Annotated in this window: 99 protein-coding genes (1 of these 99 running past the window's edge); 43 read left to right on the top strand and 56 right to left on the bottom strand. The window is 43.4% G+C overall.

What is annotated here, in order from left to right; genetic code table 11:
* Window positions 1-410, bottom strand: partial view of an NAD(P)H-dependent oxidoreductase gene (locus ACYUCY_RS12215; RefSeq protein WP_460226782.1) — the 5' portion only. 229 nt of this gene lie to the left of the window's left edge; only the first 410 of its 639 coding nucleotides appear in the window; its start codon is at window positions 408-410; its stop codon lies beyond the left edge, outside the window.
* A 119-nt stretch (window positions 411-529) separates the two neighbouring features.
* Here ACYUCY_RS12215 and ACYUCY_RS12210 point away from each other — a divergent pair, with 119 nt between their 5' ends.
* The 10 genes from ACYUCY_RS12210 (at window position 530) to ACYUCY_RS12165 (ending at window position 11,756) form a co-directional block, all read left to right on the top strand.
* On the top strand, window positions 530-901 hold the full coding sequence (locus ACYUCY_RS12210; RefSeq protein ID WP_460226781.1) for a winged helix-turn-helix transcriptional regulator: 372 nt from the start codon (window positions 530-532) through the stop codon (window positions 899-901).
* Between the two features lie 29 nt (window positions 902-930).
* A complete protein-coding gene (locus ACYUCY_RS12205) occupies window positions 931-1,248 on the top strand; it encodes a DUF1330 domain-containing protein (protein WP_460226780.1) in 318 nt (105 codons plus the stop codon).
* A 214-nt stretch (window positions 1,249-1,462) separates the two neighbouring features.
* Window positions 1,463-3,910, top strand: a complete 2,448-nt coding sequence (locus ACYUCY_RS12200; protein ID WP_460226779.1) for an ABC transporter permease — start codon at window positions 1,463-1,465, stop codon at window positions 3,908-3,910.
* Between the two features lie 312 nt (window positions 3,911-4,222).
* The gene (locus ACYUCY_RS12195) at window positions 4,223-4,618 is read left to right on the top strand and encodes a hypothetical protein (RefSeq protein WP_460226778.1); all 396 of its coding nucleotides are present in this window, start codon (window positions 4,223-4,225) and stop codon (window positions 4,616-4,618) included.
* Between the two features lie 253 nt (window positions 4,619-4,871).
* Entirely contained in the window at window positions 4,872-5,975 is a 1,104-nt protein-coding gene (locus ACYUCY_RS12190) for a phosphoribosylaminoimidazolesuccinocarboxamide synthase (protein WP_460226777.1), read from the top strand.
* A 413-nt stretch (window positions 5,976-6,388) separates the two neighbouring features.
* Window positions 6,389-8,071 carry a lipase family protein gene (locus tag ACYUCY_RS12185; RefSeq protein WP_460226776.1) on the top strand — a complete coding sequence of 561 codons (1,683 nt, stop codon included), beginning with the start codon at window positions 6,389-6,391 and terminating at the stop codon, window positions 8,069-8,071.
* Between the two features lie 252 nt (window positions 8,072-8,323).
* The gene (locus ACYUCY_RS12180) at window positions 8,324-8,584 is read left to right on the top strand and encodes a hypothetical protein (protein ID WP_460226775.1); all 261 of its coding nucleotides are present in this window, start codon (window positions 8,324-8,326) and stop codon (window positions 8,582-8,584) included.
* Between the two features lie 108 nt (window positions 8,585-8,692).
* Window positions 8,693-9,640 carry a hypothetical protein gene (locus tag ACYUCY_RS12175; RefSeq protein WP_460226774.1) on the top strand — a complete coding sequence of 316 codons (948 nt, stop codon included), beginning with the start codon at window positions 8,693-8,695 and terminating at the stop codon, window positions 9,638-9,640.
* A gap of 313 nt (window positions 9,641-9,953) precedes the next feature.
* Window positions 9,954-10,748, top strand: coding sequence for an MBL fold metallo-hydrolase (locus ACYUCY_RS12170; protein ID WP_460226773.1), 795 nt, complete (start codon window positions 9,954-9,956; stop codon window positions 10,746-10,748).
* Window positions 10,749-10,784: 36 nt separating this feature from the next.
* A complete protein-coding gene (locus tag ACYUCY_RS12165) occupies window positions 10,785-11,756 on the top strand; it encodes an NAD(P)-dependent alcohol dehydrogenase (RefSeq protein WP_460226772.1) in 972 nt (323 codons plus the stop codon).
* 19 nt (window positions 11,757-11,775) lie between these two features.
* Here ACYUCY_RS12165 and nhaC read toward each other — a convergent pair whose 3' ends face one another.
* Complete coding sequence (gene nhaC / locus ACYUCY_RS12160; RefSeq protein WP_460226771.1) at window positions 11,776-13,176, bottom strand: Na+/H+ antiporter NhaC; 1,401 nt, start codon at window positions 13,174-13,176, stop codon at window positions 11,776-11,778.
* Window positions 13,177-13,337: 161 nt separating this feature from the next.
* Here nhaC and ACYUCY_RS12155 point away from each other — a divergent pair, with 161 nt between their 5' ends.
* Window positions 13,338-14,063, top strand: coding sequence for a hypothetical protein (locus tag ACYUCY_RS12155; RefSeq protein WP_460226770.1), 726 nt, complete (start codon window positions 13,338-13,340; stop codon window positions 14,061-14,063).
* 109 nt (window positions 14,064-14,172) lie between these two features.
* On the opposite strand, the gene ACYUCY_RS12150 is transcribed toward ACYUCY_RS12155, so the two are convergent.
* The 3 genes from ACYUCY_RS12150 to ACYUCY_RS12140 all read right to left on the bottom strand — a co-directional run bounded on the left by ACYUCY_RS12150 (window position 14,173) and on the right by ACYUCY_RS12140 (window position 19,080).
* On the bottom strand, window positions 14,173-15,330 hold the full coding sequence (locus ACYUCY_RS12150) for an MFS transporter (RefSeq protein WP_460227080.1): 1,158 nt from the start codon (window positions 15,328-15,330) through the stop codon (window positions 14,173-14,175).
* 432 nt (window positions 15,331-15,762) lie between these two features.
* Window positions 15,763-17,880: an ATP-dependent DNA helicase DinG gene (gene dinG, locus ACYUCY_RS12145; RefSeq protein WP_460226769.1), complete on the bottom strand. Its 2,118-nt coding sequence runs from the start codon at window positions 17,878-17,880 to the stop codon at window positions 15,763-15,765.
* Window positions 17,881-17,895: 15 nt separating this feature from the next.
* A complete protein-coding gene (locus tag ACYUCY_RS12140; RefSeq protein ID WP_460226768.1) occupies window positions 17,896-19,080 on the bottom strand; it encodes a 1-acyl-sn-glycerol-3-phosphate acyltransferase in 1,185 nt (394 codons plus the stop codon).
* 225 nt (window positions 19,081-19,305) lie between these two features.
* On the opposite strand from ACYUCY_RS12140, the gene ACYUCY_RS12135 reads away from it, so the two are divergent.
* On the top strand, window positions 19,306-20,673 hold the full coding sequence (locus tag ACYUCY_RS12135) for a diguanylate cyclase (RefSeq protein ID WP_460226767.1): 1,368 nt from the start codon (window positions 19,306-19,308) through the stop codon (window positions 20,671-20,673).
* A 10-nt stretch (window positions 20,674-20,683) separates the two neighbouring features.
* Here ACYUCY_RS12135 and ACYUCY_RS12130 read toward each other — a convergent pair whose 3' ends face one another.
* Window positions 20,684-21,697 (bottom strand): aspartate carbamoyltransferase, encoded by a 1,014-nt coding sequence (locus ACYUCY_RS12130; RefSeq protein WP_460226766.1) that lies wholly within the window; start codon window positions 21,695-21,697, stop codon window positions 20,684-20,686.
* 505 nt (window positions 21,698-22,202) lie between these two features.
* On the opposite strand from ACYUCY_RS12130, the gene ACYUCY_RS12125 reads away from it, so the two are divergent.
* Window positions 22,203-23,117 carry a DUF2971 domain-containing protein gene (locus tag ACYUCY_RS12125; protein ID WP_460226765.1) on the top strand — a complete coding sequence of 305 codons (915 nt, stop codon included), beginning with the start codon at window positions 22,203-22,205 and terminating at the stop codon, window positions 23,115-23,117.
* A 76-nt stretch (window positions 23,118-23,193) separates the two neighbouring features.
* Here the strand turns inward: ACYUCY_RS12125 and sbcB are convergent, their stop codons facing one another.
* Entirely contained in the window at window positions 23,194-24,627 is a 1,434-nt protein-coding gene (gene sbcB / locus ACYUCY_RS12120; protein WP_460226764.1) for an exodeoxyribonuclease I, read from the bottom strand.
* Between the two features lie 229 nt (window positions 24,628-24,856).
* Between sbcB and can the strand changes: the two genes are divergently transcribed.
* On the top strand, window positions 24,857-25,495 hold the full coding sequence (gene can / locus ACYUCY_RS12115) for a carbonate dehydratase (protein WP_460226763.1): 639 nt from the start codon (window positions 24,857-24,859) through the stop codon (window positions 25,493-25,495).
* A gap of 70 nt (window positions 25,496-25,565) precedes the next feature.
* Here can and ACYUCY_RS12110 read toward each other — a convergent pair whose 3' ends face one another.
* The 7 genes from ACYUCY_RS12110 to ACYUCY_RS12080 form a co-directional block, all read right to left on the bottom strand.
* A complete protein-coding gene (locus ACYUCY_RS12110) occupies window positions 25,566-27,086 on the bottom strand; it encodes a fumarate hydratase (RefSeq protein WP_460226762.1) in 1,521 nt (506 codons plus the stop codon).
* A gap of 59 nt (window positions 27,087-27,145) precedes the next feature.
* Window positions 27,146-27,916, bottom strand: a complete 771-nt coding sequence (locus ACYUCY_RS12105; protein WP_460226761.1) for a hypothetical protein — start codon at window positions 27,914-27,916, stop codon at window positions 27,146-27,148.
* Between the two features lie 364 nt (window positions 27,917-28,280).
* On the bottom strand, window positions 28,281-28,928 hold the full coding sequence (locus ACYUCY_RS12100) for a urate hydroxylase PuuD (protein ID WP_460226760.1): 648 nt from the start codon (window positions 28,926-28,928) through the stop codon (window positions 28,281-28,283).
* A 187-nt stretch (window positions 28,929-29,115) separates the two neighbouring features.
* Window positions 29,116-29,700, bottom strand: a complete 585-nt coding sequence (locus ACYUCY_RS12095; RefSeq protein WP_460226759.1) for a Fe-Mn family superoxide dismutase — start codon at window positions 29,698-29,700, stop codon at window positions 29,116-29,118.
* 302 nt (window positions 29,701-30,002) lie between these two features.
* On the bottom strand, window positions 30,003-31,655 hold the full coding sequence (gene groL, locus ACYUCY_RS12090) for a chaperonin GroEL (RefSeq protein WP_460226758.1): 1,653 nt from the start codon (window positions 31,653-31,655) through the stop codon (window positions 30,003-30,005).
* 71 nt (window positions 31,656-31,726) lie between these two features.
* Window positions 31,727-32,017, bottom strand: coding sequence for a co-chaperone GroES (locus ACYUCY_RS12085; RefSeq protein WP_460226757.1), 291 nt, complete (start codon window positions 32,015-32,017; stop codon window positions 31,727-31,729).
* A 283-nt stretch (window positions 32,018-32,300) separates the two neighbouring features.
* Window positions 32,301-32,789: an FxsA family protein gene (locus tag ACYUCY_RS12080; RefSeq protein WP_460227079.1), complete on the bottom strand. Its 489-nt coding sequence runs from the start codon at window positions 32,787-32,789 to the stop codon at window positions 32,301-32,303.
* A 199-nt stretch (window positions 32,790-32,988) separates the two neighbouring features.
* Between ACYUCY_RS12080 and ACYUCY_RS12075 the strand changes: the two genes are divergently transcribed.
* The 3 genes from ACYUCY_RS12075 to ACYUCY_RS12065 all read left to right on the top strand — a co-directional run bounded on the left by ACYUCY_RS12075 (window position 32,989) and on the right by ACYUCY_RS12065 (window position 35,726).
* Window positions 32,989-33,312, top strand: a complete 324-nt coding sequence (locus ACYUCY_RS12075) for an MGMT family protein (RefSeq protein ID WP_460226756.1) — start codon at window positions 32,989-32,991, stop codon at window positions 33,310-33,312.
* Between the two features lie 94 nt (window positions 33,313-33,406).
* Window positions 33,407-35,005 (top strand): AmpG family muropeptide MFS transporter, encoded by a 1,599-nt coding sequence (locus ACYUCY_RS12070; protein WP_460226755.1) that lies wholly within the window; start codon window positions 33,407-33,409, stop codon window positions 35,003-35,005.
* A 121-nt stretch (window positions 35,006-35,126) separates the two neighbouring features.
* A complete protein-coding gene (locus tag ACYUCY_RS12065; RefSeq protein WP_460226754.1) occupies window positions 35,127-35,726 on the top strand; it encodes an arylesterase in 600 nt (199 codons plus the stop codon).
* Window positions 35,727-35,760: 34 nt separating this feature from the next.
* Here ACYUCY_RS12065 and ACYUCY_RS12060 read toward each other — a convergent pair whose 3' ends face one another.
* From ACYUCY_RS12060 to ACYUCY_RS12050, 3 genes are all read right to left on the bottom strand, one after another.
* On the bottom strand, window positions 35,761-36,591 hold the full coding sequence (locus ACYUCY_RS12060; protein ID WP_460226753.1) for an HvfC/BufC family peptide modification chaperone: 831 nt from the start codon (window positions 36,589-36,591) through the stop codon (window positions 35,761-35,763).
* Window positions 36,588-37,436 (bottom strand): MNIO family bufferin maturase, encoded by an 849-nt coding sequence (gene bufB / locus ACYUCY_RS12055; protein WP_460226752.1) that lies wholly within the window; start codon window positions 37,434-37,436, stop codon window positions 36,588-36,590. Before bufB ends, ACYUCY_RS12060 begins: the two co-directional genes overlap by 4 nt.
* A gap of 113 nt (window positions 37,437-37,549) precedes the next feature.
* Window positions 37,550-38,083 (bottom strand): hypothetical protein, encoded by a 534-nt coding sequence (locus ACYUCY_RS12050; RefSeq protein WP_460226751.1) that lies wholly within the window; start codon window positions 38,081-38,083, stop codon window positions 37,550-37,552.
* A gap of 363 nt (window positions 38,084-38,446) precedes the next feature.
* On the opposite strand from ACYUCY_RS12050, the gene ACYUCY_RS12045 reads away from it, so the two are divergent.
* Window positions 38,447-39,538 carry a glycosyltransferase gene (locus ACYUCY_RS12045; protein ID WP_460226750.1) on the top strand — a complete coding sequence of 364 codons (1,092 nt, stop codon included), beginning with the start codon at window positions 38,447-38,449 and terminating at the stop codon, window positions 39,536-39,538.
* A 1-nt stretch (window position 39,539) separates the two neighbouring features.
* Here ACYUCY_RS12045 and recJ read toward each other — a convergent pair whose 3' ends face one another.
* Window positions 39,540-41,288, bottom strand: coding sequence for a single-stranded-DNA-specific exonuclease RecJ (gene recJ, locus ACYUCY_RS12040; RefSeq protein ID WP_460226749.1), 1,749 nt, complete (start codon window positions 41,286-41,288; stop codon window positions 39,540-39,542).
* A 134-nt stretch (window positions 41,289-41,422) separates the two neighbouring features.
* Window positions 41,423-42,010, bottom strand: coding sequence for a hypothetical protein (locus ACYUCY_RS12035; protein WP_460226748.1), 588 nt, complete (start codon window positions 42,008-42,010; stop codon window positions 41,423-41,425).
* Window positions 42,011-42,369: 359 nt separating this feature from the next.
* Here ACYUCY_RS12035 and ACYUCY_RS12030 point away from each other — a divergent pair, with 359 nt between their 5' ends.
* Together ACYUCY_RS12030 and ACYUCY_RS12025 are read left to right on the top strand one after the other, a co-directional pair.
* Window positions 42,370-44,469 carry an outer membrane protein assembly factor BamB family protein gene (locus tag ACYUCY_RS12030; RefSeq protein ID WP_460226747.1) on the top strand — a complete coding sequence of 700 codons (2,100 nt, stop codon included), beginning with the start codon at window positions 42,370-42,372 and terminating at the stop codon, window positions 44,467-44,469.
* A gap of 350 nt (window positions 44,470-44,819) precedes the next feature.
* Entirely contained in the window at window positions 44,820-45,215 is a 396-nt protein-coding gene (locus ACYUCY_RS12025) for a hypothetical protein (protein ID WP_460226746.1), read from the top strand.
* Window positions 45,216-45,326: 111 nt separating this feature from the next.
* Here the strand turns inward: ACYUCY_RS12025 and ACYUCY_RS12020 are convergent, their stop codons facing one another.
* Window positions 45,327-46,517 carry an NHL repeat-containing protein gene (locus tag ACYUCY_RS12020; RefSeq protein ID WP_460226745.1) on the bottom strand — a complete coding sequence of 397 codons (1,191 nt, stop codon included), beginning with the start codon at window positions 46,515-46,517 and terminating at the stop codon, window positions 45,327-45,329.
* Window positions 46,518-46,813: 296 nt separating this feature from the next.
* Between ACYUCY_RS12020 and ACYUCY_RS12015 the strand changes: the two genes are divergently transcribed.
* Window positions 46,814-48,145, top strand: coding sequence for a HupE/UreJ family protein (locus ACYUCY_RS12015; protein WP_460226744.1), 1,332 nt, complete (start codon window positions 46,814-46,816; stop codon window positions 48,143-48,145).
* 82 nt (window positions 48,146-48,227) lie between these two features.
* Here the strand turns inward: ACYUCY_RS12015 and ACYUCY_RS12010 are convergent, their stop codons facing one another.
* Window positions 48,228-49,286, bottom strand: a complete 1,059-nt coding sequence (locus tag ACYUCY_RS12010) for a peptidyl-alpha-hydroxyglycine alpha-amidating lyase family protein (RefSeq protein WP_460226743.1) — start codon at window positions 49,284-49,286, stop codon at window positions 48,228-48,230.
* A 550-nt stretch (window positions 49,287-49,836) separates the two neighbouring features.
* On the opposite strand from ACYUCY_RS12010, the gene ACYUCY_RS12005 reads away from it, so the two are divergent.
* From ACYUCY_RS12005 to ACYUCY_RS11990, 4 genes are all read left to right on the top strand, one after another.
* On the top strand, window positions 49,837-51,660 hold the full coding sequence (locus tag ACYUCY_RS12005; protein ID WP_460226742.1) for a thioredoxin domain-containing protein: 1,824 nt from the start codon (window positions 49,837-49,839) through the stop codon (window positions 51,658-51,660).
* A gap of 260 nt (window positions 51,661-51,920) precedes the next feature.
* Complete coding sequence (locus ACYUCY_RS12000; protein WP_460226741.1) at window positions 51,921-53,618, top strand: carbon starvation CstA family protein; 1,698 nt, start codon at window positions 51,921-51,923, stop codon at window positions 53,616-53,618.
* Between the two features lie 271 nt (window positions 53,619-53,889).
* Window positions 53,890-55,035: a toll/interleukin-1 receptor domain-containing protein gene (locus tag ACYUCY_RS11995; RefSeq protein WP_460226740.1), complete on the top strand. Its 1,146-nt coding sequence runs from the start codon at window positions 53,890-53,892 to the stop codon at window positions 55,033-55,035.
* Between the two features lie 35 nt (window positions 55,036-55,070).
* Complete coding sequence (locus ACYUCY_RS11990) at window positions 55,071-55,922, top strand: DUF4231 domain-containing protein (RefSeq protein ID WP_460226739.1); 852 nt, start codon at window positions 55,071-55,073, stop codon at window positions 55,920-55,922.
* Between the two features lie 82 nt (window positions 55,923-56,004).
* Here ACYUCY_RS11990 and ACYUCY_RS11985 read toward each other — a convergent pair whose 3' ends face one another.
* The 3 genes from ACYUCY_RS11985 to ACYUCY_RS11975 all read right to left on the bottom strand — a co-directional run bounded on the left by ACYUCY_RS11985 (window position 56,005) and on the right by ACYUCY_RS11975 (window position 59,379).
* A complete protein-coding gene (locus ACYUCY_RS11985; protein WP_460226738.1) occupies window positions 56,005-56,724 on the bottom strand; it encodes an SDR family NAD(P)-dependent oxidoreductase in 720 nt (239 codons plus the stop codon).
* A 62-nt stretch (window positions 56,725-56,786) separates the two neighbouring features.
* Window positions 56,787-58,907 carry an outer membrane protein assembly factor BamB family protein gene (locus ACYUCY_RS11980; protein WP_460226737.1) on the bottom strand — a complete coding sequence of 707 codons (2,121 nt, stop codon included), beginning with the start codon at window positions 58,905-58,907 and terminating at the stop codon, window positions 56,787-56,789.
* Entirely contained in the window at window positions 58,900-59,379 is a 480-nt protein-coding gene (locus tag ACYUCY_RS11975; RefSeq protein WP_460226736.1) for a CHRD domain-containing protein, read from the bottom strand. The genes ACYUCY_RS11980 and ACYUCY_RS11975 overlap by 8 nt, the downstream gene beginning before the upstream one ends.
* A 472-nt stretch (window positions 59,380-59,851) precedes the next feature.
* On the opposite strand from ACYUCY_RS11975, the gene ACYUCY_RS11970 reads away from it, so the two are divergent.
* Both ACYUCY_RS11970 and ACYUCY_RS11965 read left to right on the top strand, forming a co-directional pair.
* Window positions 59,852-62,026, top strand: a complete 2,175-nt coding sequence (locus tag ACYUCY_RS11970) for an outer membrane protein assembly factor BamB family protein (RefSeq protein WP_460226735.1) — start codon at window positions 59,852-59,854, stop codon at window positions 62,024-62,026.
* A gap of 321 nt (window positions 62,027-62,347) precedes the next feature.
* Window positions 62,348-64,588 carry a TonB-dependent receptor plug domain-containing protein gene (locus ACYUCY_RS11965; protein WP_460226734.1) on the top strand — a complete coding sequence of 747 codons (2,241 nt, stop codon included), beginning with the start codon at window positions 62,348-62,350 and terminating at the stop codon, window positions 64,586-64,588.
* Between the two features lie 88 nt (window positions 64,589-64,676).
* Here the strand turns inward: ACYUCY_RS11965 and thrC are convergent, their stop codons facing one another.
* The 9 genes from thrC to ffh form a co-directional block, all read right to left on the bottom strand.
* Complete coding sequence (gene thrC / locus ACYUCY_RS11960) at window positions 64,677-66,074, bottom strand: threonine synthase (RefSeq protein WP_460226733.1); 1,398 nt, start codon at window positions 66,072-66,074, stop codon at window positions 64,677-64,679.
* A gap of 45 nt (window positions 66,075-66,119) precedes the next feature.
* Window positions 66,120-67,424 (bottom strand): homoserine dehydrogenase, encoded by a 1,305-nt coding sequence (locus ACYUCY_RS11955; protein WP_460226732.1) that lies wholly within the window; start codon window positions 67,422-67,424, stop codon window positions 66,120-66,122.
* A 249-nt stretch (window positions 67,425-67,673) separates the two neighbouring features.
* Window positions 67,674-68,696 carry a FimV/HubP family polar landmark protein gene (locus ACYUCY_RS11950; protein WP_460226731.1) on the bottom strand — a complete coding sequence of 341 codons (1,023 nt, stop codon included), beginning with the start codon at window positions 68,694-68,696 and terminating at the stop codon, window positions 67,674-67,676.
* A gap of 133 nt (window positions 68,697-68,829) precedes the next feature.
* A complete protein-coding gene (gene xerD, locus ACYUCY_RS11945) occupies window positions 68,830-69,735 on the bottom strand; it encodes a site-specific tyrosine recombinase XerD (RefSeq protein WP_460226730.1) in 906 nt (301 codons plus the stop codon).
* Between the two features lie 221 nt (window positions 69,736-69,956).
* Window positions 69,957-70,310, bottom strand: coding sequence for a 50S ribosomal protein L19 (gene rplS / locus ACYUCY_RS11940; RefSeq protein ID WP_460226729.1), 354 nt, complete (start codon window positions 70,308-70,310; stop codon window positions 69,957-69,959).
* A 125-nt stretch (window positions 70,311-70,435) separates the two neighbouring features.
* The gene (gene trmD, locus ACYUCY_RS11935) at window positions 70,436-71,224 is read right to left on the bottom strand and encodes a tRNA (guanosine(37)-N1)-methyltransferase TrmD (RefSeq protein WP_460226728.1); all 789 of its coding nucleotides are present in this window, start codon (window positions 71,222-71,224) and stop codon (window positions 70,436-70,438) included.
* Window positions 71,225-71,261: 37 nt separating this feature from the next.
* Window positions 71,262-71,813, bottom strand: coding sequence for a ribosome maturation factor RimM (gene rimM, locus ACYUCY_RS11930; RefSeq protein WP_460226727.1), 552 nt, complete (start codon window positions 71,811-71,813; stop codon window positions 71,262-71,264).
* Between the two features lie 14 nt (window positions 71,814-71,827).
* Window positions 71,828-72,085 carry a 30S ribosomal protein S16 gene (rpsP, locus tag ACYUCY_RS11925; protein ID WP_460227078.1) on the bottom strand — a complete coding sequence of 86 codons (258 nt, stop codon included), beginning with the start codon at window positions 72,083-72,085 and terminating at the stop codon, window positions 71,828-71,830.
* Between the two features lie 273 nt (window positions 72,086-72,358).
* Complete coding sequence (gene ffh, locus ACYUCY_RS11920) at window positions 72,359-73,735, bottom strand: signal recognition particle protein (protein ID WP_460226726.1); 1,377 nt, start codon at window positions 73,733-73,735, stop codon at window positions 72,359-72,361.
* 259 nt (window positions 73,736-73,994) lie between these two features.
* Between ffh and ACYUCY_RS11915 the strand changes: the two genes are divergently transcribed.
* Complete coding sequence (locus ACYUCY_RS11915; RefSeq protein ID WP_460226725.1) at window positions 73,995-74,885, top strand: cytochrome C assembly family protein; 891 nt, start codon at window positions 73,995-73,997, stop codon at window positions 74,883-74,885.
* 20 nt (window positions 74,886-74,905) lie between these two features.
* Complete coding sequence (locus ACYUCY_RS11910; RefSeq protein ID WP_460226724.1) at window positions 74,906-76,210, top strand: HlyC/CorC family transporter; 1,305 nt, start codon at window positions 74,906-74,908, stop codon at window positions 76,208-76,210.
* Window positions 76,211-76,228: 18 nt separating this feature from the next.
* Here ACYUCY_RS11910 and ACYUCY_RS11905 read toward each other — a convergent pair whose 3' ends face one another.
* On the bottom strand, window positions 76,229-76,852 hold the full coding sequence (locus tag ACYUCY_RS11905) for a CoA pyrophosphatase (RefSeq protein ID WP_460226723.1): 624 nt from the start codon (window positions 76,850-76,852) through the stop codon (window positions 76,229-76,231).
* 570 nt (window positions 76,853-77,422) lie between these two features.
* Here ACYUCY_RS11905 and ACYUCY_RS11900 point away from each other — a divergent pair.
* Window positions 77,423-77,779 (top strand): DUF3135 domain-containing protein, encoded by a 357-nt coding sequence (locus ACYUCY_RS11900; protein ID WP_460226722.1) that lies wholly within the window; start codon window positions 77,423-77,425, stop codon window positions 77,777-77,779.
* A 242-nt stretch (window positions 77,780-78,021) separates the two neighbouring features.
* The gene (locus tag ACYUCY_RS11895) at window positions 78,022-78,579 is read left to right on the top strand and encodes an NUDIX hydrolase (protein ID WP_460226721.1); all 558 of its coding nucleotides are present in this window, start codon (window positions 78,022-78,024) and stop codon (window positions 78,577-78,579) included.
* 9 nt (window positions 78,580-78,588) lie between these two features.
* Here ACYUCY_RS11895 and ACYUCY_RS11890 read toward each other — a convergent pair whose 3' ends face one another.
* A complete protein-coding gene (locus tag ACYUCY_RS11890; RefSeq protein ID WP_460226720.1) occupies window positions 78,589-78,921 on the bottom strand; it encodes an NGG1p interacting factor NIF3 in 333 nt (110 codons plus the stop codon).
* A gap of 65 nt (window positions 78,922-78,986) precedes the next feature.
* Window positions 78,987-79,424 (bottom strand): GNAT family acetyltransferase, encoded by a 438-nt coding sequence (locus ACYUCY_RS11885; RefSeq protein WP_460226719.1) that lies wholly within the window; start codon window positions 79,422-79,424, stop codon window positions 78,987-78,989.
* Window positions 79,425-79,638: 214 nt separating this feature from the next.
* On the opposite strand from ACYUCY_RS11885, the gene ACYUCY_RS11880 reads away from it, so the two are divergent.
* Window positions 79,639-81,351: a redoxin domain-containing protein gene (locus ACYUCY_RS11880; RefSeq protein WP_460226718.1), complete on the top strand. Its 1,713-nt coding sequence runs from the start codon at window positions 79,639-79,641 to the stop codon at window positions 81,349-81,351.
* A 190-nt stretch (window positions 81,352-81,541) separates the two neighbouring features.
* Here the strand turns inward: ACYUCY_RS11880 and ACYUCY_RS11875 are convergent, their stop codons facing one another.
* From ACYUCY_RS11875 to ACYUCY_RS11860, 4 genes are all read right to left on the bottom strand, one after another.
* Window positions 81,542-82,672, bottom strand: coding sequence for a HupE/UreJ family protein (locus tag ACYUCY_RS11875; protein WP_460226717.1), 1,131 nt, complete (start codon window positions 82,670-82,672; stop codon window positions 81,542-81,544).
* Between the two features lie 49 nt (window positions 82,673-82,721).
* Window positions 82,722-84,011 (bottom strand): tetratricopeptide repeat protein, encoded by a 1,290-nt coding sequence (locus tag ACYUCY_RS11870; protein WP_460226716.1) that lies wholly within the window; start codon window positions 84,009-84,011, stop codon window positions 82,722-82,724.
* 152 nt (window positions 84,012-84,163) lie between these two features.
* Window positions 84,164-84,484, bottom strand: coding sequence for a hypothetical protein (locus tag ACYUCY_RS11865; protein ID WP_460226715.1), 321 nt, complete (start codon window positions 84,482-84,484; stop codon window positions 84,164-84,166).
* 30 nt (window positions 84,485-84,514) lie between these two features.
* The gene (locus tag ACYUCY_RS11860) at window positions 84,515-86,062 is read right to left on the bottom strand and encodes a DUF4331 domain-containing protein (RefSeq protein ID WP_460226714.1); all 1,548 of its coding nucleotides are present in this window, start codon (window positions 86,060-86,062) and stop codon (window positions 84,515-84,517) included.
* 330 nt (window positions 86,063-86,392) lie between these two features.
* Here ACYUCY_RS11860 and ACYUCY_RS11855 point away from each other — a divergent pair, with 330 nt between their 5' ends.
* The 4 genes from ACYUCY_RS11855 to ACYUCY_RS11840 all read left to right on the top strand — a co-directional run bounded on the left by ACYUCY_RS11855 (window position 86,393) and on the right by ACYUCY_RS11840 (window position 89,767).
* Complete coding sequence (locus ACYUCY_RS11855; protein ID WP_460226713.1) at window positions 86,393-86,962, top strand: sigma-70 family RNA polymerase sigma factor; 570 nt, start codon at window positions 86,393-86,395, stop codon at window positions 86,960-86,962.
* Window positions 86,959-87,690 (top strand): anti-sigma factor, encoded by a 732-nt coding sequence (locus ACYUCY_RS11850; RefSeq protein WP_460226712.1) that lies wholly within the window; start codon window positions 86,959-86,961, stop codon window positions 87,688-87,690. Before ACYUCY_RS11855 ends, ACYUCY_RS11850 begins: the two co-directional genes overlap by 4 nt.
* Window positions 87,691-88,197: 507 nt before the next feature.
* On the top strand, window positions 88,198-88,698 hold the full coding sequence (locus tag ACYUCY_RS11845; RefSeq protein ID WP_460226711.1) for a helix-turn-helix domain-containing protein: 501 nt from the start codon (window positions 88,198-88,200) through the stop codon (window positions 88,696-88,698).
* A gap of 214 nt (window positions 88,699-88,912) precedes the next feature.
* Window positions 88,913-89,767, top strand: coding sequence for an alpha/beta fold hydrolase (locus tag ACYUCY_RS11840; protein WP_460226710.1), 855 nt, complete (start codon window positions 88,913-88,915; stop codon window positions 89,765-89,767).
* Between the two features lie 7 nt (window positions 89,768-89,774).
* On the opposite strand, the gene ACYUCY_RS11835 is transcribed toward ACYUCY_RS11840, so the two are convergent.
* From ACYUCY_RS11835 to ACYUCY_RS11825, 3 genes are all read right to left on the bottom strand, one after another.
* Window positions 89,775-91,406, bottom strand: a complete 1,632-nt coding sequence (locus ACYUCY_RS11835) for a glycerol-3-phosphate dehydrogenase/oxidase (protein WP_460226709.1) — start codon at window positions 91,404-91,406, stop codon at window positions 89,775-89,777.
* A gap of 213 nt (window positions 91,407-91,619) precedes the next feature.
* Entirely contained in the window at window positions 91,620-93,308 is a 1,689-nt protein-coding gene (locus tag ACYUCY_RS11830; protein WP_460226708.1) for a methyl-accepting chemotaxis protein, read from the bottom strand.
* A 108-nt stretch (window positions 93,309-93,416) separates the two neighbouring features.
* Window positions 93,417-95,102, bottom strand: a complete 1,686-nt coding sequence (locus ACYUCY_RS11825; RefSeq protein WP_460226707.1) for a methyl-accepting chemotaxis protein — start codon at window positions 95,100-95,102, stop codon at window positions 93,417-93,419.
* A gap of 586 nt (window positions 95,103-95,688) precedes the next feature.
* On the opposite strand from ACYUCY_RS11825, the gene ACYUCY_RS11820 reads away from it, so the two are divergent.
* The 6 genes from ACYUCY_RS11820 to ACYUCY_RS11795 all read left to right on the top strand — a co-directional run bounded on the left by ACYUCY_RS11820 (window position 95,689) and on the right by ACYUCY_RS11795 (window position 105,238).
* Complete coding sequence (locus ACYUCY_RS11820; protein ID WP_460226706.1) at window positions 95,689-97,431, top strand: TolB family protein; 1,743 nt, start codon at window positions 95,689-95,691, stop codon at window positions 97,429-97,431.
* 260 nt (window positions 97,432-97,691) lie between these two features.
* Complete coding sequence (locus ACYUCY_RS11815) at window positions 97,692-98,639, top strand: YbgA family protein (RefSeq protein WP_460226705.1); 948 nt, start codon at window positions 97,692-97,694, stop codon at window positions 98,637-98,639.
* A 90-nt stretch (window positions 98,640-98,729) separates the two neighbouring features.
* Complete coding sequence (locus ACYUCY_RS11810; protein WP_460226704.1) at window positions 98,730-100,211, top strand: cryptochrome/photolyase family protein; 1,482 nt, start codon at window positions 98,730-98,732, stop codon at window positions 100,209-100,211.
* A 487-nt stretch (window positions 100,212-100,698) separates the two neighbouring features.
* Window positions 100,699-103,050, top strand: a complete 2,352-nt coding sequence (locus ACYUCY_RS11805; RefSeq protein ID WP_460226703.1) for an outer membrane protein assembly factor BamB family protein — start codon at window positions 100,699-100,701, stop codon at window positions 103,048-103,050.
* Window positions 103,051-103,107: 57 nt separating this feature from the next.
* Entirely contained in the window at window positions 103,108-104,136 is a 1,029-nt protein-coding gene (locus ACYUCY_RS11800; RefSeq protein ID WP_460226702.1) for a hypothetical protein, read from the top strand.
* A gap of 673 nt (window positions 104,137-104,809) precedes the next feature.
* Entirely contained in the window at window positions 104,810-105,238 is a 429-nt protein-coding gene (locus ACYUCY_RS11795; protein WP_460226701.1) for a response regulator, read from the top strand.
* 34 nt (window positions 105,239-105,272) lie between these two features.
* Here ACYUCY_RS11795 and ACYUCY_RS11790 read toward each other — a convergent pair whose 3' ends face one another.
* Both ACYUCY_RS11790 and ACYUCY_RS11785 read right to left on the bottom strand, forming a co-directional pair.
* Window positions 105,273-105,881, bottom strand: coding sequence for an acyltransferase (locus tag ACYUCY_RS11790; RefSeq protein ID WP_460226700.1), 609 nt, complete (start codon window positions 105,879-105,881; stop codon window positions 105,273-105,275).
* A 99-nt stretch (window positions 105,882-105,980) separates the two neighbouring features.
* Complete coding sequence (locus ACYUCY_RS11785) at window positions 105,981-107,216, bottom strand: APC family permease (protein WP_460226699.1); 1,236 nt, start codon at window positions 107,214-107,216, stop codon at window positions 105,981-105,983.
* A gap of 166 nt (window positions 107,217-107,382) precedes the next feature.
* On the opposite strand from ACYUCY_RS11785, the gene ACYUCY_RS11780 reads away from it, so the two are divergent.
* The gene (locus ACYUCY_RS11780; RefSeq protein ID WP_460226698.1) at window positions 107,383-108,360 is read left to right on the top strand and encodes a transposase; all 978 of its coding nucleotides are present in this window, start codon (window positions 107,383-107,385) and stop codon (window positions 108,358-108,360) included.
* Window positions 108,361-108,655: 295 nt separating this feature from the next.
* On the opposite strand, the gene ACYUCY_RS11775 is transcribed toward ACYUCY_RS11780, so the two are convergent.
* The 11 genes from ACYUCY_RS11775 to ACYUCY_RS11725 all read right to left on the bottom strand — a co-directional run.
* Window positions 108,656-108,991, bottom strand: a complete 336-nt coding sequence (locus ACYUCY_RS11775) for a hypothetical protein (protein WP_460226697.1) — start codon at window positions 108,989-108,991, stop codon at window positions 108,656-108,658.
* Between the two features lie 70 nt (window positions 108,992-109,061).
* Complete coding sequence (locus ACYUCY_RS11770) at window positions 109,062-109,556, bottom strand: hypothetical protein (protein ID WP_460226696.1); 495 nt, start codon at window positions 109,554-109,556, stop codon at window positions 109,062-109,064.
* A 459-nt stretch (window positions 109,557-110,015) separates the two neighbouring features.
* A complete protein-coding gene (locus ACYUCY_RS11765) occupies window positions 110,016-110,336 on the bottom strand; it encodes a hypothetical protein (protein ID WP_460226695.1) in 321 nt (106 codons plus the stop codon).
* A 116-nt stretch (window positions 110,337-110,452) separates the two neighbouring features.
* Entirely contained in the window at window positions 110,453-110,980 is a 528-nt protein-coding gene (locus ACYUCY_RS11760; protein WP_460226694.1) for a hypothetical protein, read from the bottom strand.
* A gap of 11 nt (window positions 110,981-110,991) precedes the next feature.
* Window positions 110,992-111,648, bottom strand: coding sequence for a DJ-1/PfpI family protein (locus ACYUCY_RS11755; RefSeq protein ID WP_460226693.1), 657 nt, complete (start codon window positions 111,646-111,648; stop codon window positions 110,992-110,994).
* Between the two features lie 88 nt (window positions 111,649-111,736).
* Window positions 111,737-112,525 (bottom strand): SIR2 family NAD-dependent protein deacylase, encoded by a 789-nt coding sequence (locus tag ACYUCY_RS11750; RefSeq protein WP_460226692.1) that lies wholly within the window; start codon window positions 112,523-112,525, stop codon window positions 111,737-111,739.
* Window positions 112,525-113,079 carry a non-canonical purine NTP pyrophosphatase gene (locus ACYUCY_RS11745; RefSeq protein WP_460226691.1) on the bottom strand — a complete coding sequence of 185 codons (555 nt, stop codon included), beginning with the start codon at window positions 113,077-113,079 and terminating at the stop codon, window positions 112,525-112,527. The genes ACYUCY_RS11750 and ACYUCY_RS11745 overlap by 1 nt, the downstream gene beginning before the upstream one ends.
* A 97-nt stretch (window positions 113,080-113,176) precedes the next feature.
* Window positions 113,177-113,560, bottom strand: a complete 384-nt coding sequence (locus tag ACYUCY_RS11740; protein ID WP_460226690.1) for a hypothetical protein — start codon at window positions 113,558-113,560, stop codon at window positions 113,177-113,179.
* A 104-nt stretch (window positions 113,561-113,664) separates the two neighbouring features.
* The gene (locus ACYUCY_RS11735) at window positions 113,665-114,027 is read right to left on the bottom strand and encodes a hypothetical protein (RefSeq protein WP_460226689.1); all 363 of its coding nucleotides are present in this window, start codon (window positions 114,025-114,027) and stop codon (window positions 113,665-113,667) included.
* Between the two features lie 97 nt (window positions 114,028-114,124).
* On the bottom strand, window positions 114,125-114,571 hold the full coding sequence (locus ACYUCY_RS11730; RefSeq protein WP_460226688.1) for a hypothetical protein: 447 nt from the start codon (window positions 114,569-114,571) through the stop codon (window positions 114,125-114,127).
* 481 nt (window positions 114,572-115,052) lie between these two features.
* On the bottom strand, window positions 115,053-115,343 hold a 291-nt coding region (locus tag ACYUCY_RS11725), incomplete at its 5' end, for a hypothetical protein (protein WP_460226687.1).

Below are 115,343 nucleotides of genomic sequence, written 5' to 3'. Positions count from 1 at the left end.
TGGCGTTGTGCCCAAGATAATATAGGCACATTCGCTTTGGGGTCTCCGTCTAGTAAGGTGTCAATGATTGCTTGTTTAAAAATGTGCAAATGAGATTGTGACGATGGATTAGTGTTAATCGATGTTTCTATATGTTCATTTATATAATTTATATCGAGGTTGTTTCGGGCAGACAACACTACTAAATGAGAACAACTCTGAATTTGTGGTTGATCAAATGCTATTGAGGATACCTGATCTTTGAATTTTCCCCTCGGTAAAATATCTATTCGCCAAGGTTGTAACCCGTAGGAAGATGGAGCAAGACGTAGAGATTCTAGTAGTATGTTTAGATCTTCCTCACAAACTATTTGTGGCGAAAATATTTTTGTTGCGTAACGCCACCGCAATGCCTCTAATACATCATTCATCTTATTGTTCCTCCTCAGTGAAATTGGCGCTATAGTATTGCGAAAAAACTCTTCAAGAAAGAAGGCAGTTTTTGGTAACATAGGCACTTTTTTGAAACCATAGAATTACTGGAGCGTGTGTGACAAGAGAAAAACCACAGTTTTGTATCGCTGAAGCAAAACCAGTTTGTCCAATATTAGATGCAATGAATATCATTGGTGGAAAGTGGAAAATTTTAATCATTTATCACCTTGGCTACGGTAAAAAACGCTTTGGGGAGTTGCGGAAGATGTTACCGAGTGTGACTCAAAAAATGCTTACTCAACAATTACGTGAACTAGAAGGCGATGGTGTGATAGATCGAACCATTTACCCCGAAGTCCCTCCGCGAGTTGAATACAAGTTAACTGCGTTTGGAGACAAGCTAGAACCAGTGTTGAATGAGTTGAGCTTTTGGGGAAAAGAGGTTCAAGCTCGTTCTGTAGTTGAGAAGAAGATCGGCCAAGGATAACCCCCTCCCAAAAAAATTGTGGACAGTGGATGAAGATGAAAGGTGAAGGATGTTCAATAGTCGTGAGTGGAAAGTTTAGAACCGGCTATAAAAAACACTTCAAAGAGTATTCAGATGCAATTCGTGCCTATATTGAAAAGCATAATGGTGTTGTAATTCGTCGCCAAGAAATACTCAATACATTGTATGGCAAACATTCGCTCGACTTGTTTATGTTAATCGAATTCCCTAGTCAGGGGCTGGCGGAAAAATTGTTTTTCAGACAGGAATATTTCGATCTTATTCAGTTACGCGATAAAATTTTTAGCGAATTCAATATGTACCTATCTCCAAATCAAGAAATCTAGGGCTGCACTCCGAAAAAAAAGCGGAAAAATGATTTTAGATCAATGGGTTCAGAGTAATTGATTTTTATAAATAGAATTGGCTAATTTTTATTTTTATAAATGAAGGATAAAGAAACCAACTACTCTGAGCCTTTGATTTTCCACTGTCGGAAATGGTGAAATTAATTTTCCGATGATTTAAATTAACCAAATAATAAAAACCGGACAAAACCCTATGCTTGAAAACTACCTCTTAGTCATGCTCCGTGGTTTCAAGCGCGAAAAAGTTTATGTACTGATTAATATCATCGGTCTTTCCTTGGCTTTAGCCTGTTCCATCATCCTGGGGCAGTACATTCACAGCGAGTTAAGCTATGACCAGCATAATATCAATCATGAACGTATTGCTCGTGTTGCTGTTGAGGTCAATACCAATGGGCAGTATTTATCTACTGCCGAGTCATCGCCTGCACTCGGTCCATTAATCGAACGAAGTTATCCTCAGGTCGGAGACTACGTCCGATTTAATCATATTGGACGCGACACAGTTTTACGTACCGACACGTTGAAATATTCCTGGGAAGATATTTACTTTGCTGACAACAATGTTTTTGACATTTTTACTCACCGGGCGACGTACGGTAATTTACAAAATGCTTTGTCTGATCCCTCTTCCATTGTTGTTAGTGAATCCCTAGCGAGGACATACTGGGGCGACGCCAACCCTGTAGGTAAGTCAATTCGACTCGAAGATTCGCAATACCGAGTCAGTGCGGTATTTGAAGATCTACCCGAAAATAGTCATTTAAAATACGACGCGCTGCTGTCTTACGATGTGAGAATGGCGAGCTTTGGCCGTAGCAATGAAGACTTCAATTCAAGAAATCTATTAGTCCAAATGGATTTCACTTATTTTAAAGTGCCAGAAGGTTTCCGACTGAATGAATTAGAGCGAACCCTCAATCAATACTACGCTGAGAATGGACGTGAGCTTGGCGAGAAAATTGGTATGGATATTACTTATCGGGTGCAAGCTTTGGCCGATATACACTTCGATACCGGCTGGAATTACGATAGACCTACTGGAAATATTTTTTACCTTTACGGCTTTTCTGCCGTTGCCTTGTTTATATTATTGGTCGCCTGTATTAATTACACCAACCTTGCCACTGCCCGAGCCACTAAACGCTCGAAGGAAGTTGGTATGCGCAAGGTAATAGGCGCAGAAAAAAAACATCTTATTGTTCAATTTTTAGGGGAATCTTTGGTCTACACATCGATTGCATTTTTTCTAAGCTTAGCCTTAGTTGAAGTATTGGAGACCTTTTCAAACTTACCCTCCTTAATAGGAATGCAAGAATTACTTAATCTACAACAAGACCCTTCTCTCGTTATTTGGCTCGGCTTACTGGCTTTAGGCATCGGTATTGTTGCGGGCCTTTACCCAGCCTTCTACCTGTCTTCGATATCACCTAAAGCGGCTTTAACCGCGACTCAGCACAGGAACTCGAGTAAATTTTCTCTTCGAGAATTCCTAGTGTGCATCCAGTTCTTCGTGTCTATTTCGGTGGTTGCCTGCACATTGTTAATGGCTTTACAGATGACTTATGTTTCCAGCAAAGCACTGGGGTTCGAAAAAGAAGAAAGAATTTTTATTCAATTACGCGGCAGCGACGCGATGGCAAAACTCCCCGTGATTCGCAGTGAGTTATTAGACAACCCAAATATTCTCGGTGTTGCCGAATCTTCATTTATTCCGGGCGGCGATACAATGGCGACCGTGGTCAGCGTTGAGTCTAGCGACGGCGCTATGGAGAGTGGCAGGCTATGGATCATGAATGTTAGCAAAGAGTTTTTTGATGTGATGGGGATGAGTATCGTTGAAGGACGAGACTTTTCACAGAGCTTATCTTCCGATGCTGAAAATTCTCTTATTGTTAATGAAGCCCTTGTTAGGCAAATGAACTGGGAAAACCCGCTGGAAAAAAACATAACCATTCGAGTCAGTGAAGGAGAGCGTCGGGTTATGGGTGTTGTTAACGATTTTCATTTTGCCTCCTTGCGACGATCGGTGCAGCCTTTAGCGATACAACTCATTCCGCCGCGCGAACTCGCAAGTGATTCAACTACACAAGAGAACACCATAGCCCAACCGCTTATCATCCAGCTATCAGGTGACGATGTCGCTGAGACAATCCGCCATATCGAGTCCGTGATCGCTCAATTCGATCCCAATCATTTATTTGAGTTTACGTTCTTCGAAGATGCCCTTAATGAACTCTACACCTCCGAAGAAAGCCTAATGGCATTGACCGGAATTTTTTCTATTATTTGTATTTTTATTTCGAGCATCGGTTTATATGGTCTTTCGGCATTTAATACCGAACAACGAACAAAGGAAATTGGGGTCCGAAAAGTACTAGGAGCTTCCGTGAGCTCGATTGTGCTGATGTTAGCCAAAGGCCAATTGATATTAATTGGCCTATCAGCTGTGATAGCGTCGATTGTTTCTTATTTAGCAATAGACAATTGGCTAACCGCATTTGCCTACCGAAGCGAAATTGCTTATTGGGTATTTTTCGTCTCAGCGCTTTCTGTCACCACGATTGCCCTTGCAACAATTACCTTACAGTCCGCGAAAACGGCTCAAGCAAACCCAGTAGAAGCGTTGCGCTTTGAATAAAGAGAAAGCCGGAATAAATTTATTTTTTGCTTTGAAGCTTCCCTTCAGAACACCGAACAGAAAGTTGTTTTTAACAGCAAATCGCACACGATGTGCGATTTAGGGGTGGGGAGGCAGGAAGTCGAACCAGGCCGGCTTTTATTTTGGAGTTCCGGGGACAGTTTACTTAATTATTTATCTTGTAACCAAAAGCACTAGGGCGTAGATACACTGCAGCGCTAATACGTGAAGTGCTTATGCTGAGCCCAAGACTTGAATTGAGTAAATCGTCCCCGGAATTTCCAGTTTATTTAACTGCTATGAATATAAGTCATGAATGAAGCAACAATTGCAACCTTAATGGCAGTAACGCTGTTTATCACAGTTGGCATATTGGCCTGGAATTTATTACCGGAAAGAGTTTATCTGAAAGAAGGTTTCATTCAAAAAAAATATCGAGGAAAGTCAGAGGGTATTAAGCTCAGCGAGCTAAAAGAAATTTTGTACAGTTACCATGCCGTTGTTGGCTTCATTGGGGTTTGGGAATTTTATGATATTAACGGAAAGGAACTCACGGTCGATAGCCAAGCACTCGGGGTCAAATCGTTACTTTCAGCTTTGGAACAACAGCTAAACAATTTCTCTCTACAAACCTTTCAACAGGAATTTGAAGCTGGTGACGTCGAGGACACTATCCATGTTTGGAAAAACAAAAATAAAGAGCACTGATTAAACCTACCCAAATTTAACGCACACACTCGAAAGGAGGCAATGATCCCAAACGAGAGCGTACCCCCTCAACTCCAACAAGGTGAACTACAAGGCAAGAGAGCCGCCTGGGCTGAAGCGGCTGGGAAACGCTGGCCGCTTGCTTGAAGGGAAATACTGGGTATCCACCATAACTCTATGAGTCGCCTTCATACTGTACCCATTCTGTATTACCTTTGATAAAATTCCGCCAAATTTTCAATGAGTGAGCACAATGGTCCAAGCGCAAAATATTTTAGCAACAAACAATGACTTACCTATTCGTACTGACCAACCCATCCACAGTGGCAAGGTACGCAGTGTTTATTGGTTAACTGAGACTGATAGCAAGCGGCTGATTCAAGAGAGAGGCTATGACGTAGCCCCCGATGCCCCACTAGCTATTATGGTTATCAGTGATCGTATTAGCGCCTTTGAATGTGGCTGGCATGCTGAAGGTGGCTTACAAGGTATTCCTGGCAAAGGCGCTGCACTCAATGCCATATCTAATCACTGGTTCCAGCTTTTTAAAGACAATAATCTTGCTGATAGCCATATTTTAGATATTCCGCACCCTTTTGTATGGATTGTTCAAAAAGCTCGTCCAGTGATGATCGAAGCCATTTGCCGCTCGTATATTACGGGTTCAATGTGGCGTGCCTATAGCAAAGGGGAACGTAATTTCTGCGGTATACAGCTACCTGAAGGACTGACGAAAGATCAAAAACTCCCCGAGCTTTTAATGACCCCAAGTACGAAAGGAATTCTAAAGGGCATCCCCGGAGTACCTGAACAGGACGATGTCAATATCAGTCGCAACGACATTCGTAATAATTTTTCTGCTTTCAATTTTAAAAACGAAAGTGATATCGATTTATATGAAAAACTGCTCACTGAGGGATTCGATGTTATAAGCAATGCCTTGGAAAACCTCGACCAGATCTTCGTCGACACTAAGTTTGAATTTGGTTACGTCACTGACGCACAAGGTCAAGATAAACTCATCTATATGGATGAAGTCGGCACGCCCGATAGCTCACGTATATGGGATGGCCCACAATTTCGCGAAGGCAAGGTTGTTGAGAATAGCAAAGAAGGGTTCCGACAATTATTGCTAAATCATTTTCCTGATCCGGATATTTTACTCAATAAAAATCGCATGGATGAACGATTAGCGCTGGCAAAAAACAATGCATTGCCTGCAGCTATGTTCGAGCAAGTCAGTCAAACCTATGTGGATATCGCAGAAAAAATTATCGGTAAACCTTTACCGCTTTCAGATAATCCCAAACAAGAAGTGATCGATATTTTACGGAAAGAATATCAATTAATTGATTAGGCGCAATTTGGGAACAGTTTTATTTTTTGATTCCCCCCATCAGAGCGCCGAAAGGAAAGTTATTTTTGAAATGTAAATCGCATACAATGTGCGATTTAGGGATGGCTGGAACGAGGATACGGCGAAGGCGTGGATACACTATTAGTTCAGCATGTCTCGTGCTTCACTCCTTCAAATTCGCAAAAACTGCGACCCGAATCTGTTCCAGAAAGGTTTATCTTGGGTACTTCTTTTGTGCGCGTAAAAGAAGTGCCGCGCCTGTTGGGCAAACCCGGTTAACTAAAAGACCGTCAAAAAACACATACCCCCCGCTGAACTTACTAATACGCAAAGAGTCCTACTTCTATCACACAAATCCCAAATCCACAATCCAACTTGATAAGTTACCGCAAATTCCAAAACAGGAAGCGTGAATGAAACCTACCGCACGTAAATTATTATTCACAATACTATGCGCCAACATAATTGCCTGTGGTGGTGGTGGTGGTAGCGACGGTGGTAACAATAACGTAAATCCTGTTACCTCTTTAAGCTTGGTTGATTCTTTACCTCAGAACAACAGTGTAACAAAAGTGGTGAAGCCTCGTTTTTCTCTAAGCCACCTAGCACCCGAAGGCTTGAGTTACGACTATTCAACGCCCTGCAACCTAACTAATTCACGGATCATTATTCGCGATACGCAAGACATCGATAACGCCGCCAACAATAAACTGCTTGACCATCTTTTGTCTTGTAGTGACGACTTATCACTTAATAGTAATCAAACGCTCACTCTAGAAGAAACATCGATGACAACCACAACATCGAGAGAAGCGAGTATTTCATTTGCGAGCCAAGCATCCATTACTGCGGCTAACAATCTTATTATCGTTAATGAAGAGGAAACTCTAGCGCTGAATAGTATTGGCAACGTCACCCCGCTTTCACTACTCGATGCCGTTATTGACCGCACCGCTTTATCGCCATTGCTTGAAGCGATACTTGATAATTTATTAAATAATATTGCCAATGATGAGCTACCGAACTTATTTAATCCCTTAAGCGATTTTGATGTGGTTACTCAAACCGTTTTATATGAATCAATAGACCCCCTAGGCAACCAAACGCAAACGCTTTCAGGTCTTATCGCATTCCCACAAACAAATGGTGTCGCTAACTTCACTGCTAAGAACGAAATTATTTTACTTAACCACTCCACCGACCTTACTCCCAGTGATAAAAACGTAAGCGGAGCTTGGTACAACTTAGCAGTCGTACTTGCCAGTCGCGGCTATCTCGTCATTGCTCCCGACAACTACGGCTTAGGTAATACCAATACCGCGACAGAAACTTACCTACAAGCGAAGCAGACAGGAATTAATTCTGTCGACCTAGTCTCTGCCGTTATTGATTCTGGAAATTATACTAATGTATTGAGTCCTGCCCCCGGCGCAAAAAATGTTGCCATTGTTGGTTACTCTCAAGGGGGACATAGTGCTGTTGCTGCGTGGCAAGAAATATTACACATGCGCCAAGGCGAACTTAACACCACACAACTTTTTACCGGTGCTGGCCCGTACAATGTTTATGAAACAGTTAAAGGTCTCATCAACTATGTCAATGGGACTTGTCTCTTGGATGACTATTGTCGTTACGTCAACGATGACTTGGTCAATGCCTATGCGATAGAACGCATCTTGCCGCCGTTATTTGACTACACCGAGACCGGCTTGAATGAAGTTGATGTTATCAACGGCACTCAGCTCACAAGTAATTTTGCTTCCGGCTTTATGGCCAACGATAGTGAATACAATCAATTAAAAGCATTATTACAGCTCAGCAGCTTTACCAACATTAGCAATTCAGACGTCGCTTTCGCAGACCCAACTCTCGATGTTTATTTTTATCACTCTGACTTCGATCGCCTTGTCGCACAAGCCAACACAAGTGAACTAACAAATGAACTTTTAGGTAATGTACAAAGCATCAATGACCAAAGTGCTCTCTGTAATTCCAGCAATATACAATTATTATTTGCCAACATTAGCGAAGTGGGCCCAATACATGGAATTTGCGGAATAATTATGATTGATGATGTATTGGGGCGTTTTAATTAGATCGATGTTATTAGAGTAGAATAAATATAAGTATATATAAATTGGGTCAGATAAGAGTTTTCAATCAAAAGCCTGCAAGTCATATCCAAATTAAAACGCGACGGTAGTAGCATAAACTCCGGGGAAGCACTTTTAATTATTTGGGCTGGCAGTTTCGCGCTATTTCTTAAAGAGTATATTGATATCTACTTACTGACAGATGGCTTTTTGACGCCACTATTGGATAGGCAAAGCGAAAACGAATCACATGAAATGCTTTTGAATTTTCGGGATGCCTTTAGCGGGGTTTTGGTTTACGTTATCGCTGGAATAGTATTGGGCATAATTAATGCTATTCTCCGCCAACCTATTTTTTTATTGTTAGCGATGGCCAGTTTTGTTTTGGTTCCAACGATGGCTAGCAGCGATAGCTTTGACTCAGATATACTTTTTTGGCTTTCTTGCTTTGTATCTGCCATGGGAGTCTTAAGTATACGAGAATTCAGCCGAGATTCAGATATAAAAGAAAAATGAAAATACGGGATAAGTATTTTTGCGGAGGATTGGCCTACATCATCAACTTGTTTTATTTATTCACCGCCATTTGCGGTCATAGTTCAATTCGTTATTCTGGAGTGGTTTATGGGTATTGGAGTGGCTATTGTTTATTTCCCGCTTTATATCATTATGGTAATAACATCATTTATTACTTTTTCTATAATTAAAAAATCCACACAATTGAATTGGCGCCATCTTTTTTTTGGTCATATTCTTGGAACAATTACTACACTTATATTGATCTGGATATTAAAAAATATAGAAGGCGAAAGTGAATGGGCAGCGTTCTTTGCGCAATGTGCAGCCAGTATATTTATGCCACTCTGCACCGGAATAATATTGGCAATATGCTCAGGGGTGTTTTCATCTCAATTTAAAGCTATATTCAAGAATCTTACGGCGGGGGCATTGTTTTCCGTGGTAACCATCCCCGGGATTGCATTGATCGCTGCAGAAAATTATTACAACATCGTAAACTACTATAGCTTTAGCAAAATTTGCCGGAACGCCGAAACTAAGTTTTTGGAAGATGTACCACAAGCAAAAATTGTGATGTTTGAACAAGATAGAATCTATTATCCGAACGGAAACTCTCGTCAAATTGCAACTTTGTTACTTGTGCAAAGTTTATTGAATTCAGTTGAACGACCAACAGGCCAAGAAAGTGAATTCTATAAGGTTTCACCTATCGAGGAAATCAGCATTAATGGTGAAAAAATACTACGAAGTTATAACATAAATGATTCAAGACGCAATGAATTCGTTTATAAAGGAGTGCAAGAGTCATCAGCTGAATATATTGTTAATTCTCAAATATTAGAACCACCCCAATTGAAGAAAAAAGGGATTGGTGGAGCAAGAATTGAGATACGAAAGGCATTTGACGGAAAATTAATCGCATATTCACAATATTATTGGGACAAAAAAACTAGCAAGTCTTGCATTCTACCAAAAAAGACTGGGGGCTCTATATCCTTTCTTCTAACCGCATTAAATATAATTCACCCTGATGGCATTAAAGGATATGAATAAATTATCTCACAGTAAAAATATAAGTGGGGTCAGATAAGAGTTTTCATTTTTTTCCTGGGGAGCCCCACCACCACTTTTAATTTAACGTTTATCTGACCTCAATTTCTCTTTAAATTTACGGCCGAAACACCCCTCCCCCCCTCAAATTATGGAATAGAGCCAATATTTAAGTTCTTACAAAATCATAAAATAAAATGGTCTCTATTGATCGATCTCAATATTGCAGATTAAACCATTAGGTACAGTTAACGTTTACGTCATAATCTTTTCGTCATTTTCGCGCAGCGGTTACGCGCTAGTGGAGTTGGTTACGATGAAAATCACCCATTATCTTTACAATGCATTCACTATTGAGTCGCAGAATAAAAAGCTCGCGATTGATCCCGGTGGCCTGTTTCTCTACTTCTTGCGGCTTAGCACGCTTATTCCAAAGTGCGAGTGGCCGTCAATAACGCATATTTTTCTCACCCATGGTGATCCAGATCATTATTGGCACTTTGACCGAGTGCTTAAAGAATCTGGTGCCGAAGTGGTCTGTAATAAGACCATGGTGCAAGAGCGTGATGGAACGAGCTTTATGCTTGGACCTCGTAACAAGGGAATCGCTTTTACACTACCGGTTAATTCTCCCCATACCTTAGAAGTTGGCGAAACAATTGAAGTAAATGGCGTGAAAATTAGCGGGATTAAAACAGTTCATGGTCAGTTGTTATTAAAGCTAGGTCCATTTTCGACAACAGTTAAACCGGGCCCTACAGAAAGGGTTGGCTGGGGAGCGTTGGGGTTTCTGATTGAGTTGCACGGAAAAACGGTACTTAATTTGGGCGACACTTTATTACAAGCAGATGATTGGAAAACACTGCCAAGCCCAGATGTACTAATGATTCCCATCGGTGGCAAGGTAATCCACAACACAATGAATGAGGAAGAAGCCTTGCAGGCGGTTGAAATAATCAAACCCCAACTGGTAATCCCTTGCCACTACAATTGCCCAGCGTTTTTTACCAAAAAATACAATCCTGCAAATGAATCCGCGTTTAAGAAAAAAGTTGAAACGCTCGGTGCAAGATGCGAAATCATGAGAAAAGGCGATTCACTAAATATTTAGCTTTCTCTCGAGAGCTAAGGCCTCGGAAAAAAACAGATGAACTCACAACAAATGAGAGCGGTAGTAAATACCGTTTACGGTTCTCCCGATGTACTCACTATTTCTCAGGTGACGATTCCTGAACCAAGGGCATCGGAAATTCGTGTCAAAGTTCATGCTACGACAGTGGGACGTACCGATACCTGCAACTTACGCGCCCACCCTTTTTTTATGCGACCTGCATCAGGATTAATTCATCCCAAAAATCCAATTCTCGGTATGGATTTTTCCGGCACCGTCGATGCGATTGGGAAAGATGTAACCGCTTTTTCAATCGGTGACCGAGTATTTGGTTTAACACCTTCAATCCATGGCGCTCATGCGGAATACGTCTGTATACCGCATGATTGTATGGTTGCCAATATGCCACCCTCTAAATCATTTGCACAAGTTGTTGTGGGCGAAGGCGCGTGGTACGCAAACACCTACTTGCAACAGTTTAAGCCAAACGTGGGTGATTCCATTTTGATTTACGGTGCGTCCGGTGCAATCGGAGTGGCAGCCTTACAGTTGGCAAAAATTTATGGTTGCGATGTTACAGCCGTTGTATCCACGCGGCATTTAGAGTTAATGCGATCGCTAGGTGCCGACACAATTATTGACTACACCACCCAGAAACTATCGTCACTAAATCAATCATTCGATTTTATTCTCGATGCTGTCGGTAAATTTACCTATGCCGAGGGCAAAATATTTTTAAAAGATAATGGCGTGTTTTCTTCTACCGACTTAGGGCCGTTTTACCAAAATCTATATCTTCCGTTTTGGACGCGACTTACAAAAACTAAAAAAATGGTAATGCCTATGCCACGGCAAGATAAACACCTGATGCCTTTTCTATCAGAACATCTCGAATCCGGTGACTTTAAAGCAGTCATCGATCGCAAGTACTCGTTGCCGGACATCGCTGATGCCTATCGCTACGTTGAAACCGCACGAAAACAAGGCATTGTTGTGATAGAAGTTTGAGGGCAGACTGATTTATGACCTACAAATTTCTTTCAGGGCATGCTTTAGATCGCCCCCCTAACAAGCCCCATCCCAAAAAAGCCAAGACAATTGAAATTAGCGGATTCAAATAATTTAAAAACGCATAAGGTGCATATTCAACAACAGGCACCATCAAAGTACTCGCATAAAATGCACCCGCCGTTGTCCAGGGAATTAATCCCGTCGTCATCGTCGCGCCTTCTTCCACTGAACGAGATAACACTGCTTTATCAATTTTTTCTCGTTTAAATACCGGCTTAAATAACTGGCTGTTGAGAATAATAGTGATGTAAGCCTCGCCCATGCCCATGTTGCCAATCACGCCCGCGCCAATGGTTGTTGCCACTATTGAACCAGTGCGACGTAGGCGAACTAAAATCCCTTCCAACAAAACCTGTAAAAAACCAGCGCCGTTAAGAATGCCGCCCATGGCCAAGGCCATAATCGAAATCAACAAGGTCCAACTCATACTGCTGATACCGCCCCGCCCCAACAAAGAATTCAGTGAAGCAATTCCTGAGTCTGGTGCGGTGTTACTCCATAAAGCGTTTAGGGATTCAGTGATTGGCTGTTGCTGAACAATAATAGCAATTAGCGTCGCCGCCACCACACTGAGTGACATAGAAACCTCAGCTGAAAGTCGACGCAAACTGCAAAACACCATTACGATAATTGGGATAAAAGTAATTAAAGGATTAAGGACATACAAATCATCAAGAGCAACAAGCATGGCTTCTAATTCAGTAAAACTGCTCGCATTGCCATCAAAAAGAAAACCATAAATAATCAAGATAATTGTCACAACAATAAAAGTCGGAATCGTTGTAAACAACATTGAATAAATATGTCGATAAAGCGAAGTACCGGCACTCATTGCCGCAAGATTCGTCGTATCCGATACCGGCGATAACTTATCACCAAATGTTGCGCCAGAGATAATTACCCCTGCCACTAACGGCAAAGGCATTCCCAACGTATCGCCGATGGCCAGCAGCACAACACCCAAAGTACCCACCGTACCCCAAGAAGTCCCCGTCGCCACCGACATAAAACTGCACAAAACCAAACTCGCCACTAAAAAGATAGAAGGCTTTAAAAACTGCAAACCATAAAATAACAAACTCGCAATGGTACCGCTCTGCATAAAACTCGCAATCACCATCCCAATCAAAATAAAAATATAAATCGCCGGCAAAGCTTTAGTGATGCCACGATTCATCATTTCACGAATCTCGACGAACTTATAACCCAAAAGATAACTATGAAAGGAGGCCCATAACAAACATACAAACATCAGCGCATGTAAGCTGACTTGAAAATAGAAAAGCCCAAAAGAGATACAAAGAAAAATCCCACCAAAACAAACGAGCGCATGTAACAAACTTGGCTGCTTATTCAAAAATCACTCCGCAAAGAATATGTTCCGAAATATGAACCCAAAGAAGCAAAGATAGCCAATCAAAAAATAAATCTCAATAGAAAATAATTGGGCCCATCTCCAAGGAACTTTGTTTATTGGCTTCTGTCGTAGAAAAACAAATATTAAGCAATAAGCTTTTTATGATCTCAATTTACCCTCAGAAGATCAGCTCTCCAGATACCTCGGACGGTCTAAGCAATCACTATTTATCTGCGGCTCTATTGGCCAGTGCAGTACTGCATGGGATAGTGCTACTGCTTCTTTATCAGTTCTCTGCCGAAAACCACTTACCTAAGCCGGAAATTAAAAAAATCATCTCCCTTACATTAGTGGCTCCGATCTCACCCGCCACCCACCAAAGTGAACCTCCGCTCGATCCGGTAACAACTGAAACAACAATATCTTCTTCCCAGGTCAGCTCAATTCCACAACCACGCAAACCGAAAGAAGCATCGCCATTACAGGAAAATCAGCCCGCGAATTTAATATTATTAGCCCCTGCTAAGAAGCAGGAATTTATCACTCGTCAGTCCGCGATAGACTCGGAATGCACGCCGCTACAGCGTAAATCTAAAATTCATCGATGTAGTGAGAGTAACAATGGAAAATGGCAGCCTGCAAACACCAATACTTACCAGCGAGCATTTTTCGTGGCTTTCGAGAATGCGGAGCAACGCAGCGAATTCCAAAAGGATAGAGAAAAAATTATTCAACTGATCTCAGCTCAGGAAGACATTTATGCATTGATTGAGTCATCGGGCAAGGAATCGGAATCCCAGAAACAAGAACAACTGCGTATCACTCAGGAGATCGACAAGTTACTTGATAAAAACCAAGGAATTCTGGAATTAATTGAGGCCAGATGAGAATGGCAAAACACCAGAACAGCTTATGTCTCTTGTAACTTGCCGAACGAGGCGCCAAAAAAACTGAGCTGAATTGCAGAGCAAGAGAAGGTTAATCAGGCAAACAAAACTACGCTGAGGACTTCACTCCACCAACAATAAAACGCCTCCCCACCACAACCTCATTCCCCTTCTCAGGAACCAGCGGAATATTCCGTGCTAGTACCAAAGAAATCCCCGCCATTCCTGCACCCAATAAAAATACCGAACTAGGCGAAACCAACCAAAGAAAGCCAAACAACACAGGAATCACTACGGCAGCAATATGATTAATCGTAAAACTCACACTTGCTGTTGCCGCCATATCTTCTGGATCAGCTATTTTCTGGAAGTATGTTTTAATCGCTATCGCCAAAGAAAAAAACATGTGATCGACAATGTACAAACCCGCAGCAACCTGACCATTGGTAACGAAGGCGTAACTAACAAAAACACCAATTAAGCCGATGTACTCGAACGTTAGTGCGTGACGCTCACCAATTCGACCTATCAATGCGCCGATTTTTCCTGCGATTAACCAGTTAACTAAATGATTAATCAAAAACAGAACAGCGATATCGGAAACACCATAACCAAATTTTTCAACCATCATAAATGCGGCAAACACGGTGAATATCTGTCGTCGCGCGCCACTCATAAAAGTCAATGCGTAGTACAACCAATAACGTTTACGAAACACAAGGTGTTTGTGTTGCGGAACAGCAGTCTTAACGGTGGGAAAACCAAAATACATGAACAAGGTGAGCAAAATACACGTACCGCCACCTAACAAATAAATTGCTAAATAATCCAGATGAAAGTATTCACCGTTCAACCATAAAAAACTATAAACCACCAAAGATGCTAAAGCACCAACGGATATAAATTGCCCCAAAGCTTTAGGCGCCTCCGCCTTACTCAACCATTGCAGCGATAAAGATTGCTTAATAGTTTCGAAGTAATGAAAACCAATCGACATCAATACCGTAGTGCAATAGAGACCAATAACCGAAGGAAACAATCCAGTAATAGCCACACCCAAACCTAAAACCAGCAATGAGACCAAGGCGAAGCGCTGCTCTTTAAGAATCAACAAAACAAAAACAGCAGTAAATGCCAAAAAACCAGGCACTTCTCGCAGACTTTGCAACATGCCAATCTCCGCGCCGGTAAACGCCGCTTTCTCAATAACAAAATTATTGAGCAACGCACTCCACGTCGCAAATGCGACCGGCATTGCGATGGACATCAACAACAATAAATTTTTAGGCGTTTGCCACGAATAACTTTTCAAACTATTTTTTCCTTAAAAAAATACGACCATGAACTCGGCTGTTTACTCAAACTCTTACCCTGTAAATTAATTACTAAGAGGCAGAGAGAAATGATTTTTTGCTTTTAATTCCCCCTTACAGAGCGCTGAACGGAGAGCGATTTCGAGAGGTAAATTGTACAGGACGTACAATTTAGGTTTGCTGGCGCATGGATGCGACATCAAACCGACCTGTCGAAATTGCTCGGAGTGAGGGGACAGCGAAGTGGGGCGCACTTCTTTTTGGTTCGTTTTTCTTATGCGAGTAAGAAAAATGAACTCGCCAGCCGGGCGAAACCGGCCACCTCGTCCGTCGGACGACCAACAAAATCACAAATAATGAAAACAGCCCGGCTGAAACCACCAAACCTACTGCCGATTAAACGGCGGCAACGAATCCAATATCGCTTTCCCATAATGACGCGTCGTCAAACGATTATCCATAATCGTAATCTTACCGGTGTCGCTTTCACTACGAAGTAAACGCCCGCAAGCCTGGATCAATTTTAAAGACGCATCAGGAACGCTTATTTCCATAAAAGGATTACCACCACGATCTTTAATCCATTCTGAAAGCGCAGATTCAATGGGATCGTTAGGAACTGAAAAAGGAATTTTCGCGACGATGACATGGCTACAATATTTACCCGGCAAATCGACACCTTCGGAAAAACTCGCCAAACCAAATATGACGCTACCCTCTCCTTCGTCAACTCGGCGGCGATGCTCAACGAGGGTTTCTTGTTTGGGCCTATCATCTTGATGAAGTATTTTTTTCTGCCAAAATTCATCCAAGCTTTCATAGACTTCATTCAACTGCCGTCTTGATGCAAACAACACCAAACTACCATCAAAGGGATCTAACAAATCTGGTAAATTCTCGATGAGCTCTAGGGTATGCAATTCTGCATTGCCAGCATCAACAGCCTGTGCCGGAATCGACAAGGTTGCCCGCTTGTAATCAAAAGGGCTAGGTACAATTTGGTAATTACTATTCGCCGGTGTGCCAACTCTCATCCGCAAGCGATCAAAAACACCTAGCGCGGTTAAGGTTGCCGACGTCACTACCGCACCACAACAACGAGACCACAGCAACTCATCCAGAGTTTCAGCAGCCAAAATAGGACTAGACGAAATCGATAAATCGCTACCACTTGCGTTGTCAATTTTTTCTAACCATCTCGCTTCCGGAACTTCAGCGATATCGTTAGTGGAATAACTCATCCATAACGCAAGATTTGCTTCTGCGCGAGCAAGCCAAGACCCAATCAGTGGAAACCAATTTTCCAAATCAACTTTAGGTACAGACGTATAAGCGTCCTCAATTGATTCTGATAGTTCACCGGAAATTTGAGTCAATACATCAACTAAACGACCAAATGTTTGTGTTGCATCTGCAGCGCAATCAACAATCGACGCGGGAACGATACCATGAGCAAAACGATAGCGATTACTATCTCTGTCGTCTTCCACTATCTCATCAAAACAATCGAGCAATACCGGCTGAATGTAACTGAGTTGTTTTTTACAATCGGCAATCACACCGGGCAATTGTTCTAGCTTCCGATTGATATCTCCTGCCTCACCAATTTGCTGCACTGCGGCTGGCAAGGCTTGACTACATTCATCAAGCCATTTTTGTGTCGATTCTAAACGCGTGTAATGAGAAAAATGGTTTAAGGCTTTTTCTGCGAGGTGGTGCCCTTCATCAAAAATATAAATTGTGTCTTCTGGTGCAGGCAAAATGGCACCACCCCCAAGAGCGAGATCGGCCAAGACTAAATCGTGATTGGTAACGACACAATCGACACCGCTCATCTGTTCTCTGGATTTAAAAAAACTGCAATTTGAAACAAACGAACAACGTCTGCCACTGCATTCGCGATGGTTAGTCGTGACTGGTCGCCACTGATCTTCATCAATGGTTTTCGTCCAGTTATCACGATCACCATCCCACTTATTCGCTGACAGAGCTTCCATCATCGATTGATACAGACTTAAGGTTTGTTCATCGGAACGAAAGTCATCGCCCCCTGGGAATCCAAGCTGTCCCGTTTGTGAGGAATTCAAATCATTAAGCTGGCGATCCATTTTTGATAAACACAAATAGCGACCGCGTCCTTTTGCTAAAGAATAAGAAAAATCTAGATCGCAGGCGCGTTTTAAATCGGGCAGGTCTTTGTTAACAATTTGTTCTTGCAGTGCAACTGTCGCAGTCGACACCACCAAATGTTTACCGAGGGCCTTGGCAATCGGCAACGCGGCGAGTAGGTATGCAACTGTTTTACCCGTACCGGTGCCGGCTTCGACCACGCAGATATGAGAATCTGAAATTCTCACTTTTTCTTCATCAAGTTCGATCGCGCCCAACGTTTTTGCAATCTCGGCAATCATTAGCTTTTGACCGTAACGAGGCTTTAAATCGCTGGAACTTAAGAATTGGCTGTAGGCGGATTGGATGGCTTGCTTGGTATCAGGTGAGAGCATGTTCCCCGCTTGCAACTAGGCGCTTTTTTGCTGGGGAAGATGATCAGCATCGCGCAATTGCAATTTGCTCACAATTGGGTTCGCATACATTTCTCGAACAAGTTGTCGATATTTAGGTTCAATTGCTCGCAGTCTATCAACAAATGCTCGAGCTTCTGTGGGGTGATCAGATTCGTTGAACGCAACATTATTCTCGTCGACAAAACTTGGCGGAAACTCGCCGTAAATACTTTTGTACGCGAAATAATTGCTGGGCTGTATCGCATAATTGTTTATTACTTGGCGATCAATTTCTGCGGCGACCTCATCGGTATCATTAAAATCTTCCGTTAGCTCATCACCAAAAACAATTCGCACTTTACCCTTAGATCCGGATATTCCTTTGGCAATTGTGAGCACATCTTCATGCTCTTCTTTTTCATACTTGCCATGCGTGTTGTGTTCGAAAATTTCGCGCGCTTTATCTCCATCACAAGGGTCCCATTCGTAAGACATGGAGATTGGGACAATGTGAAGTTCGCGAATATAATCCGCAAATTCTTGCGTCTTCGGTTTATTCAAACTTAGCATGCCAACCAAAGCTGTGTTGGTTCTATCGAGACCGTTTTTGGCTCGACCTTCGCGCTGGGCAATCCAGACATTCGCTTTATCAACCGTCAAAGAATGGTGAATATATTCAGAAAGATGTTTCGCCGCTTTAAATTTTTCTCGATTACCTTTTACCGAACGCTTGACGATGAAACTTTTATTTAAGCGCATCAAGTCCGTTACATAGGGCTTACTCAATAAATTATCGCCAATGGCAATGCGCAATGTCTCTTGTTGGTTTTTATTTAACACCCAATTGAGTAACGCTGGATCGAGAGTTATATCCCGGTGGTTGCTAACAAACAGATAGGATTTTTTGGGGTCTAGGCGTTCAATGCCAGAACTAATAACTTCGCTGCCGGTGGTATCGAGCATCTTGTCGATATAACGCCGCACAATCATCTGCAGCTGTTCAACGCTATCTATTCCCCTTGCTTCTCTTTTTACATAGTAGCCAACAATCCGCGCCACAACGCCGGGGATAATAGAGGTGATTCTGGGGTACTGTAAGCGCGCTACGGCCAAACGAAATTCTTTATCATTTACCACACGATCAATGACGGCTTTTACTTCACTATCGTTATAGGGCCGGATGTCATCAAAGTTAGTCATTTATAGTTACGTATCCAGTTATCAAGCGCTAAACCAGGCAATTTTTGCAGGCGCAAACATACATAAAACATCGACAAATTACCACCTACTCAATAATTTCGCCCTCAGATCTCTCATGGATAAGTACTAGATCGGAAAGTGGTCATTTTGTGGCTACAATGAGTATAGCAAGCCGTTTTAATTTTAGCGGTAACACCACAGAATTGATGGAGCACCGCTCGTGTATTGCAGGATCGCATCAACGCTGTTCACCAACAGATTATTCGTGAACGAGCACCTCGCCTTGGCGCCATTTCATTCGATATGGCTTGCCCACCGATGAAGATCCTACTCGTAGAAGATAGCGCTACGCTGCGTTATACGATGTGTAACTACATCAAGCAGGCCGGCCACGAAAGTGTCGTTGCGGAAAGCGGCGAAGAAGCCTTGCAACTTATCGAAACAACTCCCGTGGATTTGGTAATCATGGATGTAGAGATGCCAGGCTTAAATGGTTTTGAGACCACGAGCTTGATGCGTGAGACTTTTGGTTCGCATTGGGTACCTATTATCTTCATCACTGGTATGAGCGACGCTGCAAGTTTTCACGAGGGAATTGAAGCTGGCGGTGATGATTACATGACGAAGCCGATAAGCCTTGTCGTACTGAAAGCGAAACTAAGAGCGCTAGAAAGAATTACTGCCATGCAGCATAAATTGCATCGGCTCAACGAAGAACTCCAGCACTTAAGCCAAAATGACGGACTCACCGAACTCTACAATCGCCGTGCGTTTGAAGAAATTGCTGAAAAACAATGGCAAGTGATCACTAGAGCTCATAACCCTGTGTCGGTGTTGATGATAGATGTCGATCATTTCAAAACGTATAACGACTACTATGGCCATCATGCCGGTGACGACTGCCTTAAAAAAGTGGCGCAAATATTAAAACAAACATTACATCGGCCCGCAGACATACTGGCTCGTTATGGTGGCGAAGAGTTTATCGCCTTACTTCCCGATACTGACTTAAGCGGCGCTAAAGTTGTTGCTGATGCCTTGCGCACAGCGATTGAAGATGCGGGTATTCCCCATGAAAGATCGAATCACTCAGAATTTGTCACGGTGAGCATTGGCGGCGCCTCTGCCGATCACACCACGGGCCTGCCGCGCCAAGAACTAGGGAAGGAAGCAGATAAAGCGCTTTATGAAGCGAAAGACAGCGGACGTAATTGCACGAAAGTAAGACAAATCGCACCACATAAAACGGTACTGATCGCAGACGAAGATAATGAAATGCTCGCACTGCTAAGTGATGTTCTCAGAAAAGAATACAACATCCTCACCACTAACAATGGCGTCGAATGTTTGGAAATAATTCATAACATTCACCCTGATCTGTTAATTCTAGATGAATCGCTAGAGCAGAATAGTGAAGTCAATATTCATGAAAATATTGCCGAGGATAAACTAACTGCAAAAATGCCGACAATAAGCATCGGTTCGAAAGAAACGATAACGAACTCAAAATTTTCAAAGGCAAGTAATCGCTACCTTCAAAAACCCATTGAAGCAGACAACTTGCTGACTACCATCTATAGAATTTTAAGTTAAAACAAAACGTCTAAGTCTTTCGTGTGTGATACCAAGTCACTGGGCGAGAATGTTTTTCAACTTGATCAACAACATCTAGCACCAGCGCAAATAAAGCCATTCTCACCAGCACCCCATTGTCCGTTTGCCGGAAGATGGCGAGATTTGGATTCTGATTTAGATCGCTGTCTAACTCATTTGCATCAGCCCGTGAATCTCTAGGTAAGGGGTGCATGATGACGGTATTGGGTTCGCAGTATTTGGTGTAAATGGATTGATTTAAACGAAAGCGCCCCCGATAACTATCCGCCTCTTCTTTCGACTTAAACCGCTCTTCTTGAATGCGTGTCGAGTAAGCAATATCGACATGGGAAATACTTTGCGTTAACTCTTGAGAAATATCGACAACATGGCCTGCACTTTTCAACTTGTCGACTAAGTACTCGGGCATCGCAAGTTCAACAGGAGAAACGAGGGTCACATGGACATTTTTAAATAGAGACAACAAACCACACAGTGAATGCACCGTACGACCATATTTGAGATCACCGATCATCGCAATTCTCAGACCATCAATGGTTCGCCCCTGTGCGGCCAATTCTTTTTCGATGGTGTAGAGATCCAACAAGGCTTGGCTGGGGTGCTCATTGGCGCCGTCCCCACCATTAATGACTGGGACTCGGCTGGCGCCGGAAAACTCGCTTACAGAGCCCTCTTCCGGATGACGCATGCAAATCACGTCGCTGTACCCGGAAATAACACGAGCGGTGTCGTATAGAGACTCCCCTTTCGCCAAAGCAGATACTTGGATGCCGGTGGTTTCTCGAACGTTGCCACCTAAAAGGTTGAATGCGCTACCGAAACTCACCCGAGTTCGCGTACTCGGTTCGAAAAACATATTGCCTAGAATAGCCCCCTCCAATACGCGCGTTACCCGCTGACGCATGGCGTAGGGAACCATGGCGTCTGCCACGGTAAAAATTCGTTCAATATCAGGTCGTTGGAATTGGTCTATAGAGAGGATATGCGAGCCAGTAAATTCCACAGGATTCCCCGGGTTAAGTGTCAGGTTAAATTTATCGAAGAAGGTCGGTCTAGATCGCCAGCAAAGCGGGTCGACTCAGGACTGCCGAATGAACTGGAGTGGCATCCTACCTGATTGCCGACGCCAAGAAAATGACATGCGTAAATTATTCCAAAAACCTGGCTATGCGAGCTTTTACCCTTGAAGTCGCTCCGTTTAAGACGATTTCCGCCTATTAAGTTGAACAATTCACGGATCGTTGCTAATAACTATATAGGGCTTAGCGATTTCTATTTATTACCGGTTTGCAATATAAACCAATACAGTCAGCTTGGTAAGATCGCATTATCGAGATAGAAAACGTCTTTTTTGGATCGATTGAATTTTGCGCGACATACTAACGAGTTGTTGGCAGGACGTAATCTCCGTTAACTTTGTTCGTTAACGATATCTATTGACGCAGAAGTAACCATCGCTCGCCCAAACGCCTCTTCAGAGAGGATGATCTATAACAAAAGGATTTAAAGTGAGCCAACGTTCTCAAGATACTTTATACAAATACTGCTCAGCGGAAACTGCAAAGTTAATCCTTGCCTCACAGTCGTTGCGCTGGAGTGCCTCACAGCTATATGCAGACCCTTTGGAGTTGAATTACCAGAGTGAATTACCCTTCAACAATGACGACTTATTAAGCGCCGCGATAAAGGCAGCGACCAGCTTTATTTTCGCAAAAGATCCACCTTCTGGAAGAGCACCGCTAATGGCTGCAATTCGACGCTGGCGCGATGAAGAGCGTTTCGCTTCACCAGAAGAAGCCGAAACTGTGTTACATGACTTGCTCACCCAAATGGTGACTCAACGTATTGAAGAAATTGAACAAATTGTTACTGACTGGAAGGCTTATACTCGAAAAATGCGAATTTGCTGTTTTTCAGCAAAGGCAGACGATTTAAATTCTTGGTACAAATATGGCGACAATCACCGCGGGGTGATTTTACGTTTTCACAATGAAGGTTCTGCATATTTTGGCAAGGCAGAACAAGTTAAATATTCAGATAACAAACCCGCCATCTCGAGCATGAAAGAACAACTCAATACAGTGCTGGTTAATGATGGCCATCGTCCCCAAGATTATTTCCAAGAGAAGTTTCTCTCAAAACCACTGAGCTATAAAAGCGAACAAGAGTGGCGTTGTTTTTTTGAACAAAAAGAAAGTGAAGCACCAATTGACGAAGATCCAAACAAACATTATCTCGACAGACCCTTTAATAATGACGATTTGAAAGCGGTACACTTTGGAACCGCAACCAGCTTAGCGGACCAAAAAGAAATTTGGGATATCATCAAAAGTAATTATTCCCTAGTAAAAATGTTTGAAACCACTTTGGGAACAACAAATTTTGAGTTGAAAATCGACCGAGTAAATCAAAAACCAAGTTAGCAAAAGTTGGCAGATTAGCTAAATTTAAAAAGCACTCATTGAGTGCTTTTTTTATTCCCGAATACCGCCCGACCAATCACAATATATTTCTGATCAGCGATTCCTGATAGGATAGCAATTCTTTCAGTACTTCTTTCTTTTCGGCAGATAAGGTACCGTCATTTAGAAGCAATTCGATTTTTTCACGAAATACTTTTACGCTTTGTCCTGTAGCGCCATCCGAATCATTAAAGCGAATTTTTAAATATTCCCGCCACTGTAACTTTTCTTGCTCACTGAGAGAATCCGGAAAATTTCTGGCTCGATAGCGAAACAATAGTTCCGGCAAACGCTTGTCGTAAAAACTAAAGGTAGTGTTAGCTAGAGTTTTTGCGCTAGCGGCCCTAACATCCATCATGGTCTTTTTATCTCGATTATCGAGAAATCCTTGATACAAGCTTTGCTCAGGGTCATTCGACTCTGGAAATTGATTACTACTAAACACTGCATGTAGTTTTTCCGTCAGATCCAAATCTTTAATTTCTTGCCAATGTTTTTCGCAAATATTTTTATCCAACTTAATCCGTTCGGCAATTTTAGCGTCGACTAATTTTGGCGTTGTTAAGATCGGTGACTTGTTTAGATGAACTACCTTTAGTGGGACACGCTCTACACCTTCATCCAAATCTTCCCTGCGAGTAAACAGCCGTTCTGAGATTTCCTCAACGCTTAAATCTGACAATAATGACGGAGACGCGGAAAGATCGTAAACAATGACACCATTTTTGTTCTCAGGATGCATGGCTAAAGGCACTACAAAAGCAGCGCAAGCTTGGCTCGCGGGATAACGGGACGAAATATGCAACAGAGGTTTGCGGGACGATAAATCTATTAGGTCGGCAACATTTTTCTTATCGCGCAATTTATAGGCATAATCATACAAACCAGGCTGCTTATTTTTTACTAGTTTCGCTAAAGCGATCGTTGCGTACACGTCAGACAAAGCATCGTGAGCAGATTCATGAACCAATTTATTCGCTTTACTCAGCTCTTCGAGTCGAAAACTAGGGCTGCCGTCTTCATGTCTGGGCCACTCAATGCCTTCTGGTCGTAAGGCATAGGTTAAACGCACAACATCGATAATATCCCAACGTGAATTACCATTACGCCATTCGCGCTCATAAGGATCGTAAAAATTCCTGAACAAACCATTGCGCGTCACCTCATCATCAAAACGTATTGAGTTGTAACCCACACCGCAGGTGCCAGGGCGTGAGAGTTCATGATGGATTTCCCTCATAAACTCATAATCTGGCAGACCATGTTTTAACGCATGTTGAGGCGTAATACCGGTTACCAGGCAGGCTTCAGGCTTGGGTAAACAATCGCTTGCTGGCTGGCAGTAAATACTCAGTGGGTCACCAACAATCTCTAGCTCTTCATTGGTGCGCACCCCGGCAAATTGCGAAGGCTTGTCTAGATTTGGAACCTCACCCCAGGTTTCGTAGTCGTGCCAATACAAGGTATTCATAAGAAAATCACTTTGAATTGAGAAAATTATTAAGTTTCGACAGTAGGTTTAAACAATACAACAACAAATAATCTGCCGATGATTTGATTAAGCTTATTAGTAAAACCGACTCTACATTTTAAAAACAATACTGTCACCCGCTTATAGCTTGATTGAAAAACCTAGGCTTTTCAGAACGCGGACTAACACGGTATACTTCCTGGCAACCAAATTTTAAGGGTGGAATAGAGTGAAGCTTGAAGATTTAATAGCGAACAACGTTAAATGGTCAGAAGACATTAAGCGCGAAAATCCCGATTTTTTCCCGAGTCTCGCGAAACAACAAGAACCCGAATTCTTATGGATTGGTTGTTCCGATAGCCGCGTACCGGCGAATGAAATTGTGGGGCTTTTACCCGGTGAACTATTTGTTCACCGAAATGTTGCGAATGTCGTTCTCAACACTGATTTAAATTGCCAAACCGTCATTAATTTTGCTGTTGAGCAACTCCACGTAAAGCACATTATTGTGTGTGGTCATTATGGCTGTGGCGGTGTTAAATCTGCGCTTGAAAAAAAACAGTTGGGAATCATCGATTACTGGCTAAGAAATATTCGCGACACTTATTATAATAATAGTGTGGCGTTTGAGGATATCGCCGAGCATTCAGAAAAAGTAGATCGTTTGTGTGAACTCAACGTTGCGCAGCAGGTAGCAAACGTTTCCCATACCAATGTGGTACAAAATGCCTGGCGTCGCGGGCAAGATTTATCAATCCACGGCTGGATTTATTCAATTCACGATGGCTTGGTAAAACAACTAATGGAACCGCTAGATAGCCTAAATGATGTGCCGGAACAATATAAACTCGACCCACGAATTATTTAGTTTTGAAAAAATATCACGAATGATATTTTTTACTAAACTTTTTAATTAATCACGTTTTTAATTGCAGTCCTTAACGAACTGCAATGACTCCCTCTTCAATTTTTGCTTTCCATATTTTTGGGCCAGTTTGATGTACCGATTCACCTTTTGCGTCGACCGCTACAGTAACCGGCATATCTTTTACGTCAAATTCATAAATAGCTTCCATTCCCAGCTCCGGGAAACCAACAACTTTTGCTGACTTAATTGCTTGCGATACTAGATAAGCGGCGCCGCCAACAGCCATTAAATAAACTGACTTATTATCTTTAATTGCTTCAATAGCAAGAGGACCGCGTTCTGCCTTGCCGATCATACCGAGCAAGCCTGTTTGCTCTAGCATTGTTCGAGTAAATTTATCCATTCGCGTTGCAGTAGTTGGTCCCGCTGGGCCAACCACTTCATCACGAACGGGATCAACTGGCCCAACGTAATAAATGAAACGGCCTGTTAAGTCGACAGGTAGAGGTTCGCCCTTTGCAATTAAGTCGGTCATTTTTTTATGCGCGGCGTCACGGCCGGTTAACATTTTCCCTGACAACAAAACGGTGTCGCCGGGCTGCCACTCTTGAATGTCATCTTTGGTAATTGTATCCATATTAACGCGACGAACATTTTCACCCACTTGCCAAGAAATATTTGGCCAATCATCAACGTTCGGTGGCGTTTGTAATGCGGGGCCAGTTCCATCCAATGTGAAATGCGCATGGCGTGTTGCTGCGCAATTAGGTATCAAGGCTACGGGCTTATTCGCCGCGTGGGTTGGATAATCTTTTACTTTTATATCGAGTACGGTGGTTAATCCACCCAAGCCTTGCGCACCAATTCCCAATTTATTCACTTTATCGAAAAGCTCTAAACGCAACTCTTCCGCACGGTTACTTGCACCACGTTTTTGTAAATCTTGAATATCAACGGGTTCAAGCAAGGATTCTTTTGCTAGCTGCATGGCTTTTTCTGCCGTACCACCAATACCTAAACCGAGCATTCCCGGTGGGCACCAACCAGCACCCATTTCAGGAACCACTTTTAAAACCCAATCAACAATGGAGTCCGAAGGATTCAACATAGCAAATTTACTTTTCGCTTCACTACCGCCACCTTTCGCGGCAACATGAACGTCAACGGTATTTCCCGGAACTATGTTGTAATGAATTATCGCTGGAGTGTTGTCGCCAGTATTTTTTCTCGCGCCATCTGGGTCGGCAAGAATTGAAGCTCGTAATACATTATCCGGCAACATATATGCTCGTCTAACGCCCTCGTTTACCATGTCGGTAACACTCAGCTCAGATTCCCACTGCACATCCATGCCCACGGTCACAAACACGGTAACAATACCGGTGTCCTGGCAAATAGGCCGATGCCCCATCGCACAAAGACGTGAATTAATTAATATTTGCGCCATTGCATCTTTCGCCGCAGGATTGGCTTCGCGCTCGTAAGCATCATTCATCGCATCGATAAAATCTTTGGGGTGGTAATAAGAAATAAATTGCAGAGCGTCTGAAACGCTATCGATCAAATCTTGCTGGCGAATAACAGTGGGCATAATTAACTCTTTTAAATTGGTGTTCTAATTAGGTTTAGAAAAATTAACGTAACTCCCTATTAGGGCGCTCCCAAACGTTGTTTTAATTGCTGGATATCGGCGTTTGCGCTGCGACGAAAAGAATCTATCGCTCGAATCGCTTCTTCATTGTTCTCGGTAGTCGCCGCCATTTCGTTCACTTTGGTCTCTAATTGTTTTGCAAGCTGATCTACTTGCTGCAAACGTTTTTCAGCGTTGCTATTATTTTCTGAAACTCGCGTCAACAATAGCTGCTGTTCCGACGCTCTTGATTGCAAGGAGGCGATTTTACTTTTGTATTCATCAGATGCGGCCTTAGCGGCTTTTGCATCGGCGGCGGCGGTCTTCAAGGTACTGTCGAACTTTGTAATCGCCGTTTTATTTTCTGCTATACCATCGCGATGGTTGCGGTAATTTGCCCATAACAAATCGTATTGCTCTTCGGCTTTATCGACACGCTCTAAAATTTGGGTAACGGACTGACCTGATTGCGAATTCGATAAGTTTAGACGGGCTTCCAACTCAACTATGCGCACTTCGGCGGACTGCATAACTTTTTTCGCCTCTTGCATTTGCCAGACCCCATAACCGCCGACGCCAACGCCGAGCAAGGCAATAATAATGGCAACAAAAGCGAGGGGTGAAGATCCACTGGGTCTCGATGCAGGAGGCCTAGATCCTTGTCGAGGCTGCGCCCCAGGTGGTCGACTGGCCCTTTGCGCATTACTTTGAGCGCCACTTTGAGCGCCACTACGAATTTCGTCGCGCTCTGGTCTTATACCCGACAAAGTTGGCTCTTTACGTTCAGCCATGTCTTATTCCTCAATTGATTTGGAAGTAGTAGATGATTAACGGTTTTCGTTGCGGAACAACCTTATCTTAGCGAGCCGCTCCGCTTACATCCTTAAGAGATTCGGTGGATTCCAGCGCGCAAATAAGGACGCATTATATCCACAATATCCGTAATTCTAAATATTGGCTTTGGTCACTGCTTCCAAGTTTAGAAGATCTATTGATATTCAACCTGGAAATGCTTCCTCGCAAAAATGCCGTATTCTAACCGATAAGAAGCCAATATTCAGTGATCTGAGCGCCTTCTAGTGATCGACCAGCAAGACTCAGACACAAAAAAGCCGAGAGTGATTCTCGGCTTTTTTGATTTGTGGGCGGTAAGATTTAAACGAAGTGTAAAATCCCCATCAAGACAATCGTTAATCCAATACTACAATGAATCACACCAACCACCGAAGTCATTGGGCCTTGCTTGCCTACAATCGCGTTAATTTGGAGCAAAGCGATAATGCCTAAAGCAACCCATAATCCTAACGATGGACCCGAATTTGACAGTAGGTTGGCGCCTCCTCCAAAACCGTGTGAGGATGCGAGCATTCCATAAGCCATCGGCCCAGAAAAAAGGGTGTTAGTGCGTGATGCCAACAAAGCCTTAGCTCCCGCTGCAGGACCATCACCCTCTTTTATACCCAGTGCAATTTTCTGATTTGGCCAAATAATTAACCAAACATTCAAAAACATCAAAGTACCCAACGTTGCGCCTACGACGATGAAGTAATCAATGTTTTTATCGTGGCCTAATTTTCCCAACAAAACCAAACCTGTTAAGAAAGTAAACATGGCACCCCAACGGAACCACCATAGCGCTTTAGGCGCTAGTTTTGCTTTCGCATCAGCCAATGCTTCCGGCCCCGCCGCTTTGAAATAGGCACCTTGAATAAAATTGAAATAGTAAAGTAAACCAATCCAGGTAATACCAAATAGTAAATGCATCCAACGAGCGAAGAAATCTATAATTTGCGTTGTGTCCACGTCTACCCCCTACAGCTGAAGCTGAGATTTATTATTAAAGTTGTTGTGATCTTCATAGAGTGTTGTGTTGCTGTCCGGCTTTATACCAGTAAAACGGGACAAATAAAACCAAACCCAATGCGCTAGTATTCCGGAAACAAAAAAGCCGAGCATCGCTCGGCTTTTGACATACTAACTGTAAGGGTATTTAAGCTGAAAAATTATCGTTAGCAAATTGCCAATTGACTAAGGCCCAAAATGCTTCCATGTATTTAGGACGCGCATTTCGATAATCAATGTAGTACGCATGCTCCCAAACATCGACGGTCAACAACGGGGTAACACTGCTGTCCGTTAACGGTGTTTCCGCATTTCCAGTATTTACAATCGCCACGCTGCCATCTGCTTTTTTGACCAACCAAGTCCAGCCGCTGCCAAAATTACCAATTGCAGAATTTGTAAACTCTTCTTTGAATTTAGCAAATGATCCAAAGGCTGCATTAATTGCGTCGGCTACTGCACCACTTGCTTCACCACCGCCGTTAGGACTCAGCGAGTTCCAGTAAAACGTGTGATTCCAAATTTGCGCAGCATTATTAAATACACCACCAGAAGACGCTTTAACGATATCTTCCAGGCTTTTCCCCTCTAGATCTGTTCCGGGTAGCATGCCATTTAATTTATCGACATAGGTTTTGTGATGCTTGCCGTAATGAAACTCTAATGTTTCGACCGAAATATGTGGCGCCAATGCATCTTGTGGATAAGGTAGTGCGGGTAATTCAATTGCCATGATAAAAAACTCTCCTTTTACAAATTACAAAAAAACAAACAAACCAATTCAATATTACTAAGTCATTGAGACGATGCTTAATCACTACAGTTCAAGTTTTTATCGCCAAGATTCAATAAAAAAATCAATCAACAAAAGCTTAACCAAAAATGATCTTACTCGAACTCAAAAACAATAAAAATAAAAACGGCCCCGTTAGCGTTTAATACTGTAGGGGCCGTGTTTTGAAGCGTATATTTGGTGCGGTTTTTATCGTCATGCACTTAAATAGTGTTAACGATAAAAACCTCTGGTGAAAAGATTTACATCATTCCGCCCATGCCACCCATTCCGCCCATGCCACCCATATCTGGCATGCCACCCGCAGCGCCTTTATCTTCAGGTAGATCGGCAATCATTGCTTCTGTAGTAATCATCAAGCCAGCAATAGAACCCGCCGCCTGTAGCGCCGTACGAGTTACTTTAGCCGGATCTAGAATACCCATTGCCAACATATCACCGTATTCACCGGTCGCAGCGTTGTAGCCGAATGAACCTTCACCTTGACGTACTTTGTCTGCAACTACCGAAGCTTCGTCGCCAGCGTTAGTTACGATTTGTCGCAACGGCGCTTCCATCGCTTTACGTGCAATTCCAATACCAGCAGTTTGCTCGTCGTTGTCGCCAACTAAATCAGCAATTGATGCAGCAGCACGAATTAGTGCAGCACCACCACCAGGCACAACGCCTTCTTCAACTGCGGCACGAGTCGCATGCAATGCATCTTCTACGCGGGCTTTTTTCTCTTTCATTTCTACTTCGGTTGCTGCACCTACTTTGATTACGGCAACACCGCCAGCAAGTTTGGCAACACGCTCTTGAAGTTTTTCTTTGTCGTAATCAGACGTCGCTTCTTCGATTTGAACGCGAATTTGATTAACGCGGTCTTCGATGTCTTTAACCACACCAGCACCATCAACAATCGTGGTATTTTCTTTAGTCATTGTTAGGCGCTTCGCAGAACCTAAATGCTCTAAAGTAGCTGACTCAAGATCCAAACCAACTTCTTCAGAAATAACAGTACCACCGGTTAAGATCGCGATGTCTTGCAACATTGCTTTGCGACGATCACCAAAACCAGGTGCTTTACAAGCAGCAACTTTAACGATGCCGCGCATGTTATTCACAACTAGAGTAGCTAAAGCTTCGCCTTCAACATCTTCCGCGATAATCATTAATGGCTTGCCTGCTTTTGCTACTGCTTCAAGCAAAGGAAGTAATTCACGAATGTTTGAGATTTTTTTATCAACCAATAAGATGAAAGGTGATTCCATCTCTGCACTCATGCTTTCTTGGTTGTTAATGAAGTAAGGAGAGAGGTAGCCGCGATCAAACTGCATACCTTCAACAACTTCGAGTTCGTTTTCTAAACCTGAACCTTCTTCAACAGTGATAACGCCTTCTTTTCCGACTTTATCCATCGCGTTTGCGATAATTTCACCAACGTCAGAATCACTGTTCGCAGAAATAGTACCTACTTGAGCAATTGCCGTTGAATCAGCACATGGTTTAGCAATTGATTGCACGTACTCAACAGCAGCTTTAACGGCTTTGTCGATTCCGCGTTTTAAATCCATTGGATTCATACCAGCAGCAACCGCTTTCAAACCTTCGTTGACAATCGATTGTGCCAATACTGTTGCTGTTGTTGTTCCGTCACCGGCTTCGTCAGAGGCTTTAGAAGCAACTTCTTTTGCCATCTGTGCGCCCATGTTTTCAAATTTATCTTGTAACTCGATTTCCTTCGCTACGGAAACACCATCTTTAGTAACGGTAGGTGCACCAAAAGATTTGTCGAGTACAACGTTACGACCCTTAGGGCCTAGTGTTGTTTTAACAGCGTCTGCCAAAATGTTGATACCAGCCAACATGCGCTGGCGAGCGTCATCACCAAATTTTACGTCTTTAGCGGCCATGATTATGTTCCTTAATGTCTATGTTCTTAAATTAGGAAATGGAAAAAGCAGTGGGTTAACTCCGCAAAGAATTAAACCAGCACAGCTTTAATGTCGGACTCACTCAAGATAATGAGTTCTTCACCATCAACTTCGATTGTGTCGCTGCCGGCATATTTGCCAAACACAACGATGTCACCTTTTTTCACATCGACAGGACGGACTTCACCGTTGTCGAGTACACGGCCATTACCAACGGCCAACACTTCACCCTCATTGGGCTTTTCAGTCGCTGAACCCGGCAGCACGATGCCACCAGCTGATGTTTTTTGTTCTTCCTTGCGGCGAACCACCACACGATCGTGTAAAGGACGAATATTCATGGAATTTGTCTCCAATAACTTACGTTTTGAGTTATGTAATGACGGGGAATACCCCATTGTTGTTTTGCTTCTTCGTTTGGAAGAGACAAATCTCTTCTTCCTGAATGGCAACTTGCTCAGGATCTGTTCAACTAATACTTAATATTATGTCTAGTATGAACACCCCTAGTGCTCGCCCCCATCTCGCGAATTGCTGTTAAGGGGAGAGGTTCAAAAAACCAAGTGTTGGCATGATGGGGTTGGTTTGGGATATTTCAACTGAAATCGTTAAATTTTTTACGATTTAGTCGTCATCACGACGAAAATCACCCTCAATTGTATGAGAAGTGCGTTTTTTGGAGTCTTTAGAGTCGAATGGGTCATCGAAAGGCCTATCGAATGGCTTATTCGATGGCTTCGCGCCAAAAGGGTCAAAGCCTCGGCCCATTGAACCGCCGCGCTTAAACTGTACAACTTGCCAATGCTTAAGTAGCCTCGCCAGCAGCCATTGCCGCAAGCCTGGAATTAAACAGGCAAAGCCAATTGCGTCAGTAATGAAGCCTGGGGTGAGCAGTAGTGCTCCCCCAACCGCTAAAAACAAACCTTCGGCCATTTCTTGAGCGGGAATTCCACCACTTTGCATACGCTGATTGGCCCTGGCCAGCGTCGATGTGCCCTGTTGACGTAATAGAGCCAAGCCGACCATCGCGGTCAATAGCACTAAGCCAATAGTCGGTAAAGCGCCAATACGACCACCAACTTCAATTAACAACCACATCTCAGCGATGGGCATGACGACAAATATTATCAATGCAATGGGCACGGTAGACTCCTCACTCTTGCAAAGACTATGGGGGCTGAAATCACCGAATACAACGTAAGAAGCGTAAATTCCGCCAGGTTCTTGGTATTTAACGGGGAAAGATTGCCGCAAAATCGGTAATATTGCTGGCAATTTCTATTTCAAGTATATGCGCGATTGAGCAACGCTAATGAATGAAGAAGCGGAGAGTTTTGTCTCTCACCGAGAGAAAATTTTTCAAGTTATCTTTCAAATCCCCAAAGGGAAAGTATCCACCTATGGCCAAGTTGCCGAACTAGCTGGATTAGCAAGAGCCGCTAGACTCGTCGGTACGACGCTTAAAAAACTACCTAAAGATAGCAAACTACCTTGGCATCGCGTCATTAACGCGAGCGGTAAAATTTCCTTACCAATGGACGGTGGAGGTAAAAAACAAAAAGCGCGCTTGGAAGCAGAAGGGCTTGCGTTTATCAATGGCAAAATCAATTTAAAAATTTATGGCTGGCAGCCCTAAAAATAACTCAATAGATTTATAACTTCGACTCAAAAACTCCGCGACTGTCATTTTAATAATGCTATAGTGCGGAATTTGAAATTAGGGTTTCATTTTGGCAAACACAAGCGCAACTTGGCTCGGCGATTTTAAATATTATTTTCATCCTCGAATCGTTGCTATTTTTTTCCTTGGTATTGCGCAAGGTTTTCCTTGGGTAATAATCAGTTCTGGACTAACCATCTGGCTCAAGGAGTCGGGAATTGATCGCGCCACGATCGGCTACGCCGGCGCCATTCTTATTGCTTACTCTATAAACTTCCTTTGGGCCCCTATGCTCGACCGTTTCAACCTCGGCCCAATTGGCAAATTGTTTGGTAACCGTCGCGCATGGATTCTTAGCATGCAAACAATCATCGTCCTTGGTTGTTTAATTGCTTCAAACTTCTCCCCTGACATTCACCTACGCGCCTTGATTATCGTTTGCATCGTTGTTGGTTTTGCGGCGGCAACTCAGGATATTGCTATTGATGCATACCGAATTGAAAGCTTTCCCGAATCCGAAAAAAAATATCTTACCGCCGGGTCTTCGATGATAACGGCGGGCTGGTGGATGGGTTATGCGGGAATTGGAGCATTTCCTATTTGGCTGTCAAACCGTCCGGGGTGGGATTGGCCAGACATTTATCCTCTAATGGCAATGCTAATGGTGTTAGTCATGATCCCGACGGTGATGATGAAACCCAGAGTAAAACATCAAAAGCAAGATCCTCATGAAATCGAAAACAAATATTTATTTTTATTTTCCGAACAATCTAGAGCCCGCAGTAATTTATTATTCATTTTAGTAAGCGCGGTTCCACTAGTTGCGCTGTGGTCGATTATTGGATTTCCGGGATTAATCGAAGAAGTAAAAAACTGGTGGGGAATAACTCTGCTCGTCCTGTGTATTGAAACCTGCTTAATCGTAACGATACTCAGATTTCTTTGGACGACACCTGATTCGGGAAACTTTAACCACAGCATCAGCACTGAAAACGATAATTCGTTTGAGAAATTTTTAGCTGCGATGATCGTAACCTTGGTACAACCGCTCAAAGATTTTTTCAAGAAAAATGGCGTTCGTATCGGGCTACTTATTTTGATGTTTATATTTTTGTTTAAAATAGGTGAAGCTTTTCTCGGCAGAATGTCTTTACAGTTTTACCTTGAGATAGGTTTCAGTAAAGATGACATCGCGCTTTACTCAAAATTAACGACCTTATTAGTCACCATTGTATGTTCGCTACTCGGTGGCTATATAAATATGCGCCTCGGTGTCGTGAAAGGCTTATTTATTAGTGGTGTGGCGATGGCTGCGACCAACTTACTATTTTCTGTCATTGCGCAAGTTGGTCCAGATGTAAGGCTATACGCCTTCTTGGTGATTTTTGATGGCTTTGCAGCCGCATGGTCGACCGTGGCGGTTGTCTCTTTAATTTCACTACTCTGTGATCGAAACTTTACCGCGTCTCAATACGCTTTATTAGCGTCGCTAGGAACACTGGGTAGAACTTTATTTGCCAGCACCAGCGGACTTCTGGTGAATTGGCTAAACGGTAACTGGACTTTGTTTTTCGTCATCACGGCACTAATGGTATTCCCAAGCTTATATGTCTTACACAAATTGAAGCCCACTATCGCGGCTCTTGAGTCATCGAATCAAGAAGGGTGATGCGCAACTCCGAAGGCAAGCATGGTTGCGCCGTTACATTTATTGATGCAACTTTGTCGCCTAGAGTGTGTCGGATCAACATACTATCTCGACTATTTATATGAATTTTTGGAATTCAGTTATGCTCAAGTATCTATTCACGATTGTCATTATTACTGCAATCAGTTTTCCTTCCCACGCCAAAACAATACTTATTATTGGCGATAGTATCAGTGCTGGTTACGGCATCGAAATTAAAGATGGTTGGGTGGCTTTGCTCGACGAAAAATTAAACCAACAAGGTGAATTTACTGTTGTTAATGCAAGTGTTAGCGGCGATACAACCGGAATGGGTTTAGCTCGAACGGAATCGCTTTTGTCTCAACATAAGCCTGATATCGTTCTTATTGAACTCGGCGGCAATGATGGCTTACGTGGCTTCCCTATTAAGGTAATAAAAAATAATCTTGAAAAAATTACTCGCTTATCGCTCGCCGCAGAAGCAAAAGTGTTATTGGTGGGAATTCAAATTCCACCTAATTATGGGTCACGTTACACCGAAGAGTTTTTTAACACTTTCCAATTAATTTCTGAATCGCTTAGCGTTCCCTTAGTACCTTTTATTTTGGATGACGTGGCGATAAAACCTGAACTCATGCAAAGCGATGGCATTCACCCCAAAGCCGAAGCACAAAGTATGCTAGTGGACAATATTTGGCCTTATTTAGAACCGCTTCTTTAAGTTAAGATCGAAGATTAATCCCAAGCGCACACGATCAAACCTTGCTTGTTTCACTTAGTGTTATGAGTTTTAACTCAATACTTTTCAGCAACAATTCTAAACTCAATTTGGCAACATCTTCATCGGGGAACTGTTGTGCTAACACATCGCAGATGTGAGCGAATTGTTTCCCCTCTTTAATCTTCTCCAGAAAAGTCCACTGTTGCTCGCTGACAACTTCAAACTGTACATCGAATTCATTACGACGGACTAGATACCGCTGAGGCTGCGTACAGGTTTCTATTGCAAAATCAGCGCTACCCGCCGTGACACCATCCACATAAAACTCCTGTACTTGGCGCCAATATTTTTGCAAATCATAGATGCTTGAAATCAAACGCCAGTCTTGCTTTGCCCGCCAAACAGTTTGCGGCCACTCTTCCGCCGGCAGCACTTGTAAAGACTCCAAGGAATAACTAGGCTCATCTACCTTGCCAAACAAATCGATAAACAGCCATTCCAATTTTACGATATCAACAAGTGCGGGCAGTTTTCTAAACTCTTGATGCTCAAAAAGAAAGGTTGGCAGCTTTTCGCCAATAAAATTTATGGAGCCCGGTTTAGGAGGGTATTCTGATAAATAATCGATCCACAAACTACGATAAACATCATCACCTAAGCTGTGATAGGTTATTGGATAAAGTTGTTTCGATACGTCGACGAGACGACTGTGGTAAGCATTGTTATAAATCGACAAAGCATCGGATTGAGACAAATGTGAATGCGGCAAAAACAAATCGTTAATTGCCGCTTGGTCATCGTCAAAAGAAGTATTTTGCGTTATCCATTGCCAAAACAAGCGCTGTTCATTTTCTGACGCATTCATAACGAACCACTTTTTTCATTTGACCGTCGACTACGCTGTGTTAACTCTTGATTTTGTAGTTCTCGCGCAAGTTGCAGCTCCCTTAGCATTTCTGGAAATTCAGGTATTTTGTCATCGCGCTCTAACAAGGTCGCCACTGGACCAAAGCGTGCGCAAGCGTGCCGATATAAACCCCACACTTCGTCGCGTACGGGATGATCATGAGTATCAATTAGGTGAGTTTCATTGTCCGTATGACCGGCCATGTGAAATTGTTTTATCGCGCGAGGATTAAGCGCGTCAATATATTCCTTAGCATCAAAACCAAGATTAAAACCGCTAACAAAAACATTGTTGATATCGAGCAAAACATGACACTCAGTTTTTTCAACCAAACGATTGATAAACTCCCACTCCGGCATTTCTGATGAGCGAAATTGCAAGTACGTCGTTGGGTTCTCGATGACAATATTGGTTTGCAAAAAATCCTGTATTTCAAGAATCTTCGTTGCGCACAGTGCTAGATTTTCTTGGGTGTAAGAAATGGGTAGTAAGTCGTGAGAGGTAAAACCGTTGATTCCAGTCCAGCACAAATGATCAGAAACCCATTCCGCTTGAATCTCTTCTTTTAGACTTTTTAACTTAGCGAGGTATTCGTAATCGAGAGGCTCGTTTGAGCCAAGATTAAAAGACAAGCCGTGTAATACGATGGGATATTGTTCACGGAGCTTTCTCAGTAATGCGCGGGGTCGGCCACCGGGTTCTAAAAAGTTTTCGGTAATAACTTCGAACCAATCAACCGCTGGCCAATGTTTTAATATGTAGTCGTAATGAACCGACCGCAGCCCAACGCCATACCCAAGCACAGATAAATCCTCGACGGCCAAGTTCGGCGAACCATATCATTTGATGCCGAATCGTTATTTGATTTATACGCCGCAGACTTCCTTCCTAACGGTTAAGACAATGGCTGGCAATATTACAGCTTTTTGATAACAGTTCCGCCAAGCTTTTCACATAATTTTTCTGATAACGCCACTTTACCCGTCGAGATGCCCACATAGCCCTCTCCGCCACAACCATTCTTGCCTGCACAATTTGCATTGCTGTTGCCCTTGCAGGCGCTATAACCGCCACAACTAAACACATCGTCGCAATAAGTCACTTTGATTGCGTCGTCGGACGCGGTGTTCGCTTCGACTGATATTGCTTTAGCCGCGACCTGTGTGCCGCCCAACTTTTCACACAATTGCGCAGAAAACTCGGCTTTACCACTGCTAAAACTAACGAATCCCATGCCACCACAATTGTTCTGACCCGCGCCTACGTCATTTCCGTAGCCCTTGCAGGCACTCTCGCCATGACAACTATGCAAACCTTGGCACAAACTGACTTTAACTGGTGTGCTTGCTGGCTCTGCCGCATCAACTGCTTTGGGAGAAATTGCCGCAGACGAGACCAATAAAGCTGCCGCCGCAGTCGCCAATGAAACACCATCATGTTGTTTTGCCATCTCTCACCTCTTCTATGATCTGGATCGGAATACTTTCCTAGCGGTTGGTATCTGGTCCACCAATATTGGAATAGTCGAATTATCCGACTTACAGACCAAATAGTTCAAGCCAAAAACATACAATGCGGCAATTTGTCGCACCCTAGATCGCTAAAAATAAAGCTCAAACTACTAGGATAAGCTTTCATATACATTTCTTATGTTTTGAATTGCTACCATACGTTGGCAATTGTTAATTGGTTGCACCGGTCTCACAAACAATACTTTTCCCATGTGATTTCAATTTTCGCTCGTTCAGATAGACTCACAGTTTTTGATGCGCAATTAAAAATCACTTCGAATAAAACTATCACAAGGTCGCAAGTGTCAACGATTCCCCATTTATCCGTCATCATACCCACCTTGAACGAGGCCAACACGCTGCCATGTTTACTTCAACAGTTGGACGATCAAGAGGATATCAATCTAGAAATCATTGTTGCGGATGGAGGCTCTTGTGATAACACCACCTCAATCGCTCAACGCTTCCAAAACATTGTCTTCAGCTCCGAACGAGGTCGAGCTAAGCAATTAAATGCTGGTGCTTACAAAGCTAGTTACAATCATTTGCTTTTTTTGCATGCTGATTCTTCAATTGAAGACCCTAAATTCTTGTCAAATGCTTTTCGTTATTTTCAAGAACAGCAAAACCTTGAACATCAAAGCCCCAATCTAGACAAGAAACCCCGCACGCCTCTCGCAGGGCATTTCCCGCTTAAGTTCTCACGCAGTCACAACAATAATGCCAAAGCGTTTCGTTTCATCGAAGAAAAAACTTTATGTAACCGCCCACAGACAATTAACGGCGATCAAGGCTTATTAATCTCAAAGGAATATTTTTATGCACTGGGTGAATACGATGAATCCATGCCTATTTTAGAAGATCAACGTATTGCCAAAAAAATATTTGAAACAGGAAAGTGGGTCGTGTTACCAGGTACTCTTACAACATCTGGGCGACGTTTTGAAAATGAAGGCTTTCATCGGCGGTATATTTTAATGAGCTTAATGATGGGACTTTATTGGACAAATACTCACGAGTTTTTTATTCGAGCGCGAGAAGTATATCCGGAACAAAGTGAAACCAAAAAGCTAAAACTCACACCTTTCTTTAAAGCAATTTGGTTAATGCTTGCTAAAGACTTGGGCTTACGTCGCTCAATTATTCAATGGTATAAGGTCGGCAAGTACGTGAGAGAAAATTCCTGGCAGATGTTCTTTTATGTTGATGTAAGTCGCCGAAACTCTCTTGGCCCAATGCGCTACCCGGCTACAGAATTTCATGATCGCTTTATCAAGCCACTCATTTGCAACGTGATTTTCAACAGCATGACTACAGTATTTGTTTTTTGTTGGTATATGTTGATTCTTGGCCCTGTTTTTTTCATTCTCGACTTATTCATTAAAGACGATTGATCTACACAGCCTCCAAATAACTTACCATCAATTGCAAATTACGCTTGCCGCGAAATTCATTAACATCTAAACGGTAAGCGAATTTGACTCGCTTCGCATTTGGATTTGGCCATTCAGATAGATCGACATTAAAGGCTATCGCGTCAAAAATTATCTGGCTTTTTTCTTTGGTGCTGACAATCATCTTTAAATGCTTCTCGCCGACCAAACGCTGCTGAATAACATAAAACTCACCATCAAATAGTGGTTCCGGAAAGTGTTGCCCCCATGGACCAGCGTCGCGCAATGTTTGCGCCAAGGTCATAGATAATTCATCCTCTGCCAGTTCGCCATCGCTCAGGATTTGCGCCTCCAAATCTTGTTCTCGCAGTCGATCATGAACAACTTGATCAAAGGCTACTTTAAACTCTTCTAATTTATTTTTTTCTAAAGACAAACCCGCCGCCATGGCGTGGCCGCCAAATTTTTTCAGCAAGCCGGAATTTCCTGTCGCGACATCATCAAGGGCATCGCGAATATGCAGCCCTTCAATAGAGCGGGCGGACCCTTTTATTTCGCCGCTGTCGGCATCCGCAAAAGCGATCACCGGGCGATGCACTCTATCTTTTATTCTCGACGCTAAAATTCCAATGACACCCTGATGCCAATTCGAATCGTAAAGACACAAACCCCAAGGTAATTCAGATTCATCATCGAGTTGTAAATCATTTAATGACTTGATGGCTTCATCTTGCATACCGCTTTCGATCGCTTTGCGATCTCGATTTAAATCATCCAACTCCAAAGCCATTTCTTTTGCCAAGTTTGCGCTGTCACACAACAAACACTGAATACCAAGGGAGATATCATCGAGACGCCCTGCTGCATTTAAACGCGGACCAACAACGAAGCCCAAATCCGAGGCGACGATGTTTGAAAAACGTCGACCCGCAATATCTAACAAGGCCATGATTCCAACTCGTCCTTTTCCCGAACGAATTCGTTGCAGGCCTTGTTGCACTAAAACGCGGTTATTAAAATCTAGCGGGACGACGTCGGCAACCGTTCCCACCGCTACCAAATCTAAATAATCCCCCAAATTAGGTTCACGAATATTATTGTCTTTAAACCAGTTTATTTCTCTTAGCGCAGCTCGCAAACTCACCATCACATAAAAAATTACGCCGACGCCAGCGAGATTTTTACTTGGAAAAGAACAATTGCCCTGATTGGGGTTTATGATTGCATCGGCTGCTGGAAGCACATCACCAGGAAGGTGATGATCGGTCACGATAACCTTTATGCCGCGCCGTTGAGCTTCGGCAACTCCCTCAATACTTGAAATCCCGTTATCAACCGTAATTAGAAGATCAGGTTTTCCACCTGCGGCAACAGCAACTATTTCTGGCGTCAAACCATAACCATAGTCAAATCGATTGGGCACTAGATAATCGACAGTTTGCAAACCCATTTCCCGCAACACCAACACCGATAACGCACAGCTAGTTGCGCCATCAGCATCAAAATCACCTACGATAAGAACACGCTGCTGCTGAGTCACTGCCTCCAGCAATAAAGTAATCGCCGCATCCAAACCTTTAAGGCTATCTGGCTTTAATAAATATTCGAGACGCATCTCGATCTCATTGTCGGAATACACTTCCCTGGCAACAAGGATACGCTCTAAGACAGGGGCTAAGGGTTTAGTAAATTTAGCTTTTGAGGAATCAAAGGTTCGGCGTTGAATAATTTTCTTGGTTGAAAATGACATGGGCTCACTGGTCGACACTAGTCGAATATGCGATACATTTTAAGAAATAAAAATCGGCATTGCTGTTATTAAAATAAAGTTCAATGTGAACGCGTAAATTTCACAGAAAAATTACAGCAGAATTTTAGTTGGATTTAACCGGCTATTTCTATCAAGAAATAATCGTCATACATAAGCTCTTCAATCAATTTATCCATAACGATAGTAAGTGCCGCCCCAATACCTTCTGATTGAGACGAACTTGCTTTACTGAACAAAGTGTTTTCCCATAGTTTTTTATTGTTGTTGGTATTAAATAAAGCGATTTTTAATCTCACTGTTAATTCAAATTTAGATTCAATTCCCTCGCCTTTTACATTACCTTTCACTTCGACGATTTCCCCTAGTAATCTGAGCGTCTCACCAGACTCTACTAGTTTCGCATTGCCTTTTTCGAATGCTTGTACAAATGCGTCTTGGAAAATACTGGCTAGCGCATGCTGCGCTTTATAGCGCTCAACATTATCACCATTTAGTATTTCGGTAATAAGGTCCGCCCCTTGGCCTCGTTGATCAGTGAAATTTTCAATTTTTAAACTGCCACGGCTAGACGTGCTGAAATCCACGCCATGGTTTTTCGTATAGTTATAGTCGATCGTTACAGCATCGCCTGCCACACAAGAAATCGAAAACAAAACGAAGGTGGTCGCTAACAAAAATTTACACATCAAGAGAGTTCTCATAAAAATTTCACGCTTAAAAGCAAAGTAAAAGTACGACGCAGGATAATAACATCCATCGGCCCATTATCGCTAACCACAGTAAGCAAGTTCGCTGTGCAAACTCTGTACTTAAACCGCACAACGGGATAGACTCGGCCTCGCCGGACATAGACAATAATTAGCAACCTATATCTCGATCGACTCTACCGCTTATTAATAATATTCGCTTCTATGAACCCGGTGCGTTGCGAACACAGACGATAAATCCAAAAAAGATAAAGCTAACAAAGTGACATGCGCGAGATGGAGTTTCTTCAACTTTTAGCATTTGAAACTTATGTTGGTAAAAGCAAGCTCTACCCTCCGAGGAGAAGTTAAGAATGAAGACTAAACACACCCTAGGTGTCCCACCGGGACAGTCTGGCTCATCCAGATTATTCCGTTGGATGCCATTAACGATTGGCGTTCTGATTGGGACTATTAGCTGTACCGTCCAGGAATCTGGCGCTGCTGACCAAACCAGCGACGCCCATGCAAATCACGCTAGTGGCGAATCAGTTGAGTGGACACATTTGGGGGGTGATGCCGATCACGCTCGCTACTCCCCTGCTGACAAAATTACCGCAGAAAACTTTAGCGAAATCGAAACCGCTTGGGTTTGGGATGGTGCGAGCTTCAATGCGCGAAGCGGTCGATCCACCCCCAGCTATATTGATGGAATGCTTTATACCGTAGCCGGTGAACGACGCCATGTGGTCGCTATCGACCCTGCAAGCGGCGAAACAGTTTGGTCTTACCGTGAACCCACGACCCAGCGCTACAAATACTCTATGCGCAAGGATTACGGTAAAGGTGTTGCTTACGGCAAGGTAAATGGACGTGGTGTTATTTACATCATCAGTCCTGGATTCTTCCTGACTGCGCTAGATGCAAAAACCGGAGCTCCGCTGGAAAATTTTGGTGAGCCTGTCCCCATTGATGGATTCCCTAAAACTGGCGTCATCGATTTATTAAAAGATCTGGGCCATGAGTATGACCCCTATGAAGGTCTTCCTTTAGAAAAAGGTTATATCACTTCATCTTCTCCTCCGATTGTTGTCAATGACGTGATAGTTGTCGGCAACTCAGCGGAACAAGGCTACAACCAGTCTCGAATTGAGAATATCCCTGGCGACATCCTTGGCTATGACGCAAAAACTGGGAAATTCCTCTGGAAATTCAATGTACTTCCTGGACCTGGTGAGTTTGGCCATGAAACGTGGGAAAACGATGCCTGGAAGTGGACTGGTGATATTTCCTCATGGGCGCCGCTTTCGGCTGATGCTGAACGAGGTATCGTCTACATCCCAACCAACGGCGCAACTGTCGATTTTTACGGCGGTTTCCGACCTGGCGACAATCTCTTTAGCACTAGCTTAATCGCCTTGGATGTTAAAACCGGTAAGCGTGTATGGCACTCCCAGTTAGTCCATCACGATATCTGGAACTACGACATTCCAACGGCTCCAGTTTTGTTAGACGTTACCCAAGACGGCAAGAAAATCCCCGCCGTTGTTCAGGTAACCAAACAGGCCTTTGCTTATGCCTTTAACCGAGAAACTGGTGAGCCGCTCTGGCCATTTGAAGAGAAGCCTGTTCCTGCGTCTAAGGTACCAGGAGAGAAGCTGGCAAAAACTCAGCCCTTTCCCACCAAACCAGCGGCCTACGACATGCAGGGTTTGACCCATGACGATTTAGTTGATTACACGCCCGAGTTGCGTGCGCAAGCTATTGAAGCAATCTCTGACTATGAAATTGGCCCACTCTTTACCCCGCCCTTACATCGCGACAACGATATGGGTAAAAAAGGCTCTTTGTGGTGTCCAGGTGATGTCGGTGGAGTAAACATTGATGGCCCCGCTGCTGCAGACCCAGAGACCGGTATTTTGTATGTCACATCTCGCAAAGGCTGCACCTCACGCATAATTGCCCCCGGTGAAGAGCGCGATGCGATCCTGAAAAACACTACAGGTAGTACGATTTCTCAATACGCTGTATTGCGTGGTCAAGGTGTTCGGGGTCCCGCTGGCTTGCCTCTGTTCAAGCCTCCTTATAGCCGAATCACTGCGATTGACATGAACACTGGTGAGCACCTTTGGTACATTCCGGTGGGAGAGACCCCTGATCGCATTAAAAACAACCCAGCTGTTAAGGGTGTTGATGTTGGCGATACTGGAACTGGTCGCGTTGCGCCAATGACTGTTACCAAGAATTTGTTGATCTATGCGGGTGACGCCTCAGACGGCAGCCCACATTTGTTCGCTATCGACAAAAAGACCGGCAAACAACTTGGCAAAGTACCCGTCCCTGCGGGCAGTCGCTACGGCATGATGACTTATGTGCATGACGGTCGACAGTATGTAATGCTGCAAACCGGTGGCAAACTTACCGCCGTAGCAATACCAGATCCAAATGCTGCTGAGGAATCTGGAGGCCACTAAAACGCCAAATTCGAATACTCCTTGATACCAAAACCGCATGCCTCAAAAGAGACATGCGGTTTTTTTATTCCCGATTAAATGAATTAGCTCTTCTTCACGGTTAAGCTAACCAACAGACTAGTGTTTAAATCACTAACAACAGCGTAATGATTACTTTTCCCTACTTCACCTTTCTTGTCTCTTGAGATTTGTTGTTTAAAGTCGACTTGTGGTTTACTTTAGCGCGCCTAAATAGCCACCCCCTATCCATTTAGATTGTTCAGCCCAGGTTCAGCTTGAGAGGCTAGAATTGATATCGAGGTGAAATAGCTAGAATTAGGTAGATACAGTAGATTTTGGAGTTGTAATTTATGAAGAAAGAAGTCGTTAAATTGACGTCAGCAGCGTTACTGGTTTTTGCAGCCAGCGCGCCAGAGGTTTTATATGCTGAAACCAAAAGCTTGAAAGATGGGGTCTACACTGCTGAACAGGCAGAAAGTGGCAAAGCTGTGTATCAGCAATTTTGTTCTGCCTGTCACGTTCCTGCATTTTACCAAGACAAGTTAAATGTCTGGAAAAACCAGCCCTTGAGCGGACTTTATGACAGCATTGTCACAAGCATGCCTGGCGATAATCCTGGGGCTTTGCTACTCCAAGAATATACTGATGTACTCGCTTATATTTTTTCCACACTAAACTATCCAAGCGGCGAAACTGCTCTCAACCATGAAGATGGCTCAATGGAAAGCATAATTATTGCTGACTAATGTAGGCATAAAATTCTTGTGTTTATTTTTAATCAAGACTAAAAAAATAAACAACCGGCATAAAAAAACCCGCTCAACTGAGCGGGTTTTTTATTATAAATATAAAACAAATTATAGTTTATCAGCTGGCCATGAAGCGCCGGAATTTTCACTAGTAACAGGCTTTAAACCTTGGTAATCAAATTTCTGTAAACGACGACCGTTATAAGTTTCTGTCGTGTAAACATTACCTTTCGAGTCTGTGGCAATACTATGAACCGCGAAAAACAGACCAGGTTGTCTGCCACCATCACCAAAGGTGGTTAATATTTCTAAGGTTTTACGCTCTAAAATATGAACCCGATGGTTTTGTCCGTCAGCAACATAAATGTATTTTTGCTCAGCATCTTTTGAAAACGCGATATCCCATACAGAACCCTGAACCAATGTTTCGGGAAGGATTTGTTTTTCAGTTACGAAGGTTCCATCTGGCTTAAATACTTGGATGCGGTCAGCACCACGATCACAAACATAAATCAGGCCATCTTTTGAAGGTTCAGCACAATGTACCGGACCACGGAACTGCTGAGGTAGCGCTTCGCCTGGAGTGTAAGTTACGCGATCATCACTTGGCGTATTACCGTAAGCACCCCAGTAACGCTTAAATTCTCCAGTATTGGAATCAACAACGGCAACGCGCTTGTTTCCGTAACCGTCCGCAACGTAAGCTTCGTTCGCTTTTGGGTCGATAGCAATTTCAGCCACTTGCGAAAAGTGCTCTTTACTATTGCTGTCTTTGCTTTCCCCTGCTTTGCCAATCTCTTTCAGGAATTTACCGTCGCGAGAGAAAACCAACATATGAGAGTCACCGCTACCGTTGCCACCAATCCAGATATCACCATTGGGTGCGACTTCGATACCGTGGTTAGACGCTGGCCAAGTATAGCCTTCACCTGGACCACCCCAGGCATTAACTAGATTTCCCGCAGGGTCAAACTCCAAAATTGGCGGTGCTGGCGCGCAACATTCGCTACCACCTAGTTTTAAACCGATTTCACGTCGATCGAGGAAAATATTGTCTTGATCGCGATGAACGATGAATACGTGATCACGAGCATCTACAGCAACACCAATAGTGTTACCAAGGATCCAATGATTTGGCAGTGGCTTCGGCCAAAATGGGTCAACCTGAAAAGACGGCGCTACTTTAGCCTCACCTTCAGCAGCAACGGCTTGTTGGTCTAGAATGGCTTCGCAAGCGCCAAGAACAACTAATGTGGAAACGAAAGAGATACCAAGAATTGATTTGAGATTTACTGTCATTATTTTCCCCTTTTAAACAAGGATTTTATTGCCCGTGCTTTAATTTATATAGCTTTGATTATGATTGAGCTGGGCGAAGTATACTCACTTCATATCCGGCAGTATACTGATACGCTCTAGGCAAATTGGTCCACAACACTCGCTCTATGACTTAAAACATTACTCGCTAATTGCACAGACAATAACTAATAACATTAAGGCAAATTGCATTTTTAGACCTAAAAAACAGACCAAAATTGACCAATGATTCCTGTTTTGAATTTTCTTCCACTCACAATTAAACCGGTGTAATACTCGTGCTCACTGCTATTAAAAACAAATCTTTACTATTTTTATCGCTGCTCTTCTTAGTCTCTTTCTGCTCCGTTACCAATGCCCACGATATCCCTTCAAAAGTCACACTTTTTGTCTACGTAAAACCCGAAGGCAACCAGCTTAAAGCTATGGTACGCGTACCAATGGAAGCCCTAAGCGAAATTAGTTTCCCGCTCAAAGGACCAGGGTATTTAGATTTCTCAAAAGTTGATGCCGCGATGCACGACGCCGCGGAAGTCTATATCAAGGAATCTATTCACCTATATGAAGGTGAAAATTTGCTGACGGGAAAGCATATCGAAGCTGTAAGAATTGATTTACCTTCAAACCGCTCATTCACGCAATACGACTCGGCAATCGAGAACATTCTCAGCCCGCCGCTTCCAGCCAATACCGAGCTGTATTGGGCTCAAGGTGTGATGGATGTATTGGTGACTTACCCGATCACATCGGAAGATTCCAAGTTTTCAATACAATCGGACTTAGGCCAGCTCGGTGTTGAGACGAATACAGTGCTGCGTTTTATTTTACCGAGCGGCTCAGAAAGAGTGTTTAATTATTTTGGTGATCCGGGTTTGGTTTCTTTAAACCCAGGCTTCTTCCAAGCGATTTTTCGATTTATTGAACTTGGTTTTTTTCATATTTTGGACGGACTGGATCATTTATTATTCTTGTTCTGCCTGGTCATTCCGTTACGAAATCTAAAATCACTAATTCCCGTTGTTACTTCATTTACTATCGCCCATTCGATTACATTAATTTCTTCAGCCTTTGGCATTGCACCCAATGCATTATGGTTCCCGCCTTTGATCGAAACACTCATTGCACTTTCCATCGTGTACATGGCCTGTGAAAACATTCTTGGTGCCGACCTTAGCAAACGCTGGATGATTACCTTTGGTTTTGGTTTAGTTCACGGCTTTGGATTTTCTTTTGTCTTGGCTGATTCGATGCAATTCGCGGGGTCTCATTTATTTACCTCGCTTTTAGCATTTAATGTCGGCGTGGAATTAGGTCAGCTGCTAGTGCTAATTATAGTCATACCGATCCTAATGGGCTTTTTTAAGTTACGCATCCCAGAAAGGGTTGGCGTCATTTTGCTATCGTCGTTCGTCGTTCACAGCGCCTGGCATTGGATGTCTGAACGTAGCGAGCAACTTTTCCAATACGAGTTTTCATCGCCAAGCCTAGGCTACGGCTTTTTCGCGGCGTTAACTCGCTGGCTTATCTTGATACTTATTTCAGTGGGTATTTTGTGGCTGCTGTCAGAGATATTTAAGCGCTTTAAGCTAACAGCGAATAGCGGTAAATAAAAACGAGGCTGTTCATTTTCCAAGACAAAAAAAAACGCGGATATCTGATCCGCGTTTTTTGTATGACCTATCTTAAATTTATTTACTCTTTAGGCTCATACCGACGCAACATTCTTTGCGCGACTTCGGCACCATAAACATTGCCGTCGTCATCAGCTGTCACACCTTCGGCAACACTCGTACCGCGAGCGGCGCCGGAATTTGGATCAGGAATAAAACTTGTTAAGAAACCCGTTTTAGCACTACCGATACGAATTCCGCGATACCAACCTGGATTTCTACGAGCACCGGTATTCGATTCAGAGTCCGCCGAATACAGAACATCATTTTTATCGATATACAAACCGCTAGGACGGCCAAACTGAGTCCACGTATCAAGATGCTTTCCGTCTTGATCGAATATCTGTAAACGACTATTGGAGCGATCAGCAACAAAAAGCCGTCCTTCCGAATCCATTGCCAAAGCGTGAGGGACTCGTATTTCACCATCTTCCGAACCAGTGCCGCCAAACTCCAAGAGATATTCGCCTTTGCTGTTGTATTTCACGATTCGATTATTACCCGTCGCAGAGTGACCATCAGCAATAAAAATATCACCATTAGGTGCAACTAAAACATCGCAAGGTGCATCGAAAATGTACTTGTCTTTTCCAGCGACACCGGCTGTACCTATGCTCATTAATAGCTCGCCATCAGGACTGAACTTATGAACTTGATGGCCTTTTTTACGCTCTGCATCGCCACGAGCATCAGCGATCCAAACATTGCCATCGGGGTCTACGTGAATACCGTGTGGCCAAACGATCAAACCCTTACCAAACGTTTTTAGGATTTTTCCAGACTTTGTATCGATCAGCATAATTGGATCGATATCTGGCGTATTTAAACAATTACTATTGTCTCCGCAGCGTTCTGCGGCCCACACTTTATCGTCGCCTGCGTAGTAAACCGTACTAGTAGCTCCCCATTTTCGCCCATCTGGCAATTCCGCCCAAACACCGGGCACCGTGTTGTAAGGATTGGGCGTGTGATTTGGGTTTTCGAGCTGCGCGTTCGCATTTAAGGAAATAAAAAAAGACAGGGGCAAAAGTGCCAAGTGCTTTATGTATTTAGTTCGTCGCATAGGTAAAGATGAATTCATAGGTTTCCTCCGAGGTCTATCGCTTTTTGATTGGAATTTTATTAGGTACTGAGAAGCGTTCTTATTGTTATTAACTGAGCGGTCAGACTCTACTGGATCTCCAAGTAAAAGTCTCTATTAAAGCCATTATCAGCGCGCTAATAATTCCAAAATCACCTATAAAATTAGGGGATTACAAAGGTTTACGTAGGTACAGGATTGATATTGTGAATCTGAGGCATATAATCCCTTGCATCGTTGAGAGAACTAACTTTTTCGACTTGGCTCTTAAATTCGTTTTTTACTGGCTAAAAGATCAAATTTAACTAATAAAACTACGAATTTAGGTAAAACTGAGCAGTTTAAGAAAGCAAAATATAAATAAATTTCAAGACGTTAACTGACTTTAATCACAATGTTTCTACTTTAATGTCGATTTTCATGGGGCTTCTTTTAACGGGCTAAGCCAAAGATCGACAGTAGCTGTAAGCGACGATTAAGTCAGTAGCAAATGAAAAAGCTATTATACTAACTACAATATGCGACCCATCCTTAGTGGAGGAACTCTGTTATGAAAAGTAAAGCCTTGATCAATAAAGCGCTTTCGAGCTTGCTGCTGCCGGCATCGCTTGCTATTGCGGTATCTGCTAATGCAGAAACGACAAAAGTAAGAGATTTTGGTCTTATCGATCACCAGGGTGTTCAACACCAACTGACTCGCCTTGGCCATCAAAAAGCCTTGGTTATCATTTCTCAAGCAACTAATTGCGAAGAGAATATTGAGTCTCTTCCAAAGTACAAATTGATGCGTACCACTTGGGAGCCGATGGGCGTTAAGTTTCTAATGTTGAACTCTTCTCCAGAGGACAATCTAGAATCGATCAGAAAACAAGCCGCTGTTTATGATATCGATTTCCCAATTATGTATGACGATGCTCAACTCGCTGCCGAAACATTAAATGTTAGCAAGGCCGGTGAGATCTTAGTTATCGACCCAAAGACTTTGCAATTAGTTTATCGCGGACCGCTAGATAAGGCGGCGCCTCGTTTCCGTCCCGGAGAAGAAGCTCCTAAGCCTGTTTCTCGCCCTATCAATGAATCATTGGCGAAAATGGTTGCTGGCGAAAAAGTTGAATCAACTTCTGCTCCACTTAAAAGCGGTTGCGACATTAAGTTTCCAACCCAAGAAATGCACGCGAAAGCAGCACCTGATTATGCGAAAGATATCGCGCCAATCTTGAAAGAAAATTGCGCGACTTGTCACGTTGAAGGTGGTATCGGACCATTCCCAATGAATAGCTATGAAATGGTTAGCGGTTGGGCACCGATGATTCGTGAAGTCGTTATGACCAAGCGTATGCCTCCAGCGCAGGTTGACCCAAGCATCAACCATTTTGATAACGCTAATTATCTAGAAATTGAAGATCAGCAAGCTCTAATTCACTGGATAGATGCGAAAACGCCTCGCGGAACAAGCAAGGTTGATCCGCTGCAAGCCGTGGCACCTCTTGAGCAAGAGTGGCAGTTAGGCGAGCCTGACATGATTGTCGAAGTTCCTGCATTTGAAGTTCCGGCTTCAGGCGTTCTCGATTACTTCAACAACGTCGTGAATCTCGATTTCCCAGAAGATAAATATGTTAAAGCAATTCAATTTATCCCTGGTGACAAACGTGTTCTTCACCACTTGTTGTCCTATATCGTTTCGCCAGAACAAAGCGAAGCCAATGAAGTGCTAGACGAAGAAAACATTCGTGACTTTTTAGAAGGCTATGCGCCAGGTAAAACTGATGCGACAGTCTTCCCAGAAAACACTGGTGTATTTATTCCTAAAGGCTACAACTTATCAATGCAAATGCACTACACCACTTTTGGTAAGGCGGTTGTTGATAAAACTCGTGTTGGACTTTACTTTCACGATAAGAAGCCTGAATACAAGTTCTTAACTAAACCTGTATCTTTTGGTGGCACCAACCTAGTGTTGCGTCCAAACGAAGCTGATCACGCAATGAATTCTCATTTTGTGTTTGATCACGACACAATGCTTTACGCATTGCGACCACACATGCATTACCGTGGTAAGTCGTTCAAGTTTAGCGTTATCTACCCTGACGGAACACGCGAAGTTCTCATGAATGTACCGAACTACAATTTCGCATGGCAGCCTACTTACCGTCTGAGTGAACCTAAACTATTACCTGCTGGCTCTCGTGTAATTACCGATGCGGTATTTGATAACAGCGAATATAATCCAGGTAATCCAGATCCAAGTACTGTAGTGAAAGGTGGCGCACAAAGCTGGGACGAGATGTTTATTGGTTACTTCACTTATACAAATCTTGAAGACAAAACCAAATCTCCAACCCGAGCAGCACCTCGACGAGTTTCACAAAATTAATTACTGAAGTTCTGTCTGATCAAAGGCGACCCATTTGGGTCGCCTTTTTTGTTGCATAAACTATTGAAGTAATTTGCCCATAACACATTAACTTCACAACCAATTAAACAAGAACATCAGCGATTTAAAGCTGAAAGGTTTGAATGAATGTAGTGAAGTTTGTATTATGCAAAACGCGTAATTTTTCGGCTAAGCCTCGTTAACGGCGAGTCAGACCATAGATATCAGCGCATTCAATAATAATTACAAAGGAATCTTTCATGCACTCACTATTGATCGTTTTATTTGGTATCGCAGGCATGAGCTTCGGCTGGTTTGTATATTCCAAATTCATCGCCACCAAAATCTTCCGGCTCGACCCTGATTTTGTCACTCCTGCACATGAGCTAGAGGACGGCATAGACTATGTCCCGACCAATAAATACGTCTTGTGGGGCCATCATTTCACTTCTGTGGCCGGCGCTGCGCCCATTGTAGGTCCGGCAATCGCAATCTATTGGGGCTGGGTACCCGCGGTGTTGTGGGTGGTGTTCGGCACGATATTTTTCGCTGGCGTTCACGACATGGGAGCTCTCTGGGCCAGTGCACGACACAAAGGCAAATCTATGGGAGCCTTGTCGGAATCAGTCATCGGCAAAAAAGCGCGATTGTTATTTATGGCAGTGGTGTTTTTAGTGTTGCTGATGGTTAACGCGGTTTTCGGCGTTGTCATTGCAAACTCTTTTGTCGGCACTCCGGGTGCCGTGTTTCCCGCTTGGTCAGCGATCGTTGTGGCGCTAATCATCGGACAATTAATCCATCGCAAATTCAATTTAATTGCACTTATTGTTCTTGGCGTCATTGCTTTGTATTTTTCAATTTACGTTGGCAGTGAGCTTCCCCTCGAATTGCCTGATCAAATGTTTGGCTTAACGCCAAACGCGAGCTGGATAATTATTTTATTTGTCTACGCAGCTATTGCGTCATTGTTGCCGGTGTGGATGCTGTTACAACCGAGAGATTTTATTAACGGCATGCAACTTTTGGTAGGCTTGGTATTAATGTACGGCTCAGTATTTTTGTTTATGCCGGACATCACCGCACCTGCTTTTAATGATCAGCTTGCAGAAGGTACGCCGAGTATATTCCCCCTACTCTTCGTTACCATCGCTTGCGGCGCAGTTTCCGGGTTCCACGGCATTGTTTCTTCCGGCACGAGTTCAAAACAATTAAACAAAGAAACGGATGGTCGCTTCGTTGGTTATCTTGGTGCGGTTGGAGAAGGTTCTCTAGCGTTGATCACAATTGTAGCCGTGAGCAGCATAGCCTTGGCCTCTTCACCCGAACAATGGCGTGAAATTTATTCCAGTTTTTCCGCCGGCGGTGCTGGGAAATTTATTGAAGGCGGCGCAAATATGGTGAACGCTGGCTGGGGTATTCCCGTCGAATTCGCAACAACCTTATTGGCGGTGATGGTAGTTTTATTTGCCGGCACCACAATGGATTCTGGTGTTCGCTTGCAACGTTACATTCTCCAAGAATGGGGCGAAATTTTTAATATCGGTGTTTTGAGAAACGGTTTAGTCGCAACCCTCATTGCTGTTGGCACTTGCCTATTACTTGCCTTCGGCGCCGGTGGTTCTTCTGGAACAGGTGGCATGAAAATCTGGCCATTGTTTGGCGCAACCAATCAGATTCTCGCCAGCTTAACGCTATTAGTGTTATCGGTTTATTTAATTAAATTGAGAAGACCTGCTTACTACACATTAATACCGATGGTATTTATCTTGACCATGGCATTTATTGCAGGCCTTATTCAGTTAGTTGACTTTTATCGACAAGGGAATTGGTTGCTGGTTGCTATTGATATCATTGTATTAGTCGTCAGTATTTTGGTCATTCTAGAATCTATTTCTGTGATCTTAAAAGTTAAAAGAGAGAAAGACGGCGAAACTACTGCTGGTGTTTCGGAAAGTTAATTCGCGGCATACCAGCTATTTTTATAAATAGACTCAACTGAAAAAAGCGCTACTCCTCGGAAGTTAGCGCTTTTTTTGTGCTGATTGGATATCAAATTTTCCGGGTACTATTAGGAAACAGACGCAAAATACATTGTTTTTAAGCAAACTGAATTGATAAGATGCGACAGATTATAAAATTAATTGCTAAACCCAACTGCCTAGTGTTGAATTCGAAGCCGCTCGAATAATAATTAATCGATTTTCATTCGCTAATTATGGAGTCAATAACATGCCAGGGATATTTGTTAGTTACCGCAGATCAGGCACCAGTACCACCACATATCGCTTAGTCGACGATTTACGCAGAGCGTTTGGGCCGGAACATATTTTTCTCGATGTAGAATCAATTGATCCTGGCATCCCATTTGCTGAAGCAATAAAGCTATCCCTCGCTAAAAGCTCTGTTGCACTCATAATGATTGGCCCTGAATGGGCGACGGTGAAAGATGATGCGGGAGAACCAAGGCTGCAAAATCATGACGACTGGGTTAGACAAGAAGTCAGAGCAGCATTAGCGGCAAACTCAAGAGTTATTCCTGTCTTAGTGCAAGGTGCGAAAATGCCCTTAGCGAGTCAATTACCTGAGGATATGCGTGGCCTTACTGAATTAAACGCTTTCACCCTGCTGCCATCACAAACCCATTGGTCTTTCGACGTTAATCGACTAATAGAAAATATAAAACGAGCTGATCCCAACCTGGCCAAGACTGATGTCCCACCAACTCCTCGTCCAAATCCCGCGCCACCGGCGCCCGCACCAAAACACTATAGCTACAAAGTTATTAGTGGCTTGGCCTTACTTGTCTTAGTCTTGTTAGCCTCGACTGAAGGTTGGGATGATGCAGGAGAGATACTCTTCGAGTGCCTCATTCTTGTTGTCGGTGCTGGTTTATGTATTGCCGGACTAATAGATATAAACAAGGGAAAAACCACAGGTTTTAAAGGCGCGATTACGGGTATCTCAATAAACAGTATCGCAGCGGTGTGCTATTTAATCGGATCTCTCATCTTTTCAATGTCCGGTGGTTACGACACATATAACGAATTAGATTATTCAAATAACTCCAGCCAACTACTACAAAACCAAACCATTAACACGGGTAACCTGAACGGTACCTGGGTCTCACCAACCTCAACAATACAAGTCACTCATAATGGCAACAATTTTTCTTTCATCGACATCAATGCATTTGGCGCGCAAGTTGGTAGCGGACAGGGAAATATTCAAAATGGTTCGCTCCAGTTTCAATATTACAATAGCCTTTTCGACTCAAGCTTTAACGGCACCGGTACTGCAAACAATAATGCATTGTATTTCGAATTGTTTGAACCAAATTCCGGGCAAAGAATTCCTATCACTTACTATAGACAATAATTTACGCCGCTCATGACAGGGACATCTCTAATTCGATGTTAAAAAAATATATAAAAAAACAAGTCGTTAATGCGACGCGAATTACACTTCCCAGTTGTGAGATAAGTTATGAAAAATGGGGCGGAAAACAAGCCGCCAAGAGCGGTGACTGGATCGTCCAAAGTACCGATGATAGCTATACAGTCGAAGCAGAGAGCTTTAAAAATACCTATCAGCACATTAAAGCGAACCAATATAAAAAAGTAACACCAGTATGGGCTGAAGTTGCAGACGTAAACGGAAAAATCTCGACCAAAGAAGGAACATCTGATTATTCGCCCGGTGATTACCTGGTGTATAACAATGAAAACAGAACCGACGGATACGCTGTAAAAAAACAAGACTTCGAATCAAATTATCAAACGATGGAAAGCGAAACAATGGAATTACAGGCGGAAGACTACTTAAAGCAACGTGTAGAAGACCAGATAAATTGGTATGACAAAAAATCCTCTCTAAACCAACATCGTTTTAAACGATTACAAATGTTGTCGATTATCTTCGCTTCGTGTATTCCATTATTAACCGCAATAAGCTTCAAAGAATATGATACGGTATTTCGTTTTATTATTGCCCTACTTGGTACATTGATAGCGATAATTAGTGGTTTTTTAAGTTTAAACAAATTCCAAGAAAACTGGGTAGAATATCGAGCTTGCGCAGAATCATTGCGGCGTGAAAAATATTTATACCTAACACGGAGCGGACCTTATGCAGAAGATGAGGAAAATCTTTTCGCCTTATTGGTCGAACGCTGCGAAGGCATCATGACGAATGAACAACTTGGCTGGATGAAAACGGCTTACCCGCAGAGTCCCGCTAAAAAGAAACCTGAAATGCCGAAATAATAAACGAAAATCATCAAAGATAAAAAAGGCGTCATTGGTAGACGCCTTTTTTATATTGTTGAAAAAATGTGTTTGGTTACGACTAAGGTAGTAACTGCCCGCCATCAACATCGATATTCGTGCCCGTCACATAATCGGCAGTCATTAAATAAATAATCGCACCAGCCACTTCTTCTGGTGTACCTGGTCGCTTAATCGCTTGCTCCGCGGTCATTGCCATTAAGCGCTGATCTTTTTCGGCTCCCATCCAACTATGCATCGTTGTATCGATTGCCCCCGGTGCGACAGTATTAATTCGAACCGGCGCAATTTCCGGAGCAATGGCTCGACACAGTCCCTCGACCGCATTACCAACACAACTAATAGACGACATGCCTGGTTTACATTTTCGCGCCGGAGTACCGCTCACTAAGGTGATTGAACCCTGCTTGGAAAGGTAAGGAAACCCTGTTCTTACCAAGTTGGTGTAACCCCAAAATTTTCCAAAGGCTTCCGAAAACTGTTCAGCGGTTTGTTCGACAAAAGGCGCGATGGTTCGGTTTGCACCGGTAGCATTACCAACCAAGTGATCAATAGTTCCGACTTTTTCAAATACTGCTTTTAAAGAATCGGTATCGTGAATATCTACGGAAGCAAACTCTACATTCGCGGGAGAGATTTTTTTTGCTTCATCGATATATTTTTGTGAACGCCCCAAAGCCCAAACATTTGCACCTTGTTCTGCGGCGAGTTTTACGATTCCGTAACCAATCCCCGACGTTCCACCAACTACAACAATATTTTTATTTTTTAAATCAGACATATTCTCACCATTTATTAACAATAAAAAAATTAAAACCTACAATTTATTCCGAAACACTTCGTTTATTCCGGCAAAGAAAACACATAAAGTGCGTTGCCTCGATTCGGCGGACGAATTTCCGGTGTCACAACGCGAGGTACAGTTCTAGGGCTCGTACCTCCAACTGCGGCAGTCACCGCAATATACTGCTTGCCATCAATCGCAAATGATACGGGAAAACCCTGCACGGAAGTACCCAAGCGAGTTTGCCAAAGTAACTCTCCCGTCTTAACATCGTAAGCACGAAAATACCGATCAAGATCTCCGACAAATACCAGTCCCCCGGCTGTTGATAAAGTCCCCGTTAAAAAAGAGGCACGCTGTTCTACGCTCCACAGTTCTTCCAAGGTATCAACATCAAATGCAGAAAGTTTTCCGAGGTTGCCATCACTACCCGGCATCTCGAAAAACCGGCGACTCGCCGCTAGGCCACCGGAACCCTCTTTCAACTCAACAGCACGGGCTGCATTTTCAAAGCACGCTTGCACTAAAGGGCTGACTAGAATTCCAGCGTCGGGATTATAACTCATTGGATGCCAGTCTTTACCGCCTGCGCTACTTGGACAAGCCGAAACCCACTGATCAATTTTAGCCTCCGCAATATCCTTCCGATACGTTACCGCGCCGGTTTTTGCATCGATATTATCGAAAACATTTTGGAACAAGGTTTCTTTATGTTTTAAAAATTTTCCATCTTCACGATTATTCTTCCAGAGGATTCCGTGTTTACCCAGGGAATAAACAAGTTTTTCGCCTTTACGATCAATTAACACCCGCTCAAATGATTCATCCAGATCAAGCGCTTCACCAGGTACATGCTGAAAATGCCACACTAAACTACCATTGGAGGCATTTAGAGCAATGGTTGCATTGGTATACAAAGCATTATCATCGATCGACATGTGACGACTGACCGGCACCCAAGGTTTTGCTTGAGATGGTGCCCAATAAGTAAGATTTAGCTCAGGATCATAGCTGCCGGTTATCCAGGTTTCGCCACCGGCGCGAAACATGTTGTCGAGACCTCCCCAGGTATCACCACCTGGCTGATCAGCTTGTGCCAGCGTTTCAAACTTCCACACTAACTCTCCCGTGTTGGCGTTATAAGCGCTTACAAAACAACTTTCATCATCGTAACGCGCACAACCCGCCAACCCTTGAATCACTAAACCGTTGGCTACAATTGGTCCACTCGAATTCGCAAAGCCTTTGCTCGAATCTGCGATACGCGTTTCCCAAATTAATTCACCATTTTTAGCGTTGAGTGCCAGCAATCGAGCATCGGTGGTTGCATGAATTATTTTGTCTTCAAAGATTGCAATGTTACGCATATCTTGGTTATCAGAAGGACCGGACCAGTGCTCCCAAATTAACTCGCCGTTCTTTCCGTCAATTGCCTGGATAACATTGCCTGGGTTAATCAAATAAATAACACCGTTATAAACCAGTGGTGAGGGTTCTGAATTGCCTTCATGCATTTGCGAAACCCATTCCAACTGCAAATTTTTTACCGTGTTTTTATTAATTTGATCTAAAGCACTGTAACTCCACGCTTGATAATTACCTCTTACCATCAACCAATCCGCGGGACTTGGATTGCGCAGTTGCTCATCTGAAACCGTTTTAAAATTCTCAACCTCCCCCTTTACGATGACACCTAAGGGGGCGGTCGCTGCCGCTAAAGCATCAGCACTGGAAGGTAAATTTGAAAATAGATATTCGGATTCAGCACTTAAAGCTTGGGAAGTACTTTTAACCCCGTTGCTCTGTAAAACATATGCAACGACCTCACGATAATTATTATCATTGAGCGTGGCGTTTCCACCTGGCGGCATTGAAGTACTTATAAGACTAATTAAATCTTGTATGTTGCGCTTTCCCCAACGACTAGCGAACACCTCGCCTTGTAAGGTCGGAGCAGATTCAGAACCCGCTAGATTATCACCATGACAAGCAGAACAATTTGTTTGGTAGATTCTTCTTCCCGCTAAGGCCTGATCATCCGAATAACTGACAACAGCGTTGGTTACCTGAGAACTACTATTATTCACGACGCTTTTATTTTCAGAGCCAGCACAAGATATAAACAGCGCTGATGAAATTAAAATTGACGGAAGAAAAATTTTGTTCAAAGAGTTATTCATTGTTATCGCCTTCCGTTTTTAACAACCAACCACGTAAGTTTCCCTCTGGCGCAACGTCGCTATGAATCTGGATGTAAAGACCGTGTTCGTGCAAACGCGTAATTTGCTCTGCATTTAAATTAACCTGCGCTTTAATTTCACCAAAACTCGCCGCGCTAATGTCCAGTTTAATTATCGCTGGACCAGGAATTGCCAACTCACCCATATGAATATTAGCCTCGCTAGCAAGGCCACTAAGCCCTTTAAAATCCCCTCGAATCGTTAATTGAGGCCCTTTCAGTATCGCTTCCACATTCCCTGAGCCGGTGATTTTATCAACCGTCCTAAGCGTGACGGGCAATGGTGACAAGCGCGCAGAAAAAATGCTTTCTGCATTGACCGATAAAGATAATGTTAGGCAGAAAGCTATCATTGAAGAGGAGAATAAACACCAGGATATTGAAGAGTATTTACCGGGCTTAATTTTCATCATTATTCTTCTTATTTAATTAAGATAATTTGATTCTAATTAATACCTTCAACACACATCGAAACTAAGTGAATCGATACTATCGGATGAAGGTCAACAGCCGAGAGATTATTACATACTTGGCTAAGGATATAGCCTGGATTGCTAACAACTTGGATGATTCTCAAAAAAAAGCGCTTTTTCCGCTGGTTTTTATCTGCGCTTAGTAAACATGTGTTAAGGAAATAATGGCAATTCAATGCCCGCACAGTATTTTACAAAAACTTACGTCGCTATCTCCTTCTCACACGCTATTAAACCTTAATTGCATTTCTTGCCATGGCAAAACACTGTAAACTCGCGGCCTCAAAATACGTGATACGCCTTTAATGCCAAGCTTATAAAAACGCTTTCGCGTTGTCTGGAGAAGCGCTTGTTCAATTTCAATCGGAATAAATTATTCACCCCTTCCGCGCTCGCCATTCTGGCTTTTTTTATGTCCACAAGTGCCTCTTTGAGTCACGCTAGCTCAAGCAATGTTGAACGCGGTGAAGCTGTTTTTCAATCTCATTGCTCGCGTTGCCACCTGCCCTTAGAAATGCAAACCAGAATCAAAACGATGTGGGCCGGTCGTACTGCTGAAGAATTTTATCAAAAAATAAAAACCACGATGCCTGGCGAAACTCCCGGCGCACTAAAAAACAGCGAATATTTAGATGTCGCCGCATACATATTAAAAGTTGGTGACGTTGTACTCCCTGTGCAAGAAATTACCACTCAAGATTTAGCCCAAATCGCGATTGTTCCAGCCGCCAAACAAAATGCCCAAGATACGTCTGCGAATACCCACTGGGAACATTTTAACGGCACGCTTGCGGCAACTCGCTATTCCGAGCTTGAGCAAATCAATAAAGACAATGTTCACAAACTGAAGGTCGCCTGGTCTTTTCCAGCGGGAATTTTTGGCCCTTCACCCGAATTTAAAAATACGGCTTCGCCAATTGCCATTGATGACACCCTTTACCTCACTGCAGGCTCGACGCGAAACGTCGTGGCCATCGATGCTGGCAATGGCCAATTGAAATGGATGTGGAGTCCAAACGAAGGAGAGCGTTTCGAAAAAGCAGCACGACCGGGCTCAGGTCGCGGCGTCGCATTTTGGCGTGATGGCGCTCTAAAACGTATTTTCACCGTTACCCCCGGCTATCACCTGGTCGCGCTAAACGCAGAAACCGGCTCGCCAGATCTAGGTTTTGGCGCTGGTGGCTGGGTAGATTTACAAAAAGGTTTACGATTAGGCAAAGGTCGTGATGATCTTGATATCGGCTTGTCCGTGCCGCCCTTGGTGGTGAACGATGTCGTGATTGTCGGCGCTGCCCACCTCGTTGGATTTCGACCACCCTCCGCTTCTAATGTTAAAGGTGATGTTCGGGGCTTTGACGCTCGAACTGGCAAACTACTTTGGACCTTTAAATCCATCCCTGAAAGTGGCCAACCCGGCTCTGAGACCTGGTTAAATGGCTCTGAAAAATACACAGGTAATGCGGGTGTCTGGGCGCCAATGTCTGCAGACCCTGAACTGGGGCTCGTATACCTGCCTATCGAATCGGCCACTGGCGATCGTTACGGTGGTGATCGTCCCGGCAACAATCTCTATGCAAACAGCCTTGTTGCCCTCGACATTAAAACGGGCAAGCGACGGTGGCATTTTCAAATTATTCATCACGACATTTGGGATTGGGACAACCCCAATGCGCCAATTTTGGCAGACTTACCTGACGGTAAAAAAATCGTAATCCAGCTAACTAAACAATCATTTGCCTATGTATTTAATCGCGAAACCGGGGAGCCAATATGGCCCATAGAAGAAAAACCGGTTCCTCAAACTGACGTTCCCGGAGAGTGGACTTCAGCGACGCAACCCTTCCCCACTAAACCAGCGGCGTATGATCGCCAAGGAATCAGTGAAGCAGACCTAATCGATTTCACTCCAGAATTATTTGCTGCCGCAAAGAAAGCAGTTAAACCCTTTCGGATGGGTCCTCTTTTTACACCACCCTCGTTAGGAAAAGCTCCAGACGGCACTCGCGGCACATTGAGCTTGCCATCTGCCACCGGTGGCACCAATTGGGAAGGCGGTGCTTTCGACCCTGAAACCGGCAATCTTTACGTACCCTCTTTCACCGAGGTCTCGCTCCTGGCTTTAACCAACGACCCTCGCGCTTCAAGTATCGATTTTATTTATGGTGGCGGCGGCCGAATTCCTAAGATCAAGAACTTGCCACTGATTAAGCCACCCTGGGGAAGAATCACCAGCATCGATTTAAATTCTGGCGATCACAATTGGTGGATTGCCAATGCAGACACGCCTGAAGACATTGCGAAAAATCCTGCATTAAAAAATATTGAATTACCGCGAACAGGTACACCTACGCGTTCTGGCTTGTTACTGACGAAGACTTTGCTCTTCGCCGGAGAAGGCTGGGGAGGCACACCCGTATTTCGCGCACACGACAAAAAAACCGGAGAAATTCTCGCAGAAATTAATTTACCCGCCACACAGGCTGGCCAACCAATCACTTACAGCTACGATGGCAAACAATATATTGTCATGGCGATTGGTGATGGCAAATCTGCGGGTAACTTTATTGCGTTAACGTTGTCTGATTAGAAATTTTGAATTCTTTAGATGGGGCTCGCGAATAAATTGCTTTGCTCCCTTACATTTTTACAGGCGAATTCTCGACAATAAATTGACGATTAGAGCGTAGGAAATGTAAGGAACTGATAACGCATAAAATACGAAACTTTATTTTTCTCGATTGGAATCTACGCATAATTCTGCGGAAAGTTCAAAAGTAACGATATTTTCCAAGCAATACTTAAATCACTGGATAGCCTGCCCATAGCGCAGCATCAGCGGTGAAGGTTTTTACCTTAAAAAACACTACAATTACACATTCAACCTGAAAGAAGTATGGAGTCAATCAACATGAAGTTGTTGCGAATCATTGCACAAACCGCCGCATTATCGGGGCTAGTTATTACGGCGCCCTCCCTAGTTTGTGCAGAGGATGAGCTTTTCGAGCCTGTGGACGGCAAAACAAGTCCAACTGATGAATCGGCTCTGGACTCAACAATTACTTACCCTGCTTCATTTTTTGATCAGTACGAGCCTGTATCAGCAAGGGACATGCTAAATCGAATTCCCGGAATTGATTCTATTCTAGGCGGCGGTCGCGGTGGCAACGATCGAAGGGGGCTTGGCGCTGGCGGTGATAATATTCTTATTGATGGCAAACGTATTGCCGGTAAAGAAAACAGTGGCAGAGAGACGCTAGCGAGAATCGCAGCGAGCCAAGTTGATTATTTTGAAATTATCCGCGGCACATCTTCTGAACTTGAAGTCCGCAGTGCCGGCCCAATCGTCAACGTGGTAATGAAAGAAGGCGCAGGGCGTTCGAGCATCTCTGCTGAAATCAATGCGGATTACCATTCTATCGATGGTTATGTTCAACCCGGCGGTAAGATTTCTTTCGGCGGTCAATCAGGACGTTTCAATTACTTAGCGAGCCTAGATATTGAGCCTCGCTACCAAGCCGAAATTCGCAATGAAGAAAGTTTAATTGCTGACGCAAATGGCTTTATTGTGCCCAATGATACGCGAGAGGAAATTCGCACCCACGACGAAACCGAGTACAAGTTAAGTACCAATATTGGCTATGAGTTTTCTCCCAAAAGTACAATTCAGCTGAATGCCTTGTACCAAGTTAATGATCGACCAAGAGAAAACGAAATAACCATTGTTGACTTAACAACGCCAACGCCGGCCACAACCTCTGAACTTGAAGATAGAGAGTCTGAGCGCAACAAATGGGAAATTGGTGGGAATTATTCTTACAAATTAGATAATGGCGGAAAATATAATTTAATTTTCGTTATTAATGATTCTACGGACAACAATACAGAAGATCGCTTTGACGTTTTAACTACCGGCAACAGTAAGTACCTTTTCATTGAAACGTTTAATCGATCAAGAGAGAGAATTTTCCGCACCTCTTACAGCCAAGGTTTATCCGAGAATCAAGATGTCGAAGTCGGTATCGAAAGAGCGGAAACAATTCTAGATTCTTCTTTGAAATTAGGTCTTGAGAATTTAGGTACAATCCCATCAACGGCTTTTGGTGGTTTTAATATATGGCGATTAGATAACAATTCTATTGATGAAGTCCGCTATGAACCTTTTATAACTCATAACTGGCAATTAGCATCTAACATGGCCCTCGAAAGCACATTAGTTGTCGAGTATTCAGAAGTCACTCAACAAGGAAATCCGCCACAATACGCGAGTGGAGTTCTAGCGATAGAGACAGAAGGCGTCAACAAAAAATTCGATTTCATAAAACCGAAATTCGACTATCGCTATGACATTAGCCCGTCTCTGCAATTTCGCGCGACCCTCGAAAGAGATATCTCGCAACTTAATTTACGTGACTTCGTTCCTGAATCAAGTGGTGATCCGAACCGAAATATCACGGAAGGAAACTTCAACTTAGAACAAGAAAAAACCTGGAAATATGAATTTAATCTAGAATATCGTTTAGCAGATGACGCGGGTGTTTTGAACTCTAGAATTTTTTACCATGATATTGACGATGTCATTGACCTTGTCGATGTCACTCCCGCACCATCAGTAGCGGACCCGACACCCTTACTGACCTCTGCCAAAGGAAATATCGGTAAAGGCAAACGTTATGGCTTAGAGCTTAATTCGAGTATTCGATTAGGCTTCCTCGGCGTACCCGATGCTCTGGTAACTGCAGGTGCTTTTGTCCAAGACTCTGAAGTTACTGATCCATTTTTAGGTATTGATCGCCGCCTTGAGGGCGAAGGGCGAGGTAATGTCAGCATGGGATTTCGGCATGATGTCACACGCTGGAATCTGAGTTACGGTGGTAATTATCGTTACTTAATCCGCGGGAACAATACCACCATCGACATTGATCAAATTCGCCAGCGTGAAAGAGATCCGTTTTCTTCTTTGTTTATTGAGAAAGTCGCTTTTGGCGGGATCACTTTCCGCCTTGAAACAATGAATTTCTTAAATGGTGAACGATGCTTAAAACGAACTCGCTTTGTTGGCGCTACCGCTGACGGAGTTTTTGAAGAAGTCGAAAGCTCTTGTATAGGTGACGGTAGAAAAATTGCATTAAAAATACGCAGTAACTTTTAGCATATTAGATACTAAAATTAATCTATACGTTCAAAAAAGGCATCCAGTTGGATGCCTTTTTTGTTAGCTCTTTATATTTACAACTGAATTAAGCGCGTAAATTCTTCGCAACAAAACTCTGGATTACCTCCAGATCATTCGGCAAGACATCAAACTTTTCTGGCCTTGAAAACAAATCGGCCAAATGCATTGGCAATTCTGCAGTAGATTTGTATCCGGTTTTCTCTATAGCTTCCGGGAATTTCGCCGGGTGCGCTGTTGACAAGCAAATCACCGGGCCGTCAATGTCTCCACAAGTTTTACGTGCGGCGGCAATTCCGATTGCCGTGTGGGGATCTGCTAAATATTCGCTGCCTTTTAAAATTTCGCTAATCGCCGCAACGGTCTCTTTGTCGTCAAGACGACAACTAACAAATAATTCGCGCGCTTTGTTCAGGGCCTCGTTACTCAAACTCATATGACCAGATTTAAAAGCTTCCATTAATTTAACGATCTCAGCACCATCACGATCATACAAATCAAACAACAAGCGCTCAAAATTACTAGACACCATGATATCCATGCTGGGTGATAAAGAGTGTACCAACTGCTGCTTACTATGATCATTGGCACTGATGCAGCGATGCAAAATGTCGTTGGCATTAGTGGCAATGACTAAGCGCTCAATTGGCAAACCCATTTTGCTGGCAAGATAGCCCGCAAAAATATCACCGAAATTTCCAGTGGGTACAGAGAAAGTCATTTTACGATGGGGAGAACCCAAAGCGACTCCCGCATAAAAGTAATAAACGATCTGCGCCATGATGCGCACCCAATTAATTGAGTTCACCGCAACAAGTTGTCGGCCTTCAGGCAAAAAGGACTGGTCAGCAAAACTGGCTTTCAAGGCATTTTGACAATCATCAAAATTTCCTTCAATCGCCAAGGTATGAACGTTCGGCGCAATAACTGTAGTCATTTGCCGACGTTGAACATCAGACACTCTTTGATGAGGATATAAAACGAAAATATCGACATTGTCACAATGTCGACAACCTTCAATTGCAGCGGAACCGGTATCGCCAGAAGTCGCACCAATGATTGCAACTTTTTGATTGCGTTTCTCTAGCACGTAATCCAAAACACGCCCCAATAATTGCAAAGCGACGTCTTTAAATGCCAGCGTGGGACCATGAAAAAGTTCAAGCACCCATTCGTTGCGGGCAGTTTGGACTAAGGGAGTAATGGCATCATGACGAAATTCGGCGTAGGTTTCTGCAATTATTTTTTTAAAATCAGCATCTGGAATTTCACCGGCGACAAAAGGAGACATAATCGTAAAGGCGAGTTCTTCATAACTCATCTCTGCCATAGCTTCGATTTGCTCAACACTAAATTGCGGCAATTTTTCTGGGACATACAACCCGCCATCATTGGCAAGGCCCGTTAATAAAACGTCTTCGAATGACAAAGCTGGTGCCTGGCCTCGAGTGCTAATATATTTCACAGTTTTTCCTAGGATTCTATTTATTAATTTCTAAAAAATAAAAATTTAAACTAATGACTCAACGCGAATACTGACGACTTCACCTGCGACATGATCAAGCTTTTCGATGGCTTGAATTGCTCGCTTCATTTTGCCTTCAATAGCTCGGTTAGTTAGTAAAACTACCGGCACGTATTCAAGTTCGTCATCGGCCTCTTTTTGAATCAGCGCTTCGATACTAACACCCGCCTGACTTAGAATTTGCGTAATTTCCGACAATACACCTGGCTTATCCGCGAGATTGATACGCAAATAAAATGCAGTTTCAAGATCATCCATTGACTGAATTTTTATCGGGCTGACATAATCAGGTTCAAAACCGAGATGAGGCACACTAGGTGTCGCACCCAAGGCAAGCTCTCTGGCAATATCAACTATATCGGCAACAACGGAAGAAGCTGTCGGTTCAGACCCTGCTCCCGGACCGGAGTACAAGGTCGAGCCCACTGCATCGCCCATTACCATTACCGCGTTCATCACACCGTTTACGTGGGCGATTAAGCGCTTTTCCGGTATCAAGGTTGGATGCACACGCATTTCAACTTCATCGCCACGGCGGCGCGCCACACCCAAATGTTTAATTCGATAACCCAACTCTTTGGCGTTGGCTAAATCTTGGGGCTCAATTTTCGAGATGCCCTCAGTATAGATACGATCGAACTGCAGGGGCATACCGTAAGCTATGGATGCGAGGATAACGACCTTGTGAGCAGCATCAATCCCCTCCACATCAAATGTGGGATCTGCTTCTGCATACCCTAACTCTTGTGCCTGCGCGAGCACATCAGCAAACTCTCGGCCTTTTTGTGCCATCTCGGTGAGAATAAAGTTACCTGTGCCGTTAATAATTCCGGCGAACCATTCTATTCGATTGGCCACCAATCCTTCTCGGAGCACTTTAATAATTGGAATTCCACCGGCAACCGCCGCCTCAAATGCGACACAAACACCCCGCTCTTCAGCGGCACGAAATATTTCATTCCCATGTTCTGCAATTAACGCTTTATTAGCGGTAACAATGTGTTTACCGGCACTAATGGCTTCCAGGATTAATTCTTTCGCGGTGGTTGTTCCACCCATCAGTTCAACTAAGATTTGAACTTCTGGATCACGGGCAACGGCGAATACATCGCGGCTCACTTTAGTTGTGCCGGTATCACAATTTGGATTGTCACGACGTGAGCCAATATGAACGACTTTGAGCTCGCAACCCGCACTCGCTTCGATTTCGCGAATATTTCGTTGCAGTACATTGAAAGTACCGCTACCCACAGTTCCCAAGCCACAAATGCCAAGATTGACGGACTTCAAAATTTACTCCCAATTAAATCAAACAATAGTTGCAATGCTCGCAGCTCAGAACCTAGGTTGATCATTCAGATACTGAGGGATTCGCAAAAGGACGGCAAAGATACTGACACCGCAATTAGCTGTCAATTAACTTATTGGGCGGGTTTTGTTGAGGGTTTTTGGCGAGCGAGGAATCGAGGCTCGCAAAGACTAAATCACAGCTAGGGGATCAAAAATGCTTTTTTTAACGACTAAATAGCGCTGCCTTATTTATTTCACACCCAATATTTCAGCCAACTGTTCCGCAGGAACGTAACCACCGATCATCTTGCCATCTTCAGTCACCATATTCGGTGTTCCATTAACTCCGACTAACCCTCCCAATCGGTATTGAGCGGCGATCGGGTTATCGTCACAAACGGCGGTTTGAACTCGCTCTCGATTTTTTAATTTAGTGAGAGTCGCTTGAGGATCATTCGCACACCAGGCGGTCGCCAGTTTTTGAGAAGACTCTGAATTTATGCCGGCCCGCGGATAAGCGAGATAACGAACTTCTATTCCAAGATCGTTAATCTCGGCGATTTCTTGGTGTAATTTTTGGCAATAAGTGCAATCTACATCCGTAAATACGTGTACAAAGGCCTTGGTTTCACCCTTTGGTGAAAACACAATTTGCTGCTTCTTATCGATTGCGGCCATGATCGCGGCACGATCTTTTTCTCGCGCTTTTTCTTGTAGATTCACAAATTCACCGGGCTGAACACTGTATAAATCTCCCGCCACTAGGAATTTAGCGTCAGCGGAAACATAGAGAATAGGACCGTTTACAACTTGGACTTCGTAGAGCCCGGGGATTTGCGATTCTACCGGCGTGTTGTAGTTGAAATCAGGTCTTGATAAGCGAAGTTTGGCGATAATACGCCTGTGTATTTCTGCTGGGCTCTCAGTATTTTCCGCTTGTGTTTGGGATTCCTGGGGCGCTTGGAGAACCACTGAATTTGTCGCGACCTGAACACCTAAAGCATCGGGAAGAGTTAAGACTTGGCCCGGCTTAAGTCGGTTTATATCGCCACCCGCAAAGGCCTCAGGGTTTAGCGTATGAATATTGATGATTGTTTGCTGCAACGAGGCTTCAGGGGAAGGTAGATTTCGCAAGGCTATATCAGAAAGTGTATCGCCAGGTAACACAGTGTAGCTCCGAGCCTGTAATCCGTTCGCGAACATAAACGTCGACGAAGCAAACATGAGTGAAACAAACATCAAAGCAAAGCGATTTTTTCTGCGGCCAATCATGGTTACATCCATCTATACAATAAAAAAGTCAGGCAATTCTACCACCACAGTCCAGTAAATTAGGGCTTTAGGCCGTAAATTTGTGATAAGCGAGGTGCTCTAAGGGACAGTATAGACCGCCAGATTAAAGAGATTATCCCCGGGGGTGGTGAGCACTATGTAGGGCTTGCATACGGCTAGTCGCGACGTGAGTATAAATTTGCGTGGTGGAAAGGTCACTATGGCCCAATAGCAGCTGCACCACTCGTAAATCCGCGCCGTGATTTAGCAGATGAGTGGCAAAAGCATGCCTTAAAGTATGGGGCGATAATGGCTTGGTGATGTTCGCGACCTTTGCCCAGTATTTGATGCGGTGCCAAAAAGTTTGTCTGGTCATGACCAGACCTCTACGACTGGGAAATAAAATATTGCTACTCGAATCTTTCAACAATGAGGGTCGAGATTCTCGCAAATAACGAGTGATCCAAGTCATTGCTTCTTCACCCAAGGGGACGAGTCGTTCCTTGCTGCCTTTACCAAACACTCGAACCACACCTTGGCGTAAATTGACTTGCGCCAAGGTTAAATTAACCAATTCAGAAACACGCAAACCGCAGGCATACAAAATTTCTAACATAGTGCGATCGCGCAAGCCGAGCACATCATCCAGTTCTGGCGCAGCAAGCAAGGCTTCAACGTCCGACTCACTCAAGGATTTGGGTAATGGCTTGCCTAGCTTGGGGTTTTGGATATGGGCGGTAGGGTCTTCGTTGAGAATATTTTCACGAACTTGATAATGGTAAAAGCCGCGAATACAAGAAAGAAATCGTGAAGTGGAACGTGCCGACAAGCCTTGCTTAAGCCGTTTAGCCAAATGATCTTGCAGCGCCTTTCCATCAACAGACAGCAGGTTTAAGTCCACCTCAGCCATTGAGAGTGCGAACTGACTTAAGTCGCGACGATAAGATGAAATGGTATTTTTACTCAAACCCTTCTCTAACCAAATCGCATCTAAGTAACGGTCAATACATTGTACTTCGGCATCATCTAGGTTTTGCATTGGGCTACTGTAACGGAATAAGACTTAAGAAAGAAATAGTTCTTTAACCCTGAAATCTCTCTACCTTGCCAGCTTACTCAACCCAAAAATGCAAAAAATACAGATGGCGATTCAAATCTATGGCAAATCGTCGGCCATAAAAAAACCACAACGATATGTTGTGGTTTTTAAAAACGCTATTAACTTCATGAGAAATTAATAGAAAATAGCTAAACCTAAACTTAGTTGAGCTTTTCTTTAATTCGAGCTGCTCGACCAGTCAATTCACGCAAGTAGTACAACTTGGCTTGGCGAACATCACCGCGACGTTTCACTGCGATACTGGCAATCAAAGCGCTGTGAGTTTGGAAAGTACGCTCAACACCAACACCGTGAGAAATTTTACGAACAGTAAAGGCTGAATTCAAACCGCGGTTACGAATACCGATTACTACACCTTCGTAAGCCTGCAATCTTTCGCGGTCGCCTTCAATTACTTTTACCTGCACAACAACAGTGTCACCGGGGCTGAACTTTGGTAGATCAGTTTTCAATTGCTCGTTTTCAAGCTCTTGAATTAATTTGTTGGTCGCCATTTCCTACTCCTCACAAAACGTTTTTTATTAACGCTTTTATTCAACTGATTTTATCGGCAAAACCTTTCAATAAGTCTTTCAATCATTGAAAGGAAGATAAGCCAATAACATTTAATACAAACTGTTTACTCGTCTGCCGCCTCTAGAACTTGTAAAGCACGCAGCTCTTCGTCACTCAGTACTCGATTTACCATCAAATCCGGTCGCCGGATCTGCGTACGCCGAAGTGCTTGCCCTAAGCGCCATTGACGAATTTTTTCATGGTCTCCAGACATTAGAACGGCTGGGACTTTTTCACCCCGATACTCTTCAGGACGGGTGTAATGTGGGCAATCCAATAAACCTTCAACGAAGGAGTCTTGTTCCGCCGATTGTTCGTCGCCCAATACACCAGGTAACAAGCGGGCAACTGCATCTAAAATCACCATGGCGGGCAATTCGCCGCCACTCAATACGTAATCGCCAATTGACCATTCTTCATCAACTAACAACTGTATTGCTCGCTCGTCGATACCTTCGTAACGACCAGCAATAAAAATTAGTTTCTTTTGCTCTGCAAAATCTTGCGCAGCACGCTGAGAAAACTGCTGCCCTTGTGGCGATAAATAAATTACTTTTGCAGCTGCACTTTTTATCGGTTCTTTTTTTACAAGGTCGCTATCGCCTTGTTCATTTTCATCAAGCCATGCTTTCGCGGCTGCTACTGCCAAACGCAAAGGCTCAACCAACATCACCATGCCTGGGCCACCCCCATACGGGCGAGCATCGACGGTTTGATGCTTATCCTCAGTAAAATCACGAGGATTAAAATACTTGAACTCAATCACTTGCCGGCTTACGGCTCGACTCGTGACGCCATATTCCGTAATGGCTTTAAACATCTCTGGGAACAGGCTGATTATGGCGATGTTCATATCGCTTACCACTCCCCCGAATGTTAACTCTTGAGCTTTAAAACTCTGGATCCCAGTCAACAACGATTTGCTGTTTATCTAGCTCCACCGCAATGACAGACTGACCAGGCAAATACGGGATCAAACGTTCTTTATCATCAATTGCGTGTTGAGCATCGCTGGGATCGCCTTTGACAATCAATACGTCATTCGCGCCTGTTTCTAACATCCTTTCGACTTTGCCGAAGGGATATTCTTTGCCCTCAAAAAGACTGACAACCTGCAAGCCTTCCAATTGATGCCAGTAGTATTCGCCCTTAGCCAGACTCGGGAAGCAAGTCGACTCAACAACTATTTCTACTTTGGTTAGTTGCTTTGCGTCTTCTCTATCGTCGAAGCCCGCAAACTGACAAACAATGTTATTGCCCTGAATTTTACTATCGGCCAAAGGCATTGTTTTCAAGCCGTGGCGAGTCTTTAACTGCCAAGGCTGATAATCTAAAATTTTTTCTGGTGGAGAAGTATAAGAATGAATCTTGACCCAACCACGAACGCCATAAACGGCGCCAACCCTTCCAACCGTGATGCGATCACTCGTTTGCATCACCATGGGAGAACCTAGCGTTACGCTGCAGCTTCTGTTTTGGCTTCGGCTTTCAACAGACCAGCAACGCGCTCAGACAATTGAGCACCTTGACCAACCCAATATTGAATACGCTCATTATCAATACGAAGACGCTCTTCGTTGCCACGAGCAACTGGATTAAAGAATCCAACTCGCTCGATGTAGCGGCTATCGCGCGCGCGGCGGCTATCAGAAACCGTCAAATGATAAAATGGGCGCTTTTTAGATCCGCCTCGTGATAATCGAATAGTTACCATGGGTACCTTATTCCTGTCTGCTTTAGTATCGACATCTGCCGATAGATACATTTTTGACCTAAATTATCGCGCTTGTAATAGAGCACAGATAATCAATGCCATCTGAAATCTTGCCGAATGAGACCGATCAAACACCAGCCTACAAACTGAGCCGAAATCCCAAATATGAATATCCGGGTTCTCGGAGGCGCGACATTGTACGGGAATCACCCAAGCATGTATAGCCCGGCTGACATGGATTTTACTAGCTTTTTGAGGGGGTGATTTGTTCGCTTATCGTCCAAATCCAGGAGGAAGACCGCCGCCACCGCCCATCATTCCTTCCATTCCTCGCATCATTTTTGCCATCCCACCGCCTTTCATCTTCTTCATCATTTTCGCCATCTGCTTGTGCTGCTTAAGCAAGCGATTGAGATCTTGAAGCTGAGTACCGGAACCTTCAGTGATACGCCGCTTGCGAGAGCCATTGAGAATGTCAGGATTACTGCGCTCTCCAGGGGTCATGGAGTTAATGACGGATTCCATTTTCTTGAATTGGCTAGTGGCGTTTGCTTGTTCCATCATTTCAGAAACGTTACCCATGCCGGGTAATTTTTCCAACATTGAACCCATACCACCCATGTTTTGCATTTGCTGTAGCTGATCTCGCAAATCTTCAAGATCGAATTTCTGGCCTTTTTTAACTTTAGAGACCAGCTTTTCGGCCTTGGCCTTATCAAGTTTTTGCTCCACCTCTTCAATCAGTGAAAGCATGTCCCCCATACCAAGAATTCGGCCCGCCAGGCGATCGGGATGAAAGGGCTCTAAAGCGTCAACCTTCTCCCCGACCCCCAAAAACTTAATCGGCTTACCGGTAACGTGGCGCACGGACAAGGCCGCACCACCGCGAGCGTCGCCATCAGCTTTAGTAAGAATAACGCCGGTTAGCGGCAGGGCTTCGTTGAATGCTTTGGCCGTATTAACTGCGTCTTGGCCGATCATCGCATCGATGACGAAAAGTGTTTCCGCAGGGTTGGTGGCTTTATGGAGAGCCTGGATTTCCGACATTAAGTTTTCATCGATGTGTAAGCGACCTGCAGTATCGACAATAACAACATCCTTAAATTGCTTTTTCGCGTGATCAATTGCGGCATTAGCAATATCAACAGGCTTTTGATCGCTGGTACTAGGGAAGCAATCAACTTCTATCTCAGCCGCTAAAGTTTGCAACTGCTCAATAGCCGCTGGCCGGTATACGTCAGCACTAACAACCAGCACATTCTTCTTTTCACGATCTTTTAAAAACCTCGCCAGCTTCGCGACCGATGTGGTTTTACCCGCGCCCTGCAAACCGGCCATTAAGATAACGGCAGGAGGCTTCACCGCCAAATCAAGAGACTCGTTGGCCTCACCCATTACACTAGTCAACTCCGACTCAACAATTTTTAGGAATTGCTGGCCAGGGCTAAGAGAGCGAGAGACCTCATGTCCCAAAGCACGTTTGCGGACTTGCTCGACAAAGGCTTTCACCACCGGTAAAGCAACATCCGCCTCCAGTAAGGCTTTGCGGACTTCTCGCAAGGTGTCTTGGATATTCTTGTCCGACAATCGCGCCTTGCCGACAACGGTCTTTAGCGATTTGGAGATTCGTTCAGATAAATTATCAAACATAATGCGTCCGCAGTGAGTCAATGAGCTTGAGTTCGTAAACCGGCCATTATACCGAAACACTCCCGGAACAAAAATGGCCCTTGCGGAGCACTTACCAACAAAATCAAAAGTCCGCGTGAAAATGGCCAATCTCTTCTATTTGCAGCGCCCTTATGACACACTCTTCCGCTGCTGTATTTCACTGGAATAAAGACTAAAACACGAGCGACAAAATCACCTCGAACTCAATTAAAGACACCGGACTTTTAGCAGACTAATTATGGCACCGCTCTTCAACTATCTTGCGTTAGCGATTTATCTCTTAGGAAGTGCTTACCTGGTGATTAATTTCGCCAATCAGCGCAGCGCAAAAAACCTACATGTAATCGTGATCACGCTTGTCGCGATGGTTTTTCATGTCGTGGGCGCTCAAGGTTTAATTATTGTCGATGAGGGATTTCACTTCGGCCTGTTTCAGCTACCGACCCTAATTTTTCTAGTGGTGAATCTTCTCGTCTTGTTGAGTGGCTTAAAGAAACAACTCTATAGCCTCTTCGTATTTTTGTTCCCGCTGTCAGCATTAGCGATTTTATTATCGGAGTTGGGCACCAGCCCCGTCACCCCAGTCGACGCGAGCGCGGCAAGTCATATCTTATTAGCGGTATTGGCTTACGGCATCCTAATCTTAGCGACGCTGCAAGCCCTTGTGTTGACCTACCAAGATCATCAACTTAAACACAAGCACGCAACCGGCTTAATCAAGCTGCTCCCGCCACTGCAAACCATGGAATCTTTATTGTTCGAATTGTTATGGATAGGGGAAATTCTACTTACCCTATTGATCATTTCGGGCTTAGTTTTTACCACGGATCTCATGGAGCAAAAGCTAGCTCACAAACTGGTGATCTCAATTATCGCTTGGTTGATTTACGCCGTATTACTTTGGGGTCGACACCAACAAGGTTGGCGTGGGAATAAAGCTGTGCGCTGGGCCATTGGTGGCTTTGCCACTTTACTTGTCGCTTATTTTGGGACTCGCTTTGTTTATGAGGTCATCCAAGAGCCTCAAGACTCAAACGCAACAAATGCGAGCACCTCATACACTGTGGAATCTCAATTATTAAAAGTTGCTAATTTGCCGGCAAGATTGCAAGATACTCATCCAATTTAGTCATACAGGTTACTCCCCCGTTGAACGATGCGCCGCTCGGCTGGCTGTTTGCCACTTTAGCCTTTCTGATATTTCTGTCCGCTTTTTTCTCTAGCTCCGAAACCGGGATGATGGCTTTGAATCGCTATCGCCTAAAACACTTGGTAAAAAAGAAAAACAAAGGCGCAATACGCGCAACCAAACTACTTAAGCGTCCGGACCGTTTAATCGGCGTGATTCTAATCGGTAACAACCTGGTGAACATTTTGGCCTCTGCAATTGCCACGGTCATCGCGTTGCGCCTATACGGCGATGCTGGAATCGCTATCGCTACAGTCCTTCTTACCCTGGTCATTCTAATTTTTTCAGAGGTCACACCTAAGACCATCGCCGCTCTATATCCCGAAAAAGTGGCCTTTCCAGCGAGCCTAATTCTCAAACCTCTGTTGAAGCTGCTTTATCCAGCCGTTTGGACAATCAACCACATTTCAAATTATCTCGCCCGACTAATCGGCATCGACCCATCAAATCATCACGGCCAAGAGCACTTACGCCCTGAAGAATTACGAACCGTGGTCGATGAAGCAGGCGACTTAATCCCCGATCAACATCAAGAAATGCTACTCAACATTCTCGATCTAGAAAAAGCGACGGTCGAAGACATTATGATTCCTCGCAACGAAGTTGAAGGCTTGGATCTCGATGAGGATATTCCAGAATTACTTAAGAAAATTCGCGCAAGTGAATACACTCGCTTGCCGGTTTACCAAGGCGACATCAACAATGTCGTCGGTATGTTGCATCTGCGAAATGTATCTCGTTTTATGTACGGCGATGACGGAGAGGTAACGCACGACGCAATAAAACGCTTTGCCCGCGATCCGTATTTCGTACCCATTAGCACCCAACTTCATACTCAATTAGTGAATTTTCAGCGACAAAAACGCCGCATCGCCATCGTTGTCGATGAATACGGTGATGTTCAGGGAATCGTCACGCTTGAAGATTTATTGGAAGAAATTGTCGGTGACTTCACCACGAATCTCGCGGAAGAAACCACACAAGACATTGTTAGCATTGGCGACGATTCTTATTTAATTGAAGGCAGCACCTCGATACGCGACATCAATCGCGGCTTGGAATGGGATTTACCCATCGACGGACCAAAAACATTGAATGGCATTATGATGGAATATTTAGAAAATATTCCTGATGGCAACACGAGTTTCCAGATTGGAAAATATCGATTCGAAACCGCGACCTTATCCGACAAAATGATTGAGCTTGCGAAAGTAAAGGCAATTGTTAGCGAAGAAAGTGTAAGCGAAGAAGAAGAACAGCACTAGTAAGCTAGGTGCAGTAATTTAACGAAAAGTTGTCGGGCGTGGTTTACGCGCTTTTTCAGGCGCTGAGTTCTCTCTTTTGATTCCGGCACCCCACGCGACATTCAAAAACTCCACCAGAATTCTCGCCGTCAATCCCCAAATTTTATAACCCTCATAGTGATAAACCGGCGACCATGATTCTCGTTGCTGATTGAAGTAAACGTCAGTCGATGTTCGTTGATCCTGCAGGAAAAATTCGACAGGAACATTAAACACCGAATCAAGTTCATCTGGATTTGCTACCAAAGGCAAATCATTGGGAATGATTCCGATATATGGTGTGACTTTTATCCCCCACAGCGAATACACCGAAGGTTGAACATTGATAACTTCGACTAAATCTGGTGGTAAAGCTACCTCTTCGCAAGACTCTCTTAATGCTGTGACAATCAGTGAATCATCTCCCTCTTCCCACTTACCGCCGGGAAAAGAAACCTCGCCACTATGAGTATTCAAATGATCCGCTCGGCGCGTCAAAATGATTTGCGGATTCGTCGGGTGGTCAGTGACCGGCACCAGGACTGCCGCCTCTCCGTTGTATTCCCCCGCTTCTTCGATACTGTTTCGATCGACTGCAAAGTTATTTCGCAAGTGCTCAATCATTCAAAAAACTCTTTCAACTTTTAAATAAACAATGTGGTCATTAACAATCGTCTATTTTGGCTTATCTAATGAAAAACTATCAGCTCAGTTTACTCTGACAGTATAAATTTATTTCTTTCAATACCGCTTGATCGTGATGTTTACACTGCAGCGAATTTTATTATCGCGTGTTTTGAGCCATCTCAACTTTGCGTGAAAGGAATAGACTTTTCAGTCGCAGATAAACGCAAAATCCACTCCAGTCAAAATTTTCTAAGCCGCTGTTTTAATGGCTATTTTTTTTCGGCTCATCATCAGATATTGTCGAAAACGAACATATAACAACTCGTTCTAAATAGCTACCTACACATTCCACCAAGTGTTTTGATAGTATGTTTTTCGACATCACAGCTATCGCAACAAAAATGTCGATGTCAAAGCAAAACGGAGTCAAGACCAAGTAGTGAGCGCTATTAGCAATTAATAGCAAATTCAAAAATAGAGCCTGGGCAATCGGCAGTATTGTTAACTTCAGCGGGGGCCGGAGTTAATGATCGATCCTATAATGTAAACGGGGGTTTAACAAAACTGATGCAATTAGAATTGCCTAGTTTTGATGTGTTAAAAGATATGGCAGAGAACGATCCGGAAGGATTGGAGCAGCTCCGACAACAACACGTCAACGAAATTATCGACAATGCGCCTGAAAAAATTCAGCGTAGATTACGCGGTTTACAGTTTCAGATTGATGCGCAACGCCAACTCCATCCTGCACCACTTGCTGCCTGTATAAAAATATCTCAAATGATGTACGAGTCGTTTAGCGAAATGCGCTTCATGCTTAACGGGGTTATCGAGGAAAAATCCTTGAAATTAGTGGGCGCCGAAACCACTACCACCGTTAAAGAGGCTATCGTGCCCGCTAAAATATTGAAGTTTCAATCTTAATTCTCTGCGACATTCCTATTTCTAAACAGTCCGGTTTATCGCCGGGCTTTCGATTTAACTCATACGATCGCAACCCATTCCGACTGTGTTCCTTGTCGCTCTCAGTCTTTTCTTCGTCCATTTCTCGCGTTTCTTAGCGCTTTTGAAAATTTCCGTATTATAATCGCCCCCCGAATTTTAGTACTGCGTATGCAATCCTTCATACTCACGGATTGCTTAAGATCTACAAATGGACGATGAATATGAAGTTTTGCAGTAATTGTGGTGATTCCGTCGAGCTAAGTATCCCAAGTGGCGATGATCGCAAACGTCATGTATGCAATAGCTGCGACACCATTCATTATCAAAACCCTCGGATAATTGCAGGGTGCCTGCCTATCTTCGAAGATAAGGTTTTATTGTGTAAACGAGCGATCGCTCCACGCTTAGGCTTTTGGACTCTCCCCGCGGGATTTATGGAAAATGGCGAGACAACTGAACAAGGCGCATTGAGAGAATCTTGGGAAGAAGCACGCGCTGAAATTATTGTTGATGGCCTATATACGCTGTTTAGCCTCCCGTACATCAATCAGGTTTATATGTTTTATCGTGGCAACCTAGCGAATTTAAATTATTCAGCGGGCGCCGAATCTTTAGAGGTCGATTTATTCAGCGAAGAGCAAATCCCTTGGGAAGAGCTTGCCTTTCCGGTTGTTAAAAAAACCTTGCAACACTATTTTTCCGATCGAAAAAATCAGCACTTTCCTTTGCGTAGTGAAGATTTGCTTTACCGCCCCAAAGGCAACACAAAGCCCAGTTAATCAATTCGTTTACAGCTTGCCTTCGACCTTATCAAGGTCCACTAGCTGAACAATGTCGTAAGCGGGCTCTTCGTAAGGGTGCGAACGCCGCAGTGCGGTAATAGCAGATTTAATATTTGACGAATCACATACCAGCTCCACTTTGTATTCTGCCACTTTTTCTAGTTTGCCTAACTCACCAATATGAGGCTGGCTACCTTTTAACGGTTTGAATTGACCCTCCCCCAAGGTCTGCCAACAACAGTGCTCATAATCACCTATACGACCGGCGCCAGTTTCAAACAGGGCGGCCTTCACAGCGTCTACATGGCTGACGGGAACATAAAAACTTAATTTAAACATTGAAAAATCCTGCAACTAAAAACGTTTGCTACCAAATAATTACGGTGGCTCGTCACGTGTAATCTCTAAAATGGCTCGTCTTGTTCAAATCGTTTCCCAAGACTAACGACAGGATCAACTGAATAACCGAGGTTTTTATAAAAATCTAACACTGTGGTGTTACTTGATCTGACGAGAAGATTTATTTTCGGACAGCCAAGTAGCTGAACTCGGCGTTCAACCTCCAGCATTATTTGCCTGGCAAAACCTTGCCTTTGGTAATCGGGATCGACCCCCAAATAATAAACGGAACCGCGGTGGCCATCGTAACCATACATCACCGTGGCTATAACGCGATCGTCTATTAGACCCAGTAGAAATGTTTCGGCGTTATTTAGAACTTTTCGGTCAATATCTTGGTCTGGATTATTCCAAGAAACCGTCAAGCCGCATCGTTGCCAGAGCGCTTTTATACTCTGCCTGTATTTTTCTTCGAATTGGACGAGCTGAATTACTGCCTGCATAAAATAACCGTTGATCCTAGTTCAATAACCGTTAGTTAAACTCTTAGAGTGATTTGTTTTTTTTCCTTGGTTTGTTATCAAAACTATTTATAGGTTTTTAAGGTAACTAGTTGTTTCAAGAACAAAACATTATCCAACCTTGACTATACTTAACAGCTTATAAAGGAATTTTCACTTAAACTACGGCTCACTAACCGTATTTTGGAGTACTGTGATGCGTATCTTATCTTGTTTATCAGTTTTGATACTGACTTGTTTGGCAACAGCGAACGTGTTCGCGAAGCCGGAACGAGTTGGTGATTTCGCGCTGTTGGATCACAAAGGCGTCTTTCACCAATTAAGTCGCTATCGCGATAAAAAAGCCGTGGTCATTTTATCTCACACCACTGCTTGTGATTCAGCAAATACCTCTGTTGGCTTGTTGAGCGATCTACGTGATCAATGGCAAGACAAAGATGTTGCCTTCCTACTGATGAATTCTTCGAGCGAAGACAAGCTTGAAACGATTCGCACTGCAGCTAAAGCCAACAATATTGACTTGCCGATTCTTCTCGACGAATCACAGCTTGTTGCGGAAACCTTAAAAATTTCCAAAGCAGGTGAATTAATCATCCTCGATCCCAACAAACTTACCACCATCTACCGAGGTCCATTGCACCAGCATGTAACGATGAGTTTAACCAATGTTACTGCGGGCAATAAAGCGGAAGAAACTATGGTAATGCCCGTTGAAGGTTGCGACCTTAGCTTCCCAGCTAAAGCCTTACAGGCAAAAATGGTCCCAGACTACAAAATGGAAATCGCTCCTATCATTGAAAAGAACTGTGCCGACTGTCATCGCGAAGGTGGTATTGGCCCGTTCGCAATGAACAGCTACGAAATGCTAAAAGGCTGGTCTCCAATGATTCGCGAAACGTTGATGACCAAGCGTATGCCACCTACCCAGGTAGATCCGCACATTGGTCATTTCAACAACGCGCGTTACATTTCTAATTTCGAACTTCAAACCCTTGTGCATTGGATTGACGCTGGCTCGCCTGCGAGCGAAATTAAAGGTCCAGACCCATTAGCAAGTATTGAACACGTTGACATGCGCGCGTGGCAGCTCGGCGAACCCGACTATGTTGTTAAAGCACCAGTTCACGAAGTGCCAGCGACTGGTGTCGTTGATTACATCAACGCAAATGTTGAATTATCTTTCGACGAAGACAAGTGGGTGAAAGCGGTTCAGTTTATCCCCGGTGATCCCGCCGTTCTTCATCACCTTTTAACTTACGTTACCGCGCCTGCTGAAGGCTTTGAAGGTGGCGAAGGTGATACACGCTCAATTGCACGTCGCTTCTTAGAAGGCTATGCGCCAGGGAAAGTCGACGCGATGACATTCCCGAAAGACGTTGGCGTATTCATTCCTAAAGGCCACAAGCTTTCAATGCAATTCCATTACACCACTAATGGTAAAGCAGCGACTGATGCAACACTGCTTGGTTTGTATTTTTATGACGAGCCACCCAAGTATGAATACTTCAACCGTTCTGTATCGGGTCAATTCACGATCCCACCGAATGCTAAAGACCATAAAGCAGCCGCTCAGTACACATTCAATGAAGACGTTGTTGTTCATGGCTTACGTGCACACATGCACTTCCGCGGTAAAGACATGAAGTTCACTGCGGAATATCCTGACGGTACAATGACGGACTTATTAAGTGTTCCTAACTATAGTTACGCTTGGCAGCCAACATACGAATTGGAAAAACCAGTAACTTTACCTAAAGGTACAAAGGTACACGTAACGGGTGCTTTCGATAATTCTGAGTACAACCCAGCAAACCCTGACCCAAGTAAAGAATTAACTTTTGGTCTGCAAAGTTGGGATGAAATGTTTATTGGATATTGGTCTTATCATTCAGTGAAGCCAACCAACTAAGCTAGAACAACTGTTTAAACTGAAAGGCCTCTGCTAAAACAGAGGCCTTTTTTTATGAGCGTTCGCACCTTACTTTTGAATTACTCTTACCAGTTGAAATTCCTAGTGCCCGTTTCGAGTCCCCTCGTTCGAATAAGGATTGCCTCACAACAAAACCTTAAAACGCCTCGTTAAAACCTAAAACTAAAAATTAAAACCCTCGCTCAATAACCCAAAAGGTACCTATCGATACGATACCAATCGCCGCGCAAGATCTAGCTAAGAGTATCGTCGTTCGCCTCATCGCCATCAAAATCAAAAGCGGTGTCACCAAGACAACCACCAGTAATTGTCCTAGCTCTACGCCCAAATTAAATGTGAATAACGAAGCCACTAGAGCGGAAGGGTTAAGATCCAATTCGCTTAAGACACTGGCGAAACCAAAGCCATGAATTAACCCAAAACCTATCGCGACACGCCAAGACGATTCTCTAAATAACGGCCATAGAATATTAACGCCCGCGAGGATTACAGATGCGGCAATCAAGGTTTCTACAATGGCGATAGAGGGGCGCACATTAAACAAAGTCGCCAAGACCAAAGTAATGGAATGTCCAACAGTAAATGCCGTAATCACTTTACAAAGATTAAATATAACTTCGCGTTTTCCAGTTTTCCAAACTCCTTTTACAAGAGTCAAAGGAATCAGCAACGCTAACAAAAACAATAGATGATCATAACCTTCCAAAATATGGATCACCCCTTGTCGCAGCATTTCCAGTGACGAAGAGATTCCTTGTGCATAGTGTTGATCAATATTGATCAACTGCTTATCGGGAGACATCACATAAACCAACACGTCGCCAGTATTGCCATTTGACGAACCGGGATTAAGCTTTACGATGGCGCGATGGGACAAATCTTCAGCAAATAAAGCGCTGTAGCTCATCGACCGAATTGCTTCGCCTTCGGAACAAAGGATCTGCAATGGCACCTGCGAATAAACCGCATCCGTCAGTTGCGATAAGGCAGGGCGGCCGATTTCTACATCGCAAGCACCGCTTGCTGAAGAAGCCTTAATGTTTGCACTCGCATACGACGAAACTAACGATTGCCGAGTTTGGAATTCACCCCAGGTAATTTTGCCATCTTGATTCATATCTAAACCAAGTACTAGCTCAAGATCTTGCAGAGCCACATACCAATCGCCACGTAAAATGTTTTGCTCTTGCCTTCCCAACTCAAAATAACTTGTACTTCCAGAATGTGAGTAAGAAAAAGATGAATTTAACATTCCAATTACGGCGAACAAAAAATACACATAAATTTGTTTATATCGCATAACAAATACCCGGTTAGCGCTGCGCTAACGTACCCCTATAAATCGTTAATCAATTAAACGTTGAAAGAATTGTATCGAGCCTTTGGTCTTCTAGACCGATAGCATTTCGCCATGCCAGCACATCGGCAATGTCATCGTATTTATTTGCCGCTTGAGCAGATTTCACAAGCACCAATAAATCGTCTGGCTCCCGTTGTGTTTGCCAATTATCAAGAGCAACTGTAAATGCTTGCTCCGGATTATTTTCAACCTCCAATAAATAGCGGGCAAAATCTCTACTGGCATAGCCTCTACTGGCATAGCCTCTACTGGACCGGTCACCGCTTGAATAATCCGCATTACGTAACTGTTCAAGCTCAAAATAATTTTCTAATTGCTCGCGCTCTATTTCACCTTCCCGTCCCAATGCAGCTTTCGCGAGCATAATTTGTATTTTTATCAGCGGAAGTTGAGTCGACGACGCATAAGCCTGCAAGAAATCAATGCATTCCTGGTATCTGTTTTGCGAGAGCAATAAATCCGCGAGGCCAGATATAGCTTGTGGGTCTGGCGTAGAAAATTGAGAATTTGAAACGTCGATTGCAAAACGAAAATATTTTTCAGCATCTTTTTCTTTACCAAGCCGCGTCGCGATTTCGGCAAGATTTAAATAACTTTCGGTCTGCTCAGGATTAGCAATGTCTGCTGCTTCATTTAAAACAACACGCAATATTTGAAAAGCTTTTTCCCCTTGTCCGGATAAACCTTGTACCCGGCTACTACAATTGAGTCCTTCCTTTGCACCTAACCAACGTGTTGCCTGAGAACAATATCTAACTGCCGCCTCTAGCTCACCCTGCGCCATATAGATATACGCTGCCAATAGATAAGCCTCACCTGACCTAGGATTTAATTCCAAGACTCGGTTTACAATCTGAAGTGCTTCTTCGAAGTGATGCTGACGCTGAATAATTCTCGCCTGTAACAACTGAATACTTTCCGGCATCGTTTGCTCAGGCCAGTAATTAACGATTGCCATCGCGTAACCCAAGTAGCGTTCATCGCCGGTTTTTTTAGATAGCAGCAAATATTCGTTGATTAATTCTCTAGTGCTATCCTCATCATTAGGCGTAATTTCGAGCCGCTCTTTTAGCTGGAAAATTTTAGGTGAAATATTATCTACCTCTAGCACTGTAATAACTTGATCGGCGTTAATTGGATTTATTGCATTGCCGAGCGCAAATAATTTGGTCGTCGAAAACAAACACAGTGACACTGCAAGAATGCTCCGCGCGAACACTGCAACTTTTACATCGCCAATGGTTCGAAAAACTTTCAATATTTTTTTTCTAACGGCCATAGACTGAATCACCTCAACTACATCTTCCTAAAAAAAGCTAGGGCCTTCCCGTCCAATGGAAAAACCCTAGCAAACTCACCGTACTACATTTAGCTCCTGTAAATGGCTTCCATCTGTACGAACTACTCCAAAATCTATATTTTTATTTCGACTTATTCCTCAAATAGATCACTAAATGCATCTTCAGAATCATCGAAAATCCAAACTTGTGTATTCATTTCTTCCGGCTCTCGATCCACAACTTCGTCGCTTTGCAAATCAACTTGGGCCAATTGCTTAACGAAAGGATTGAATTCCATTTCAACCGCTGCTTCATTCCCGGGACCTGAGTCCGACACCGGTATTTCAGCGACCGGAGATGGATCAGCGACAACTCCATCGGCCGATCCACCGGAACCACTGCCACATGCGGACAACGCAACGAGACTAAAACCGGAAAATAGTGTTATCAAAAACAGTTTTTCTAATTTCATTTTCTACACTCCCACTGTTAAGGTTCTCGCTTAATTACTCGGCAAAGAGATCGCGCCAGGAATCGGCGAGACGAGATAAGGGAAAACCGTATCGAAATCTGCAGCACTTACCGCTGCACCATCAGTCAACGGGGCGTTACCAACAACAGCGTCGTCAGGGGTACACAAACCCAAATCCGTTGCTTGGCCACCAACAGGTATTGGATAACACAAAGCACCCATGGCTACCCGTAGCGAGATATCAACGACGTCATCTCCCGGCCGACGACCGTTTGGAAAACCCGCTAAATCATCACCGGCAACACCGAATGTCGATTGCAAATCAGCGCGTGTTGGCAAAGCCGGTACCGCCGTGTTCAATCGCAACATCTCACTTGCAACAACATTTTTAGGTTGGTTTAAAATTGAAAAGCCTGTTAAGAATGTAGCGACCAAATCATTTCGAGGGAAATTGGTAGGCGCAATGGTATCTAAGTTCGGTGCAACCGCTTTTCCGAAAAGAATGTTGATAAGTTCTGGCAATGCAGGATTAGTAACGTAGGTTGCAAACTGACCATCGTTTCTCGGCTGACTGGCGTTAAAACGGTCCTTGTCTTTTAAGCCAATAACAACTTCATTGACCAAGGGCATTCCCAAACGAGACACCTGAACAAAAGGTCCGCCTTCAATCGTTGCATCAAAACCACGATCGAAATTTGGACGTGGATTTATAATTCTCGCTTGCGGAATACTCGCTGTTGTCCATCCACCAATGACGTCATCATTGGAAGACGTTAAACAAGATACCGGGATTTCCAAAGCAAAGGTCGTTATGTTTTTATCGTCAATCGTATTTGGTCGCGCATCGACGGGGCCGAGCGGGTTGAGATTCACGAGGTCAAAAATTTCTCCCAAGTTTACGACAAAACCCTCTTTTCTTTGCCCAACGAAAACACGACCTTGACCGCAACCTGGAATGTTCACGTCATAAATATGATCACGTGCGTAGCTTTCATACTCAGGAATACTTTTATTACCGATATTATCCGCCGGTTTAAGAAAAGTACGTGACCCATCTAAACCACGAATCCTGTCCCGTCGACCAAAACGTCTATCGCCTTGAATCATATCCAAGCGATATGTCTGTCGGGAAACGACATTGCCAACATCCTCTTTGTTCGGGCCAATCGCGTCGATGTTTTTTAGTGGTACCGACACCAGTTCGCCACCTGCATTCACTTTCAAGTCATCGTTAATCACATCGCTTATCTGGAATCGAAAAGTAATATCTTCTCTCGCATCGCCATCGTTATCGATATGAATTTCATAACGTGCTTTTTTTTCCAAATCAAAATAATTTGGGCCGCCATAAGCATCCTGAAGCGGTAAATAGTTCGCAAGAATTGTGACGAAATTCTCACGTCCCGGCTCGTAACTTCTAAACATATAGAAATCAGTGCCATCGACTCTTGGCATTGCCGAAATTTGTGGCGCTTCTCGATGGCTCGAAGCATTCGCAAAAATTGCGACGCCTGTACCAAGCAGCATCAAGGCTTTCGCGGCTTTTTTAACAGCAGCTTTGTTTTTGTATCCTCTCATTTTTATGTCCCCTAGGGCTGAATTAAAAGTTAGATCTACTCCACTCAGAATCTTCACAGAACATTTCCGCTACAAAATAGGATGGCTACTACAGCATCATATCCTCGACAAAGTGTCGAAACGCTCTATTCGCTTGTAATACGCCCAGCCATTTCAATGGATGCAATAAATATTTATTTTTTTTCGGTGATCCAGACAAGGATCAAAATCGTATAGAGCTTTGTTAGCAACAACTGCAAGAGTTACCTTATGGTCACTGAAAAGACCCAGGTGCAACGAGAAATATGGACCATAAATTAGTAGTCATTAGTCAAAAGGAATTATCCATTTATGAATGAAGCATCCAGCATGGATCCTCAGATCGAATTGCTACCACTACTTCAAGATACTGCTCGCGGAAATCAAGCCGCGTTTGAACAGTTATATAACGCAACTTCCTCAAAGATGTACGCAGTCGCCATGCGTCTTATGCGCCATCCCGAATCAGCGGACGATGTTATGCAGGAGGCTTACGTAAAAATTTGGCACAACGCCTCAGAATATCTTTCCGAACGCGGAGCAGTGCTTACATGGATGATTAGTATTCTGCGTTACCGCGCAATCGATAAATTGAGAAAAAATAAGCGCGATCATTTACACGATGATGCGGATGACCACCAAGACGACCTTGTCGATGAAAAAGAAGATCCACTTTCTTTTATACAGCAAGCCGGCGATGCCAAAGTGTTGAACGGCTGTCTCGAAGAACTCGTTGATACGCAAAGACAAAGTATTGCCCTCGCTTTTTATGATGGGCTCACCCATGAGGAATTAAGCCAACACTACGGTGCGCCATTGGGCACTGTTAAAAGCTGGGTTCGGCGGGGATTAATTTTGTTGAGAAGGTGTTTAGAGCGATGAACTACAACAACGATGAACTCATTGAGCGCCTATCCGCCGAATATGTACTCGGTACTTTGCAAGGCAAAGCACGAAATCGGTTCGAGCGCTTGATCTACGAATCCTACCGAACGCGATTGGCAGTGTGGAGCTGGGAATGCCAATTAAACCCCTTAGGAAAATTTGCACCGCAAAAAAAACCACCGAAACATGTTTGGCAATCCATTCGAACTCGACTCAATTTTTCTGGTAAGAATGATTCGGCGGAACTAGCAGCTCGCCAAAATCTCAAAAAACTGCTTGGCTTTTGGCGCGGCTGGGGTCTTGCGGCCTCATTCGCTTGCGCTATTTTTGCCGTCTTATTTACCACTGGCATTCCGACGACGAATCCCGGGACGAATGCCGATCATGTGGCAGTGTTCTCGAGTGAGCAGGCTGAACCACAGTGGCTGGTTAGTTTCGACTTAAACACGGGCTCGTTAAAGGCCAAAGCGCTCAACGTAACGGCGATTGAAGCCAGCCAAGCCTTCGAGCTCTGGATATTACCAGGGGCAGACGCAGCACCTCGCTCCCTTGGTTTGCTACCCGTCGCGGCGCAAGGAGAAACCAACAACCAGATCCCTCAGGCCTTAGTTGAACTTCTGAGAAGCGCTAGCGGGCTAGCAGTCAGCTTAGAGCCAGCCGGTGGATCGCCAACAGGAGCCCCGACTGGGCCAGTGCTCTTCCAGTCTCAGCTCTTGGAGCTATAACTTGGAATATAGGTAGAAGTGTCAAAATAGGGGGTATCAAAGGCTTCGTTCGACTGGGCTGCTAGCAGACTCTAAAAATAGAAGCCAGATACCCTTCTAAGCCTGCTCCGCTCAATCGGATCACCAATACTCGCTAATTTTTCGAATACTCGGCGCTACCGGATGACCCTGGGCGTTTCGCAGTCATTATTATTCCCTGAACAGCGCCGCATATAAGGTAAAAAGGCCGAAAACCTTTAATCTCAGGCCTCATGCCCCTTTCTAAGTCAGTCCGCAAACCTTCTATCCATTTTCAGTGGTCGTGTATTTCATTGGGTGAAAAAATACCAATTCAGTGTCGTTTGGACCCGATTTTCACCGGCCAGTGCATGCACAGCCGCAAAGATCGAGGGGCCTACACAGCGACAACAAGATCAGGTAAATCGCCCTAAAAATGTCATTAGACGCAGGAATACGAGCCCGTCGTCAGAGACACTAAAGCGTCACCGCGTAAAAGTGAGTTTAAGAATGCCAAGTTTCTACACCGTCGATCAAATTGCAGATCTAATCGATATGCACCCGAAAACTATTCGGCGGTATATACAAGATGGAAAGCTGAAAGCGACGAAACTCGGGAAACAATATCGTGTTGCAAATAATGATCTCAATCATTTTATGGGCCAGCAGTCGCAGGTCGACAATTCTCATTCTGAAAACAACACTGATCGAATGCCCACTTCCTCAGCAATCGATACGAGTTTGAATGGAACGGCAGGAACTGATCAGCATTCAATCGAAGTCTCCTCTACTCTCGATATCAAAGGCGTCAACGGAGCCATGGCTGCCAACATGACCCGACAAATCATGAATACTGTGCACAAAAGCACCCTCTCTCACGCGGATTGCATTTATTATTCTAATGAAGCGAAATTAAAAGTGTTGTTATTTGGATCAGTAGAATTTACTGATCAGATGATGAAACATATCAATATTTTGCTTAGCCAATCACAAACATCTGCACGCTCTTAACGCGCTAAGATTCGTCTATACTTCGTGTCGATGTCAGCTTCTTTTGTTTGGGATTATCCGAAAGTACTCGTCCAAGACAATCGAGGTTGACCAGCATCAAATAAAAATAGGGACGATAGCTATTACCGGCAATGTCTATCAATAATTTATTTCGATGATGTTCATTAATAATGGACGTTAGAAAGTTGACTCCTAATTAGAAAGGAACCCAGCAATGGGGCAAAACAAACTGTATAAATCTGCGCAAAGCGAAAGCGAGATCAAAGCCAAATATAATGAATTGCTGAGACACTGGCCGATCGCAAAAGAAGAACTCGTTATCGAAACTCGCCACGGCAAAACATTTATCATAGCCTGCGGCAACCCAGACAACCCTCCCCTATTTTTACTTCACGGCGCAAGTAACAACTCGATCATCTGGATGGAAGACATCGATCTACTCTGCAAAACCCACCGAGTATTTGCAATCGACATTATCGGCGAAGCGAACCACAGCGCAGCTAACAGACCACACTATAAATCCACTGCATACGTAGATTGGATGGATGATATTTTTAGTCAGCTATCGCCGAAAGAAGCGGTGGTCATCGGCAGCTCACTGGGTGCTTGGATTGCTCTGCAATTTACCTGTCAATGGCCAGACCGTGTATCACGCTTAGTGCTGATCAATCCTCCAGGAATTAGCAAAAAAAAGCGTTTGCTGCTTAAAAGATTTTTCTTATTTTTCTTGGCGGGCTGGGGACAAAAAATATTGTTCAACAAAATACGTGCTGGCGCCAATACTGATCCACGTATTAATGACTTTTTGTTGCAAATTCATAAACGCTTTAAACCAAAACTTAAAAAATTGCCCTTACTCAAGGATCAGTCCTTAGCAAGAATACTTTGCCCTGTGTTGTTGATTCTCGGGGAAAAAGATATTTATTTCTCACCAGCAAAAACTCTTGCTCGATTGGCAAGGAACATTATGGATCTGCATGTTAGATACCGGAAAAATCAAGGCCATAGCATGACGGGGATAGGTGTGGAGATAGATCGGTTTTTATTAAGTGAATTCCCACCCGACTAAGTATTATTTAGGTAGATCTTTGTTTGTATTCCTGTAGTTTTTGATCTGCATTTTCACCAAATAATATCTGGCAAATCTCTACCAAGCCCGAGTCCGCTAAAACATTTTTACTGGCGACAACCTGAGTCACTTTACTTCGACGGCGTAAAAAATCATCCAAATGCGTGATCATTTCTGACTTCGCCATGAGTTGTAGTTCGCAGACAGTATATTCAATTTCTTCAATCGGTTTGTTTAACGCATTCGAATCATTCTTAATGAGCTCCAACAATTCGAACGCACGTTCATCATAACGACGCCAAAATCGCTCGGACAGAGGTTCGAGAGAAGAGCTCGGCGTTTGAGCGTCTAAATTCATTTCGCGCGCTTTCGTCAAGAACTCTTGTTTCAAGCTCGCACTGGGTTCGCCGTACCAAACATCTTCGGACTCGGCGGAACACAAACCAAAGTCTTGAATTAAATTGGCGGCTTCGTTGCCAACATTAATACAATCCGTCAACTTCCCTCCGAAAATACTAATAAAGCGATCCTTAGCATTGCTATCGATAACGTGTTTTCGCGAGAGCTTTACCCAATCCTGGTCTTCCTTCATATCCACTTTCGCCAGCACCAATGGTCTCACGCCGCAGCGTTCGGCAATGATGTGGTCAAGGGTCAAAGGTGTTGCGAGCTCTAATTGAGCATTCACGTTATCCAATACAAATTGACGTCCTTCATCGGTAACACTACTACTTGGCTCCGGCACTCTGACATCTGTGGTACCAATGCAGGTTTTATTGCCCATCGGTATCATAAAAAACAATCGTCCATCGCTGGCAAAGAAAGTGAGGATCTTTTTACTCGGCGATATTTGATCAATGATTAAATGAATACCTTTAGAAAAAACATGTCGGTGCTCTGTGTCTTGGCCAATCAGTTGATTGTAGGTATCTACATACGGCCCGCAGGCGTTAATAATTGATTTCGATCGAATTATCCCAAGCTTTTCAGAATTCGAATTTGCATCCCTAATTTTCGTTTCCCACATTCCCTTGGAATAAGATGAACCCAAAGCTTCAACATAATTTGCGATCACCGCCCCAGAACGCAGTGCCCGTTGAATAAACTTAAATACAAATCGAGAATCATTATCCGGCAAATAACAATCTGAATACTCAACCCCACCAATCGCATCACTCACTTCAACAATAGGCTCTTCACTCTTAATCGTTTTTCGGCTCAGATAACGTGGCGGCTTGGTGAAACAACCACCAATAAACCAATAAAAAAGCGCGCCCAAATACACAAAAATCGCTGGCATACGGAAACCACGACGAATCGTTGTAAAAAAACGGATCTCTTTGACACTGGAGGGGTAGTGACGCATAAGATGATTGCGGCTACGACATAACTTACTAACAAGGAATAGTTCGCCATTCTCCAAATACTTAATCCCACCCCAAGCCAGATTTGAAGAATTTGAACTGGAGCCACTGGCAAAATCCCGCCGATCGATGAGCGCAACCTTGGCACCGCGCGCAGTAAGTGCAGCGGCGGATACAGCACCATTGATACCGCCACCAAGAATCAATACATCGAATTCTCGGTCAGACAACTTCGCGATATTTTCGTCTCTTAAGCTTGTGAAGGTATTGTGCAATTGCTGGATTCCTGAATGCTTCTCAACGGTGAAAATAACAGAATTATAAGAAGAGGCTATTCTAAGGAAGTTCTAAGAAAATTGCTCGGCGATAAACTGACTAATTGGATTATTTTGTAATGTAAAGAAAAAAACAAAGCAGGTAGGGCGATACAAAAGTTCCGCAATGCAGATTCGAACACGACATTCTTTGTCGAAACGCCGAGTTTTTATCTATTGAATATCGAAGGCATGTAAAAAGGCACCCGTACTGAATATTCCCCACCGTCGACCGTCAACCATTAGTGGGGTAAATATGGAAATAACTGTTTGCCCCGTAGGAATAACAAAACTGCCCATACTTACATCCTTGCAATTAGCTACATTTTCCAACTCTTGCTTGTTGGTCACTGAAAAATACATGACACGGCTTCGTGTTCTATCCACTGCCAAATCCCCTGTCTCCGGATGAGACAAAGCATTGATGTTGAGAGGTGAATAACTATGGTCATCAGAAGGAAGCCAATACAACACCCCCTTCGCCACTTGGTTACTGTGCCACTCTTCTATATAAGGTTGTAGCTTTTCCCTTAACGGCGCCCTCCAACTCACTTCAAATTTACCCATTTGCGAATTGGGAACTGGAATATAATTCCTATCAAAAATATCGACGCCCTCTTCACTTAGCTCTTCTAAAATTTGTTCTACTATCTTCGCTCGCTCCAACATGGGTGTTACTAAAAATTCGATAGGACCGCCTTGTAAGCGAAATCGAGCCAGCCTCTGTAAAGCAATATTAGCTATATCGCGCATAGAATCCGCTTGCGAAAATGTTTCCTGCATCTTAGATCGGATATCCAAACTCAAACTTCGAATTTCTTTGGTGCGCTCCAAACCCTCGGAGTTTGTTAATGATAATTCCTCAACCGTTGCACTGGCCATCAACAAATCTTGCTGAGTGTTTTCGAAATTAGACACCATCTTTTCGAATTCACTTAAGGTCAGCGTAACCGTTTCTTTCGCATCATCAGTACTTTCTACAATGGAGGCCGTGCTATTAGCAGTTTGTCCCACAACTACGCTCATATCCGTCACCAGTTGGCCAATCTGGTCCGCGGCGCCACCAACTTTCCCTGCAAGCGCTCTTACTTCATCAGCCACTACCGCAAAACCTCGGCCGTGTTCACCGGCCCGCGCGGCTTCAATTGCGGCATTCAACGCAAGCATATTGGTTTGCGCAGCGAAATTTTGCACGGTTTCTAGAATACCGCTGATATTTTTTGAATTTTCCACCAATCGTCCTACCGTACTCTCGAACTCCCCCATAACGGTAGATGTCGATTCGATGTGCTCTAGGACCCGCCCAAACTCTTGTAGAGAGTGACGTGCAACATCTAAATTAGCAGAGTTCGCTCCGGCAATAGATGTTGTGCGTTCCGCCAGATCTGATAAAGAACGATTCGTTTCATCACTTGAGGTAAAAATCTGATCCGCTACTTCAGCTTGACGATCGGTACGAGATTGTGATTGTTCGGAAAGTTTACGAGCATCTGCAGAAGCAACGGCAACTTTTAAACTTTGTTTTAAAAGCAGAGCAAGAATATTGCTGGTCCGAGTTATAAACTGATTAATCTCTTGGCTAAGTCCAGTCTTTTCTTCATCATCAGACTCTTCATCAATTAACTGGCATAAATCTGCGTGGTCTTGGTTCGCAAGCTGCAATGACGCCATTTGTTTTTGATACTCGCCGGCTTTGAACGAGAGGTAAAAAAGCGTAGCACAACTTACGGTTCCGATAATCACTGGGATAGAAACTGCTAACTTTAAAGAAGCGGGTGGTAACAATAAACACAGTGCTACGACGACGAGAAATGAACCCATCGCGAGTAGACTACAAAGCTTTTCTAGCTGGGATTTATTCACAATATCACTTTCAAACCCGCTAACATCAATATCATCATTTAAATTCCAATCCCACTTACTTAACTAGTAAAGAACTTAACTCGTAAAGGACTTAAATAGTAAAGCCGCTTAAATATTAAAGGCACTTAAAAAAGCACCCGCAATAAACACGCCCCAGCGTCGACCATTTACATCCACAGGCGTAAAAATAGTAATAATGGTATGTCCGGTGGGAAGTACAAAACTGCCCATACTGACATCTTCACAATTGTTAATGTTTACTAATTCTTGCTTGTTAGTAATAGAAAAATACATAGATCGACTTTGCTTTATGTCTAGTGCAAAATCACCGGTCTCCGGATGAGACAGAGCATTCGTGTTAACCGCCATATAACTACGATCATCAGCGGGAAGCCAAAACAAAATATCTTTCGCGTTTTGATTGCCGTGCCACTCATCAACAAAAGGTTGAATTTTTTCACGAAAAGGCACTCGCCAACTCACGTCGACCTTACCCATTTTTGAACCGGGAACCGGAATGTAATTTCGATCAAAAACATCTACGCCACTCGCACTTAACTCTTCTAGTATCCGCGCAGTTATCTGCGCCCTTTCCAATAAAGGTTCAACCAAAAATTCAACGGGTCCATCTCGCAATCTAAAGCGAGCCAGTTTCTGGATGGCAATATTCGCCATATCACGCATAGAATCTGCTTGTGCAAATGTTTCCTGCATACTCGATCGAATGTCCACGCTTAGACTCCGAATTTCCTTGGTACGCTCTAGACCTTCTGTGTTGGTCAACGACAATTCTTCTACCGTCGCGCTGGCCATCAACAAGTCTTGATGTGTGTTTTCAAAGTTTGCCACCATTTTTTTAAATTCAGACAAGGTCAAGCTTACAGTCTCTTTTGCATCATCAGTACTTTCTACAATAGAGGTGGTACTGTTTGCGGTTTGACTCACCACTGCGCTCATATCCGTTACCAGCTGGCCTATTTGGTCGGCTGCGCCACCTACTTTACCCGCAAGCGCTCGCACTTCATCGGCCACTACCGCGAAACCTCGTCCGTGTTCACCAGCCCGTGCCGCTTCAATTGCAGCATTCAAGGCAAGCATATTCGTTTGTGCTGCGAAATTTTGTACCGTCTCTAAAATACCAGCGATGTTTTTGGAATTTTCTACCAATCGGTCTACAGTGTTTTCGAACTCACCCATAACCGTTGATGTCGATTCAATGTGCTCTAAGACCCTTCCAAACTCTTTTAATGAAGACTTCGCAACATCTAGATTATTAGAATTTGCTCCAGCAATAGAAGTAGTTCGTTCTGCCAACTCTAGTAGCGATTGATTGGTTTGGTCACTTGCAGTAAAAATCTGATCGGCGACTTCTGCCTGACGATCAGTACGCGTCTGAGATTGTTCGGAAATCTTTCTAGCGTCCGCCGAAGCGGTCGCCACCTTGATACTCTGCTTCAGCAGTAGAGATAATATTTGGCTAGTGCGAGTAATGAATCTATTAATCTCTTGTGTTAAACCATCGCGCTCCAACTCATCCGACCCCACTTCAATCAGATGACGTAAATCGGCGTGGTCCTGATTAGCTTGGCGCAACAAAGCGACTTGCTCGTCATATCTTTTCTCTCCCATCGTTATCACCAAGAGAGTCAGACAGCTCAAAAAACCAGGCGCAAGGAGGAATACCGATAGCCAAGAAAAAGAACTCGCAGGCACCAAAAACCAAAAAGCTCCAATTGCCAAGAAAGAGAGCATTGCGACTACAGCGCAGATTTTTTCTACAACATCTTTACTCACGGTATCACTTTTACTCGCAGCATCACTTTTACTCGCAGTATCACTTTTACTCGCAACATCATCGGACCCTGCATCAATATAAGCTTCATAATTAAAAATTTTTTCGATAGCACCTTTTTGATGGCACTAAAGTCGACAGCCCTATAGCCATCTCTCTCAACAAACCGCGACTTAGGCGACTTGGGACACTCTTCTTTATACTATAGCGGCATAATTCTCCTTTTGCTTACCCGAAATATTCAATTTAACCTTAATTAATGTGTGAATTTTTTAATTCCATATTGTCAATTAATTGACACTCCTCGCCCTATTTCCAACCGCAGTCAAAAAACGTCAATGTATTTTTACATTTATCCAACTTAATAATTTAAATTTAGATTTATAAATATTTTTTTAATTCCACTAACAGAGATATTCTTCAGAAAATAAAACTATTAATTTTTAAAAATAAAAATCATTTGACATTGTGAAGAGCCGCACACAATCAAAATGCGTGATCAAAATCCGCTGATACACTGAAATTGAAATCAATTTTTTATTCTTCTTGAGCCACTATTTTCGAGAAGAAAAGTGAGCGGTGGATACTGTGAATAATTTTTATTTAATACTAAATAAATATAAGAATTTTTTCTTCATATACATATTCGTATTATTTCTTGCCGCTTGCGGCGGCGGAGAAGGTGATTCTGACGACGAAGTTATTGTGAATAATGGTGATCCCGACGCGGGATTGGTCAGCTCGAATCCTGACCCCGACCCTGAACCTGAAGAAACAACGGAGCCAGCGCCAGACGCCGGCCCTGATCCCGACCCAGTAGTTAGCCCAACGCCAATTGTTGAAAACAATGTTGCACTGTATGTCGCGGACCAGGATGTCGACGAACTATTCGAAATATTTAGTTTTAATCCTACTTCTAGCTCGGTCAGTAAAATAAACAACACTTTGGCGAACTGCGATGCCATTACTGGCGTCACCTGGACGAAAAACCTAAATAAAATTGTCTACTCCGGGTCTGAAAATACATCTGGCGTAAACGAGCTTTATAGCGCAGACCCCGACGGAGGCAACAAAGTAAAATTAAATTCCAGTTTGATAAGTGGCGGCAACGTTATTTCATTTTTAGTTTCTCCTAACAATTCTCATGTTGCTTACATTGCAGACCAGGATACGGACGGCGTTAATGAGCTTTACAGTGTTCAAATTGACGGGAGCAACGAAACAAAACTGAACGGCAGCATCGTCGCCGGCGGCAACGTAACGTCAATTCAATGGTCACCGGACGGCAGCAAAATAACCTACCTTGCAGATCAAAGTAGCAATGATGTTTTTGAATTATATAGTGTGAATGCAAACGGTAGCGGCCGCGTAAAACTTAATGCAAGCTTGGTCAGCAACGGTGACGTAACTGATTGGAAGTGGTCTCCCGATAATAACTTTATCGTTTATCGCGCCGACCAAGATAACAATCAGGTTTTCGAGCTTTATAAAGTTAACCCCAATGCCACAAACCGAGTAAAACTAAATGGCAGTTTGGTATCCGGTGGAGATGTGCTTGAATCTTGGGAAATTAGCCCTAACTCTACAAAAGTAGCTTATCTTGCGGAACAGGATACCAACAACGTCGCCGAACTTTTTACGGTAAACGCGGATGGTAGCAACAGGGTTAAGGTTAACGCTGATTTGAGCACTGGTCGTAACGTTGTGGATTGGCAATGGGCGCCAGACAGCTCATTGCTATCTTATGTCGCCGATCAATCCGGGCTGGCAGAATTTTCTCTTTACAGCGTCGACCCCGCAGGAAACAACAGAACACTATTAAGCTTACCGCTGGCCACTGGCGGATCTTTTCAGTCAGTGAAGTGGGCGCCTGATTCAAGTCTTGTGTTTTATAGTGCGGAGCAAGAAACCTTAAGTGTTAACGAACTCTATAGCACTGAACCCGATGGCAACAATCTCGTAAAACTGAATTCTAGTTTCGTTACGGGAGGAAGTATTCCCGACGCTGACGCGTGGAAACCTTCTCCAGATAGCACACGCGTTTTGTATCGCGCAGATCAAAATACAATAAACGTTTACGAGCTATTCGTCGTCAATGCGAACGGCGCGCAAACTCCCATTCGATTAAACACTTCACTACCAACTGGTGGCGATGTCGAAAGTTTTTCTTGGTCGCCTCAAGGTTCAAAAGTCTTATATCATGCCGATCAAAATACCGGCGGGCGATTAGAACTTTACACCATTAATTCCGATGCCTCTAACCGTACAAAAATTAATGGCGCTTTAACATCCGGGGGTAATGTTAAAGAGTTTTCTTGGATTGGTAGCTAACAAAATATCGATCATACACGTTTCGCTACATCGCGAAATAATACGCATCAAACATTTCCACTCGCTCATGCCACCTCCCTGCAAGTTGGGGAGGACGGTATATTCTTGCCTCTTTATCTCTCTCGACTTTTTCGAGAATAGCTTCTCTGTGATCCAAGTCCCTTTCCCTATCGTATAAGATCGCTGAAAGAGCATATAATCCGCAAGTACCTTTGAACGCTTTCCCTTACTCAATGAACGAAACAGATTCAGAATTAAATATGAAACCATTGATCGCCGTCGGCAGCTGCCTTGTGGGACAACCCGTACGTTTTAACGGTGGCCACAAGCGACACAATCCGCATATTGAAAAACTACAGCAACATGCCGATCTCGTACCCCTCTGCCCAGAAGTCGGCATCGGCATGGGTGTGCCTAGAGAAGCCATTCGTCTAGTAGAAATTGAAAACAAAATTTACATCCGAGATAGCGAAACTCAAACGATTGATTATACCGAACAATTAAAAAACTATGCCCGAGAAAAAATAAATGAACACCCCAACTTAAGCGGATATATATTAGTAAAAGGTTCACCCAGTTGCGGATTGGAACGGGTACCTCGCTACAATGCTCAGGGTAATACTATAGCGAGCGATCGCTCAGGGGTTTACGCGCAAGAAATAATCGATAGAAATCCATTGCTGCCCACTGAAGAAGACGGTCGTCTTTATGATCATGGGCTGAGAGAAAGTTTTATCTCTAGAGTTTTTCTTTATCACGATTGGCAACAACTCAATGAAAGCGCAATCACCTTAGATAAAGTGACTGCATTTTATTCTCGGTATAAATATACCGTTATGGCGCATTCAGTGCCGATTTATAAACAACTCGGCCCCATGCTAGCTAATGCTCACGCCGATCCGATCAAAGAAGTGGCAGAGAAAACGATAAGCTTAATGATGGCCGCACTTAAAAAAGTGGCGACAACTCGCAGCCATACTAATGTTTTGCAACATATTCAGGGCTATTTAAAAAGAAGCCTATCGAAACAAGAGAAACAATCACTGAAAACGCTTATCGAGCAATACCATAAAGGTATCGTTCCATTAATCACGCCGATCACATTATTAAAACATCATTTTGAACAAAAACCAGACCCCTATATCGAAAACCAAACCTACATGCAGCCTTACCCTGATGAACTGGCTTTACGTAGCCACCTGTATTAACGCTACTTGTATAAACTCAAATCGCATAAACCCTAATTGTATAAACACCGCTCGCGATAACACTAACGAGATCGTAAAAAAGAGAGAAACGTGAAGAAAAAATTGACGTTCCAACATAGTTTGGTTTGGTTTAGAAATGATCTTAGGGTAACAGACAACCCAGCTCTTACATCTGCTTGTCAACGCAGCGAAAAAGTTTCAGCAGTGTTTTTCGTCGCTCGCAAACAATGGCAAACACATCATCTTTCAGCACACCGAGAGTCCTTCACTTATCAGGCGCTGGCATCACTCGAACAATCACTGGCAAAACTTGGTATTCCTCTACTCATTAAAGAGTGTGATTGGTTTAGCGAAATACCGGCTATCATCGCTGAGCAACTCGACTCCTTATCTTGCCAAGCACTTTATGCGAATGCCGAATACGCACTCAACGAAAAAAAACGTGATGATAAAATAATGGCAATGTGTAGCGCCAAAAATATTCATGTTAGCTATAGTCATGGCAATGTCATTATTCCTCCGGGAGAAATTGTTTCACTTGCCAAGACGCCCTTTAAAATTTTTACGCCTTACAAGAAAGCCTGGCTTAACCGTCTCAAACAGTTTGATCGCCAGCCCTTACCAATACCAGCAGCTATCTCGACTTCTCGAACACCCAAGAACAGTAAAAACAATTTGCTTATAAACCGAAAAATTAACGCTTTGCAGGACCAAAACGCAGACGCAACAACTCAGGAGGATAAAATGTTGCACAGAGAGCTGGTGGCGAGTGAGTCCGCAGCCTACAAACATCTACAAGCGTTTATCGAGGACGCGATAGAAAAATATAACATTGATCGAGACATCCCTGCGCTTTCCGGAACTAGCCTACTATCACCTTATCTAACCGTAGGCTTGATCTCCCCTAGAGCGTGCCTAAATGCCGCGAGAATGCACAACCAAGGTCAGCTGTACGACGGCCAGCAAGGAATCGACACGTGGATAAGCGAGTTGATTTGGCGAGAATTTTATACACATTTACTTGCAGCAAATTCAAATATCTCAAAACATAAAGCCTTGCGACCCGAAACTGAACGGGTGCCGTGGCGTCACTGCAAAAAAGATTTTTCCGCTTGGAGTGAAGGACGTACGGGCTATCCTTTAGTTGATGCCGCAATGCATCAACTAAACACTACAGGCTGGATGCACAATCGGCTGCGGATGGTAACCGCGACTTTTTTAACGAAATACTTACTTATCGATTGGCGGTGGGGTGAGCAGTATTTTATGGAAAACCTCATCGATGGCCATTTCGCAGCAAACAATGGTGGCTGGCAATGGTGCGCTTCCACAGGATCAGATGCCGCCCCTTATTTTCGAATTCTCAGCCCTATTCGACAAGCAGAACGCTTCGACAAAGAGGCAATCTTTATCAAAAACCAACTGCCGCAATTAAAAACCGTTCCCGCCAAAATTATTCACCAACCAGGACACCCTGAAGTTCTAGCAAAAGGTTACCCAAAACCTATCGTCGACTTAAAAGAAGGTAAAGAACGTTGTTTGAATGCGTTTAAATTCGCTTTTGATAAATAACATTTTCCTTCAGTCAGAATTTTATTTTTTGAAAAAATCTCGTGTCTTGATTGAGGTAAAATAAATAAAAAATTCACGATTAACGCTTTTAGGTTTTCGCCGTGACGACAACTCTTATTTTTTACCATCAATCCACCCACCTGCCCCAAGAATACCTCTGTTAAGTCAATTATTTAAAACACCTTATCAAGCGCAAAGAAACGCAAAGATGACTATCATCTAAGCCCGCGTACTCCCTAACTGCGCCCCCTTAATTGATCTTAATCATTAACGACACCCCTGCTAATTGACATTTACGCTTGCCTCTATAGAATCCTCAGAACTCGGAAAATATTAAATATAATCAGTTTTCCATATTATCCAAAGCAGCTTTTGCGTTTTTAAAACCAGTAACACGGCGACTCAGTTTTTGTTAGGCCTTTGGCCAATCGAACAATAAGGGTCACGCACAAACGCCTGATCAACCCCTAATAATAAAGGTTAATGAATGAAAGCAAATATCCCTATTGCCATCGCCGTTGCGGTATTTCTTTTTGGTTGCTCACAACCAAACTCAAACACACCGGAAGAAAACGCCGCTGGTGAAAAAAGTTCGAGTGCTCCCAGCTGGAATTCCCTCACTCCCAAAACGGGAGAATGGATCACCTGGGGTGGCGACTTGGGCAATTCACGATATTCAGCTTTAGACGAAATCAACAAAGAAAACGTCTCCGACCTCAAAGTACTTTGGCGTTGGCAGGCGGAAGAACTACCCAATCGACCAGACTCAAATTGGAAAGCCACACCACTGCATATCGATGGTGTTCTCTACCTTCCGACTGGCGGATCAAAAGTTGCAGCCATTGACGCAGGTACTGGTGAAACACAATGGTTGTTCACACCCAACCCTTTGCGTGTTGGTACTCGTCGCTTCACTGGATCAAGCCGCGCAGTTTCTTACTGGACAGACGGTGAAAAAACGCGAATTTTGCACAACTCTATTGATGGGCGTTTATTTTCCATCGACGCTGCTACCGGCGAACTTGATCCAAGTTTTGGTAATCAGGGTGTTGTCGATCTCGTCGCAAACCTACTTGATGAAGATGACCCTCGTGAAGCTGAAGATATGGGATCGACTGCTCCAGGTATTGTTGTTGGCGACGTAATTGTTATTCAAGTAATTGGTAATGACACACCGCGTAAAATTGGTGGTACGCCTGGCTACATACGCGGTTACGATATTCGTACTGGCGAAGAGCTATGGAAGTTTCACACTATTCCCAAGCCCGGTGAATTTGGTCACGATACTTGGGATGACCCAAATGCATGGCAACATACCGGTGCTGCGAGTGTCTGGTCGATGATGTCGGCAGATCCAGAATTAGGCTACGTGTATTTACCGGTAGAAAGTCCAACCAACAATTTTTGGGGCGGCGAACGCGATGGTGACGGGCTTTTTGGTGAATCAATTGTTTGTCTCGACGCAAAAACGGGCGAACGTGTATGGCATTATCAAGTTCTTCATCACGGCGTTTGGGATTACGATTTACCTGCGGCCCCTATTCTCCATGACATAGAAAAAGACGGCAAAACTATTAAAGCCGTAACTTTATTAACTAAGCAGGGCATGAATTTCGTTTTCGACCGCGTTACTGGTGAGCCTGTTTGGCCTATCGAAGAGCGCCCAGTCCCCACCGAGATGGGCGTCCCTGGCGAGAAACTTTCCCCCACTCAACCCTTCCCTACCAAACCTGCGCCCTATTCGAACCTTGGCTACCACGAAGAAGATCTCATCGACTTTACGCCGGAGTTAAAAGCCCAAGCCTTGGCGATGATGGACGATTATGTAAAAGGCCCGATGTATACACCTCCCACCTTGGTTGGTGATGGTATCCCAACCAAGGGCACAGTCGTTTACCCGAACTATGGTGGTGGTTCCAATTGGCACGGCGCCGCAATTGATAAAGAAACTAACACCTTGTTCACACCCACTCGCAATACCTTTATGTCCATTGGTTTGCGAAAGACCGACCCAAGCTTAACCGACTGGGAATACACACCAGCGCGGGGCGGCGGACTTATGTATTTGCCGAATGGCCTACCGGTTAATCGCCCACCTTGGGCACTAGTCACCGCAACGGACATGAATAAAGGTGAGCACACTTGGTCGCGTTCAATCGGTGGCGCACCTGATTGGATTCGCAACCACCCAGCGATTAAAGATTTAGATCTCGACTGGGACAACATGGGACAGATTTCTGTGCGACCAAGCCCGCTGGTGACCAAATCCTTATTGTTCTTGGCAGAGTCTGCAAATATCGGTGGCGACCCCGGTGGCAAGATGTTTCGCGCTTACGACAAAGTGACCGGTGAAGTAATCGCGGAAATCGAACTACCCGAAAAAACCTCTGGCGCGCCGATGACTTATCAGCACGACGGTAGACAATACATCGCAATGGCATTGTCGACGCGAGAACATCCCGCCGAACTCATCGTTTTGTCTTTACCAAGAGAAGGCGATAAAGAAACGGTCTCAGTGACCGGAAATGTTTCTTCAAACGCTGCCGCGGCAACTCAGACAAGTGCAGCAACGGAAACAATTACTGCCACACCTGAGCAACTTGCCGAAGGCAGAAGTGCTTTCCAAACCTACTGTTCAGCCTGTCACGGCACAACGGGGCAAGGAATCCCTGGTTCAAACGCTCCGGCATTACGCTCCCTATCTAGTCTTCAGGAGGTCCGCAATATTATTACCACCGGTAACGCGGAAATGCCTGCGATGTCGGCCATTTTAACCGCCACGCAGATCGATGCGGTCAGTCGCTTCGTCATGATGGAATTAGCATCCCGAGAAAATTAATTTTTTATTACAGATAAATGAATTTACAGCGCAAAAATAATCGCGAGGGTAGAAAAAATGAAAAATAAAATGCACCTAACAATAAAATCGACATTGTTAACCGCGGGAGTTTTAGCCTTATGCATTGCAAATACTCACGCTGCGTCTGATTACAAATCGCCAAAAAATTCTTTAGGTCAACCAGATATCGGTGGCATTTGGAGTAATGCGACGACAACGCCCTTTGAAAGGCCTCGAGAATTTGGCGATCAGTTGATATTACGAGAAGACCAAGCGGCAAAAATTCAAGGTGCAGCGGAGGACTATAGAGCAGCGGGTAATGTGCCTACTGACCCCAACGAAGGCGCGCCAAAAGATAAAAATACCAATGCCGGATACAATCGCTTTTGGACTGACCCTGGTACGCAAGTTATGCGTGTCGACGGCAAGCCGCGTAGCTCTATGATTACCACTACCGCCGATGGACGCGTACCCAAACGAAAAGCTGGCGCGCCGCCTTATGTTCGAGCACGACCTGGCGCAACAATTCCGGACAAAGACGGAAATATGGTTGGTCGAAATGACAACCCAGAAGGCCGCGCATTATCGGAACGTTGCATATTCATGCAGACCGCGGCGGGCCCGGTTATGCGACCTGTGTTGTATAACAATAATTATTTGATCAGCCAAGGCACCGACACCGTTGCTATCGTGGTCGAAATGGTTCACGACACTCGCATCATTCATATTGGTGGAAAACACCGAAATGATGGCGTAAAAAACTGGATGGGAGATTCTATCGGCTGGTATGAAGACAATTCTTTAGTCGTCGAAACTATCGACTTTCACCCGGAACAAAGTTTTTACGGAGCAACAGACAAATTAAAAGTCACGGAACGGTTTACCCGTGTTGCTGACGATCGCTTACTGTATCAATTCACCATCGAAGACCCAAATGTTTGGGATGAACCTTGGGGCGGTGAATACGAATTTTGGGAATCACCAGGTATTTATGAATACGCTTGCCATGAAGGCAACATCGGCATGGAAGGTATTTTGGCTGGTGCCCGCGCAGAAGAACGTCGAGCGGCGGAAGGAAAAAAATAGGGTAACCAAAAGTTATCACCCACTAAAAAGGCCGGTGTTAACTGGCCTTTTTTATTATCCAAATTTTGTTTAACTGGCATCAAGCTTAAAAAATTTAACCAACGCTGACAAATGTAGTACTTTCAATCAAGACGCCAAAAAGCATTGAGCAAGTACATAGTCATTATATGTAAGGTTAACCTATAGGACGTATTCAGGTGCACCGCAAACCTCAGTAGCCCATTAAATTATTTTAACCCTTATTTTTTACCTCCCTTGTTCACTCAACACAGACTCAACTCACAAGCCAATAGCTTTACTCTTAACAAGTACACATGTGAACCTAAGCGCCATACGCTGGAGAAAAATTCAATTTAAAAAAAAACCAGAGAAAATTACAGTTTATTGAAACGCAGTTCACGTCCGAGTTTTGAATTCCGCGATCCTATTTATTGATTGCTATTACGTTATTAAAAAATATTTTCCGCAGAACAAAAAAGTATATCGCCTAGCAGTAATTTCATTTAAATGAACGATTAAAGTGCAGACTATTCTAATTTCTGAGTTTTACTCTCTCAAGTATTGTAAGTTAGGCAAATAGAGCGCTAAACTCCCGCTTCACTTTTTAATTGATCTCAGCTAAACCACTTCACCATAAAAACAATACATCTCTAACTCATTGAGCGGATTGAATATGGGAGCTGCACTTAAACTGATTTTTGTAGATGAAGACCCTGGTGATCTCGAATTGGCGACAAGGATAACTATGGAGGTCGTTCCCGATTGTGATGTACTCACATTACAGTCTACTGAACAACTTAAAAATACGCTTAAACCACACTTACCCTATATCATTTTCATCGATTATTGCTTATCAGGAAACGTAGGGACTGAAGTCATTAAAGATCTTAGCGCATTTTACCCCTGCGCATCGTTTGTATTGTTAACGCGCCACAGTGATGAAGAGCTTGTTATTTCAGCCTTACGAGCTGGTGCTGTCGATTTTTTAAAAAAGGATGAACTGAACACTCAATCGCTCAATTCTTTACTGACACGGATTGCCAGCAACAAAGGTAACCGCCTGTTTACCGGGGTTGAAAAATATAATGTTGCTTGGTATTAAGTCAAACCAAGTATGTTAAGTTTCTCTCTTACCGCTACTTTTCGTGAGTTTCCCAATAAAGATCACGCCCTCCTATCATGTAGGCAGGCCCTTTCTCTAACGCAGCAATCATCCGAGCTTTTCCCTCTTCGGTAATAAACTGCATATCATATTCTCTAAACGGAAAGCTTGTTTCAGGTGTTATACGTTTTTTGTGTTTTTCTAAATACTCAGACAAAGAACAGATAACGCGCGCAGGGTTACCTGCACAAACAGTATCTGGTGGAAGCCGAGAAGACACCACCGAGTTTGCTCCAACAAGGGTACGCGGACCAATTTCCGCTCCAGCTAAAATAACCGAGTGCGCGCCGATATGACATGACTCATGAATGATGACGCGACCTAAACGGCTTGCATCAAGAAACTCATCCATTTGCGCGTCATGGGCCAAAATACTACAGAACTCTCCGAAGCCACAAAGATCATCAATACTAATTAAAAAACAGTGGCTATTGTCAATCCACGTGGAGGCTGGAAGGTTTACATGCTTACCAATATGCATTCCATTAGCGCGCAGCTTTTGCCAGCGGCGTTTCAATCGCCATTGATCGACACGCTCTTTTAATCGACCCGGCAAGCTTAAGACCCTACTAATAAACATCATCCAAAAATCCTCAATCGGCCAAATTTAAACCCAAAAACCTACAATTTCCATTCGCCAATTTTTTAATTAATAATTTGAGCCACGTAAAAGATAACACCCTCATCCAAACAAAGAACTTATCTGAAACAGTAAAAGACCCAGACAAAGCATTGCTGCCAAAAACGGATAGCTGCGTGTATTTTCTATTAGCTTTACTGACTCCTTGTTTAAAGAGCGATAATTGTTATTTTTTAACTTCCACAACGATAAATTAACTAATGAAAATATTATTAAAATAATAAAACTGGTTGCTTTCGCGAGCGTGGTTAGTGGTAAAAACAACGCCGCAACTAAAATCAGCCCCGCTATGAGCAAAGTCGCAAATATCGGAGTTCGGGTAGCGGGGAAAATATAATGCAAGTAATCCGGCCCACCGTAGCGCTTCGACATGCCATAGCACACACGCGACGCCATTATAATCTGAATTAGCACGCCGTTGACAATTGCAAACACACTAATAACGGCAAGCGATTTGGCAGCTAACACGCTCTTCCCCTCAAGTATTTCCGCTAAGGGCGCTTCACTATTGACCAGATCAAGCAAAGGCAGTGAAAGTGTCGCGACAAGAGAAATCAACACATACAAAGTCGTCGACAAAATTACCACCCAGAGAATCGCCCTCGGCATTGTTACCTCAGGTTTTTTAACTTCTTCGACAACATTCACCATATCCTCAAAACCGATAAATGCGTAGAACGCTAAAAACGCACCATAGAAAACACCGGCAAATTGCGCAGAAGTTTTTGGAATAAAAATGTCCGAGAATTTATCTGGAACTAAAGCGAGGCTTTCACCGCAATAATATAAGACCACCAATAGACCGAGAACCTCTATGATGGTCATCGCCGCCGCGAACATTAAAGATTCTGCAATACCCCAGATCGCGAGTGTCGCCATTAATAAAATTAACAACACAATAGTCAAAGAACTATTCAGCGGAAGTAACAAATTAAAATACCCAACAAACCCTTTGGTTAGGGTCGCGGAGGATACTATGCCAGTAAGAATAATCAACAAACCGACGAGCAATGTTAACCACTTCAAACTAAAACCATTTTCAATATATATCGCTTCCCCAGCGCTCTTCGGAAACAACACCACCAGCTTGCTGTAACTCATCGCCGTAAGTGCCGCAATAAGCGCCGCGGTAAAAAACGATAAAGGCGCAAGCAATCCCGCACTGCCAGCTACTTTTCCGACAAGCACATAAATGCCCGCACCAAGGACTGTGCCGAGACCATAAAATATTAAAAGCGGTAAATTAATTCGGCGGGCTAAAACGGGAGACTGGGACATATATTTCCAAAACCTAGTGTTGATCCGTTCTTTTCTAACAATGCCTATCAAGACACCCATGATAATGATTGATCAAGATGCCTATCAAGACACCCATGATAATGATTGATCAAAGCCATCAACAACTGTATATTTGACCAGCCTATGATTCATGGAGGATCAATTAATGCCAAAGCCAAGGAAGGAGCTTATCTCCTTAGACGCCACTCCCTATTATCACTGTACGGCACGCTGTGTTCGCCGAGCTTTTCTTTGCGGTACTGATTCAGCGACAGGAAATTGTTTTGAACACCGTCGCCAATGGATTGAAGAGCGTATCCTCGAGCTAGCAAACTGTTTTGCAATTGATATCTGCGCTTACGCAGTCATGAGTAATCATTATCATGTGGTCTTGCACGTCGATACGGCACAAGCGGAAAGGTGGACAAATAACGAAGTTTGTAAACGTTGGCACTCACTCTACAAAGGCACCTTGCTGACACAAAAATTCGCGCGCGGCGATACCTTAAGTAAAGTTGAAAAATTTGCAGTTGACGAAAAGCTAGAACAGTGGCGCAAACAACTCTGCGATATTAGTTGGTTTATGCGGGCTTTAAATGAACCGATTGCCCGGCAAGCGAATACGGAAGACAACTGTACGGGAAAGTTTTGGGAAGCAAGGTTCACCTCGCAAGCGCTACTTTACGAAAAAGCGCTCGCGGCTTGTATGGCCTATGTCGATCTCAATCCGATTCGAGCGCGAATGGCGACCACACCAGAAACATCAACACACACCTCTATTCAACGCCGAATCACAGCACTGAAAAGTACCGGGGAACAACCAAAAACATTAATGCCTTTTGTCGGTAACCCGCGGCAAGACATGCCAACAGGATTACCCTTTCCATTAAAAGACTACATTGAACTCGTCGATTGGACCGGGCGAATTATTCGCGAAGATAAGCGCGGGTCTATTCCACAACATCTTCCTCCAGTGTTAACCCGCTTAAATATCGACCCTCAACATTGGATAACACTCAGCACGCAATTTGAAAGTCGCTTCAAAAATTTGGCGGGTTGCGTGTATGCATTAAAACGAGCAGCCAAACAATTCGGCTATCTACGCACGCCAGGCTTGGCAGGTTGTCGCGCCCTACTCCACTAAATTAATCGCCTCAACAAATCAAAATACTCATTGGGTAGTTTTCTCTTCGCCTGATATTCGCCCTTTTCACTGCTTTTACTATTTTTTCTAAGAAAGTAGTGAATTCGGGGGAAGGCAGGAGAAACTATTTGAAGGGATTGCTTGTTTTACTCGACGATTTTATAAACATGGGTGTCTTGATAATTTTCTATATTTTAATTTGTTTTAGCCTCATAACGCAGCGATGTGCGGATTTTATAAGTGGAGGCGAAGCCGGAGCTTATAAAAGTCCGAACGATTGCCTTGTTATAACTGCTCACATGAGCATTACTATTGACGAGAAGGTAGCCTTCCAACCTTTTTTATCCATGCAATCTATAAGTGCAACAGTGGCTATATATCTGTTTCTTACGTGCTTAGTAATTTCTTTATCTTCTAGCTCAATTTTACAATTTACTAAATCTGCTCTAGCAATTTCCTGATCGAAACTACTATTGGGATCGATCATAAATTTTTCTTGTTCAACCCAATAGGTATAAAAATAACCTCCTTCATTATATTCTTTCTTAGTTAATCCTTGATATGCATTTTCATATACAGAACTACAGCCCGTTAAACCAATCACTAGAATTACTAATATCTTGTTATTCATGAGTTATAACGCCTAAAGCACAGGAAAATTGATGTGTAGCGAAAGCGAAACATTAAATTTTCCTGTGCCTTTAATTGTTAGGTTTAGTGATTAATTTCAAACCACGAGCAAATGCAAGATCTAATAGGTGACTTACTCCACCTTGGTTTTTGCAAAAAATATACGCAGTAAAGTCCCAGGTGATACTAAAAATTGCATTTACACTTGGGATTAAAAGTGGCCTCATAAAAAAATGATGATCAGTGAGGTCTTTTATAAGTTGAGTTCTTGAGCGAACACTCTTGATACCCCCTCTCCCATAGAATATTCCGTATACCTCATATTCCCTGACAATATCAGCCGCTAACCCATAAAATAGTTTGTATCGTTCACGCTCCTCTTTATCTGAACAGTCAAACTTGATCTGATTCTCTTTATCTTCAATATCCTTATACCATTTATCCCACAATGAAATTGGCAGTTTAATTATTGAATTATCCTCATGTAATTCATCAAGATAGAAAGTAGGGAACAATTTCCTAAGTTCATTTTCTTCCTTTTTGGATATATGTTTGAACGCACGCATGTGTAAACCTAACGCCGCGATGTGCGGATTTTATAAGTGGAGGCGAAGCCGGAGCTTATAAAAGTCCGTACAATTGCCTTGTTATGAGATTTTTTTATCATTTTGGTTTGATACCCAACGTTAACGACGCACTATTAATTATTTTACTTTTTTAGCATTGCGGCTTAGCCCGTAAAAGCACTAAACCTTACATTATTTTTTACCCTGAGAGCATAGTGACTTAGCCAGTAAAAAACACCGTGCTTTACATATAGTCTTTACATTTTTACGAACTTAGTTTGTGCGCTACCTCGTTTCGGTGGCACAGTGCACTAACAAAACCACTGCAAACTTTTACCGATTTTATTTTTTTACGCTATATTTTAATTTGTTTTAGCCTCATAACGCCGCCATAAAAAGCGCGACGCTAGGAGCGTCGTAGGCCGCGCGCTTTTTTGCGGCCGATTTTTAATGGCTTTGTTATGCATATTTTTCAGGCTTGGTATGCTCTTTAAGCTCATCGGACAAATTCTCTAGCTCTTCTTCTTTAACCAATCCCTCACCGCGCAGCATCATTAGCTGAATTGCTGCTTTAGACCGGCTGTGATCATTAAACAATAATGCGATCTGTTTATCGTAGTTCTCGATTAGCCTATACAGATACAAGTACTTACCATGATTTGTCGTGTTTTCTTTATTGCTTAGGCCTTCAGATACATCGTTGAGCACCGTTTCACAGAAGCGCTCTAAAGCAGTTTCTTTTATCTTTTTAAATTTTTTCCAATCAGATTCTGAAATCATTTTTTCTCATTCATGCATAACGCCAAGCCAAGGGGCACACGGAGTGAAGCGTAGTGTGTCCCGCGGAAGCCGCGCTTTTTGCGGCTGGAGCAAACTTGGGCGCCTTGTTAGGTGATTTACGTACAGTCATGATTTAGATACCAACCATCAACGAGTGGGGTAATTTCACTAGAATAGCTTGGCTTAATATCTGTATTTGGAATTGAGCCATCACCATTTAAGTTTATGGTCGTTAAGCAACCAGAAACAGCTAGCCCGCTTCTATGAACCATTATGCGAACCCAGCTCGGTTGCTTGGGGCAATATTCTATGCGTTCGGAGCTAATTTTTTTTAAAAGAGACAAATAGTTTTCGTATCTTTCTTTCGAAAGACCGACTTCATTAAGAACTTGTTCTAGCAAAATCTTACGCTCATAGTTTTGGTTAGTGTTCCATTTACCACTGTGCTCCCAATAGTCACCAATATGATCTGTGCCTACTGCAAAGCAGGGAGAAGTAAAAGTTTCTTCCTGAATCATTGAGTATATTCGCTCGAAAGAATCACGATTTTCAGAGAATCTTTGTTTTATTCCTTCGAGATCAGCCTGGCCACCACAAGCAGTCAAGAAAGTTACTAAGAAAATGGCTCGGATTTTCATTTTCACCTAACGCCCCACTAAACCGCGCCGCTTTTTGGCGTCGGTTTTGAGTGGTTTGTTAGCGTGTTGTTTTCATGTATATAAGGAGAGATTACGCGATAGACTCGAGAAATATATTGTTCTTCCTCGCCGACCGGCACTATATAACTAAGCGCCTGCTCCATTGCAGCTTTGCCTAAAAACTGACAAATTACCCAACCGGCAAGATAATGTGCTGATAAACAGCCGCCTACCGTTACGACATTGCCATATCTCGTAAATCCTGATTTTCCCACCCTATATCCTGAGTCAATCAACTTTGTTCGAGTACTGTTGTCGGTAGAAATTTCATTGTCGTCCAGCAATCCCATTTTTGCCAATATAAGTGCCCCAGAACATTGGGAACAAACTATTTGACGGTTTAAATCAATTTGAAGTTCGTCAATAATGGATTTATCGTTTGCAACCTTTTCGCTATTACGTCCACTGCCGACGATCACCACATCAGCTTCAAGTGCGAATTCCAATGTTCTTTGTGAATCTATACGCACTCCATTCATCGAAACAACAGAAGGTGTTGGACTAGTTATTTCCGCCTCTATCCCTTCCGATACCATTCTATTTATGGCATTTAAAGCGAGGAACGAATCAATTTCATTAAAGCCATCAAAAGTCAGTATTGATACTTTGATCATTTTAGTTCGATTCCTACGTAAGAACGCTAACGCTCGCGTAATAGGCGCGAGCTTGCGAGCGTCCTAATTGACGCGCTTGTTAGCTGCATTATTGAAACTTTCTCAGAAATTCTAATAATGCTTTTTGCGGGTCGCTTTCCTTTGAGGTAAGCATTTTAATGCCCCATTGATCTAATATTGTTTCTTGAATGGGGTTTGGTCTATGCGTAAATACATATGATCTTGGCTGAACACCACCACCGTTATTTGACTTCCATAATTTAGCCAGCTTGTAGAATAGAAACCTAAGATTCACATCAGTTAGACTATACCCAATGAACAAAACAGATTTTCCTAAAACATCCGACCTGAGTTTTATATCTAAAGGGGTCTCAAACTCTAAGCGCTCATAGTAACTAGACTCATCAAGTACAATAGTTTCATCGTTGTCAAAATCACCATGGAATTTAATAACTTGAGTTACACCATCTTTGATCTTTGCAATATCAGATACGCCCGCAATTTTTGTATATTTCTTGTTATACAATTCATATGATTTTTCTAGCCACCTATCATAATTGGTGGTGTAAACCATTGGGAATTTTGAGTTTGCAATAAGTTTGTGTATCTCGGAGCCTTGCAAATCCACATTGGCAGAATGCCAATTAGTATCCATCCAGCTTCTGAGAGGGCCAATACTTCCTGTTTTTACCCTATAGTATTCTGCTAAGGCCAAGTCATTGCCGAAAGACTTGTATATTTCGGGGTCATATCCCAACTCAACGGCAATATGATCTATAAGTTCTGACCACGTGGGAAGACCAAGATTTTTCGATACTCCTGCACCGACAAAAAGGATGACATTTTTTTCTCGATATGATGCTACAAGATCATCCATTACAGAACCTCCGATACAAGAAATTCTCTAAAATTATCAAAAGCTATCTTGCGCATTGAAATCTCATTTTTCTTTTCGCCCATCTCGGCAAATGTTTCTTTAAAGCCTTTTGGGATAAAAACACAATCCCATTGAAAATCTTTATTACCTCTTGGCTCAGACGCTATATTTCCTTCCACAGCCCCTTCAAATATATATACTTTCTTAGCATCACAGAATGCGATAACTGTTTTTGCTGTGAGAGATGTATTTTCTAACCCACCGAACAATTCAGAAAATTTATCTGCTTTTAACTTATCCCAGAATACCTGTGTTAGACCGCCGGGAAAACCTTGTAAGCTGTCAATGTAAAGGCCTGTATGCTCAATAAACACGGGGCGACCTACTTTATTGAAGGCCTTAAGTACTTTATCCCTTACTATGTGCTTAATATCTTCAGTCTGTATTTCATGTATTGTTAAGGGAGCGTGGACAATAGATACCCCTATATTGCCTAAGATGGCCTCGACCTCTTTAGCCTTGTGGGGGTTCTTTGTTACAAAATTAATTTCCACGTAAATATCTCTGATTATTGAGGGCAGCTAACGCTCAAAGCATGCGAAAACGGAGCGAAGCGTAGGTTTTCGCATGGCTTTGCTTGTTAAGTGTTTTTTAACCAACGTGAATCGTGCCTCCACATTTGGGAAATTGTACGCAGCCCCAAAATGTTTGCCCAGCATAGGAACCGCGTTTTGCAATACGCTTTATCATTGGGTGGCGACAAACCGGACAGGAAGGAAGTGAACCTTTTTGCCACCTACTAATTAGGATAAGGTTTGTGGCAAGTTTAAATAATGGATGAAACGTAAAACCCAAAATAACTAAGTAAGCCATGTAGCTAGGAAATTGTACTGTCTGTTCAGTTTTACTTATGAGAGATACAGCTTTAGATAATTGATATGGAACAAAGTAGATTATTAATAGAGCTACTATAAAACCAGCTATCGCTAGGCTTGCGGGAACCCAAACTAATTTTTTCTTTATTGTTTCGTCCATACTCCAATTTCCCTCGGATTCCAATTTTACACTTAACGCCTAAAGCACAGGAAAATTGATGTGTAGCGAAAGCGAAACATTAAATTTTCCTGTGCCTTTACTTGTTAAGTGTTGACCAGCTTTTGTACCGCGACATTACAACCACTACCTGAGTAAATATATAAAACTTCTAACGAGGACATATATCGTTGCGAGATAGAAAATCTTGTATGTGCTTTACCCCGATCTTTACCGTACTCAAGGGGGATAACAAATTCCGATACCTCACCATATAAAAGCTGGATAGCTACTAAATTAAGCCCCTTATGTTCTAGCAGTAACGACATTGATATGGCTTTTAGTGGTATATGATTATCCGTTTGTGCCTCTTCAGTGATTTTGATATCTATTGGAAAATCACTTTTCTCGGGGCAGGAATGAGCAGAAAAGCTCAGCGCTAAAATTACTAGTACAATTAATTTTTTCATGATTGAGTACACTTAACGCCCAAAGCACCCGAATTGCGGGCGCATTAATGGCTTGTTTTTCAAAGCCATTGCCCGCAGTTTCGGGTGGCTTTGTTTGTTAAGTGCTTTTAATTTGTTCAATTCTAGGCACTCTCGTTGAAGCAACATCTACTATGTGGTTTAGACAATTAAAAGCATAATGCTTATATGGTCCAGGGTGGTCATCTGAAGCAAATGTTGCTTTGCTAATGTAGTCTAAAAAGTGAGACTTACTATATATACAGAATAACCTACCCTCAAATATCTCGTGATCGTCTTGTATAGTATACGATTCGTCTAATACGGAATAACCCACATAAGTTTCGAATACAATTTCGTAAATACAACTTTTGTCGGTAACCTCTAATGCTCTACTACCAGATAATTTTACTCCGCTAATTTCTATATCTTCCTCTTCACCAGACACTGCTTCTTCGATGGTAAGCCTAAGAGAGTTATCTTCTGGCTCACTAATGCTTCCAAGATAAATATACTTATGATTGTTAATTTTTTCGAAATAGCTCATATGCACTTAACGCCGCGATGTGCGGATTTTATAAGTGGAGGCGAAGCCGGAGCTTATAAAAGTCCGTACAATTGCCTTGTTATGAGTTTTTTTTATCATTTTGGTTTGATACCCAACGTTAACGACGCACTATTAATTATTTTACTTTTTTAGCATTGCGGCTTAGCCCGTAAAAGCACTAAACCTTACATTATTTTTTACCCTGAGAGCATAGTGACTTAGCCAGTAAAAAACACCGTGCTTTACATATAGTCTTTACATTTTTACGAACTTAGTTTGTGCGCTACCTCGTTTCGGTGGCACAGTGCACTAACAAAACCACTGCAAACTTTTACCGATTTTATTTTTTTACGCTATATTTTAATTTGTTTTAGCCTCATAACGCCAAGGTAAGGGGCGTGCGAAGCAACGCGTAGCACGTCCCGCGCAGGCTGCGCTTTTTGCAGCCGGAGTGAACTTGACCGCCTTGTTATGCATTTTTTTAGACGATTGTTTCATATATTTTATTTTTTGTACCATGAAATTGATTTATTTTTCTTACAATATTTTCTAATTTCTCAGGATTCGCTGATTGCCCGAAGTGAAGAACATAAATACCAGTTTCATCGTCACATGTTTTTAGCTCACACAACATATCAAAATGTTCAGTTGTTACATCATCAATGTAATCTTGATGCTCATAACTGGAAAGCCTGATAGATGGCCCCCATTGTTCGTCAATATGTACTTCAAGTTCTGTTAGTAGCTCGTTTTCTTTCATCTTTTGATTGCA

Source organism: Aurantivibrio infirmus (assembly GCF_054767315.1).
The sequence above is the reverse complement of the archived record's forward strand: the minus strand, read 5'-3'. Positions and strand labels throughout refer to the sequence as shown.

What these genes read in the sequence shown, in the direction of transcription:
- ACYUCY_RS12205 (WP_460226780.1), top strand. Translation starts at nt 931, where the DNA reads ATGAAGATGAAAGGTGAAGGATGTTCAATAGTCGTGAGTGGAAAGTTT.
- ACYUCY_RS12200 (WP_460226779.1), top strand. Translation starts at nt 1,463, where the DNA reads ATGCTTGAAAACTACCTCTTAGTCATGCTCCGTGGTTTCAAGCGCGAA.
- ACYUCY_RS12195 (WP_460226778.1), top strand. Translation starts at nt 4,223, where the DNA reads ATGAATGAAGCAACAATTGCAACCTTAATGGCAGTAACGCTGTTTATC.
- ACYUCY_RS12190 (WP_460226777.1), top strand. Translation starts at nt 4,872, where the DNA reads ATGGTCCAAGCGCAAAATATTTTAGCAACAAACAATGACTTACCTATT.
- ACYUCY_RS12185 (WP_460226776.1), top strand. Translation starts at nt 6,389, where the DNA reads ATGAAACCTACCGCACGTAAATTATTATTCACAATACTATGCGCCAAC.
- ACYUCY_RS12180 (WP_460226775.1), top strand. Translation starts at nt 8,324, where the DNA reads ATGCTTTTGAATTTTCGGGATGCCTTTAGCGGGGTTTTGGTTTACGTT.
- ACYUCY_RS12175 (WP_460226774.1), top strand. Translation starts at nt 8,693, where the DNA reads ATGGGTATTGGAGTGGCTATTGTTTATTTCCCGCTTTATATCATTATG.
- ACYUCY_RS12170 (WP_460226773.1), top strand. Translation starts at nt 9,954, where the DNA reads ATGAAAATCACCCATTATCTTTACAATGCATTCACTATTGAGTCGCAG.
- ACYUCY_RS12165 (WP_460226772.1), top strand. Translation starts at nt 10,785, where the DNA reads ATGAACTCACAACAAATGAGAGCGGTAGTAAATACCGTTTACGGTTCT.
- ACYUCY_RS12155 (WP_460226770.1), top strand. Translation starts at nt 13,338, where the DNA reads ATGATCTCAATTTACCCTCAGAAGATCAGCTCTCCAGATACCTCGGAC.
- ACYUCY_RS12150 (WP_460227080.1), bottom strand. Translation starts at nt 15,330, where the DNA reads ATGTCCATCGCAATGCCGGTCGCATTTGCGACGTGGAGTGCGTTGCTC.
- dinG (WP_460226769.1), bottom strand. Translation starts at nt 17,880, where the DNA reads ATGCTCTCACCTGATACCAAGCAAGCCATCCAATCCGCCTACAGCCAA.
- ACYUCY_RS12140 (WP_460226768.1), bottom strand. Translation starts at nt 19,080, where the DNA reads ATGACTAACTTTGATGACATCCGGCCCTATAACGATAGTGAAGTAAAA.
- sbcB (WP_460226764.1), bottom strand. Translation starts at nt 24,627, where the DNA reads ATGAATACCTTGTATTGGCACGACTACGAAACCTGGGGTGAGGTTCCA.
- ACYUCY_RS12110 (WP_460226762.1), bottom strand. Translation starts at nt 27,086, where the DNA reads ATGCCCACTGTTATTCGCCAGCAAGATTTGATCGATAGCGTTTCAGAC.
- ACYUCY_RS12105 (WP_460226761.1), bottom strand. Translation starts at nt 27,916, where the DNA reads ATGGCTGAACGTAAAGAGCCAACTTTGTCGGGTATAAGACCAGAGCGC.
- ACYUCY_RS12095 (WP_460226759.1), bottom strand. Translation starts at nt 29,700, where the DNA reads ATGGCAATTGAATTACCCGCACTACCTTATCCACAAGATGCATTGGCG.
- groL (WP_460226758.1), bottom strand. Translation starts at nt 31,655, where the DNA reads ATGGCCGCTAAAGACGTAAAATTTGGTGATGACGCTCGCCAGCGCATG.
- ACYUCY_RS12085 (WP_460226757.1), bottom strand. Translation starts at nt 32,017, where the DNA reads ATGAATATTCGTCCTTTACACGATCGTGTGGTGGTTCGCCGCAAGGAA.
- ACYUCY_RS12080 (WP_460227079.1), bottom strand. Translation starts at nt 32,789, where the DNA reads ATGCCCATCGCTGAGATGTGGTTGTTAATTGAAGTTGGTGGTCGTATT.
- ACYUCY_RS12075 (WP_460226756.1), top strand. Translation starts at nt 32,989, where the DNA reads ATGAATGAAGAAGCGGAGAGTTTTGTCTCTCACCGAGAGAAAATTTTT.
- ACYUCY_RS12065 (WP_460226754.1), top strand. Translation starts at nt 35,127, where the DNA reads ATGCTCAAGTATCTATTCACGATTGTCATTATTACTGCAATCAGTTTT.
- ACYUCY_RS12060 (WP_460226753.1), bottom strand. Translation starts at nt 36,591, where the DNA reads ATGAATGCGTCAGAAAATGAACAGCGCTTGTTTTGGCAATGGATAACG.
- ACYUCY_RS12050 (WP_460226751.1), bottom strand. Translation starts at nt 38,083, where the DNA reads ATGGCAAAACAACATGATGGTGTTTCATTGGCGACTGCGGCGGCAGCT.
- recJ (WP_460226749.1), bottom strand. Translation starts at nt 41,288, where the DNA reads ATGTCATTTTCAACCAAGAAAATTATTCAACGCCGAACCTTTGATTCC.
- ACYUCY_RS12035 (WP_460226748.1), bottom strand. Translation starts at nt 42,010, where the DNA reads ATGAGAACTCTCTTGATGTGTAAATTTTTGTTAGCGACCACCTTCGTT.
- ACYUCY_RS12030 (WP_460226747.1), top strand. Translation starts at nt 42,370, where the DNA reads ATGAAGACTAAACACACCCTAGGTGTCCCACCGGGACAGTCTGGCTCA.
- ACYUCY_RS12025 (WP_460226746.1), top strand. Translation starts at nt 44,820, where the DNA reads ATGAAGAAAGAAGTCGTTAAATTGACGTCAGCAGCGTTACTGGTTTTT.
- ACYUCY_RS12020 (WP_460226745.1), bottom strand. Translation starts at nt 46,517, where the DNA reads ATGACAGTAAATCTCAAATCAATTCTTGGTATCTCTTTCGTTTCCACA.
- ACYUCY_RS12010 (WP_460226743.1), bottom strand. Translation starts at nt 49,286, where the DNA reads ATGAATTCATCTTTACCTATGCGACGAACTAAATACATAAAGCACTTG.
- ACYUCY_RS12005 (WP_460226742.1), top strand. Translation starts at nt 49,837, where the DNA reads ATGAAAAGTAAAGCCTTGATCAATAAAGCGCTTTCGAGCTTGCTGCTG.
- ACYUCY_RS12000 (WP_460226741.1), top strand. Translation starts at nt 51,921, where the DNA reads ATGCACTCACTATTGATCGTTTTATTTGGTATCGCAGGCATGAGCTTC.
- ACYUCY_RS11995 (WP_460226740.1), top strand. Translation starts at nt 53,890, where the DNA reads ATGCCAGGGATATTTGTTAGTTACCGCAGATCAGGCACCAGTACCACC.
- ACYUCY_RS11990 (WP_460226739.1), top strand. Translation starts at nt 55,071, where the DNA reads ATGTTAAAAAAATATATAAAAAAACAAGTCGTTAATGCGACGCGAATT.
- ACYUCY_RS11985 (WP_460226738.1), bottom strand. Translation starts at nt 56,724, where the DNA reads ATGTCTGATTTAAAAAATAAAAATATTGTTGTAGTTGGTGGAACGTCG.
- ACYUCY_RS11980 (WP_460226737.1), bottom strand. Translation starts at nt 58,907, where the DNA reads ATGAATAACTCTTTGAACAAAATTTTTCTTCCGTCAATTTTAATTTCA.
- ACYUCY_RS11975 (WP_460226736.1), bottom strand. Translation starts at nt 59,379, where the DNA reads ATGATGAAAATTAAGCCCGGTAAATACTCTTCAATATCCTGGTGTTTA.
- ACYUCY_RS11970 (WP_460226735.1), top strand. Translation starts at nt 59,852, where the DNA reads ATGTCCACAAGTGCCTCTTTGAGTCACGCTAGCTCAAGCAATGTTGAA.
- ACYUCY_RS11965 (WP_460226734.1), top strand. Translation starts at nt 62,348, where the DNA reads ATGAAGTTGTTGCGAATCATTGCACAAACCGCCGCATTATCGGGGCTA.
- ACYUCY_RS11950 (WP_460226731.1), bottom strand. Translation starts at nt 68,696, where the DNA reads ATGATTGGCCGCAGAAAAAATCGCTTTGCTTTGATGTTTGTTTCACTC.
- xerD (WP_460226730.1), bottom strand. Translation starts at nt 69,735, where the DNA reads ATGCAAAACCTAGATGATGCCGAAGTACAATGTATTGACCGTTACTTA.
- rplS (WP_460226729.1), bottom strand. Translation starts at nt 70,310, where the DNA reads ATGGCGACCAACAAATTAATTCAAGAGCTTGAAAACGAGCAATTGAAA.
- trmD (WP_460226728.1), bottom strand. Translation starts at nt 71,224, where the DNA reads ATGAACATCGCCATAATCAGCCTGTTCCCAGAGATGTTTAAAGCCATT.
- rimM (WP_460226727.1), bottom strand. Translation starts at nt 71,813, where the DNA reads ATGGTGATGCAAACGAGTGATCGCATCACGGTTGGAAGGGTTGGCGCC.
- rpsP (WP_460227078.1), bottom strand. Translation starts at nt 72,085, where the DNA reads ATGGTAACTATTCGATTATCACGAGGCGGATCTAAAAAGCGCCCATTT.
- ffh (WP_460226726.1), bottom strand. Translation starts at nt 73,735, where the DNA reads ATGTTTGATAATTTATCTGAACGAATCTCCAAATCGCTAAAGACCGTT.
- ACYUCY_RS11915 (WP_460226725.1), top strand. Translation starts at nt 73,995, where the DNA reads ATGGCACCGCTCTTCAACTATCTTGCGTTAGCGATTTATCTCTTAGGA.
- ACYUCY_RS11905 (WP_460226723.1), bottom strand. Translation starts at nt 76,852, where the DNA reads ATGATTGAGCACTTGCGAAATAACTTTGCAGTCGATCGAAACAGTATC.
- ACYUCY_RS11900 (WP_460226722.1), top strand. Translation starts at nt 77,423, where the DNA reads ATGCAATTAGAATTGCCTAGTTTTGATGTGTTAAAAGATATGGCAGAG.
- ACYUCY_RS11895 (WP_460226721.1), top strand. Translation starts at nt 78,022, where the DNA reads ATGAAGTTTTGCAGTAATTGTGGTGATTCCGTCGAGCTAAGTATCCCA.
- ACYUCY_RS11890 (WP_460226720.1), bottom strand. Translation starts at nt 78,921, where the DNA reads ATGTTTAAATTAAGTTTTTATGTTCCCGTCAGCCATGTAGACGCTGTG.
- ACYUCY_RS11885 (WP_460226719.1), bottom strand. Translation starts at nt 79,424, where the DNA reads ATGCAGGCAGTAATTCAGCTCGTCCAATTCGAAGAAAAATACAGGCAG.
- ACYUCY_RS11880 (WP_460226718.1), top strand. Translation starts at nt 79,639, where the DNA reads ATGCGTATCTTATCTTGTTTATCAGTTTTGATACTGACTTGTTTGGCA.
- ACYUCY_RS11875 (WP_460226717.1), bottom strand. Translation starts at nt 82,672, where the DNA reads ATGCGATATAAACAAATTTATGTGTATTTTTTGTTCGCCGTAATTGGA.
- ACYUCY_RS11870 (WP_460226716.1), bottom strand. Translation starts at nt 84,011, where the DNA reads ATGGCCGTTAGAAAAAAAATATTGAAAGTTTTTCGAACCATTGGCGAT.
- ACYUCY_RS11865 (WP_460226715.1), bottom strand. Translation starts at nt 84,484, where the DNA reads ATGAAATTAGAAAAACTGTTTTTGATAACACTATTTTCCGGTTTTAGT.
- ACYUCY_RS11860 (WP_460226714.1), bottom strand. Translation starts at nt 86,062, where the DNA reads ATGAGAGGATACAAAAACAAAGCTGCTGTTAAAAAAGCCGCGAAAGCC.
- ACYUCY_RS11855 (WP_460226713.1), top strand. Translation starts at nt 86,393, where the DNA reads ATGAATGAAGCATCCAGCATGGATCCTCAGATCGAATTGCTACCACTA.
- ACYUCY_RS11850 (WP_460226712.1), top strand. Translation starts at nt 86,959, where the DNA reads ATGAACTACAACAACGATGAACTCATTGAGCGCCTATCCGCCGAATAT.
- ACYUCY_RS11845 (WP_460226711.1), top strand. Translation starts at nt 88,198, where the DNA reads ATGCCAAGTTTCTACACCGTCGATCAAATTGCAGATCTAATCGATATG.
- ACYUCY_RS11840 (WP_460226710.1), top strand. Translation starts at nt 88,913, where the DNA reads ATGGGGCAAAACAAACTGTATAAATCTGCGCAAAGCGAAAGCGAGATC.
- ACYUCY_RS11815 (WP_460226705.1), top strand. Translation starts at nt 97,692, where the DNA reads ATGAAACCATTGATCGCCGTCGGCAGCTGCCTTGTGGGACAACCCGTA.
- ACYUCY_RS11805 (WP_460226703.1), top strand. Translation starts at nt 100,699, where the DNA reads ATGAAAGCAAATATCCCTATTGCCATCGCCGTTGCGGTATTTCTTTTT.
- ACYUCY_RS11800 (WP_460226702.1), top strand. Translation starts at nt 103,108, where the DNA reads ATGAAAAATAAAATGCACCTAACAATAAAATCGACATTGTTAACCGCG.
- ACYUCY_RS11795 (WP_460226701.1), top strand. Translation starts at nt 104,810, where the DNA reads ATGGGAGCTGCACTTAAACTGATTTTTGTAGATGAAGACCCTGGTGAT.
- ACYUCY_RS11790 (WP_460226700.1), bottom strand. Translation starts at nt 105,881, where the DNA reads ATGATGTTTATTAGTAGGGTCTTAAGCTTGCCGGGTCGATTAAAAGAG.
- ACYUCY_RS11785 (WP_460226699.1), bottom strand. Translation starts at nt 107,216, where the DNA reads ATGTCCCAGTCTCCCGTTTTAGCCCGCCGAATTAATTTACCGCTTTTA.
- ACYUCY_RS11780 (WP_460226698.1), top strand. Translation starts at nt 107,383, where the DNA reads ATGCCAAAGCCAAGGAAGGAGCTTATCTCCTTAGACGCCACTCCCTAT.
- ACYUCY_RS11775 (WP_460226697.1), bottom strand. Translation starts at nt 108,991, where the DNA reads ATGAATAACAAGATATTAGTAATTCTAGTGATTGGTTTAACGGGCTGT.
- ACYUCY_RS11770 (WP_460226696.1), bottom strand. Translation starts at nt 109,556, where the DNA reads ATGCGTGCGTTCAAACATATATCCAAAAAGGAAGAAAATGAACTTAGG.
- ACYUCY_RS11765 (WP_460226695.1), bottom strand. Translation starts at nt 110,336, where the DNA reads ATGATTTCAGAATCTGATTGGAAAAAATTTAAAAAGATAAAAGAAACT.
- ACYUCY_RS11755 (WP_460226693.1), bottom strand. Translation starts at nt 111,648, where the DNA reads ATGATCAAAGTATCAATACTGACTTTTGATGGCTTTAATGAAATTGAT.
- ACYUCY_RS11750 (WP_460226692.1), bottom strand. Translation starts at nt 112,525, where the DNA reads ATGGATGATCTTGTAGCATCATATCGAGAAAAAAATGTCATCCTTTTT.
- ACYUCY_RS11740 (WP_460226690.1), bottom strand. Translation starts at nt 113,560, where the DNA reads ATGGACGAAACAATAAAGAAAAAATTAGTTTGGGTTCCCGCAAGCCTA.
- ACYUCY_RS11735 (WP_460226689.1), bottom strand. Translation starts at nt 114,027, where the DNA reads ATGAAAAAATTAATTGTACTAGTAATTTTAGCGCTGAGCTTTTCTGCT.
- ACYUCY_RS11730 (WP_460226688.1), bottom strand. Translation starts at nt 114,571, where the DNA reads ATGAGCTATTTCGAAAAAATTAACAATCATAAGTATATTTATCTTGGA.